This is a genomic window from Streptomyces sp. GQ60, from assembly GCF_059758875.1.
In genome coordinates this window covers 55,479-166,753 of record NZ_JCAXEG010000001.1, presented here as the reverse complement: position 1 = coordinate 166,753, position 111,275 = coordinate 55,479, and the positions used below count along the sequence as shown (strand labels likewise).

Annotated in this window: 109 protein-coding genes and 3 pseudogenes (2 of these 112 cut by a window edge); 42 read left to right on the top strand and 70 right to left on the bottom strand. The window is 71.6% G+C overall.

The window, feature by feature from the left end; all coding sequences use genetic code 11:
* On the top strand, positions 1-1,169 hold the 3' portion of the coding sequence (locus AC6CKD_RS00840) for a SulP family inorganic anion transporter (protein WP_498324548.1). The gene continues 268 nt to the left of window position 1, outside the view; the window shows 1,169 of its 1,437 coding nt (coding positions 269-1,437); the start codon falls outside the window, past its left edge; the stop codon is at positions 1,167-1,169.
* 30 nt (positions 1,170-1,199) lie between these two features.
* Entirely contained in the window at positions 1,200-2,423 is a 1,224-nt protein-coding gene (locus tag AC6CKD_RS00835) for an APC family permease (RefSeq protein WP_498325385.1), read from the top strand.
* Here AC6CKD_RS00835 and AC6CKD_RS00830 read toward each other — a convergent pair.
* The 14 genes from AC6CKD_RS00830 to AC6CKD_RS00765 all read right to left on the bottom strand — a co-directional run bounded on the left by AC6CKD_RS00830 (position 2,407) and on the right by AC6CKD_RS00765 (position 16,017).
* Positions 2,407-2,952: an SMI1/KNR4 family protein gene (locus AC6CKD_RS00830; RefSeq protein WP_498324547.1), complete on the bottom strand. Its 546-nt coding sequence runs from the start codon at positions 2,950-2,952 to the stop codon at positions 2,407-2,409. The genes AC6CKD_RS00835 and AC6CKD_RS00830 overlap by 17 nt on opposite strands.
* A gap of 76 nt (positions 2,953-3,028) precedes the next feature.
* Entirely contained in the window at positions 3,029-4,066 is a 1,038-nt protein-coding gene (locus AC6CKD_RS00825) for a glycosyltransferase family 2 protein (protein ID WP_498324546.1), read from the bottom strand.
* 101 nt (positions 4,067-4,167) lie between these two features.
* Positions 4,168-4,560: a YccF domain-containing protein gene (locus tag AC6CKD_RS00820; RefSeq protein ID WP_478687893.1), complete on the bottom strand. Its 393-nt coding sequence runs from the start codon at positions 4,558-4,560 to the stop codon at positions 4,168-4,170.
* Positions 4,557-5,420, bottom strand: coding sequence for a zinc metalloprotease HtpX (htpX, locus tag AC6CKD_RS00815; protein WP_498324545.1), 864 nt, complete (start codon positions 5,418-5,420; stop codon positions 4,557-4,559). Before htpX ends, AC6CKD_RS00820 begins: the two co-directional genes overlap by 4 nt.
* A gap of 255 nt (positions 5,421-5,675) precedes the next feature.
* The gene (locus AC6CKD_RS00810; RefSeq protein WP_498324544.1) at positions 5,676-7,259 is read right to left on the bottom strand and encodes an NADH-quinone oxidoreductase subunit N; all 1,584 of its coding nucleotides are present in this window, start codon (positions 7,257-7,259) and stop codon (positions 5,676-5,678) included.
* Positions 7,256-8,824 carry a complex I subunit 4 family protein gene (locus tag AC6CKD_RS00805; protein ID WP_498325384.1) on the bottom strand — a complete coding sequence of 523 codons (1,569 nt, stop codon included), beginning with the start codon at positions 8,822-8,824 and terminating at the stop codon, positions 7,256-7,258. Before AC6CKD_RS00805 ends, AC6CKD_RS00810 begins: the two co-directional genes overlap by 4 nt.
* Positions 8,825-8,862: 38 nt before the next feature.
* Positions 8,863-10,962 carry an NADH-quinone oxidoreductase subunit 5 family protein gene (locus tag AC6CKD_RS00800; RefSeq protein ID WP_498324543.1) on the bottom strand — a complete coding sequence of 700 codons (2,100 nt, stop codon included), beginning with the start codon at positions 10,960-10,962 and terminating at the stop codon, positions 8,863-8,865.
* Complete coding sequence (nuoK, locus tag AC6CKD_RS00795) at positions 10,959-11,339, bottom strand: NADH-quinone oxidoreductase subunit NuoK (RefSeq protein WP_498324542.1); 381 nt, start codon at positions 11,337-11,339, stop codon at positions 10,959-10,961. The genes AC6CKD_RS00800 and nuoK (AC6CKD_RS00795) overlap by 4 nt, the downstream gene beginning before the upstream one ends.
* On the bottom strand, positions 11,339-11,959 hold the full coding sequence (locus tag AC6CKD_RS00790; RefSeq protein WP_498324541.1) for an NADH-quinone oxidoreductase subunit J family protein: 621 nt from the start codon (positions 11,957-11,959) through the stop codon (positions 11,339-11,341). Before AC6CKD_RS00790 ends, nuoK (AC6CKD_RS00795) begins: the two co-directional genes overlap by 1 nt.
* Positions 11,956-12,543, bottom strand: a complete 588-nt coding sequence (locus tag AC6CKD_RS00785) for a NuoI/complex I 23 kDa subunit family protein (protein ID WP_498324540.1) — start codon at positions 12,541-12,543, stop codon at positions 11,956-11,958. Before AC6CKD_RS00785 ends, AC6CKD_RS00790 begins: the two co-directional genes overlap by 4 nt.
* The gene (locus tag AC6CKD_RS00780) at positions 12,544-13,512 is read right to left on the bottom strand and encodes a complex I subunit 1/NuoH family protein (protein WP_498324539.1); all 969 of its coding nucleotides are present in this window, start codon (positions 13,510-13,512) and stop codon (positions 12,544-12,546) included.
* Positions 13,509-15,005, bottom strand: a complete 1,497-nt coding sequence (locus tag AC6CKD_RS00775; protein WP_498324538.1) for an NADH-quinone oxidoreductase subunit C — start codon at positions 15,003-15,005, stop codon at positions 13,509-13,511. The genes AC6CKD_RS00780 and AC6CKD_RS00775 overlap by 4 nt, the downstream gene beginning before the upstream one ends.
* On the bottom strand, positions 15,002-15,619 hold the full coding sequence (locus AC6CKD_RS00770; protein WP_498324537.1) for an NADH-quinone oxidoreductase subunit B: 618 nt from the start codon (positions 15,617-15,619) through the stop codon (positions 15,002-15,004). Before AC6CKD_RS00770 ends, AC6CKD_RS00775 begins: the two co-directional genes overlap by 4 nt.
* Complete coding sequence (locus AC6CKD_RS00765; protein WP_250740903.1) at positions 15,610-16,017, bottom strand: NADH-quinone oxidoreductase subunit A; 408 nt, start codon at positions 16,015-16,017, stop codon at positions 15,610-15,612. Before AC6CKD_RS00765 ends, AC6CKD_RS00770 begins: the two co-directional genes overlap by 10 nt.
* 155 nt (positions 16,018-16,172) lie before the next feature.
* Between AC6CKD_RS00765 and AC6CKD_RS00760 the strand changes: the two genes are divergently transcribed.
* The 6 genes from AC6CKD_RS00760 to rarD all read left to right on the top strand — a co-directional run bounded on the left by AC6CKD_RS00760 (position 16,173) and on the right by rarD (position 24,845).
* Complete coding sequence (locus AC6CKD_RS00760) at positions 16,173-17,369, top strand: sensor histidine kinase (protein WP_498324536.1); 1,197 nt, start codon at positions 16,173-16,175, stop codon at positions 17,367-17,369.
* 821 nt (positions 17,370-18,190) lie between these two features.
* Entirely contained in the window at positions 18,191-19,495 is a 1,305-nt protein-coding gene (locus AC6CKD_RS00755; RefSeq protein ID WP_498324535.1) for a sensor histidine kinase, read from the top strand.
* A 315-nt stretch (positions 19,496-19,810) separates the two neighbouring features.
* Positions 19,811-20,470, top strand: coding sequence for a response regulator transcription factor (locus AC6CKD_RS00750; protein WP_308313410.1), 660 nt, complete (start codon positions 19,811-19,813; stop codon positions 20,468-20,470).
* A 142-nt stretch (positions 20,471-20,612) separates the two neighbouring features.
* The gene (locus AC6CKD_RS00745) at positions 20,613-22,607 is read left to right on the top strand and encodes a 2-oxoacid:acceptor oxidoreductase subunit alpha (protein ID WP_498324534.1); all 1,995 of its coding nucleotides are present in this window, start codon (positions 20,613-20,615) and stop codon (positions 22,605-22,607) included.
* The gene (locus AC6CKD_RS00740; protein WP_498324533.1) at positions 22,600-23,667 is read left to right on the top strand and encodes a 2-oxoacid:ferredoxin oxidoreductase subunit beta; all 1,068 of its coding nucleotides are present in this window, start codon (positions 22,600-22,602) and stop codon (positions 23,665-23,667) included. Before AC6CKD_RS00745 ends, AC6CKD_RS00740 begins: the two co-directional genes overlap by 8 nt.
* A 194-nt stretch (positions 23,668-23,861) precedes the next feature.
* Positions 23,862-24,845, top strand: coding sequence for an EamA family transporter RarD (gene rarD, locus AC6CKD_RS00735; RefSeq protein WP_498324532.1), 984 nt, complete (start codon positions 23,862-23,864; stop codon positions 24,843-24,845).
* A 110-nt stretch (positions 24,846-24,955) separates the two neighbouring features.
* Here rarD and AC6CKD_RS00730 read toward each other — a convergent pair whose 3' ends face one another.
* Positions 24,956-25,354, bottom strand: coding sequence for a DUF6193 family natural product biosynthesis protein (locus AC6CKD_RS00730; protein WP_498324531.1), 399 nt, complete (start codon positions 25,352-25,354; stop codon positions 24,956-24,958).
* A 192-nt stretch (positions 25,355-25,546) separates the two neighbouring features.
* On the opposite strand from AC6CKD_RS00730, the gene AC6CKD_RS00725 reads away from it, so the two are divergent.
* Together AC6CKD_RS00725 and AC6CKD_RS00720 are read left to right on the top strand one after the other, a co-directional pair.
* A complete protein-coding gene (locus tag AC6CKD_RS00725; RefSeq protein WP_498324530.1) occupies positions 25,547-26,863 on the top strand; it encodes a M28 family metallopeptidase in 1,317 nt (438 codons plus the stop codon).
* Positions 26,864-27,018: 155 nt separating this feature from the next.
* On the top strand, positions 27,019-27,171 hold the full coding sequence (locus tag AC6CKD_RS00720; protein ID WP_498324529.1) for a hypothetical protein: 153 nt from the start codon (positions 27,019-27,021) through the stop codon (positions 27,169-27,171).
* Here AC6CKD_RS00720 and AC6CKD_RS00715 read toward each other — a convergent pair.
* The 4 genes from AC6CKD_RS00715 to AC6CKD_RS00700 form a co-directional block, all read right to left on the bottom strand.
* Positions 27,145-27,561 (bottom strand): hypothetical protein, encoded by a 417-nt coding sequence (locus AC6CKD_RS00715; protein WP_498324528.1) that lies wholly within the window; start codon positions 27,559-27,561, stop codon positions 27,145-27,147. The genes AC6CKD_RS00720 and AC6CKD_RS00715 overlap by 27 nt on opposite strands.
* Positions 27,558-27,761: a ribbon-helix-helix domain-containing protein gene (locus AC6CKD_RS00710; protein ID WP_239516343.1), complete on the bottom strand. Its 204-nt coding sequence runs from the start codon at positions 27,759-27,761 to the stop codon at positions 27,558-27,560. Before AC6CKD_RS00710 ends, AC6CKD_RS00715 begins: the two co-directional genes overlap by 4 nt.
* Before the next feature lie 98 nt (positions 27,762-27,859).
* Positions 27,860-29,101: a LolA family protein gene (locus tag AC6CKD_RS00705; RefSeq protein ID WP_498324527.1), complete on the bottom strand. Its 1,242-nt coding sequence runs from the start codon at positions 29,099-29,101 to the stop codon at positions 27,860-27,862.
* Positions 29,102-29,345: 244 nt separating this feature from the next.
* A complete protein-coding gene (locus tag AC6CKD_RS00700; RefSeq protein WP_498324526.1) occupies positions 29,346-30,356 on the bottom strand; it encodes a polyprenyl synthetase family protein in 1,011 nt (336 codons plus the stop codon).
* A gap of 201 nt (positions 30,357-30,557) precedes the next feature.
* Between AC6CKD_RS00700 and AC6CKD_RS00695 the strand changes: the two genes are divergently transcribed.
* Positions 30,558-32,090, top strand: coding sequence for a peptide MFS transporter (locus tag AC6CKD_RS00695; protein WP_498324525.1), 1,533 nt, complete (start codon positions 30,558-30,560; stop codon positions 32,088-32,090).
* Positions 32,091-32,138: 48 nt separating this feature from the next.
* Positions 32,139-34,145 (top strand): CocE/NonD family hydrolase, encoded by a 2,007-nt coding sequence (locus tag AC6CKD_RS00690; RefSeq protein WP_498324524.1) that lies wholly within the window; start codon positions 32,139-32,141, stop codon positions 34,143-34,145.
* A gap of 46 nt (positions 34,146-34,191) precedes the next feature.
* Here the strand turns inward: AC6CKD_RS00690 and AC6CKD_RS00685 are convergent.
* A pseudogene (locus AC6CKD_RS00685) lies at positions 34,192-34,380 on the bottom strand (DUF397 domain-containing protein); the annotation flags it as partial.
* A 70-nt stretch (positions 34,381-34,450) separates the two neighbouring features.
* On the opposite strand from AC6CKD_RS00685, the gene AC6CKD_RS00680 reads away from it, so the two are divergent.
* Both AC6CKD_RS00680 and AC6CKD_RS00675 read left to right on the top strand, forming a co-directional pair.
* Entirely contained in the window at positions 34,451-34,747 is a 297-nt protein-coding gene (locus AC6CKD_RS00680; RefSeq protein WP_498324523.1) for a hypothetical protein, read from the top strand.
* Positions 34,748-34,878: 131 nt separating this feature from the next.
* Positions 34,879-35,511 carry an SMI1/KNR4 family protein gene (locus AC6CKD_RS00675; protein WP_498324522.1) on the top strand — a complete coding sequence of 211 codons (633 nt, stop codon included), beginning with the start codon at positions 34,879-34,881 and terminating at the stop codon, positions 35,509-35,511.
* 24 nt (positions 35,512-35,535) lie between these two features.
* On the opposite strand, the gene AC6CKD_RS00670 is transcribed toward AC6CKD_RS00675, so the two are convergent.
* Complete coding sequence (locus AC6CKD_RS00670) at positions 35,536-36,345, bottom strand: HAD family hydrolase (protein WP_498324521.1); 810 nt, start codon at positions 36,343-36,345, stop codon at positions 35,536-35,538.
* A gap of 141 nt (positions 36,346-36,486) precedes the next feature.
* Here AC6CKD_RS00670 and fahA point away from each other — a divergent pair, with 141 nt between their 5' ends.
* The 3 genes from fahA to AC6CKD_RS00655 all read left to right on the top strand — a co-directional run bounded on the left by fahA (position 36,487) and on the right by AC6CKD_RS00655 (position 39,435).
* Positions 36,487-37,710 carry a fumarylacetoacetase gene (gene fahA / locus AC6CKD_RS00665; RefSeq protein WP_498324520.1) on the top strand — a complete coding sequence of 408 codons (1,224 nt, stop codon included), beginning with the start codon at positions 36,487-36,489 and terminating at the stop codon, positions 37,708-37,710.
* Positions 37,711-38,155: 445 nt separating this feature from the next.
* Entirely contained in the window at positions 38,156-38,836 is a 681-nt protein-coding gene (locus AC6CKD_RS00660) for a hypothetical protein (protein ID WP_498324519.1), read from the top strand.
* Positions 38,806-39,435 (top strand): hypothetical protein, encoded by a 630-nt coding sequence (locus AC6CKD_RS00655; protein WP_498324518.1) that lies wholly within the window; start codon positions 38,806-38,808, stop codon positions 39,433-39,435. The genes AC6CKD_RS00660 and AC6CKD_RS00655 overlap by 31 nt, the downstream gene beginning before the upstream one ends.
* A gap of 180 nt (positions 39,436-39,615) precedes the next feature.
* Here the strand turns inward: AC6CKD_RS00655 and nuoN are convergent, their stop codons facing one another.
* The 14 genes from nuoN to AC6CKD_RS00585 are packed head-to-tail and all read right to left on the bottom strand — an operon-like array spanning position 39,616 to position 55,559.
* Entirely contained in the window at positions 39,616-41,235 is a 1,620-nt protein-coding gene (gene nuoN, locus AC6CKD_RS00650; protein WP_498325382.1) for an NADH-quinone oxidoreductase subunit NuoN, read from the bottom strand.
* Positions 41,236-41,270: 35 nt separating this feature from the next.
* A complete protein-coding gene (locus AC6CKD_RS00645) occupies positions 41,271-42,899 on the bottom strand; it encodes an NADH-quinone oxidoreductase subunit M (protein ID WP_498324517.1) in 1,629 nt (542 codons plus the stop codon).
* Between the two features lies 1 nt (position 42,900).
* Entirely contained in the window at positions 42,901-44,841 is a 1,941-nt protein-coding gene (gene nuoL / locus AC6CKD_RS00640) for an NADH-quinone oxidoreductase subunit L (RefSeq protein WP_498324516.1), read from the bottom strand.
* Between the two features lie 9 nt (positions 44,842-44,850).
* On the bottom strand, positions 44,851-45,150 hold the full coding sequence (nuoK, locus tag AC6CKD_RS00635) for an NADH-quinone oxidoreductase subunit NuoK (protein WP_007265827.1): 300 nt from the start codon (positions 45,148-45,150) through the stop codon (positions 44,851-44,853).
* The gene (locus tag AC6CKD_RS00630; RefSeq protein ID WP_498324515.1) at positions 45,147-45,956 is read right to left on the bottom strand and encodes an NADH-quinone oxidoreductase subunit J; all 810 of its coding nucleotides are present in this window, start codon (positions 45,954-45,956) and stop codon (positions 45,147-45,149) included. The genes nuoK (AC6CKD_RS00635) and AC6CKD_RS00630 overlap by 4 nt, the downstream gene beginning before the upstream one ends.
* A complete protein-coding gene (gene nuoI, locus AC6CKD_RS00625; protein WP_498324514.1) occupies positions 45,953-46,564 on the bottom strand; it encodes an NADH-quinone oxidoreductase subunit NuoI in 612 nt (203 codons plus the stop codon). Before nuoI ends, AC6CKD_RS00630 begins: the two co-directional genes overlap by 4 nt.
* Entirely contained in the window at positions 46,557-47,927 is a 1,371-nt protein-coding gene (gene nuoH / locus AC6CKD_RS00620; protein ID WP_356510336.1) for an NADH-quinone oxidoreductase subunit NuoH, read from the bottom strand. The genes nuoI and nuoH overlap by 8 nt, the downstream gene beginning before the upstream one ends.
* Positions 47,924-50,455, bottom strand: a complete 2,532-nt coding sequence (locus tag AC6CKD_RS00615; RefSeq protein WP_498324513.1) for an NADH-quinone oxidoreductase subunit G — start codon at positions 50,453-50,455, stop codon at positions 47,924-47,926. The genes nuoH and AC6CKD_RS00615 overlap by 4 nt, the downstream gene beginning before the upstream one ends.
* Positions 50,452-51,801, bottom strand: a complete 1,350-nt coding sequence (nuoF, locus tag AC6CKD_RS00610) for an NADH-quinone oxidoreductase subunit NuoF (protein WP_498324512.1) — start codon at positions 51,799-51,801, stop codon at positions 50,452-50,454. The genes AC6CKD_RS00615 and nuoF overlap by 4 nt, the downstream gene beginning before the upstream one ends.
* A complete protein-coding gene (gene nuoE, locus AC6CKD_RS00605) occupies positions 51,801-52,556 on the bottom strand; it encodes an NADH-quinone oxidoreductase subunit NuoE (RefSeq protein ID WP_498324511.1) in 756 nt (251 codons plus the stop codon). The genes nuoF and nuoE overlap by 1 nt, the downstream gene beginning before the upstream one ends.
* Positions 52,553-53,893: an NADH-quinone oxidoreductase subunit D gene (locus AC6CKD_RS00600; protein WP_498324510.1), complete on the bottom strand. Its 1,341-nt coding sequence runs from the start codon at positions 53,891-53,893 to the stop codon at positions 52,553-52,555. Before AC6CKD_RS00600 ends, nuoE begins: the two co-directional genes overlap by 4 nt.
* Positions 53,893-54,633, bottom strand: a complete 741-nt coding sequence (locus tag AC6CKD_RS00595) for an NADH-quinone oxidoreductase subunit C (protein WP_498324509.1) — start codon at positions 54,631-54,633, stop codon at positions 53,893-53,895. The genes AC6CKD_RS00600 and AC6CKD_RS00595 overlap by 1 nt, the downstream gene beginning before the upstream one ends.
* Entirely contained in the window at positions 54,630-55,184 is a 555-nt protein-coding gene (locus AC6CKD_RS00590) for a NuoB/complex I 20 kDa subunit family protein (protein ID WP_079429234.1), read from the bottom strand. Before AC6CKD_RS00590 ends, AC6CKD_RS00595 begins: the two co-directional genes overlap by 4 nt.
* Before the next feature lie 15 nt (positions 55,185-55,199).
* Complete coding sequence (locus tag AC6CKD_RS00585; RefSeq protein WP_030010013.1) at positions 55,200-55,559, bottom strand: NADH-quinone oxidoreductase subunit A; 360 nt, start codon at positions 55,557-55,559, stop codon at positions 55,200-55,202.
* A gap of 861 nt (positions 55,560-56,420) precedes the next feature.
* Here AC6CKD_RS00585 and AC6CKD_RS00580 point away from each other — a divergent pair.
* Positions 56,421-57,287, top strand: a complete 867-nt coding sequence (locus AC6CKD_RS00580) for a C40 family peptidase (protein WP_498324508.1) — start codon at positions 56,421-56,423, stop codon at positions 57,285-57,287.
* A 186-nt stretch (positions 57,288-57,473) separates the two neighbouring features.
* On the opposite strand, the gene AC6CKD_RS00575 is transcribed toward AC6CKD_RS00580, so the two are convergent.
* Positions 57,474-57,887, bottom strand: a complete 414-nt coding sequence (locus AC6CKD_RS00575; RefSeq protein WP_498324507.1) for a hypothetical protein — start codon at positions 57,885-57,887, stop codon at positions 57,474-57,476.
* A gap of 222 nt (positions 57,888-58,109) precedes the next feature.
* On the opposite strand from AC6CKD_RS00575, the gene AC6CKD_RS00570 reads away from it, so the two are divergent.
* On the top strand, positions 58,110-58,607 hold the full coding sequence (locus AC6CKD_RS00570) for a hypothetical protein (RefSeq protein WP_498324506.1): 498 nt from the start codon (positions 58,110-58,112) through the stop codon (positions 58,605-58,607).
* 16 nt (positions 58,608-58,623) lie between these two features.
* On the opposite strand, the gene AC6CKD_RS00565 is transcribed toward AC6CKD_RS00570, so the two are convergent.
* Both AC6CKD_RS00565 and AC6CKD_RS00560 read right to left on the bottom strand, forming a co-directional pair.
* On the bottom strand, positions 58,624-59,625 hold the full coding sequence (locus tag AC6CKD_RS00565) for a hypothetical protein (RefSeq protein WP_498324505.1): 1,002 nt from the start codon (positions 59,623-59,625) through the stop codon (positions 58,624-58,626).
* A 133-nt stretch (positions 59,626-59,758) separates the two neighbouring features.
* Positions 59,759-61,042 carry a geranylgeranyl reductase family protein gene (locus AC6CKD_RS00560; protein WP_498324504.1) on the bottom strand — a complete coding sequence of 428 codons (1,284 nt, stop codon included), beginning with the start codon at positions 61,040-61,042 and terminating at the stop codon, positions 59,759-59,761.
* Between the two features lie 97 nt (positions 61,043-61,139).
* Here AC6CKD_RS00560 and AC6CKD_RS00555 point away from each other — a divergent pair, with 97 nt between their 5' ends.
* A complete protein-coding gene (locus tag AC6CKD_RS00555) occupies positions 61,140-61,682 on the top strand; it encodes a GNAT family N-acetyltransferase (protein WP_498324503.1) in 543 nt (180 codons plus the stop codon).
* 467 nt (positions 61,683-62,149) lie between these two features.
* Here the strand turns inward: AC6CKD_RS00555 and AC6CKD_RS00550 are convergent, their stop codons facing one another.
* On the bottom strand, positions 62,150-63,061 hold the full coding sequence (locus AC6CKD_RS00550; protein ID WP_498324502.1) for a glutaminase: 912 nt from the start codon (positions 63,059-63,061) through the stop codon (positions 62,150-62,152).
* Positions 63,062-63,084: 23 nt separating this feature from the next.
* Positions 63,085-63,777, bottom strand: coding sequence for a demethylmenaquinone methyltransferase (locus tag AC6CKD_RS00545; RefSeq protein ID WP_498324501.1), 693 nt, complete (start codon positions 63,775-63,777; stop codon positions 63,085-63,087).
* A gap of 876 nt (positions 63,778-64,653) precedes the next feature.
* Here AC6CKD_RS00545 and AC6CKD_RS00540 point away from each other — a divergent pair.
* Positions 64,654-65,499 (top strand): DUF3152 domain-containing protein, encoded by an 846-nt coding sequence (locus AC6CKD_RS00540; protein ID WP_498324500.1) that lies wholly within the window; start codon positions 64,654-64,656, stop codon positions 65,497-65,499.
* Positions 65,500-65,517: 18 nt separating this feature from the next.
* Here the strand turns inward: AC6CKD_RS00540 and AC6CKD_RS00535 are convergent, their stop codons facing one another.
* From AC6CKD_RS00535 to AC6CKD_RS00520, 4 genes are all read right to left on the bottom strand, one after another.
* Positions 65,518-66,177 (bottom strand): imidazolonepropionase-like domain-containing protein, encoded by a 660-nt coding sequence (locus tag AC6CKD_RS00535; protein WP_498324499.1) that lies wholly within the window; start codon positions 66,175-66,177, stop codon positions 65,518-65,520.
* A gap of 7 nt (positions 66,178-66,184) precedes the next feature.
* Positions 66,185-67,384: a cyclic dehypoxanthinyl futalosine synthase gene (gene mqnC, locus AC6CKD_RS00530; RefSeq protein ID WP_498324498.1), complete on the bottom strand. Its 1,200-nt coding sequence runs from the start codon at positions 67,382-67,384 to the stop codon at positions 66,185-66,187.
* Positions 67,385-67,589: 205 nt separating this feature from the next.
* Positions 67,590-68,390, bottom strand: a complete 801-nt coding sequence (locus tag AC6CKD_RS00525; RefSeq protein ID WP_498324497.1) for a prepilin peptidase — start codon at positions 68,388-68,390, stop codon at positions 67,590-67,592.
* Positions 68,391-68,667: 277 nt separating this feature from the next.
* Positions 68,668-69,531: a menaquinone biosynthetic enzyme MqnA/MqnD family protein gene (locus AC6CKD_RS00520; RefSeq protein WP_498324496.1), complete on the bottom strand. Its 864-nt coding sequence runs from the start codon at positions 69,529-69,531 to the stop codon at positions 68,668-68,670.
* Positions 69,532-69,768: 237 nt separating this feature from the next.
* Between AC6CKD_RS00520 and AC6CKD_RS00515 the strand changes: the two genes are divergently transcribed.
* Positions 69,769-69,972, top strand: coding sequence for a cold-shock protein (locus AC6CKD_RS00515; protein ID WP_112451444.1), 204 nt, complete (start codon positions 69,769-69,771; stop codon positions 69,970-69,972).
* 105 nt (positions 69,973-70,077) lie between these two features.
* Here the strand turns inward: AC6CKD_RS00515 and AC6CKD_RS00510 are convergent, their stop codons facing one another.
* Together AC6CKD_RS00510 and AC6CKD_RS00505 are read right to left on the bottom strand one after the other, a co-directional pair.
* Positions 70,078-70,695: a dihydrofolate reductase family protein gene (locus tag AC6CKD_RS00510; protein ID WP_498324495.1), complete on the bottom strand. Its 618-nt coding sequence runs from the start codon at positions 70,693-70,695 to the stop codon at positions 70,078-70,080.
* The gene (locus AC6CKD_RS00505) at positions 70,692-71,495 is read right to left on the bottom strand and encodes an alpha/beta fold hydrolase (protein WP_498324494.1); all 804 of its coding nucleotides are present in this window, start codon (positions 71,493-71,495) and stop codon (positions 70,692-70,694) included. Before AC6CKD_RS00505 ends, AC6CKD_RS00510 begins: the two co-directional genes overlap by 4 nt.
* Positions 71,496-71,638: 143 nt before the next feature.
* On the opposite strand from AC6CKD_RS00505, the gene AC6CKD_RS00500 reads away from it, so the two are divergent.
* Positions 71,639-72,250: a TetR/AcrR family transcriptional regulator gene (locus AC6CKD_RS00500; protein ID WP_498324493.1), complete on the top strand. Its 612-nt coding sequence runs from the start codon at positions 71,639-71,641 to the stop codon at positions 72,248-72,250.
* Between the two features lie 116 nt (positions 72,251-72,366).
* Here the strand turns inward: AC6CKD_RS00500 and AC6CKD_RS00495 are convergent, their stop codons facing one another.
* Positions 72,367-74,118, bottom strand: a complete 1,752-nt coding sequence (locus AC6CKD_RS00495) for a lytic transglycosylase domain-containing protein (RefSeq protein ID WP_498324492.1) — start codon at positions 74,116-74,118, stop codon at positions 72,367-72,369.
* A gap of 291 nt (positions 74,119-74,409) precedes the next feature.
* Here AC6CKD_RS00495 and AC6CKD_RS00490 point away from each other — a divergent pair, with 291 nt between their 5' ends.
* The 3 genes from AC6CKD_RS00490 (at position 74,410) to AC6CKD_RS00480 (ending at position 78,264) form a co-directional block, all read left to right on the top strand.
* On the top strand, positions 74,410-75,210 hold the full coding sequence (locus tag AC6CKD_RS00490; protein ID WP_498324491.1) for a thioredoxin domain-containing protein: 801 nt from the start codon (positions 74,410-74,412) through the stop codon (positions 75,208-75,210).
* A gap of 127 nt (positions 75,211-75,337) precedes the next feature.
* Positions 75,338-75,811: a hypothetical protein gene (locus tag AC6CKD_RS00485; protein WP_498325380.1), complete on the top strand. Its 474-nt coding sequence runs from the start codon at positions 75,338-75,340 to the stop codon at positions 75,809-75,811.
* A gap of 50 nt (positions 75,812-75,861) precedes the next feature.
* Positions 75,862-78,264: a tetratricopeptide repeat protein gene (locus AC6CKD_RS00480; protein WP_498324490.1), complete on the top strand. Its 2,403-nt coding sequence runs from the start codon at positions 75,862-75,864 to the stop codon at positions 78,262-78,264.
* Between the two features lie 18 nt (positions 78,265-78,282).
* Here the strand turns inward: AC6CKD_RS00480 and AC6CKD_RS00475 are convergent, their stop codons facing one another.
* Positions 78,283-78,711: an ATP-binding protein gene (locus AC6CKD_RS00475; protein ID WP_498324489.1), complete on the bottom strand. Its 429-nt coding sequence runs from the start codon at positions 78,709-78,711 to the stop codon at positions 78,283-78,285.
* A gap of 118 nt (positions 78,712-78,829) precedes the next feature.
* On the opposite strand from AC6CKD_RS00475, the gene AC6CKD_RS00470 reads away from it, so the two are divergent.
* Both AC6CKD_RS00470 and AC6CKD_RS00465 read left to right on the top strand, forming a co-directional pair.
* Positions 78,830-79,699: a helix-turn-helix domain-containing protein gene (locus AC6CKD_RS00470; RefSeq protein ID WP_498324488.1), complete on the top strand. Its 870-nt coding sequence runs from the start codon at positions 78,830-78,832 to the stop codon at positions 79,697-79,699.
* Positions 79,699-79,944 (top strand): DUF397 domain-containing protein, encoded by a 246-nt coding sequence (locus tag AC6CKD_RS00465; protein WP_498324487.1) that lies wholly within the window; start codon positions 79,699-79,701, stop codon positions 79,942-79,944. Before AC6CKD_RS00470 ends, AC6CKD_RS00465 begins: the two co-directional genes overlap by 1 nt.
* Positions 79,945-79,993: 49 nt before the next feature.
* Here AC6CKD_RS00465 and AC6CKD_RS00460 read toward each other — a convergent pair whose 3' ends face one another.
* The gene (locus AC6CKD_RS00460; protein ID WP_498324486.1) at positions 79,994-80,326 is read right to left on the bottom strand and encodes a hypothetical protein; all 333 of its coding nucleotides are present in this window, start codon (positions 80,324-80,326) and stop codon (positions 79,994-79,996) included.
* Positions 80,326-80,847, bottom strand: coding sequence for a DUF6232 family protein (locus AC6CKD_RS00455; RefSeq protein WP_498324485.1), 522 nt, complete (start codon positions 80,845-80,847; stop codon positions 80,326-80,328). Before AC6CKD_RS00455 ends, AC6CKD_RS00460 begins: the two co-directional genes overlap by 1 nt.
* Positions 80,848-81,251: 404 nt before the next feature.
* Between AC6CKD_RS00455 and AC6CKD_RS00450 the strand changes: the two genes are divergently transcribed.
* Entirely contained in the window at positions 81,252-82,178 is a 927-nt protein-coding gene (locus tag AC6CKD_RS00450) for a hypothetical protein (protein WP_498324484.1), read from the top strand.
* 174 nt (positions 82,179-82,352) lie between these two features.
* The gene (locus AC6CKD_RS00445) at positions 82,353-83,093 is read left to right on the top strand and encodes a class I SAM-dependent DNA methyltransferase (RefSeq protein WP_498324483.1); all 741 of its coding nucleotides are present in this window, start codon (positions 82,353-82,355) and stop codon (positions 83,091-83,093) included.
* Positions 83,094-83,117: 24 nt separating this feature from the next.
* On the opposite strand, the gene AC6CKD_RS00440 is transcribed toward AC6CKD_RS00445, so the two are convergent.
* Positions 83,118-84,935, bottom strand: coding sequence for an AMP-dependent synthetase/ligase (locus tag AC6CKD_RS00440; protein WP_498324482.1), 1,818 nt, complete (start codon positions 84,933-84,935; stop codon positions 83,118-83,120).
* A gap of 119 nt (positions 84,936-85,054) precedes the next feature.
* Here AC6CKD_RS00440 and AC6CKD_RS00435 point away from each other — a divergent pair, with 119 nt between their 5' ends.
* Positions 85,055-86,209: an AraC family transcriptional regulator gene (locus tag AC6CKD_RS00435; protein WP_498324481.1), complete on the top strand. Its 1,155-nt coding sequence runs from the start codon at positions 85,055-85,057 to the stop codon at positions 86,207-86,209.
* Positions 86,210-86,359: 150 nt separating this feature from the next.
* Here the strand turns inward: AC6CKD_RS00435 and AC6CKD_RS00430 are convergent, their stop codons facing one another.
* On the bottom strand, positions 86,360-86,851 hold the full coding sequence (locus tag AC6CKD_RS00430) for a hypothetical protein (RefSeq protein WP_498324480.1): 492 nt from the start codon (positions 86,849-86,851) through the stop codon (positions 86,360-86,362).
* 251 nt (positions 86,852-87,102) lie between these two features.
* Here AC6CKD_RS00430 and AC6CKD_RS00425 point away from each other — a divergent pair, with 251 nt between their 5' ends.
* Positions 87,103-88,281 carry a lipase family protein gene (locus tag AC6CKD_RS00425; protein ID WP_498324479.1) on the top strand — a complete coding sequence of 393 codons (1,179 nt, stop codon included), beginning with the start codon at positions 87,103-87,105 and terminating at the stop codon, positions 88,279-88,281.
* Between the two features lie 54 nt (positions 88,282-88,335).
* Here the strand turns inward: AC6CKD_RS00425 and AC6CKD_RS00420 are convergent, their stop codons facing one another.
* The 3 genes from AC6CKD_RS00420 to AC6CKD_RS00410 form a co-directional block, all read right to left on the bottom strand.
* Entirely contained in the window at positions 88,336-89,961 is a 1,626-nt protein-coding gene (locus tag AC6CKD_RS00420; RefSeq protein ID WP_498324478.1) for an alpha/beta hydrolase, read from the bottom strand.
* 294 nt (positions 89,962-90,255) lie between these two features.
* Entirely contained in the window at positions 90,256-91,224 is a 969-nt protein-coding gene (locus AC6CKD_RS00415) for an AraC family transcriptional regulator (RefSeq protein ID WP_498324477.1), read from the bottom strand.
* 117 nt (positions 91,225-91,341) lie between these two features.
* Positions 91,342-93,240: an AMP-dependent synthetase/ligase gene (locus AC6CKD_RS00410; RefSeq protein WP_498324476.1), complete on the bottom strand. Its 1,899-nt coding sequence runs from the start codon at positions 93,238-93,240 to the stop codon at positions 91,342-91,344.
* Between the two features lie 201 nt (positions 93,241-93,441).
* On the opposite strand from AC6CKD_RS00410, the gene AC6CKD_RS00405 reads away from it, so the two are divergent.
* The gene (locus AC6CKD_RS00405; protein ID WP_498324475.1) at positions 93,442-94,044 is read left to right on the top strand and encodes a DinB family protein; all 603 of its coding nucleotides are present in this window, start codon (positions 93,442-93,444) and stop codon (positions 94,042-94,044) included.
* Between the two features lie 59 nt (positions 94,045-94,103).
* Complete coding sequence (locus AC6CKD_RS00400; RefSeq protein ID WP_498324474.1) at positions 94,104-94,463, top strand: hypothetical protein; 360 nt, start codon at positions 94,104-94,106, stop codon at positions 94,461-94,463.
* A 28-nt stretch (positions 94,464-94,491) separates the two neighbouring features.
* Here the strand turns inward: AC6CKD_RS00400 and AC6CKD_RS00395 are convergent, their stop codons facing one another.
* Together AC6CKD_RS00395 and AC6CKD_RS00390 are read right to left on the bottom strand one after the other, a co-directional pair.
* Complete coding sequence (locus AC6CKD_RS00395; protein WP_498324473.1) at positions 94,492-95,514, bottom strand: helix-turn-helix domain-containing protein; 1,023 nt, start codon at positions 95,512-95,514, stop codon at positions 94,492-94,494.
* Positions 95,515-95,723: 209 nt separating this feature from the next.
* Complete coding sequence (locus AC6CKD_RS00390) at positions 95,724-96,191, bottom strand: ATP-binding protein (protein WP_498324472.1); 468 nt, start codon at positions 96,189-96,191, stop codon at positions 95,724-95,726.
* 154 nt (positions 96,192-96,345) lie between these two features.
* On the opposite strand from AC6CKD_RS00390, the gene AC6CKD_RS00385 reads away from it, so the two are divergent.
* From AC6CKD_RS00385 to AC6CKD_RS00375, 3 genes are all read left to right on the top strand, one after another.
* The gene (locus AC6CKD_RS00385) at positions 96,346-97,203 is read left to right on the top strand and encodes a helix-turn-helix domain-containing protein (RefSeq protein ID WP_498324471.1); all 858 of its coding nucleotides are present in this window, start codon (positions 96,346-96,348) and stop codon (positions 97,201-97,203) included.
* Positions 97,200-97,391, top strand: coding sequence for a DUF397 domain-containing protein (locus AC6CKD_RS00380; RefSeq protein WP_498324470.1), 192 nt, complete (start codon positions 97,200-97,202; stop codon positions 97,389-97,391). The genes AC6CKD_RS00385 and AC6CKD_RS00380 overlap by 4 nt, the downstream gene beginning before the upstream one ends.
* Positions 97,392-97,453: 62 nt before the next feature.
* On the top strand, positions 97,454-98,032 hold the full coding sequence (locus AC6CKD_RS00375) for an O-methyltransferase (RefSeq protein WP_498324469.1): 579 nt from the start codon (positions 97,454-97,456) through the stop codon (positions 98,030-98,032).
* Between the two features lie 106 nt (positions 98,033-98,138).
* Here AC6CKD_RS00375 and AC6CKD_RS00370 read toward each other — a convergent pair whose 3' ends face one another.
* The 6 genes and pseudogenes from AC6CKD_RS00370 to AC6CKD_RS00345 form a co-directional block, all read right to left on the bottom strand.
* Positions 98,139-99,506, bottom strand: a complete 1,368-nt coding sequence (locus AC6CKD_RS00370) for a dicarboxylate/amino acid:cation symporter (RefSeq protein WP_498324468.1) — start codon at positions 99,504-99,506, stop codon at positions 98,139-98,141.
* Between the two features lie 121 nt (positions 99,507-99,627).
* Positions 99,628-99,735 carry a putative leader peptide gene (locus AC6CKD_RS00365; RefSeq protein ID WP_356510414.1) on the bottom strand — a complete coding sequence of 36 codons (108 nt, stop codon included), beginning with the start codon at positions 99,733-99,735 and terminating at the stop codon, positions 99,628-99,630.
* A 154-nt stretch (positions 99,736-99,889) separates the two neighbouring features.
* A complete protein-coding gene (locus AC6CKD_RS00360; RefSeq protein ID WP_489411633.1) occupies positions 99,890-100,162 on the bottom strand; it encodes a DUF4229 domain-containing protein in 273 nt (90 codons plus the stop codon).
* A 150-nt stretch (positions 100,163-100,312) separates the two neighbouring features.
* Positions 100,313-100,552: pseudogene (locus AC6CKD_RS00355) on the bottom strand (GNAT family N-acetyltransferase); the annotation flags it as partial.
* Positions 100,553-100,665: 113 nt separating this feature from the next.
* Positions 100,666-101,829 carry an aminofutalosine synthase MqnE gene (gene mqnE, locus AC6CKD_RS00350; RefSeq protein ID WP_498324467.1) on the bottom strand — a complete coding sequence of 388 codons (1,164 nt, stop codon included), beginning with the start codon at positions 101,827-101,829 and terminating at the stop codon, positions 100,666-100,668.
* A 121-nt stretch (positions 101,830-101,950) separates the two neighbouring features.
* Positions 101,951-102,406, bottom strand: coding sequence for an Lrp/AsnC family transcriptional regulator (locus AC6CKD_RS00345; RefSeq protein ID WP_478689510.1), 456 nt, complete (start codon positions 102,404-102,406; stop codon positions 101,951-101,953).
* Positions 102,407-102,536: 130 nt separating this feature from the next.
* Between AC6CKD_RS00345 and AC6CKD_RS00340 the strand changes: the two genes are divergently transcribed.
* Entirely contained in the window at positions 102,537-102,671 is a 135-nt protein-coding gene (locus tag AC6CKD_RS00340; RefSeq protein ID WP_356660038.1) for a hypothetical protein, read from the top strand.
* Here the strand turns inward: AC6CKD_RS00340 and AC6CKD_RS00335 are convergent.
* Positions 102,668-103,354, bottom strand: a complete 687-nt coding sequence (locus AC6CKD_RS00335; RefSeq protein WP_498324466.1) for a UbiX family flavin prenyltransferase — start codon at positions 103,352-103,354, stop codon at positions 102,668-102,670. The two genes, AC6CKD_RS00340 and AC6CKD_RS00335, sit on opposite strands and share 4 nt — an antisense overlap.
* An 85-nt stretch (positions 103,355-103,439) precedes the next feature.
* Here AC6CKD_RS00335 and AC6CKD_RS00330 point away from each other — a divergent pair, with 85 nt between their 5' ends.
* A complete protein-coding gene (locus AC6CKD_RS00330) occupies positions 103,440-104,069 on the top strand; it encodes a rhomboid family intramembrane serine protease (RefSeq protein WP_498324465.1) in 630 nt (209 codons plus the stop codon).
* Here the strand turns inward: AC6CKD_RS00330 and AC6CKD_RS00325 are convergent.
* The 4 genes from AC6CKD_RS00325 to AC6CKD_RS00310 form a co-directional block, all read right to left on the bottom strand.
* Entirely contained in the window at positions 104,066-104,650 is a 585-nt protein-coding gene (locus AC6CKD_RS00325; protein ID WP_498324464.1) for a Uma2 family endonuclease, read from the bottom strand. The two genes, AC6CKD_RS00330 and AC6CKD_RS00325, sit on opposite strands and share 4 nt — an antisense overlap.
* A 78-nt stretch (positions 104,651-104,728) precedes the next feature.
* Positions 104,729-105,652, bottom strand: a complete 924-nt coding sequence (gene mqnP / locus AC6CKD_RS00320) for a menaquinone biosynthesis prenyltransferase MqnP (protein ID WP_498324463.1) — start codon at positions 105,650-105,652, stop codon at positions 104,729-104,731.
* Positions 105,649-106,116, bottom strand: coding sequence for a hypothetical protein (locus AC6CKD_RS00315; protein WP_498324462.1), 468 nt, complete (start codon positions 106,114-106,116; stop codon positions 105,649-105,651). The genes mqnP and AC6CKD_RS00315 overlap by 4 nt, the downstream gene beginning before the upstream one ends.
* Positions 106,113-107,570 (bottom strand): menaquinone biosynthesis decarboxylase, encoded by a 1,458-nt coding sequence (locus AC6CKD_RS00310; RefSeq protein ID WP_498324461.1) that lies wholly within the window; start codon positions 107,568-107,570, stop codon positions 106,113-106,115. The genes AC6CKD_RS00315 and AC6CKD_RS00310 overlap by 4 nt, the downstream gene beginning before the upstream one ends.
* 117 nt (positions 107,571-107,687) lie before the next feature.
* Here AC6CKD_RS00310 and AC6CKD_RS00305 point away from each other — a divergent pair, with 117 nt between their 5' ends.
* Positions 107,688-107,993 carry a PLD nuclease N-terminal domain-containing protein gene (locus tag AC6CKD_RS00305; protein WP_498324460.1) on the top strand — a complete coding sequence of 102 codons (306 nt, stop codon included), beginning with the start codon at positions 107,688-107,690 and terminating at the stop codon, positions 107,991-107,993.
* A gap of 3 nt (positions 107,994-107,996) precedes the next feature.
* Here the strand turns inward: AC6CKD_RS00305 and AC6CKD_RS00300 are convergent, their stop codons facing one another.
* Positions 107,997-108,908, bottom strand: a complete 912-nt coding sequence (locus AC6CKD_RS00300; protein ID WP_498324459.1) for a LysR family transcriptional regulator — start codon at positions 108,906-108,908, stop codon at positions 107,997-107,999.
* Positions 108,909-109,041: 133 nt separating this feature from the next.
* On the opposite strand from AC6CKD_RS00300, the gene AC6CKD_RS00295 reads away from it, so the two are divergent.
* Positions 109,042-110,490: an MFS transporter gene (locus tag AC6CKD_RS00295; protein ID WP_498325379.1), complete on the top strand. Its 1,449-nt coding sequence runs from the start codon at positions 109,042-109,044 to the stop codon at positions 110,488-110,490.
* A gap of 9 nt (positions 110,491-110,499) precedes the next feature.
* Here the strand turns inward: AC6CKD_RS00295 and AC6CKD_RS00290 are convergent.
* Positions 110,500-110,679, bottom strand: a pseudogene (locus tag AC6CKD_RS00290) (cupin domain-containing protein); the annotation flags it as partial.
* A gap of 143 nt (positions 110,680-110,822) precedes the next feature.
* Between AC6CKD_RS00290 and AC6CKD_RS00285 the strand changes: the two are divergent.
* Positions 110,823-111,275, top strand: partial view of a MarR family winged helix-turn-helix transcriptional regulator gene (locus AC6CKD_RS00285; protein ID WP_498324458.1) — the 5' portion only. It continues 45 nt past the right edge of the window; only the first 453 of its 498 coding nucleotides appear in the window; it begins with the start codon at positions 110,823-110,825; its stop codon lies off the right edge, out of view.

Here is a 111,275-nt window from a genome sequence, read left to right as displayed (position 1 = left end):
CCGGCCTGGTGCAGCTGGGCATGGGCGCCCTGCGGCTCGGGCGGTGGTTCCGGGCGATCTCCGTGGCGGTCGTGCACGGGATGCTGGCCGGCATCGGGCTGGTGCTGATCGCCGGTCAGCTCTACGCCCTGGCCGATGTACGGGCCCCGGCGCGGACCCTGGAGAAGCTGGCCGGGACGCTGGAACTCGGCGGACGCGCCGACTGGACCGCCGTGGCACTCGGGGCCGGAACCGTCGCGGTCCTGGTGGCCTGGCGGCGGATGCCCGACCGGCTGCGGCTCGTGCCGGGGGCGCTCGTCGGGGTCGCGGCCGCGACCGCCGCGGCCGTGCTGCTGCGGCTGCCCGTGGAGCGGGTCCGGGTCACGGGCGTCCTGGCGGCCGTGACGCCGCCCGGATGGGATGACTTCGGAGTGCTGGCCTCCGTGGGGGCCGTCGGGACCGTGGTCGCGCTCGCGCTGATCGCATCCGCCGAGACGCTGTTCAGCGCGGCCGCCGTGGACCGCATGCACGACGGGGACCGGACCGACTACGACCGCGAACTGGTCGCCCAGGGCGTCGGCAACACCGTCTGCGGACTGCTCGGAGCACTGCCGATGACCGCCGTCATCGTCCGCAGCGCCGCCAACGTCGAGGCCGGCGCCCGCACTCGGGCCTCACGCATCCTCCACGGCGGCTGGCTCCTGCTGTTCGCGGTGGCCGTCCCCGGGCTGCTGGAGTCCGTCCCGCTCGCCGCCCTGGCCGGAGTGCTGCTGCACGCCGGCTGGAAGCTGCTGCCGGTGCGGGCGGTGGCCGCCCTGTGGCGGTCGCACCGGGGCGAGGCGGTCGTCCTGGTGGCGACGGCCTCGGCGATCGTGGCCACGAACCTCTTCGAGGGGGTGCTCGCCGGGCTGGGGCTCGCCGTCGCCAAGGCGGCCTGGGAGACCTCCCACGTCCACATCGAGCCGGTGTGGGAGGGCGGGGAACTGCGCGTGCGGATCCTGGGCAACGCCAGCTTCCTGCGGCTGCCCAAACTGCTCGACGAGCTGGACGCACTGCCCCGCGGCGGCCCCGTCCGCCTCGACCTGAGCGGGCTGCGCCACCTCGACCACGCCTGCCTGACCGCGCTGGACGGCTGGGAGCGCGGCCGCACGCCGGTCCCCGGCAGGGAGGGCGTCACCAAGCCCAGGTAGCCTCCGCCCGTGAACGCCTTGAACCATGAGATGAAGCGAACCCTGGGCGTCTTCGACGCGGTCGTCGTGGGGCTCGGCGCGATGATCGGCGCCGGGATCTTCGCCGCGCTGGCCCCGGCGGCTCGTGCGGCCGACGGAGCGCTCCTCGCGGCGCTCGCGCTCGCGGCCCTGGTGGCGTACTGCAACGCGCACTCCTCGGCACGGCTGGCCGCCCGCTATCCCTCCTCGGGCGGCACCTACGTGTACGGGCGCGAACGGCTCGGCCCCTTCTGGGGCTATCTGGCCGGCTGGGGCTTCGTCGTCGGCAAGACGGCCTCCTGCGCGGCGATGGCCCTCACGGTCGGGGCCTACGCGTGGCCCGGGCAGCAGCACGCGGTGGCCGTGGCGGCGGTGGTGGCGCTGACCTCCGCGAGCTACGGCGGGGTGCAGAAGTCCGCCCGGATCGCCCGGGTGATCGTGGCGGTGGTGCTGGCCGTCCTGGCCGGGGTCGTCGTGGCCTGCCTGTCCTCCGACGCGGCGGACGCCGGCCGTCTCGGCGGCTCGGACTGGGCCGCCGCCGGGCTGCTCCAGGGTGCCGGGCTGCTATTCTTCGCTTTCGCGGGCTACGCCCGGATCACCACCCTGGGCGAGGAGGTGCGTGACCCGGAGCGCACGATCCCGCGGGCGGTTCCCCTCGCCCTGGGGATCGCCCTGCTCGTCTACGCCGCGGTCTCGGTGGCGGCGCTGTCGGTGCTCGGAGCCGACGGACTGGGGCGGTCGGCGGCTCCGCTGGCCGATGCCGTGCGCGCGGCCGGCTGGCCCGGGCTGACTCCCGTCGTCCGGGTGGGCGCGGCCCTGGCGGCGCTGGGCTCGCTGCTGGCGCTCGTGCTCGGGGTGTCGCGGACCACCCTGGCGATGGCGCGGGACGGCCATCTCCCGCGCGCGCTGGCCGCCGTACATCCCCGGCATCAGGTGCCGCACCACGCCGAGCTCGCCGTGGGCGCGGTGGTGGCGGTGCTCGCGGCCACCACCGATCTGCGGGGCGCGATCGGCTTCTCCTCCTTCGGCGTGCTCGCCTATTACGCGATCGCGAACGCCTCCGCGTGGACTCTCGATTCAGGTGTCAAGGACCGGGCCGTGGCAGCGGTCGGGCTGTCCGGCTGCGTGGTGCTGGCCTGCGCGCTGCCCGCCGCGTCGGCGGTCACGGGGGCTTCCGTACTGGCCTTGGGCGCGCTGGCCTACGGCGTGCGCAGGCGGCTCACACCCGGGCTCTGAAGTCCGCCCAGGGAATCAGCTCCACGTCCCACTCCTCCCCCGCGCCCGATTCCTCGCTGAACCAGGCGCTGCCGTCGAGCCAGCCGCGCAGCCAGTCGGCGAGCGTGGGCGCTTCGAGGAACCAGGCGAGGTCGGGACCGCCCGAGTTCGGTTCGAACAGCAGGACTTGGGCGGTTGCCGAGCGGCAGTCCACACAGGCGCGCAGGCCGCATCCGAAGTCGGCTATGGGCAGGACGCCCTCGGGCCAGCGCCAGGCCGACGCGCGCATCGCGGCGTATTCGGCGACGGCGCGCTCCAGGGGCAGCAGGCCGTACTCGGGGCCGAAGCCGCCGTCCGCGACACGGGTGTGGAGGGCCGCCAGGAGGGGCGGCAGGGCGAAGCCCAGGGCGGCCTCGGTCCGGTGCAGGTCCGCGGCGGCCAGGGGCGCCGGAAGGGGCGCGGTCGAGGTGCCGGCGGCCCCGCACCGCCCCTGGTGGGCGCCGCGTGCGCGGCCGGCGACTTGCTTCAGCAACTGCTCGGTATCATCCATGCACACAGAGTGACAGCCGCCACTGACAATCGCTCTGACCTGGGATTTCAGCTCCCGGCGGGGCACCGAGGGGCCTTCAGTCCCCTTGCCGCTCCGTGTTCCGCGCCGTGTTCCGCGCCGAGGCGTGCGAGTCGTATCCCACGAAGAAGGTGGGGCGGCGCTGTACCGCCGTGTAGATGCGGCCGATGTACTCGCCCAGCAGGCCGACGCAGATCAGCTGCACCCCGCCGAGGAACAGCATCACGATGAACAGCGAGGTCCAGCCGGGAACGGTCTTGCCCTCCAGGTAGATCGCCAGGGTGGCGCCCACCATCAGCAGGCAGCCGAAGAAGCTGGCCACGCCCAGCCAGGTCGCCAGGCGCAGGGGAGCGGCGGAGAAGTTGATGACGCTGTCGACGCCGAGCCGGAGCATCTTGCTCAGCGGGTACTTGGTCTCGCCCGCGACCCGTTCCTCGCGCTGGTAGGCGACCTGGCCGCTGGGGAAGCCGAGCCACGGCACCAGCAGGCGGTACACCTGGTGCTGGTCGGGCATGGCCTTGACCGCGTCGACGGCCGCGCGGCTGAGCAGTCGGAAGTCGCCCGCCTGAGCGGGCACCTGCTTGCCGACCAGGCGGCGGACCAGCCAGTAGTACGCGCCGGCCGTGTGGCGCTTGAACCCGGTGTCGGTGCTGCGGTCGGCCCTGACCCCGTAGACGATGTCGAGGCCGTCCGCGCGGGCCAGGTCGAGCATCTCCGGGATCTTCTCCGGCGGGTCCTGCAGGTCCGCGTCGATGCTGGCGACGTACGCGCCCGAGGCGCTGTGCAACCCGGCGGTGAGGGCGGCCTGGTGGCCGGAGTTCCCGCGCAGCCGCACGATCCGCAGCTCGGGCCACTTGGCCTGGAACTCGGTGAGCAGCTCCGCGGTGCGGTCCTTGCTGCCGTCGTCGACGGCGACGACCTCGTAGCGGACGGCCATGGCGTCGAGTGCCGGGCGCAGCCTGCCGACCAGGGCCGGCAGCGCGTCCTCCTCGTTGTACATCGGCACGACCACCGAAAGGGTCGTGGGGAGCTCGGAGGGCTCGGAGAACTCGGGAGTCTCAGAGGGCTCGGAGGACTCAGAGGGCTCAGTCGACATCGGTTCTTCCCTGCCCGTCGTGCGTGCCGCTCGTCCGCGTCACTCGTCCGCAACCCGGAACTTTAATACGAGTGGATCAACCGGCCCGGGCTCGGCGCGGGTCAGCGCGAGGCGAACGGAGCGTCCGTGGGGACGATCTCGCGGCCCAGCGGGAGCAGGGAGAGCGGGACCATCTTGAAGTTGGCGATGCCGAACGGGATGCCGATGATCGTGATGCACAGCGCGATGCCCGTGACGATGTGGCCGAGGGCCAGCCACCAGCCGGCCAGGACCAGCCACAGCACGTTGCCGACGCAGGACGCGGCGCCCGCGTCACGCCGCTCCACGGCGGTGTAGCCGAAGGGCCACAAGGCGTACACCGCGATGCGGAACGAAGCTATGCCGAAGGGGATTCCGATGATGGTGATGCAGAGGATCACGCCCGCCAGGCAGTAGCCCAGGAAGAGCCATACTCCGCTGAGGACGAGCCAAATGAGATTCAGAATGGTCTTCACTGACTGCGGCCTGCCATCTGTTCGAGCCGGGCGATGCGCTCGGCCATCGGAGGGTGCGTAGAAAACATTTTGGACAATCCTTCGCCGGGACGGAAGGGATTGGCGATCATCATGTGGCTCGCCGTCTCCAGTCGCGGCTCGGCCGGCAGCGGGAGCTGCTTGGTGCCGGCGTCCAGCTTGCGCAGGGCGCTGGCGAGGGCGAGCGGGTCCCCCGTGAGCTGGGCCCCGGAGGCGTCCGCCTCGTACTCGCGCGAGCGGCTGATGGCGAGCTGGATCACCGAGGCCGCCAGCGGCCCGAGGATCATGATCAGCAGCATGCCGAAGAGCCCCGGGCCCTCGTCGTCGTTGGAACGGCCGATGGGGATCAGCCAGGCGAAGTTGACGAGGAACATGATCACGGAGGCGAGGGCGCCCGCGACCGACGAGATGAGGATGTCGCGGTTGTAGACGTGGCTGAGCTCGTGTCCGATGACCCCGCGCAGCTCGCGCTCGTCGAGTATGCGCAGGATGCCCTCGGTGCAGCAGACCGCGGCGTTGCGCGGGTTGCGGCCGGTGGCGAAGGCGTTGGGGGCCTCGGTCGGGGAGAGGTAGAGCCGTGGCATGGGCTGGCGCGCGGACGTGGAGAGTTCGCGCACCATGCGGTAGAGCTCGGGCGCCTCGAACTCGCTGACGGGGCGGGCCCGCATCGCGCGTAGAGCCAGCTTGTCGCTGTTCCAGTACGCGTACGCGTTGGTGCCGAGGGCGACGAGGACCGCGACGATCAGGCCGCCCCGGCCGAAGAAGCTTCCGATGAGGATGATCAGGGCCGACAGACCACCGAGGAGTACGGCGGTCTTCAACCCGTTGTGCCGGCGGTGCACGGTGCGCCCTCCAAGTGGTGCGGCAGGGGAACCCGTCCAGGATCTGCGGATCGGAGGGCCTACGGTCCAGTGGACCCTTCCTTCCTGGTCAACGCGAGGTGAGGGCGGCAGGTTCCCCGGGCGCGCCGGGCCCCGCCGCCCCGGCGGACCGGGGGGCGGGGCTGTCGCGGGCATGACGGAGGTTAGGCCGTACGGGTTACGGGCGCGGGCCCGGGCACGGCGCTGCCGGGGCTCCGGGCAGGCTCCGGCGCGGCTCTACAGCGCGAAGAGGCTGCCGGTGGCGAACCGCAGCACGAGCTGCGGGGCACCCGAGAGGACCAGCGCGGTGGCGGCGGTGAGCACGATGGCCGCCGTGACCGGCCAGGGGGTCCCGGTACGGGGCTGCGCGCCCTCCCGCGCGCCCTCCCGCGCCGCGTCCCCGTCGGGGGCGCGGAAGAGCAGGGCGGTCCAGCGCAGGTAGTAGTACAGCGCGATGACGACGTTGACGGCCATGACCACGGCGAGCCAGCCCAGCCCGGCGTCGACCGCCGAGCGGAAGACGGTGACCTTCGCGAAGAGCCCGATGATGCCCGGCGGCAGACCGGCCAGGCAGAGCAGGAAGAAGGCCATCGCGAGGGCCGCGAGCGGGCTCTCGGCGTACAGGCCCCGGTAGTCGGAGAGCCGGTGCAGGGGCTTCGTACGGGCCACCAGGGCGGCCACGGCGAAGGCGCCGAGGTTCACGGCGGCGTACATGAGGGCGTAGGCGACGGTGGAGCCGATCTGGTCGCGGCCCGCGTAGGCGGCGGCCGCGATCGGGACCAGCAGGTAGCCCGCCTGGCCCACCGAGGACCAGGCGAGCAGCCGTACGGCCCCTCCCGGCCGGTCGGCGGACTGGCGCAGGGCCGCCGCGTTGCCGAGGGTCATGGTGAGCGCGGCGAGGACGGCCAGGGCCGGGCCCCAGACGTCGGAGTACGCGGGGAAGGCGATCACGGTGACGAGGATGAGGCCGGTGAAGCCGACGGCCTTGCCGATGACCGACAGGTATCCGGCGACGGGCAGCGGGGCGCCGACGTAGGTGTCCGGGACCCAGAAGTGGAAGGGGACGGCGGCCGTCTTGAAGGCGAAGCCGACCAGGGTGAGCGCGACGCCTGCCATGGCGAGGGTGTCGAGCTGTCCGGGGACGTTCCCGAGCCGGTCGGCGACCTGGGTGAGGTGCAGGGAGCCGGTGGCGGCGTAGACGAAGCTGATGCCCATCAGGGACACGGCGGTGGCGGTGACCGAGGACAGGAAGAACTTGAGGGCGGCCTCGGAGGAGAGCCGGTCGCCGCGCCGCATGCCGACGAGGGCGAAGGCGGGCAGCGAGGCGACTTCGAGGGCCACGATCAGGGTGGCGAGGTCGCGTGAGGCGGGCAGCAGGGCCGCGCCGGCGGCGGAGGAGAGCAGCAGGAACCAGTACTCTCCGGCCGGCATGCGGGCCTCGCGGACGGCCGTGACCGACAGCAGGGCGGTGACCAGGGCGCCGCCGAGGACGAGGAACTGGACGACCAGCGCGAAGTGGTCGGCGGCGTAGCTGCACGCGCCGGGGTCGGCCGTACCGGGTCCGGTGAGGCAGAAGGTGGTGCGGTCGCCGGCGCGCAGCGGCAGCAGGGTCGCGGTCGCGGCGGCCAGTCCGGCCACGGAGATCCAGCCGAGCAGCGGCTTGCGGTGCTCCGGCAGGAAGAGGTCGGCGACCAGCACGAGGAGGCCGACGACGGCGGTGATGACGACCGGGGCGATGGCGAGCCAGTCGACGGACTGGACCAGGCTGGGGGCGTCGGCCGCGGCGATGGCGGTGCCGGCGATGGGGTGAAGGACCGTCATGAGTTCCCTCCCGCGAGGAGCTTCTGGACGGCCGGGTCGGTGAGGCCGAGGAGGACCGCGGGCCACAGGCCGGCGAGGAGGGTGAGGGCGACGAGCGGGGTCCAGGCGGCGTACTCGTAGCGCTGGATGTCCGCGAGGACCACGGGGGCGGCGGCACTTTCGCGCGCGGCCTCCGGGTCGCCCATGCACACCCGCCGTACGACGATCAGAAGATAGGCGGCGGTGAGCAGGGTGCCGAACGCGCCGATGGACATGTACGTGAGGAACGCGGGCCGCGACAGGCCCTCGGCGGGGTCGAACGCGCCGAAGAGGGCCAGCATCTCGCCCCAGAAGCCGGCCAGGCCGGGGAGGCCGAGCGAGGCGATGGCGGCGAAGGCGAGGAGGGCGCCGAAGCGGGGGGCGCGGCCGTAGAGGGCCGCTCCGGTGGCTCCGGCGAGGGTGTCGAGATCGGCCGTGTTGTAACGGTCTTTGAGCGCGCCGACAAGAAAGAAGAGAAGGCCGGTGATCAGACCGTGCGCGACGTTGGCGAACAGCGCGCCGTTGACGCCGGTGGGGGTCATGGACGCGATGCCGAGGAGGACGAAGCCCATGTGGCCGACGGAGGAGTACGCGATGAGGCGCTTGAGGTCGCCCTTGTTGCCCTTGCGGGCGAGGGCGAGGCAGGCCAGGGACCCGTAGACGATGCCGACGGCGGCGAAGGCGCCCAGGTACGGGGCGAAGGTGACCATGCCGTCGGGGGTGGCCGGCAGCAGGATCCGGACGAACCCGTAGGTGCCCATCTTCAGCAGGACGCCCGCGAGGAGGACGGAGCCGACGGTGGGGGCGGCGGTGTGGGCGTCCGGCAGCCAGCTGTGCAGCGGCCACATCGGGGTCTTCACGGCGAGGCCGATCCCGATGGCGAGGACGGCCAGGACCTGGGTGGTGTGGGACAGTTCGCGGCCGTTGTCGGAGGCGAGTGCCACCATGTCGAAGGTGCCGCTGTTCAGCCCGATCAGCAGCAGGCCGAGCAGCATGACCACGGAGCCGAGGAGGGTGTAGAGGATGAACTTCCAGGCGGCCGCCTGCCGCTGAGCACCGCCCCAGCGGGCGATGAGGAAGTACATCGGGATGAGGACCATCTCGAAGGCGAGGAAGAACAGCAGCAGGTCGAGGACGGCGAAGGTGGCGAGGGTGCCGGACTCCAGGACCAGGAGCAGGGCGACGAAGGCCTTCGCGGAGGGGCCCGCGGGGAGCTTGAAGTAGCTGTAGAGCGCGCAGAGGAAGAACAGCAGCGCGGTCATCAGGAGGAGGGGGAGCGAGATGCCGTCGATGCCGAGGTGGATCCGGACGTTCAGGGCCTGGATCCAACTGATGTCCGTCGTCGCCTGGAAGCGGGACGGGGCGTCGTGGTCGAAGCCCGCGGCGAGGACGATCGTCGCGGCGAGGATGGCACCGGTAACGGTCACGCCGTGGCGCAGCACGGCCTGTTCGGGGCTCTTGCCCTTCAGCCCGGGCGGGGCCGGCAGGAGGGCGGCAAGCGCGCCGAGGAGGGGTGCGGCCACGATGAACGCCAGAAGGAACTGCATCACGGACGGGCTGATATCAATCACGGCTGACTCACGGCTCACGATCCGGCGTTGACGTTGGCGAGGACGGCGGTGGCGATCGCCAGGACCACGGCGCCGGCGAGCAGGGCGCTCAGGTAGCTCTGCACGTTGCCGGTCTGGGCGCGGCGTACCAGGGTGCCGAGCAGCCGGGGGCCGAGGCCCGCGCCACGGACGTACGAGTCCACCACCTCGCGGTCGAGGAAGCGTACGAGGGCTGCGGCGGCTCGGACGGGGCGGACGAACAGGCGGTCGTAGACGGCGTCGAGGTGGAAGCCGACGGCGGCGTGCCGGTGCAGCGGGCCGAGCAGCGCGCGGCCGGGGTCGGCCGCGGGGGCCGCCGAGACGACGGGGTGGTCGTGGGTGACCTGGGCGACTTCGGGGCTCTCCGCGGCGGACTCGGCGGCGGCGACGGCCGCGGGTACGGCGTCGGAAGCGGTGGAGGGCGCCGCGGCGGTGGCGGGTGCTCCGGCGGTGGCGGGTGCTCCGGCGGTGGCGGTGCCGGCTCGGGCCGTCGCCGCCTGGGCCAGAGCGGCCTGGGCCTGGGCGGCCTGGGCCTGGGCGCGCTGCCAAAGGGCGTAGGTGAGGACCGCGCCGACGGCGGCGGCGCCCGTGCCGAGGACCGAGGTCGTCAGCGACGGGGTGAGTTCGCGGCCTTCGAAGAAGTCGGAGAGGGGCCCGGCCAGCAGCCCGAAGCCGACGGACGGGACGGCCAGCAGCCACAGCACGCCGGTCATGGCGACGGGCTCCTTGCCGTGGTCGGGGGCGGCCGGACCCCGGCCGCGGAAGGCCATCAGCCACAGCCGGGTGGCGTAGGCGGCGGTGAGCAGGGCGGTCAGCACGCCGGCGACGAGGACCACCCAGCCGGCCGCGCTCGGGGCGAGCTCCGAGTGGCCGCCTGCGGTGTGCTCGGCGGCGACGAGGACGGCTTCCTTGGAGAAGAAGCCGGCGAAGGGCGGGAAGGCGGCGAGCGCGAGCAGCGCGATCGTCATCGTCCAGAAGGCGTCGGGGATGCGCTTGGCCAGGCCGTCCATGCGGGACATGGCGGCGAGGGAGTTCGTCCCCGCGGCGTGGATGATCACGCCGGCGCCGAGGAACAGGAGCGCCTTGAAGGCGCCGTGGGACAGGAGGTGGAAGACGGCGGCCGCGCGGTCTCCGACGGCCAGGGCCCCGGACATGTAGCCGAGCTGGCCGATCGTGGAGTAGGCGAGTACCCGCTTGATGTCGTCCTGGGCCAGGCCGGCGAGGGCGGAGCCGACCATCGTGACGGCCGCCATGACGGCCAGGACCACCAGTGCGGCCCGGGAGGCCGCGAAGACGGGGAGGAGGCGGGCGACGAAGTAGACACCGGCGGCGACCATCGTCGCGGCGTGGATCAGCGCGGAGACCGGGGTGGGGCCCGCCATGGCGTCCGGAAGCCAGGTGTGCAGCGGGAACTGCGCGGACTTGCCCGCGACTCCGGCCAGCAGGAGCAGCGCGATGAGCGTCGGGTGGTCGAGCCCGCCCGCGGCGACGGTGCCCAGGATCTTGGTGATCCGGAAGGACCCGGCGTCGGTGGCGAGCGCGAACAGGCCGATGAGGAAGGGGACGTCACCGAGCTTGGTGACGAGGAAGGCCTTCAGGGAGGCGGAGCGGGCCGCCTCGGTCTCCCAGTAGTGGCCGACCAGGAAGTACGAGCAGATGCCCATGATCTCCCAGCCGACCAGCAGCACCATCAGGTCGCCGGAGTAGACGACGAGCAGCATGGCGGAGGTGAACAGTGAGACCAGAGCGGCGTAGGACGGGTAGCGCGGGTCCTCGCGCAGGTACGCCGTCGAGTAGATCTGCACGCAGGTGGCGACGAGGCCGACGAGGACGGCCACCATGACGGCGAAGCCGTCCAGGTGGAGCGAGAGCTCGATGGGCACCGAGCCGGTCGGAGTCAGCTCGGTCGCCGTGTCGATCGCCTTGCCGCCGGCCTGGCGGAAGGCGACCAGGACCGCGAGGACGGCGGCGGCCAGTGTCGGCAGGACGGCGAGCGGCTTGACGAAGCCGGGGGCGGTGCGGCCGAGCAGCAGTCCCGCCAGCGCGCCCAGGAAGGGCAGGAGGGGGACCAGTACGGCGAGGGTCGGGGTGCTCACGCGGCGGCTCCGGTCGCAGGGTTCGCGCTGTCCGGGTTCACGCCGGCCGGGTTCAGGCCGTCCGGCTCGTGGCCCTCGGCGGTGTCACGCAGTCGGTCGACGTCCGCGGTGCCCCGGTTGCGGTACACCATCAGCACGATCGCGAGGCCGATGCCGATCTCGGCGGCGGCGATGGCGATGGTGAAGAGGGTGAGGGCCTGGCCGGCGTGCAGGCTGTCGCGCAGCCAGACGTCGAAGGCCACCAGGTTGAGGTTGACGGCGTTGAGCATCAGCTCGACGGACATCAGGACCAGGATGGCGTTGCGGCGGGCGAGCACTCCGTACAGGCCCGTGCAGAAGAGGAGCGCCGCCAGCACGGCGGGGTAGGCGAGGTGCATCAGCGCTGCCCCTTCTTGTCGGCGGCGGGAGCGGCGGGGGGTGCGGAGGCGGGGGTCTCGGCCGCGGGGGTCTCGGCACCGGGGGTGTCCTTGCGGGACAGCACGATGGCGCCGATCAGGGCCGCGAGGAGGAGGACGGAGAGCGCCTCGAAGGGCAGCACCCAGTGCCGGAAGAGGATCTCTCCGGAGACCTTGGTCGAGCCCTGTACGGGACCGTCGAGGTCGATCCAGGTGGTGCGGAAGGCGTCGACGACCACCCAGACGAGCGCGGCGGCCGCGACGACGGCGACGCCGAGCGCGACCGGGCGGTTGCCCGAGTCGGCGTCCGGTGAGCGGCCGATGGGGGCCTTGGTGAGCATCAGCCCGAAGAGGAGGAGGACGACCACGGAACCGAGGTAGATCAGGACCTGGACCCAGGCGATGAACTCGGCGGTCAGCAGCAGGTACTCGACGGCGATCCCGCCGAGCGCGACGACCAGCCACAGGGCGGCGTGCACGAGCTGCTTGGTGGTGACCGTGACGGCGGCCGCGCCGAGGGTGGCGAGGCCGACGAGGACGAAGGCGATCTCGACGCCGGTCGGGGAGAGGAAGCCGTTGCCTTGGGCGGCTGCGGTGATCACGCGTCTCCTTCCGGGGCCGGGGTGTCGGGGGTCGCGGCGGCGGCCGCGGCCGCGGCGGCCGCCGCGGTCTCCGCCTTCTCCACGGCCTTGCGGGCCGCCGCGATCTCCTTGGGCTCCTCGGCGGCCGGGTCCAGGGCGGGCGGGGCCGGCACGGTCCACATCCACTCGCGCAGCTTGTCGCGTTCGTGGGTCAGTTCGTGGATGTCGGTCTCGGCGTACTCGAACTCCGGCGACCAGAACAGCGCGTCGAAGGGGCACACCTCGATGCAGATGCCGCAGTACATGCAGAGGGAGAAGTCGATGGCGAAGCGGTCGAGGACGTTGCGGCTGCGCTCACGGCCACCCGAGGCGGCGGCCGGGACCGTCTCCTTGTGGGAGTCGATGTAGATGCACCAGTCGGGGCACTCGCGCGCGCACAGCATGCAGACCGTGCAGTTCTCCTCGAACAGGCCGATGACCCCGCGCGAGCGCGGCGGGAGTTCGGGCTGCACCTCGGGGTACTGGGCGGTGTGCGAGCGCTTCGTCATCGTGCGCAGCGTGACGGCCAGACCCTTGGCGAGGCCGGAGCCGGGGATGGGGGGCATTTACTGGATCGCCACCTTCACGATGCCGGTGAGCGCGATCTGGGCGAGCGCGAGCGGGATGAGTACGGTCCAGGCGAGCTTCTGGAGCTGGTCCTCGCGGAGCCGGGGGTAGCTCACGCGGAGCCAGATCACCACGAAGGAGAGCGCGGCGATCTTGAGCAGGGTCCAGACCCAGCCGAAGTCGTCGCCGCCGAAGGGGCCGTGCCAGCCGCCGAGGAAGAGGACGGTGGTGAGGGCGCAGAGGACGACGATGCCGGCGTACTCGGCGAGGAGGAACAGCGCGAAGCGCAGGCCGGTGTACTCGGTGTACGCGCCGAAGATGATCTCGGAGTCGGCGACGGGCATGTCGAAGGGGGGACGCTGGAGTTCGGCGAGGCCTGCGGTGAAGAAGACGAGCCCGCCGACGATCTGCCAGGGCAGCCACCACCACTCGAAGGCGCCGACGATGCCGGGGAGCGACACGGTTCCGGCGGCCATGGCGACCGAGGCCGCGGTGAGCAGCATGGGCAGCTCGTAGGCGAGGAGCTGGGCGGCGGTGCGGAGTCCTCCGAGGAGGGAGAACTTGTTCGCGGAGGCCCAGCCGGCCATGAGCGAGCCGAGCACGCCCACGCCCATGACGGCGAGCGCGAAGAAGAGGCCGGCGTCGATGACCTGGCCGACGGCGCCCTCACCGGGACCGATGGGGATGACGAGGAGGACCAGGAGGTACGGGAGGAGCGCGACGGCGGGGGCGATCTGGAAGACGCGGCGGTCGGCGTTGGCCGGGACGATGTCTTCCTTCTGCGCGAACTTGACTCCGTCGGCGACGAGCTGGGCCCAGCCGTGGAAGCCGCCGGCGTACATGGGGCCGAGGCGGCCCTGCATGTGGGCCATCACCTTGTGCTCGGTCTGCCCGACGACGAGCGGGAGCACGAGGAAGACGGCGAAGACGACGATCAGCCGCAGGGCGACGTCGAGGACGTCGTTCACGCGGCGCCTCCGGTGGGGTCGTTGGGTGTGCGGGGGTCCGTCTCTTGGACGGACTCGGACTCGGACTCGGGCTTCGGCTCGGCCTCGGCGGAGCCCGCCGTGCCGTCTGCCGGTTCGGCCGGGCTCTCCGGGGTGGCTGGGGTGGCCGGAGCAGCCGGTTCGGCCGGAGCCACCGGATCGGACGGTTCCGACGGAGCTGCCGGTTCGGACGGAGCTGCCGGAGCCGCCCGTTCGGACGGAGCCGCCGGAGTCGGCGGTTCGGACGGAGGGGGGTCGAAGGCGGGCTTCGGGTTGTGCCAGGGGGCGTCCGCGCTGCCGGGCACCGGGCGCGCGGGGGCCTGCGGTTCCGTCGTGGGCGCGGCGTCGGCCTCGGCGTCGGCCGGAGCTGCTGTCTGGCTCGCGGAACCGTCCGCGACCGAGCGGGTACGGCGCACCGGACGTCCCTGGGCCGCCTCGGACGGGGCCGGGCTCGCCTCGGCCGCCTCGGGGGAGGCCGTCGGGGTGGCGTCCGCAGAGGCGGGGGCGGCTTCCGTCGGAGCCGGGGTCGATCCCGCGGCCAAGGCCTCCGACTGGCTCGCGGAGCCGTCCGCGACCGAGCGGGAGCGGCGCACCGGACGGGCCGGGGCTGCCTCGGACGAGGTCGCCAGGGGGGCCGCCGGGTCCTGGGTTGCCCCCGTCGCCGGGGCTTCCGTCTGGCTCGCGGAGCCGTCCGCGACCGAGCGGGAGCGGCGCACCGGACGGGCCGGGGCTGCTTCGGACGGGGTCGCCGGGGCTTCCGGAGCGGTGTCGCGCGGGGTGCGGGCGGGGCGGTCGGCCGCGGCGCCGGCCGCCGCGCGCAGGGTGCGGGCGGGGCGGTCGGCCGCGGCGCCGGCCGCCGCGCGCGGGGTGCGGGCCGGGCGGGTGGGGGCCGGGGGGAGCTGGCCCTTCATCGGGCCCCAGTCGTTGGGGTCCGGTACGCCCGGGGGGAGCATCTGGCGGCGCTTCGGAGCGTCCGGGTCGTGCGCCTCGCCCGGCTCCTTCGCGCCGGGCCAGGCCTTGGCGACGCGCGCCGCGAGGACGAAGTCCTTGCGCAGCGGGTGGCCCTCGAAGTTCTCGGGGAGGAGCAGCGGGACCAGGTTCGGGTGGTCGGTGAAGACGACCCCGAACATCTCGAAGGTCTCCCGCTCGTGCCATTCGGCGCCGGCGTAGACGGCGACGGCCGAGGGCAGGGAGGGCGCCGAGTGCGGGACGGTGGTCCGCAGCAGGAGGCGGCGTACGCGGTGGTTCTCCAGGGAGACGACGTGCGCGCAGATGCGGAAGCCCGTGCCCGGCTCGTCCACCGCGCTCAGCCAGTCGAAGTAGGTGCAGCCCAGCTTGTCGCGGGCGATCTCCAGCGCGGGGATCCAGCTCGCGGTGGGGACGTCGACCGTGAGGACGGAGTAGGCGAAGGAGCCGACGGCTTCCTCGCCGAAGACCGTGCCCGCCGCGTCGGGGAGGGAGTCGTAGAGGTTCACGCGTCCGTCCCGGGTGCGGGGGGAGGGGATACCAGGCCGCTCGTGAGCTGCGCGGGGGAGGGCGTCGGCGTGTTCGCGTAACGCTCCGCCAGCGATTCGCGGGCGATCTTCTCCTGGAGCTTGAGGATGCCCTGGAGCAGCGCCTCGGGGCGGGGCGGGCAGCCCGGGACGTAGACGTCGACCGGGATGATCTGGTCGACGCCCTTCGTCACCGAGTACGAGTCCCAGTACGGGCCGCCGCAGTTGGAGCAGGCGCCGAAGGAGATCACGTACTTGGGCTCGGGCATCTGCTCGTACAGCCGCTTGACGGCCGGGGCCATCTTGTCCGTCACCGTGCCCGAGACGATCATGAGGTCCGCCTGGCGCGGGCCGGGCGCGAAGGGGATGACGCCGAGCCGGATGAAGTCGTGGCGGGCCATCGACGCCGCGATGAACTCGATCGCGCAGCAGGCGAGGCCGAAGTTGAAGACCCACAGGCTGTAGCGGCGGCCCCAGTTGAGGACCACCTTCATGGGCTCGGGCGCGAGGCGGGACAGGACGCCCAGCCGCTTCGGCTCCGGGAGCAGCTGCGGCTCCGACGGCACGGCCGGGGTACCGGCCGGGGTCACAGCCATTCGAGGACGCCCTTCTTGTACGCGTAGAGCAGGCCGACGGCGAGGAAGCCGAGGAAGATGAACATCTCCACCAGCGTCGTGGCGCCGTAACCGGCGGCGGCGAACACCGTCGCCCAGGGGAAGAGGAAGATCGAGTCGACGGCGAAGATGACGTAGAGGAAGGCGTAGACGTAGTAGCGGACCTGGGTGTGCGCCCAGCCTTCGCCCACCGGGTCCACGCCGCACTCGTAGGTCAGCAGCTTCTCGCGGGTCGGGACGGACGGGCTCAGCAGGCGGTTGGCGCCGAAGGCCACCGCCACGAAGAGCACGCCGAGCGCGGCCAGGAGGCCGACGACCGAATACGTGCGGAAGTAGTCCGCGGCGAGCACGGATACGGTCGATACCGTTGGTTCGGGCACGTCCGTTCCTCGTTCCTCGGCCACTGTCGACGATCAGGTTGATCTGGTACGGACGGGAGTCTAGGGCCTGGGCTCCACGGGGTGGGGTTATCCCCCGTTTACCTCGGCCCGGCTACCCCATGGCATCGGGCCCGTCCGGTTGGCAGGGTGGGCGCATGACCGCGAGCAAGCACACCCCCGACGACGGCACTCCTCCCCGCGTGCGCGCACCCTTCGATGCCGTGACGTGGAAGGAAATCGCCTACCTGCTCAGCAATTTGCCCGCCGCCCTCATCGGGTTCGTCTTCACGGTGGTGATGGTGACGACCGCGGGCGGTCTGTCGGTGACCGCGATCGGTCTTCCGCTGTTCGCATGTGGTCTGTTCGCGTCTCGCCAATTGGGACGGCTGGAACGGGGGCGGGCGCGCCACCTCTTGGGCGTACGGGTCGACGAGCCGTCGCCGCTGCCGGGGCCGGGGCGGTCCGGCGGATTCTTCCCCTGGCTGTGGGCGAGCCTCAAGGACCCGGTGGCGTGGCGGACCGTGCTGTTCGAGCTGATCCGGCTGCCGTGGGCGGTGCTCACCTTCACCGTGGCGCTGACCGGGCTGTTCGTGCTGTGGCCGGTGCTGCCGTGGGTGGTCCGGGGGCTCGCGAACGTGGACCGCGCGATGGTACGGGGCCTGCTGTCCCCCTCCGACGAGCTGGAGCGGCGCATCGCCGAGCTGGAGTCGGACCGCGGTGTCGTGGTCGACACGGCGGCGGCGGACCTGCGGCGCATCGAGCGGGACCTGCACGACGGGGCGCAGGCCCGGCTGGTGGCGCTGGCGATGGGGCTGGGCCTGGCGAAGGAGAAGCTGCTGGAGGACCCCGAGGGGGCGGCGGCGATGGTGGACGAGGCGCACGGAGAGGTGAAGATCGCCCTCCAGGAGCTGCGCGACCTGGCGCGCGGGATCCACCCGGCGGTGCTGACCGACCGGGGGCTGGACGCGGCGCTGTCCTCGGTGGCCTCGCGGTGCCTGGTCCCCGTGAAGGTGGCGGTGGATCTGCCGGCGCGGCCTGCGGAGGCGATCGAGGGGATCGCGTACTTCGTGGTCTCGGAGCTGCTGCAGAACGTGAGCAAGCACGCGGGTCCGCAGGCGCGGGGCGCGGAGGTCGAGGTGTGGCGGACGGGCGGGGCGGGGCCCGGTGGGCGGCTGCTGATCCGGGTGTCGGACGACGGACGCGGGGGCGCGGATGCGCTGGCCGGGTCGGGGCTGGCGGGACTGGGTGAGCGGCTCGACGCGGTCGATGGCGTGCTGGTGGTGGAGTCCCCCGAGGGGGCGGGCACCGTGGTCACGGCGGAGCTGCCGTGGCGGGAGCGTTCCGCGCGATAGCGCTCCGCGCAGCGGGGGGGCTGCCGGGGCGGAGCCCCCCTTTCCGCCTCAAGCGCCGGCGGGGCTCGGTGTGGTGCCCGCCGCGTGCGGGTGCGACACCGTTCCCGGGGACCAGCCCCCGGACCCCCGCGCCTCAAACGCCGGCGGGGCTGGAATGTCGCTGCGGCCCCTCTGCGCGTGCGGGACGCACGGGCTGGGATGTGGCTGCGCCGCTCTGCGCGTGCGGACGTAGGGGCTGAGTTGCGGCTGCGTCGCGCTGGAGGTGCAGGTCGCACGGGCTGGGATGTGGCTGCGTCGCGCTGGAGGTGCAGGACGCACGGGCTGGGATGTGGCTGCGCCCCTCAGCACATGGGGGAGCACGGGGCTGCTGGGTATTTGGCTGCGCGGAGCTGCACGTGCGGGACGTACGGGACCTGGAATTCGGCTGCCGCCCCTCTGCGCACGCGGGCCGTCGGGGTTGGATCAGCATGCAGGACGATCCAGCCCCGTCGGCGTTTGAGGCGCGGGTCTGGGCGGAGCCCAGGGAACGGGCGAAGGGCGGGTAGGGGACTCGACTCGGCCTCCGCTCAGCGGCTCTGATGACACCCGGGGCGACACCCGGGGCGGGCCCCGGGCCCGGCCTCGGCCCCGAACCCGACCCTCGGCCTTCGGCCGCTGACCCCTGACCCCCGACCCTGCCCGTCCCCCGGCCCCGCCCCCCTCCCCCCCTGGAGCGGGGTGGGGTTATCCCCCCGGGGGAGACGCCGACCTGCCGGATGGTTGGGGGTGGGGGGGCGGCGGGAGGGTGGGGGGACACAGTGGATGAAGGGCGGGTCGGCGACATGGACAGCGGCGCACACGGCGGCAGTGGTATCGGCAGGATGGTGCGCGCTCCCTTCGAGGGGCGGACCTGGCGGGAGTTCGGGTACCTGATGCTCGGGCTGCCGCTCAGCACGCTGTACTTCTCGCTCGCCGTCACCGGCGTCAGCCTCGGCGCCGGACTGCTCGTCACCTTCCTCGGAGTCCCGGTGCTGGCGGGCGTACTGGCCATGTGCCGCGGGTTCGGGCGCGTGGAGCGGGCCCGGGTGCGCGGGATGCTCGGCCACGACATCGCCGAGCCCGCGCCGATCCGGGCGGAGAAGGACGGGGCGATCGCCCGGATGGGGGCGCTGCTCAAGAGCGGCAGCGCCTGGCGGCACGTGCTGTACTCCGTGATCCACTTCCCGTGGGCGGTGTTCGCCTTCTGCGTGGCCCTGACGTTCTGGGCCTACGGGTGGGCCATGCTGCTGTACCCGCTCTGGTTCTGGGTCTTCCCGGCGTTCACCGATCAGCCGGGACTGCAGCTCTTCCAGAACGACGACTACGCCTTCTACCTCGACTCCCCCCTGCGGATCGCGGTGACCTGCGCGACCGGGCTCGCCCTCACCCTCGCCACCCCCTGGGTGGTCCGCGCCCTGGCCACCGTGGACCGGGTGCTCGTCTCCGGGCTGCTCGGGCCGTCGCGGCTCGCGCACCGGGTCAGCGAGCTGGAGTCCGACCGGGGTGTCATGGTCGACACCGCCGCGGCCGATCTGCGGCGCATCGAGCGCGATCTGCACGACGGGGCGCAGGCCCGGCTGGTGGCGCTGGCGATGGATCTGGGGCTGGCGAAGGAGAAGCTCGCGGAGGACCCGCGGGCCGCCGCCCGCATGGTCGACGATGCCCACGGAGAGGTGAAGATCGCCCTCCAGGAGCTGCGCGACCTGGCCCGGGGGATCCACCCCGCGGTGCTGACCGACCGGGGGCTGGACGCGGCCCTGTCCTCGGTGGCCTCGCGGTGCGCGGTGCCGGTACGGGTGGCCGTGGATCTGCCCTCGCGGCCGGCGGCGGCGATCGAGGGGATCGCGTACTTCACCGTGTCGGAGCTGCTGCAGAACGTGAGCAAGCACGCGCAGGCCCGTACGGCCGGGGTCGACGTGTGGAAGTCCGGCGACCGGCTGCTGATCCAGGTCGCCGACGACGGGGTGGGCGGAGCCGGCACCCTGTCCGGTTCGGGGCTGGCGGGGCTGGCCGAGCGGCTGGACGCCGTGGACGGGGTGCTGGTCGTGCACTCCCCCGCCGGCGGCGGGACGACCGTCACCGCCGAGCTGCCCTGGCGGGCCGTCTGAGGACCCTGCCTCCCCCCGACGTCACGCCCTGAGTCGGTCCACCGCGCGGATGCCCCACGGGGGGTGTCCGCGCGCGGTCGCGTGTCGCTCGCGGCCGGCCCACGGGGTGTCGTTCGGCCCGCCGGGGGCGGGGGCCAAAGCCCCGACTTTTGCGGGGTGGGGTGCTCGGGGGGCTTCCGGGGCTGAAAACAGCCGGTCCGACGGTACGCGTTGATCGCGCTCCGGCCATATCCGGACTCAAGACTGGGATGCTTGGCCGAGTCAGGAACACGGGGCATGAGCGGACGCGGGAGCGGCAAAGTCGTGGAAGACAGGGTGCGGGTGGTCATCGCCGAGGATTCAGTGCTGCTGCGTGAGGGCCTGACCCGGTTGCTGACCGACCGGGGGCATGACGTCGTCGCAGGCGTCGGGGACGCGGAAGCCCTGATCAAGACGGTGGCGGAGCTGGCGGCCGAGAACGCGCTGCCGGACGTGGTGGTGGCCGATGTGCGGATGCCGCCGACACACACCGACGAGGGGGTGCGGGCAGCCGTACGGCTGCGGCGCGACCACCCCGGCATAGGCGTGCTCGTGCTGTCCCAGTACGTGGAGGAGCAGTACGCCACCGAGCTGCTGGCCGGCTCCAGTACCGGAGTGGGGTACCTGCTGAAGGACCGGGTGGCCGACGTGCGGGAGTTCCTCGACGCCGTCGTCCGCGTGGCCCGGGGCGGTACCGCCCTGGACCCGGAGGTGGTGGCGCAGCTCCTCGGCCGCAGCCGGAAGCAGGACGTACTGGCGGGGCTGACCCCGCGCGAGCGCGAGGTGCTCGGGCTGATGGCCGAGGGGCGGACCAATTCCGCGGTGGCCAAGCAGCTGGTGGTGAGCGACGGCGCGGTGGAGAAGCACGTCAGCAACATCTTCATGAAGCTGGGCCTGTCGCCCAGTGACGGGGATCACCGGCGCGTGCTGGCGGTTCTCACTTACCTAAGATCTTGATCAACTGACACGCTGTCAGGTAAGGCCGGATTCGGACAGACCGCCGAAGGGGCGGTCCAAAAAATGAGCACCCGGGAGGAATCCCTACGGACGTAGGGTGGAACTTGGGCCAGTGCTCACGCCTCGAAGGAGGTCCAGTTCAGTGACCAGCCAGGTCAGTAGCCCAGCCGAACAGTCCGACGGGGCCGACGGCGCGGTCGTCGGCGAGCAGCGGACGTCTCCGGGCCCGAACGGTGAACCCGCGGGCCGCCCGGGCCGCGGTGGAGACGCCGCGGACGCGGTGACCAAGGAAGTGCGCCAACTCGATCGGGTGATCATCCGCTTCGCGGGTGACTCCGGTGACGGCATGCAGCTCACCGGTGACCGGTTCACCTCGGAAACCGCCTCCTTCGGCAACGACCTCTCGACGCTGCCGAACTTCCCGGCCGAGATCAGGGCGCCCGCCGGCACCCTCCCCGGCGTGTCGTCCTTCCAGCTGCACTTCGCCGACCACGACATCCTGACGCCGGGCGACGCCCCGAACGTGCTGGTGGCGATGAACCCGGCGGCCCTGAAGGCGAACATCGCCGACGTGCCGCGCGGCGCGGAGATCATCGTCAACACCGACGAGTTCACCAAGCGCCCGATGGCGAAGGTCGGCTACGAGACCTCCCCGCTGGAAGACGGCTCGCTGGACGCCTACAACGTCCACCCGGTGCCGCTGACCACCCTCACGGTCGAGGCACTGAAGGATTTCGGGCTCTCCCGCAAGGAGGCCGAGCGCAGCAAGAACATGTTCGCGCTCGGGCTGCTGTCCTGGATGTACCACCGGCCCACCGAGGGCACCGAGACCTTCCTGCGGCAGAAGTTCGCGAGGAAGCCGCAGATCGCGGAGGCGAACGTCACCGCCTTCCGGGCGGGCTGGAACTTCGGCGAGACCACCGAGGACTTCGCCGTCTCCTACGAGGTGGCCCCGGCCACCCGCGCCTTCCCGACCGGCACCTACCGCAACATCTCCGGGAACCTCGCCCTGTCCTACGGGCTGATCGCGGCGGGCCAGCAGGCCGATCTGCCGCTCTACCTGGGCTCGTACCCGATCACCCCGGCCTCGGACATCCTGCACGAGCTGAGCCGGCACAAGAACTTCGGCGTACGCACCTTCCAGGCCGAGGACGAGATCGCCGGCATCGGCGCGGCGCTGGGCGCGGCCTTCGGCGGCGCGCTCGCCGTGACCACCACCTCCGGCCCGGGCGTGGCCCTGAAGTCCGAGACGATCGGCCTCGCGGTCTCCCTGGAGCTGCCGCTGCTGATCGTGGACATCCAGCGCGGCGGCCCCTCCACGGGTCTGCCGACCAAGACGGAGCAGGCCGACCTGCTCCAGGCCATGTACGGGCGCAACGGCGAGGCGCCGGTGCCGATCGTGGCCCCGCGCACCCCGGCGGACTGCTTCGACGCCGCGCTGGACGCGGCCCGGATCGCGCTGACCTACCGGACCCCGGTCTTCCTCCTCTCCGACGGGTACCTGGCCAACGGCTCCGAGCCCTGGCGGATCCCGGACGTGGCGGACCTGCCGGACCTGAAGGTCCAGTTCGCCTCCGGCCCCAACCACGAGCTCGCGGACGGCACCGAGGTCTTCTGGCCGTACAAGCGCGATCCCCAGACCCTGGCCCGCCCGTGGGCGGTTCCGGGCACCCCGGGGCTGGAGCACCGGATCGGCGGCATCGAGAAGCAGGACGGCACGGGCAACATCTCGTACGACCCGGCCAACCACGAGCTCATGGTGCGCACCCGCCAGGCCAAGATCGACGGCATCCGGGTTCCCGACCTGGAGGTCGACGACCCGGACGGCGCGCGGACCCTGGTGATCGGCTGGGGCTCGACGTACGGGCCGATCACGGCCGCCGTGCGCCGGCTGCGGGTCGCCGGGATCCCCATCGCGCAGGCCCACCTGCGCCACCTCAACCCCTTCCCGAGGAATCTGGGTGAGGTCCTGAAGCGTTACGACAAGGTAGTGGTGCCGGAGATGAACCTCGGGCAGCTCGCGACCCTCCTGAGGGCGAAGTACCTGGTCGACGCGGCGTCGTACAACCAGGTGAACGGCATGCCGTTCAAGGCCGAGCAGCTCGCCAACCGTCTCAAGGAGGCCGTCAATGACTGAGGTGACCGCCAGCCCGACCCTGCTCTCACTGGTGCCCAAGGCGGCCGCCAAGCAGTCGATGAAGGACTTCAAGTCGGACCAGGAGGTCCGCTGGTGCCCCGGCTGCGGCGACTACGCGGTGCTCGCTGCCGTCCAGGGCTTCATGCCGGAGCTGGGCCTGGCGAAGGAGAACATCGTCTTCGTCTCGGGCATCGGCTGCTCGTCGCGCTTCCCGTACTACATGGACACCTACGGGATGCACTCGATCCACGGCCGCGCCCCGGCCATCGCCACGGGGCTGGCCACCTCGCGCCGCGACCTGTCGGTCTGGGTCGTCACCGGTGACGGGGACGCGCTCTCCATCGGCGGAAACCACCTGATCCACGCCCTGCGGCGGAACGTCAACCTCAAGATCCTGCTGTTCAACAACCGGATCTACGGCCTGACCAAGGGGCAGTACTCCCCCACCTCCGAGGTCGGCAAGATCACCAAGTCGACCCCGATGGGCTCGCTGGACGCGCCCTTCAACCCGGTCTCGCTCGCGATCGGCGCGGAGGCCTCCTTCGTGGCCCGTACGGTCGACTCCGACCGCAAGCACCTCACCGAGGTGCTGCGCGCGGCGGCCGACCACGAGGGCACGGCGCTGGTGGAGATCTACCAGAACTGCAACATCTTCAACGACGGCGCCTTCGAGGTCCTCAAGGACCACGAGCAGGCCCAGGAGGCCGTGATCCGGCTGGAGCAGGGGCAGCCGATCCGCTTCGGCGCGGACAACGCCAAGGGCGTCGTGCGCAACGCGGCCACCGGCGACCTGGAGGTCGTGACCGTCACCCCGGAGAACGAGTCCCGGATCCTGGTCCACGACGCCTCCTCGGCCTCCCCGACCAACGCGTTCGCGCTGTCCCGGCTGGCCGACCCCGACACGCTGCACCAGACGCCCATCGGGGTGTTCCGCAACGTGCGGCGGCCCGTCTACGACACGCTCATGGCCGAGCAGCTGGAAACGGCCGTGGACCGCAGCGGCAAGGGCGACCTGGGCGCGCTGCTGAGCGGCAACGACACCTGGACCGTCGTCGGCTGAGCCGTCCGGCCCACGGCCCCACAGCTCCACAGCTCCACAGCTGCGCCGCTCCACCCCACGAAGCCCGGACCCCGCACAGCGGGTCCGGGCTTCGTCGCGTCCTCGTGTCATGAGCATCTCGTCGAACGCTAATGACTTTCGGGGCGCGCGGCGCTACCGTCGTCAGGTTGGCTTGAAGTAGCTCTGGAGGTCCCGTGAAGGCACAGAACGACCAGCGCACGGGGTTGCTCTACGGCTTCGCCTCGTACGGGATGTGGGGGATCGTGCCCCTCTTCTGGCCGCTCCTCCAGCCCGCCGGAGCAGTCGAGATCCTCGCCCACCGCATGGTGTGGTCGCTGGCCGTGGTCGGGCTGGCGCTGCTGGCCCTGCGGCGCTGGGGATGGATCGCGGAGCTGCTGCGCCAGCCGCGCAAGCTCGCCCTCACGGGGGTGGCCGCCGCCATAATCACCCTGAACTGGGGCGTGTACATCTGGTCCGTCAACAACGGCGCGGTCGTCGAGGCGAGCCTCGGCTACTTCATCAATCCGCTGGTCACCATCGCGCTCGGCGTGCTGGTCCTCGGCGAACGGCTGCGCCGCACCCAGTGGGCGGCGGTCGGCATCGCCGTCTCGGCCGTCCTGGTCCTGGCCGTCGGGTACGGGCGGCCGCCGTGGATCTCACTGACCCTGGCCTTCTCCTTCGCCCTGTACGGGCTGATCAAGAAGCAGCTCGGCATGGGCGGCCTGGAATCGCTGACCGCCGAGACCGTGATCATGTTCCTGCCGGCCCTCGGCTACCTGCTGTGGCTCGGCTCCCGGGGCGAGTCCACCTTCACCGCCCAGGGACCGGGGCACGCCGCCCTGCTGGCCTCGGCCGGACTGGTCACCGCCATCCCGCTGATCTGCTTCGGCGCGGCCGCGATCCGGGTCCCGCTGTCCACCCTCGGACTCCTCCAGTACATGGCCCCGGTCTTCCAGTTCGGCCTCGGCGTCCTGTACTTCCACGAGGCCATGCCGCCCGCCCGCTGGGCCGGCTTCTCGCTGGTCTGGGCGGCCCTGTCGATCCTCACCTGGGACGCCCTGCGCACCGCCCGCCGCTCCCGGGCCCTGCGCCTGGAGGCCTTGTCGACACCCCTGTCGACACCCCTCCCGAGCACCCTCGCCGGCCCCCTCCCGACCCCGGCGCGCGAGACCGCGTAACACCGCTCGGAGCATCGACGGGCGCGTCTTCGGACGCGCCCGTCCGCATGTCCGCCCCCGCCGCACACTCCCGGCCGCACACCCCCTGCGCCGCACCCCCTCCGTCCGGCCTACCCGTCCATCGGCAGCCCCGTCGTGGCGAGCCGGAGGCCGGGCGGTGCGTGCGCGGCCACCAGGGCCACGGCCTCCCCGGCCGTGGCGACCTCGCCGACCTCGCCGAAGGGATCGCGCCGCACGACGCGGAACCGCCCGTCGGGCAGCGGGATCACGAAGGGGACCGCCACCTCGTAGGGGAAGCGGGTCGTGCTGCTGAAATGCACGTGGCAATGGCTCGTGTACGGGTACAGCTGCCGCAGGAGCGGGTGCGCGTGGGCCGCCTCCAGCACCGCGATGGTGCCGAGGCGCCAGACCTGGGGCCCGAGGCGCTCCAGACCGTCCGCCCATGTCCGCCGCCTGTCGATCCACTGCGTCTCGACGACCGCCGCACGGGTCTCTTCGTTCACATTCATCCCCCCAGTGTGCTCTTGTACCGGCCCTGCGGGCGGCTCCGTCCGCTTTCCGAACGGGTCTGACCGGATTGAGGTCTTGACGGACTGTCATGCTCTCGCTGAACATCAGGCTCGCACTGACGCACGTCGCTCACCTGTTCTTCCCCGCACGTTTCCGCACACGTCCCCAGTACGGAATCCCGGAGCCCCCACATGAGCCTGTCCGTCTCCCGGCGCCTCGCCACCGTGACCGCCCTCGCGGTCGCCGGCCTGTTCGCCGCCACCGCCCCCGCCGCGCTCGCTTCGCCGACCTCGGTCGCCGCCGCGCCCACGCCGCCCGACATCCCGCTCGCCAACGTCAAAGCGCACCTGACGCAGTTGCAGTCGATAGCCACCGCCAACGGCGGCAACCGCGCCCACGGCAGGGCCGGTTACAAGGCCTCGATCGACTACGTGAAGGCCAAGCTGGACGCGGCCGGTTTCACGACCACCCTGCAGACCTTCACCACCAGCGGTGCCACCGGCTACAACCTGATCGCCGACTGGCCGGGCGGCGACCCCAACTCGGTCCTGATGTCCGGCGCCCACCTCGACTCGGTGTCCTCCGGCGCGGGCATCAACGACAACGGCTCCGGCAGTGCCGCCGTCCTGGAGACCGCGCTCGCCGTCTCCCGGGCCGGCCTCACGCCCACGAAGCACCTGCGCTTCGGCTGGTGGGGCGCGGAGGAGCTGGGCCTGGTCGGGTCGAAGTACTACGTCAACAACCTGCCGACCACCGAGCGGGCGAAGTTCTCCGGCTACCTGAACTTCGACATGATCGGCTCGCCGAACCCGGGCTACTTCGTCTACGACGACGACCCGACGATCGAGCAGACCTTCAAGAACTACTACGCGGGCCTCGGCGTCCCGACCGAGATCGAGACCGAGGGCGACGGCCGCTCCGACCACGCGTCCTTCAAGAACGTCGGCATCCCCGTCGGCGGCCTGTTCACCGGCGCCAGCAACACCAAGACGGCGGCGCAGGCGCAGAAGTGGGGCGGCACCTCCGGTCAGGCCTTCGACCGCTGCTACCACTCCTCGTGCGACAACACGTCGAACATCAACGACACCGCCCTGGACCGCAACTCCGACGCCATCGCCTACGCGATCTGGAACCTCGGGTTCGCCGTCCCGGTCCCGCCGGGCCCGTCCTTCGAGAACACGGCGGACGTCTCCATCCCGGACTCCCCGGCCGCCGCGGTGAACTCGCCGATCACGGTCTCGGGCGTCACGGGCAACGCGCCGGCCACCACCAAGGTCGACGTGAACATCGTCCACACCTACAGCGGTGACCTGGTGGTCGACCTGGTCGCCCCCGACGGCACCCTGTACAACCTGCACAACCGCACCGGCGGCAGCGCGGACAACATCGTCAAGTCCGTCACGGTCAACGCCTCCTCCGAGGTCGCCAACGGAGTCTGGAAGCTCCAGGTCAAGGACGTGGCCGCGCAGGACGTCGGCTACATCAACAGCTGGAAGATCACCTTCTAGGCTTCCAGGGACCTGGCCACAAGTGGCCAAGTGGTCTAGTCCTTTGGGGCTCCGGTGTGATCTGATCGGATCATGCCGGAGCTCCTCGCCGTACTGTTCAGCCTGATCGCCCAGGCCTTCGCGGCCGTCAACCCCGACCGGCCGCCGCCGGGGCAGTGCCGGCGGACTTCCCGCCCCTGGAGGCCGTCTCCGCCGACGAGCTCAGCGTCGCGTTCCGCTCCGCCGACGGGGCCACGGAGCTGCGGCTGCACCCGGACGAGGCCCCGATGGTGCTGCGCGTCCTACGTGTCCTGCGCGAGGCCCGGTAGCGAGGCCGACAGCGGCTCCTGGATCCGGGCCCGGAGTTCCTCCGCGACCGCCTCGACATCGGCGTGGCCCAGCTTCGCGGCCTCCACCAGATCGCCGAGTTCCTCCGGCGACGGCAACTGCTTGGCCCCGGCGACCCGGAGGTACGAGCGGGTCGCGGCGGCCGCGTAGAACTCGTTCATCGGGGATTCCAGCGCCGGGCACACGGCGAGGGTGTGCAGAAACGCGGCGGCCCGCCACGCGGTGTCCGGGGCGGGCTGTTCGGGGACCAGGACGAGGTCGTTCTGGTGCCGGGCCACGGCGGCGGCCACTCCGGAGGGATCCCACACGGCGGGATCGGACGGGAGATGGTGGGCCAGAGCGGTCCAGGCCCACTCCATGGTGATCTTCAATGCCCGAACCGCTCCTGGAAGTAGCCCCAGTGGTCGGCGAACTCCTCGATCCCGGACAGGAAGTTCTTCCGGTCCTCGTCGAGCTCGCGTTCCGTGACTTCGGTGATCAGCGCGGTGACCGTCGTGCCCAGGGCCGCCGCACGCGCCTTCAGGCGTTCGTGGAACTCTTCTTCCAGGCGGATGGTGACGTGTCTCGACATGCTTTTCACGGTACAGCGGGGCCGCTGTACACAGGGCCGGAACGGCACAAGGGTGGGCAGGGACACAGTCCCCGCCCACCCTCGGGTGCCGGACGCGCCTACTTGTTGGCGTCGGCCGCCTTCACCAGCTCGTCCTTGGTGACCGCGCCGACGTAGACCTTGCCGTCGTCCGTGATCAGCGCGTTGACCACGCGGGTCTTCAGGACGCGGCCCTCGCCGAACTTCCCGGAGACCTTCTCCCCGAGCGCGTCGAGGAACTGCGAGGCCCCCTTGGGCGCCTTCTCGTCCTTCGCCGCGTCGTCCAGGCCCTTGAGGGTGTTGGCCGCGCCGGTCTCGATCCGGGCGATCGAGGTCCAGCCCTGGCCGAGCACCTTCGGCTCTCCCTTGGCGCCCGCGTCGCCGCCGGTCAGACCGTCCAGGCCGGGGAAGGCCCCCAGCGCGTCCAGGCCCTTGTCCGCGCCGTCCTTGCCACCCTTGCCGTGCTCGCCGTCCGCGCCCTCGGTCACCTTCGCGTCCTTGGGCGGGGTGAAGACGAAGGTGTCGGCGGCGGGCTTGGAGAAGTCCACCTTGGTGAAGCCGGCGTCCACGATCGGCTTGCCGCCGTCGGTGGAGAGCAGCTGCACGCGCAGCGGCACGCCGTTCTTCGCGTCCACCGCGATCTTCACCGAGGCGACCGTCGAACCGGTCCCCTTCGGCTTCAGGAGCAGCTGGTAGGCGTCGCGCCCGGCCACCTGGGCCGTGTCGCCGACGCTGACGTCGGTGGTCGGTCCGGCGGCCTTCAGCACTTCCTGGGCGATCTCCTGCGGGGTGCCCGGGAGGCCCTCGCCGGTCTTGCGCTCGGAGCCCTTGCCGCCCTCGTCACCCTTGTCGCCCTTGTCGGTGGGTGCCTTCTCGTGGAAGACCTCCTTCGACTTGGAGTCGTATCCCCAGACGTCGTCGCCGTTGTGGACGAGGCTGTACTCGTCCTTGCCGTCGACGAAGGTGAGCTTCTGGCGGTCCGGGCCGTCGGCGGCCACGCGGAAGGTGTGGGTGCCGCTCACCAGCTGGGCGAGCTTCTCCTGCGGGTCCGCGGAGCCGCCGGTCACGCCGCCGCCGCCCAGCAGGCCGGCCGGCAGGCTCGGCAGTCCCAGGTCCGTGCTGATCTTGGCGCTGCCGGACAGCTGCTGCACGTCCGAGGCCGCGATCTTCTCGATGAGCTGCTGGGCCGTCACCTTCGGAAGGTCCGGTCCACCGGCGTTCGCGAAGGCCGGAACCATCGCGATCGTGCCGGCGACCACACCGAACACGGCGACCGGTACGGCGTACCGGGCGGCCTTGCGGGTCTTTGCGTTCGTTGCCATGTCTGTCTGCCCTACCTCTGTGTGTACGGCGGCGACCTACCCGTCCACGTCCACCCCGCGCCGCCACTCTCACCCGATCTGGTGGGGATGTGCCTCTATCTGACCAAAGAAGAGGGGGTCGGGGCGTCAGCCCCCGGAGCCAACTGTGCGTACGCCCCAGGGATGACATGACGGGGGCCCGGCCTCCCCCACCCGTAGGGGTTGCCGGGCCCGTGCCCGTGTCTTCGGCGTGTGCGGCCCCCGGTCAGCCGGCGCGGTGGACCACGGCGTCGCAGAGCTCCACCAGCGCGGACTTCGCGAAGCACTCCGGCAGCGGGGCCAGCGTGGCCCGCGCCTCCTCCGCGTACCGCACGGTGTCCCTGCGGGCCCGCTCCAGGGCCGGGTGGACCCGCAGCCGGGCGAGCACCTCGGCGTGCCGGGCGTCGTCCGTCAGGTCGCCGTCCAGGAGCCGTACGAGGGCCAGGTCGTCGGGGTCGCCGCCCTGCGCCGCCATCTCCCGCAGCCGCAGGACGGGGAGCGTCGGGATGCCCTCGCGCAGGTCGGTGCCGGGGGTCTTGCCGGACTCGTGCGAGTCGGAGGCGATGTCGAGGACGTCGTCGGCGAGCTGGAAGGCGGTGCCGAGCCGCTCGCCGTACTGGGTGAGGATGTCGACGACCGACTCGTCGGCGCCGGACATCATCGCGCCGAAGCGGCCGGAGACCGCGATCAGCGAGCCGGTCTTGCCGGCGATGACGTCGAGGTAGTGCTCGACCGGGTCGCGGCCGTCGCGCGGGCCGGCCGTTTCCAGGATCTGGCCCGTCACCAGCCGCTCGAACGCCTCGGCCTGGACCCGTACGGCCTCGGGGCCGAGGTCCGCCAGGATGTGCGAGGCGCGGGCGAACAGGAAGTCACCCGTCAGGACGGCCACGGAGTTGCCCCAGCGGGCGTTGGAGCTCTCCACGCCGCGGCGCACGTCCGCCTCGTCCATGACGTCGTCGTGGTAGAGCGTCGCCAGGTGCGTGAGCTCCACGACCACGGCGGAGGGGACGATCCCGGGCGCGTAGGGATCGCCGAACCGGGACGCGAGCATCACCAGCAGCGGCCGGAACCGCTTGCCGCCGGCGCGGACCAGGTGCTGTGCGGCCTCGGTGATGAAGGGGACTTCGCTCTTGGTGGCTTCCAGCAGACCCGCCTCGACGGCGGCCAGTCCGGTCTGGACATCGGTCTCAAGAGCCTGGTCCCGCACGCTCAGTCCGAACGGCCCGACGACGGTCACGAGGGGTACTCCTGTCTGCTGACGATCACCTTGACGATCACACGGATTGTCGATGTGTCGCTGCCATCACTCAAGCCAGCGTATCCGGTCTGTTTTCGATCACCCAGGGCGCCTGTCCGGGCACGGGTCGCGCACCGGTCGGGCGGTGCCCCATCCGCCCCGGTATGTTCTAGAGCAGCCGAAACAACCGGAGAATGCGTTTTGTCCAGAACTGCTACCGATATAGACGAGCCGCCGGAACCGGAGGCCGACCAGCCGCCACCCGGCGACGACCACGCCTTCCTCGGGCACCCCAGGGGCCTGGCCACGCTCTCCGGGCTGGAGGTCTGGGAGCGCTTCTCGTTCCTGGGCATGCAGGCCATCCTCGTCCTCTACTTCGCGGACACGGTGGCCAACGGCGGCCTGGGGATGAACCCGGGCACCGCGGCCTCCGTCTCCGCGGCCTACGGGACCATGGTCTACCTCGTCTCCGTCGCCGGCGGGTGGCTCGCCGACCGGATCCTCGGTTCGTACCGCGCCGTGCTCTGGGGCGGCATCCTGATCGCCTGCGGCCACTACGCGATGGCCGTGCCGACCGCCGCCATGACCTGGGTGGGCCTCGGCCTGATCAGCGCCGGGACCGGCCTGCTGAAGCCCAACGTGGCCAGCATGGTCGGCAAGCTGTACACGACGGACGACGACCGGCGCGACGCCGGCTTCGCCCTCTACTACATGGGCATCAACATCGGCGCCTTCGCCGGCCCCCTGATCACCGCCTGGCTCGGCGAGCACCAGGGCTGGCACTGGGGCTTCTCCGCCGCCGCGATCGGCATGACCGCGGGCCTGATCCAGTACGTGGCCGGCCGCCGCCACCTGGCGGGGCGCAAGCACTCGGCCACGCCTCTCAACGATCCGGCCGCGCTGGCACCGGACGCGATGCGCTCCGCGGTGACGAAGATCATCGGCGGGATCCTGCTCTTCGCCGCACTCGCCACCCTTCTGGCCCTACTGGGCTGGCTGACGATGGACCGGTTCGTCGACCTGCTCACCCTCACCTCGGTGATCGCACCGGTCGTGTACTTCGCGGTCATGTTCCGCAGCGACCGGGTGACGCCCGCCGAACGGGGCCGCCTGCGCCCGTACGTCGTGCTCTTCCTCGCCTCGGTGGCCTTCAACTTCATCCTCTTCCAGGCCTACTCGACGATGATGCTGCTCGCGTCGACGAACGCCCGCACCGAGATCCTCGGCTTCACCTTCCCGGCCGGCTGGTACGCCTCCGCGCTCGGCGCGTTCGAGGTGCTCCTGGCCCCGGTCGTCGCCGCGCTGTGGGTCCGGATGGGCCACAAGCAGCCGCACGCCTCCAACAAGATCGCCATCGGCGTGATCCTGGGCGGCCTGTCCTTCCTCCTGATGGTCATCCCGACCTCGGGGCACAGCGGCGACGCGTACAAGATGGCCGCCTGGTGGATCATCGGCTCCTACCTGCTGCTCGGCCTCGGCGACGTCCTCCTCGAAACCTCCGGCATGTCGGCCACCACGAAGCTCGCCCCGAAGGCCTTCGCCAGCCAGACCATGGCCCTGTGGTTCCTCTCCCTGGCCCTGGCCAACGGCATCCAGGCCCAAGTCGTCAAGCTCTACGGCCAGGTCTCCAACCCGGCCTACTTCGGCGTCAACGGCGCCCTCGCCGTGGCGGTGGGACTGGCCGTGATCGCCCTCGCACCGTGGCTCAAGCGCACGATGCACCCGGTCCACTGACGCCGGTTGTCCACCGACCCTCCCGAGGAGATGGGCGAGAGAGCTCCGATGATCATCCGTACCGATTTCCCCTACGGGACCACCCACGAGGACGTCCGGATCCCCCTCCGGGACGGCACCCGGCTGTACGCCCGCATCTGGCGCCCGGTCACCGACGAGCCCGTCCCGGCGCTGCTGGAGTACCTCCCGTACCGCCTCACCGACTGGACCGCCCCGCGCGACTGGCAGCGCCACCCCTGGTACGCGGGCCACGGCTACGCCTCCGTACGCGTCGACGTGCGCGGCCACGGCAACAGCGGCGGCGACCCGGGCGACGAGTACGACGCCCAGGAACTCGCCGACGGCGTAGCGGTCGTCGAGTGGCTGGCGGCCCAGCCCTGGTGCACGGGGTCGGTCGGCATGTTCGGCATCTCCTGGGGCGGCTTCAACAGCCTGCAGATCGCGGCACTCGCCCCCGAGCCCCTCAAGGCGATCGTGACCGTCTGCTCCACGGACGACCGCTTCGACAACGACGTGCACTACATGGGCGGCTCCCTCCTCGCCGTCGACATGCACGCGTGGGCGGCGACCATGCTCGCCTTCGCCTCCCGCCCGCCCGACCCGCTCTACGCGGGCGAGGCCTGGCGCGACCAGTGGCTGTCACGCCTCGGCGCGGTGGAACCCCTCCTCCACACCTGGCTCTCCCACCAGACCCGCGACGCGTACTGGCGCCACGGCTCCGTCTGCGAGGACTACGGCGCGATCGGCGCGGCCGTCCTGGCCGTCGGCGGATGGCACGACCCGTACCGCGACACGGTGCTCCGCCTGGTCTCGGCCCTGCCCGCCGACCGGGTCCGGGGCCTGATCGGCCCCTGGTCACACCAGTACCCCGACCGGGGGCTGCCCCCGGGCCCCGCCATCGGCTTCCTCCAGGAGACCCTGCGCTGGTGGGACCACTGGCTCAAGGGCAAGGACACCGGCGTCATGTCCGAACCCCTCCTCCGCTCCTGGATCTCCGAATCCCACCCGCCCGCGACCACCTACCCGACCCTGCCGGGCCGCTGGGTCGGCGACCCGTCCTGGCCCTCTCCGAACGTCGACCCGGTGACGTACGCCCTCCAGGGCGCGCCGGTCGTCGTCCGCTCCCCCCAGCACACGGGCCTGGACGCGGGCCGCTTCTTCCCCTTCGGCAACGACGCCGACCTGCCGCCCGACCAGCGCGAGGAGGACGCGAAGTCGGCCTGCTTCGAGTTCCCCGTCGGGGACGGCTCCGGCCCGGTGGAGATCCTGGGCCGCCCGGTCGTCAGGCTCCGCCTGCGCATGGACGTCCCGTACGGCCAGGTCGTGGCCCGCCTCTGCGACGTGGCCCCCGACGGCTCCTCCACCCTGGTCACCCGGGGCGCACTGAACCTCTCCTCCCGGCAGGGCCGGGACAAGGCGGCGCCGTGGCCGGTGGGTTCGTACGAGGACGTGGCCTTCGACCTCAACGGCATCGGCCACTCCTTCCCGCCCGGACACCGCATCCGCCTGGCCCTCTCCTCGGCCTACTGGCCATGGATCTGGCCCCGGGCCGGCTCGGAGGCGGGCTGGACCCTGGACCCGGCGGGCAGCGCGGTGGAACTCCCGGTCCGCGATGCCCCTGCCGAGGAGGACACGATCCTCTTCGAAGCTCCGGAGCAGTCGGCACCTCTGGGCGTCTCGTACCCGGCGACCCTGGACGCCCCCCGCCCGGAACGGCTGGTCGTACGGGACGTCGCGCGCGGAACATGGCGCCTGGAGGTCGACCCCCGCTACGGCGGCACCCGCGTCTACCCGGACGGCCTGGAGTTCAGCGAGGACGCGCTGGAGGTCTACGAGATCCAGGAGGCGGACCCGCTCTCCGCACGCACGCACTCCAGCTGGACCGTACGGCTGCACCGTCCGGAACTGGGCTGGGACGTCTCGGTGGTGACCCGCTCCGAAATCTCGTGCGACGAGGGCGGCTTCCTCACCTCGAACGAGGTGGTGTGCCGTGAGGGCGACGAGGTCCTGTTCCACCGCACGTGGGAGCGCCGCCTGCCGCGAGCGGCGGTCTAGCCGCCTCCGGGGCCCCGGGAGACCTCCCGGGGGCCGCGGCGGGCGGTCAGACGGCCTTGACGCCGTCGACGAAAGCCGCGAAGGCGGCGGCGGAGAGGTCCAGCACCGGGCTGTCGGCCCGCTTGGAGTCCCGGACGGGCACAACACCGCGCGAGGCGACGAGGTTGGTGGCGACCTCGACGCACGCGCCGCCGTTCCCACTGTAGGAGGACGTGAACCAGCGGGGGGTTTCGGTCGGTCGGGGCGGTCGTCTGGACGTGCTGCCTGGCGTTCGCCGCGGCCCGGGGCGGGATCACGTGACCGGGGTGTGCGGCGCATCCGGCTCGCTGTCCGCCGTACACCTGGACGCGCCGGCAGGACTGCCGGCACTCCGCCAGGTGCTCGGGGCCGGGCCGGAGCTGCGGTGCTCCCTGGAACGGCACGCCGGGCCGCACATGGACGTGCTCCACGAGGGCCCGGCCCCGGGAAGCGCGCTATGGGCCCGCTGGCCCGGTGACGCCGTCCTCACCCTCCCCGACTGCCCGGCGACCGCCGCCGGCGAGGGCTGCGGGCAGTACCTGTCCCACCCGGGCGGCCACACCTGGCAGTTCACGGACCCCTGAGCTTTCCTGTCCGTCATGGACCTCACGCAATCGATGCTCAACGACCTCCTGGACCGGACCGACGCCCCGGGCGGGTCTCTGCACCTGCCGCCGGACATCGATCCGCACCTGCTCGCTTCACGGATCCGACCGTGGACGAGTCCCGCGACGCGGCTCTTCGCGCGGTGCTCGAAGGCCGGGGCGAGACGATTCGGGCATGGGCGTACGGAGGCCAGTGGATCGGCGCCGGGACCGCTCGGGACGCGCAGGGCGTCGTCCGCCCGGTGCTGGCGGCCGTACCGCGGCGGGCGCCGGTGCCGGCCACGGGCAGGACCAGCCGGGACCATGACTGGGTCGAGCGGCTGACAGCCATCACCGTCTGGACCTCGCCCCCGCGCCGGCCGGACGTCGACTGGGCGCGGATCGAGGCAGAGGTGGGCACGCGCCTGCCCGGCGACTACAAGCGCATGGTGGAGACGTTCGGGAAAGGCGCCTTCGACGGATACCTCGATCTGAATCAGGAGCCGTGGACCCACCTCCGCGAGGAAGGCCTGCTCATCTGGGCGGGCACCGAGCACGAGAACCTGTACTGCTGGCAGACCGACGACAGCACCGACCCGGACCGCTGGTCCGTCGCCATCCGGACCTTCGACGACGACGTGGCCGTCTTCGACTGCTCGGCGGCGGAGTTCGTCTGCCGCATCCTCCTCGACCCGCACCGTCCGTTCACGATGGCCCGCTACTTCGACGCCCACTGGTACATGCACTACCGCGACGAGGAGTGACCGTGACCCGACGTACTGCCTCGGCTAAGCGGCGAACAACCGCTCCAGCACCACCGCGATGCCGTCCTCCTCGTTCGAGAGGGTGACCTCGTCCGCGACGGCCAGCAGCTCCCGGTGGGCGCCCGCCATCGCGACTCCGTACGCGGCCCACGCGAACATCGGGATGTCGTTCGGCATGTCGCCGAAGGCGATCGTCGAGGACCCCGCCACGTCCAGGAGCTGCGCCGCCACCGCCAGGCCGCTCGCCTTGTCGATGCCCGGGGGCTGGAGTTCGACCGTGTGCTCCCCCGCCATCGTGACGTTGACCAGGTCCCCGACCACGCCCCGGGCGATCTCCGTCAGCTCGTCGTCCGACAGCAGCGGATGCTGGAGGAGCACCTTGTTGATCGGCGCGGCCCACAGATCGGACCGCCGTGCAACCGGCACCGTCGGCAGGTGCGGGTGCCACATCCGGTAGCCCGGACCCATCAGCATCTCCGCGTCGACGCCCTCCTGGTTGACCGCCGCCCAGACCTCCCCGACCTCCGCCTCGATCTTCCCGAGGGCGACTTCGGCCAGCTCCCGGTCCAGGGGCACGGAGTGCAGCATCCGCCCGGCGGCGGCGTCGTAGACCTGTGCTCCCTGCCCGCACACCGCGAGCCCCGTGTAGCCGAGGCCGTCCAGGACGTGGCGGACCTGCGGGACGGGGCGGCCTGTCACGATGATGTGCCGGGCGCCGGCCGCGCGGGCAGCGGCGAGGGCCGCGTGGGAGCGGGCCGAGACGGTGTCTCCGGCGCGCAGCAGAGTCCCGTCCAGGTCGGTGGCCACGAGTGCATAGGGGAGGGCGGAAGTCACGCGTCCAAGGATACGGACCTCCTCGGACAAATCTTACAAATAGTGCCCGAATCCGGCCTCCCGCACGCCCCACCAGCCCCTTAACCTGTCAAGCAGCTCCCGGGACACCCCCGGGCCGCGTCGAAAGCGAGGCAGCACCCCATGCCCCAGCAGAGCCCCCTCGATGTGCCCGAGGGCGACCCGTTCGGGCCGCACAACCTCCCCTACGGCGTGTTCTCCACCGCCGGCGAGGAGCGGCGCCGGATCGGTGTCCGCATCGGCGGGTACGTGCTCGACGCCGGCGCGGCCGCGGCCGCGCTCGGGTCCCCGTACGCCGGACTGCTCGGGCAGCCCTCGCTCAATCCGCTGCTCGCCGCGGGCCGTACCGCCTGGAAGGACGTGCGCCGCGCGCTGACCGCCTGGGTCACCGACCCCGGCCACCGCCCCTCCGTGGAGCCGCACCTGCTGCCGCTGGAAGACGTGACGCTGCACCTCCCGTACGAGGTCGCCGACTACGTCGACTTCTACGCGAGCGAGCACCACGCGACGAACGTCGGCAAGATCTTCCGGCCGGACGGGGACGCGCTGACCCCCAACTGGAAGCACCTCCCCATCGGTTACCACGGCCGGGCCGGGACCATCGTGGTGTCGGGCACGGACGTCGTACGACCCTCCGGCCAGCGCAAGGCGCCCGCCGACCCGGCGCCCGTCTTCGGGCCCTCCGTGAAGCTCGACATCGAGGCCGAGGTCGGCTTCGTCGTCGGCACCCCCTCGGAGCAGGGCCGTCCGGTGGCCCTCGGCGACTTCGAGGAGCACGTCTTCGGACTGTTCCTTCTGAACGACTGGTCCGCGCGCGACATCCAGGCCTGGGAGTACGTGCCGCTCGGCCCCTTCCTCGGCAAGTCCTTCGCCACCTCCGTCTCCGCATGGGTCACCCCCCTGGAGGCCCTGGACGCGGCCCGCGTCGCCCCGCCGGCCCGCGACTTCCCGCTCCTGCCCTACCTCGACGACGCCGCCGCCGACCGCCCCGGCGGCTTCGACCTGCGCATCACCGTGTCGATCAACGGGCAGGAGGTGGCCGCGCCGCCGTTCGCGTCGATGTACTGGACCGCCGCCCAGCAGCTCGCGCACATGACCGTCAACGGCGCCTCGCTGCGCACCGGCGACGTGTACGGCTCGGGCACCGTCAGCGGCCCGGAGACCGGCCAGCGCGGCTCGCTGCTGGAGCTCACCTGGAACGGCCGCGACGCCATCGAGCTCACCGACGGCAAGCGCACCTTCCTGGAGGACGGCGACACCGTCACCCTCACCGCGTGGGCCCCGGGCGCCGACGGCACCCGGGTGGGCCTCGGCGAGGTCAGCGGCCGCATCGTGAGCACCCTCTAGTCCACATCTCGGGACGGCGGGGGTGGCGGAAGATCCGTCACCCCCGCCGTTCTCGCAGCTCATCGCCGTACGCCAACACCCGCGAGCGGCACAACACTGCGGCTGAACAGACCCACCACCGGCGGGGCTGGAGGCGGCCGGGCCGGGGACGGGGGCGGGGTGGGGTGTTGGCCGGGACGTAAAGCGTGATTTGTGGCGCAAAGGAAGCCCATCCCAGTCGAAGCGGATCACAGGGCGCCTAAATCATGCAGTCCAGGCCGACACCCCACCCCGCCCCCGGCACCGGCCCCCACCCGCAGCCAGGCCCACCGGGCCAACCCAGCCCCGCCGGCGTTCGAGGCGCAGGGGTCCGGGGACCGGTCCCCGGCAACGGCGCCGCAGGTGGGGACCACACGATCGGGCCACCCGTCTGGCACCGGCCCCGCCCGACCCGCACGCTGCGGGCATGACCCCCGCCCCCGGCATCCTCGCTCTGGCCGCCACCGCCACCGCGACCGCCACCGCCACAACCCTCGCGCCGCAGGCACTCGCACTCGCCCACGCCCCGGACCACCTCGCCCTAGCCACCGCGTACCGCGCGACCGCCCCGTACCTGCACCCCCACACCGCCGCGGCCGCCGGCTACGCCCCCGACGCGTACTGCGTCCCCGGCAAGGCCGGGGCAGGGGGGCTCGGTTACCCCCACTTCAACCACGCCCACGACGACTCCCTCGACCCCGCGAAGCCCACCGCCCTGATCTACGTGGACGACGCCCGCGGCACCCGCCGCCTCGCCGCCCTCGAATGGGTGTTCACGGGACGGGACCGCCCCCCGAACCTGTTCGGCGCGTCGTTCAACGGCCCGATGCCCGGAAAGTTCCCGGGCCAGCCGTTCCACTACAGGCTGCGGGTCTGGCTCTGGAAGGAGAACCCCAGCGGCCGCTTCGCCCTGTACAACCCGGACGTGAGCTGCCGCCCGGGAACCACCCGTCCGGCCCCAACCCAACTCTCCGCACCCCCCGTTCGGAGCCCCGCCACGTGCAGCCCCACCGCCTTGCCCGGATGGTGGACGAAAGCCCGCGAAGCCGTACCCGCCCCCGAACGGCAGGAGTCCCCATGTCCCTCCGCCCCCGCAAAGCCTTCCTGACCTGCGCGGCCGCCATATCCCTCGGCCTGGCCGCCACCGCCACCGGCACCACCGCCACCACCGCCCACGGCGTCGAGGGCCCCGCCCCCGACCCGACCAACAAGCAGGCGATGCGCGACATGGCCACGGCGATCCGGGTGACGGCCAAGTACGCGGACGAGCGCGAGGCCCTCAAGGACGGGTACGTCCCGCACGGCACGGAGTGCATGACCAACCCGTTCGGGGCGGGCTCCATGGGCTACCACTACGTCAAGGAAGCCAACTGGGGCTCGACGGACCCGAGCAAGCCGGCCGCCCTGCTCTACAGCACCTCGAAGGACAAGAACGGCCGTCGCAAGCTCCAGACCGTGGAGTGGATGTCCACCGACCGGGACCAGGACCTGAAGACCACCGACGACCGCCCGACCATGTTCGGCCTCCCCTTCGACGGGCCGATGCCGGGTCACTGGCCGGGCATGCCCAAGCACTACGACCTGCACATGTGGGCGTACGAGGACAACCCGGCGGGCCGCTTCCACAACTGGAACCCCGCCCTGACCTGCCCCGCCAAGCCCGGCACCCCGACGAAGCCCACCGACGCACACGACCACGGACGCTAGCCCGTCAAAGAACTGCGCGCGTTCGGTCATCGGGGAGACGGCATCTTCAGCTACGGCGGCTCCAACCGCTACGGCGTCTTCAACAGCTACGGCGGCTCCAGCCCGTAGGACCACCCGGCACGGCAAAGGGCCCGGCCCCCGGTGAGGGGGAGCCGGGCCCTGTCGCGTCCGGGAGGACGGTCAGCGCACGAACGTGCTCGCACTGCCCGCCAGGTCCAGGAAGTACTGCGGGGCCACGCCCAGCACCACCGTGACCGCCACGCCCACCGCGATCGTCGTCATCGTCAGCGGGGACGGGACGGCGACCGTGGGGCCGTCCGCCTTCGGCTCGCTGAAGAACATCAGGACGATCACCCGGATGTAGAAGAACGCGGCGATCGCGGACGAGATGACACCCACCACGACCAGCGCTCCCGCGCCGCCCTCCGCCGCCGCCTTGAACACGGCGAACTTGCCGGAGAAGCCGGAGGTCAGCGGGATGCCCGCGAAGGCGAGCAGGAAGACCGCGAAGACCGCCGCCGTCAGTGGTGAACGGCGTCCCAGACCGGCCCACTTGGACAGGTGCGTGGCTTCGCCGCCCGCGTCGCGGACCAGCGTGACCACCGCGAAGGCGCCGATCGTCACGAAGGAGTACGCGCCCAGGTAGAAGAGGACGGACTGGACGCCCTCCGCCGAGGTGGCGATCACACCGGCCAGGATGAAGCCGGCGTGCGCGATCGAGGAGTAGGCCAGGAGCCGCTTGACGTCGGTCTGGGTCACGGCGATGACCGCGCCCGCCAGCATCGTGACGATCGCGACGCCCCACATGACCGGCCGCCAGTCCCAGCGCAGGCCGGGCAGCACCACGTACAGCAGCCGCAGGAGGGCGCCGAAGGCGGCCACCTTCGTCGCCGCGGCCATGAAGCCGGTGACCGGGGTGGGGGCGCCCTGGTAGACGTCAGGGGTCCACATGTGGAAGGGGACCGCGCCGACCTTGAAGAGCAGGCCCATCAGGATCAGCGCGCCGCCGATCAGCAGCAGCGCGTCGTTGCCCATGGTGACGGCGAGCGCCGGGTCGATGTTCGCCACGGTGCCGTCGACGACGTCCGCGATCGCCGCGTAGGAGACCGAGCCCGCGTACCCGTAGACGAGCGCGATGCCGAAGAGGAGGAAGGCGGAGGAGAAGGCGCCGAGCAGGAAGTACTTGACGGCCGCCTCCTGCGACATCAGCCGCTGGCGGCGGGCGACGGCGCAGAGCAGGTACAGCGGGAGGGAGAAGACCTCCAGGGCCACGAACAGCGTCAGCAGGTCGTTGGCCGCCGGGAAGATCAGCATTCCGGCGATCGCGAACAGGGCGAGCGGGAAGACCTCGGTGGTGGTGAAGCCCGCCTTGACGGCTTCCTTCTCGCTTTCGCTGCCCGGTACGGACGCCGCCTGCGCGGCGAAGGAGTCCACCCGGTTGCCGTGGGCCGCCGGGTCCAGGCGCCGCTCGGCGAAGGTGAAGATCGCCACGACCGACGCCAGGATGATGGTGCCCTGCAGGAACAGCGCCGGGCCGTCGACGGCGACGGCGCCCATGGCCGCGATGTGCGCCTTGGAGCTGCCGTACCCGCCCGCGGCGAGCCCGACGACCGCCGCGAAGGCCGAGGCCAGCGCGGCGACGGCGAGGAACACCTGCGTGTAGTAACGGGCCTTGCGCGGCACGAAGGCCTCGACGAGGACTCCGATGATCGCCGCGCCCAGCACGATGAGCGTGGGCGAGAGCTGGGCGTACTCGATCTGCGGGGCCGGGATCTTGTCGATCGGTGCCGCGGCCGCCAGTGTCGGCAGCAGGTTCTGGGCAGCAGTCACGGTGCTCACTTCGACTCCTCCCCCTCGTTGGCGTGCTTCGCCTCGACGGCCACCTCGGGCTTCGGGTCCGTCTGCTTCACGTCCGACATGGTGTGCTTCACCGCCGGGTTGACGATGTCGGTCAGGACCTTCGGGTAGACGCCCAGTCCGATCAGCAGCGCGATCAGCGGGGCGACCACCAGGACCTCCCGCAGGCGCAGGTCCGGCATGGTGCGGACCTCCTCCTTGACCGGGCCGGTCATGGTGCGCTGGTAGAGGACCAGCGTGTAGAGCGCCGCCAGCACGATGCCGAAGGTGGCGATGATGCCGACGACCGGGTACCGGGCGAACGTGCCGACCAGGACCAGGAACTCGCTGACGAACGGGGCGAGGCCGGGCAGCGACAGGGTCGCGAGACCGCCGATCAGGAAGGTGCCGGCCAGCACCGGGGCCACCTTCTGCACGCCGCCGTAGTCGGCGATGAGCCGGGAGCCGCGCCGCGAGATCAGGAAGCCGGCGACCAGCATGAGCGCCGCCGTCGAGAGCCCGTGGTTGACCATGTACAGCGCCGCGCCCGACTGGCCCTGGGAGGTCATCGCGAAGATGCCCAGGATGATGAAGCCGAAGTGCGAGATGGAGGCGTACGCCACCAGCCGCTTGATGTCCCGCTGCCCGCAGGCGACCAGCGCGCCGTAGACGATGCTGATCAGGGCCAGGACCAGGATCACCGGCGTGGCCCACTTGCTGGCTTCGGGGAAGAGCCCGAGGCAGAAGCGGAGCATCGCGAAGGTGCCGACCTTGTCGACGACCGCGGTGATCAGGACCGCGACCGGGGCCGTGGCCTCGCCCATCGCGTTGGGCAGCCAGGTGTGCAGCGGCCAGAGCGGGGCCTTCACCGCGAAGGCGAAGAAGAAGCCGAGGAACAGCCACCGCTCGGTGTTGGTCGCCATGTCGAGCGTGCCCGCGGCGCGGGCGGCGGCGATCTCCTGGAGCGAGAAGTTGCCGGCGACCACGTACAGCCCGATGACGGCGGCCAGCATGATCAGGCCGCCGACCAGGTTGTAGAGGAGGAACTTGACCGCCGCGTACGAGCGCTGCGCGGCCGCGTTCTCGTCCGACCCGCCCGCCGCGGCAGCGGCTGATCGAGAGGAAGTGGCCCGGTCCCCGAAGCCGCCGATGAGGAAGTACATCGGGATGAGCATGGCTTCGAAGAAGATGTAGAAGAGGAAGACGTCGGTGGCCTCGAAGGAGATGATCACCATCGCCTCGACCAGCAGGATCAGGGCGAAGAACCCCTGCGTCGGCCGCCAGCGCTGGCTCTTGGTCTCCAGCGGGTCGGCGTCGTGCCAGCCGGCCAGGATGATGAAGGGCATCAGAACCGCGGTGAGTGCGATCAGCGCCACCCCGATGCCGTCGACGCCCAGTTCGTAGCGGACGCCGAAGTCGGCGATCCAGGAACGCGATTCGGTGAGCTGGTAGCGGTCGCCGCCGGGCTCGAAGCGGACCGCGACGAGCACGGCCAGGGCCAGGGTCGCCAGCGAGAAGAACAGGGCGAGCCATTTGGCGGCGGTCCGGCGGGCGGCCGGGACGGCCGCCGTCAGGATCGCACCGACCGCGGGGACCGCGGCCGTCACCGTCAGAAGCGGGAAATTCATCTCACACCGCCCTCATCAGCAGGGTCGCGGCGATCAGGATCGCCGTGCCCCCGAACATCGAGACCGCGTAGCTGCGGGCGTAGCCGTTCTGCAGCTTGCGCAGCCGGCCCGACAGCCCGCCGACTCCGGCGGCCGTCCCGTTGACCACGCCGTCGACCAGGCTGTGGTCGACGTAGACGAGGGAGCGGGTCAGGTGCTCCCCGCCGCGGACCAGGACCACGTGGTTGAAGTCGTCCTGGTAGAGGTCCCGTCGGGCCGCCCGGGTGAGGAGCGAGCCGCGCGGGGCGGTGACCGGGACGGGCTTCCTGCCGTACATCACCCAGGCGACGGCGACGCCGATGACGAGGACCACCATGGTGGCCAGCGTCACCGTCAGCGCGCTGACCGGCGGGTGTCCGTGCTCGTACCCGGTGACGGGCTCCAGCCAGCCCAGGAACCGGTCGCCGATCCCGAAGAAGCCGCCCGCGAAGACCGAGCCGAAGGCCAGGACGATCATCGGGATGGTCATGGACTTCGGGGACTCGTGCGGGTGGGGAAGCTCGCCGGGGTGCGCGTCGGCGCCCGGCTCGACGCCGGGGGTCGTGGCCGGGTCCGGCGCCGGCTGCCAGCGCTTCTCGCCGAAGAAGGTGAGGATCATGACCCGGGTCATGTAGAAGGCGGTGATCGCCGCTCCGAGGAGGGTCACCCCGCCGAGGATCCAGCCCTGGGTGCCGCCCTTCGCGAAGGCGGCCTCGATGATCATGTCCTTGGAGAAGAAGCCCGACAGCCCCGGGAACCCGATGATGGCGAGGTACCCCAGCCCGAAGGTCACGAAGGTCACCGGCATGTACTTCCGCAGGCCGCCGTACTTGCGCATGTCGACCTCGTCGTTCATCCCGTGCATCACGGAACCGGCGCCGAGGAAGAGGCCCGCCTTGAAGAACCCGTGCGTGACCAGGTGCATGATCGCGAACACGTACCCGATGGGGCCGAGGCCGGCCGCCAGGATCATGTAGCCGATCTGCGACATCGTCGACCCGGCGAGGGCCTTCTTGATGTCGTCCTTGGCGCAACCGACGATCGCACCGAAGAGGAGCGTGACCGCACCGACCACGACGACCGCGGTCTGCGCGTCCGGCGCCCCGTTGAAGATGGCTCCCGAGCGGACGATCAGGTAGACGCCGGCGGTGACCATGGTCGCCGCGTGGATGAGGGCCGAGACCGGGGTCGGGCCCTCCATCGCGTCGCCGAGCCAGGACTGCAGCGGCACCTGCGCCGACTTGCCGCACGCGGCGAGCAGCAGCATCAGGGCGATCGCCGTCAGCTTGCCCTCGCCGGCCTCGGACACCGAGCCGAGCACGGGGCCGAAGGCGAAGGTTCCGAAGGTGGTGAACATCAGCATGATGGCGATCGAAAGGCCCATGTCGCCGACCCGGTTGACCAGGAAGGCCTTCTTCGCGGCGGTGGCCGCGCTGGGCTTGTGCTGCCAGAAGCCGATGAGGAGGTACGAGGCGAGGCCCACGCCTTCCCAGCCGACGTACAGCAGGAGGTAGTTGTCGGCGATGACCAGGAGCAGCATCGCGGCGACGAAGAGGTTGAGGTAGCCGAAGAAGCGGCGGCGGCGCTCGTCGTGCTCCATGTACCCGATGGAGTACACGTGGATGAGCGTGCCCACGCCGGAGATCAGCAGGACGAAGGTCATCGACAGCTGGTCGAGCTGGAAGCCGATGTCGGCCTGGAAGCCCTCCACCGGAATCCAGCTGAACAGCCGCTGGTGGAAGGTCCGGTCCTCGGCGCCCTTGCCGAGCATGTCGGCGAAGAGGGCGAGGCCGATGCCGAAGGAGACGGCGGCGAACAGGGTGCCGATCCAGTGGCCGGTCTTGTCGAGACGGCGGCCGCCGCAGAGCAGCACCACCGCTCCGAGCAGGGGCGCTGCTACCAGCAGCGCGATCATGTTCTCCACAGCGACCCCTTACAGCTTCATCAGGCTGGCGTCGTCGACCGAGGCCGAGTGGCGGGTACGGAAAAGCGACACGATGATCGCGAGGCCCACCACGACCTCGGCGGCGGCGACGACCATCGTGAAGAACGCGATGATCTGGCCGTCGAGGTTGCCGTGCATCCGGGAGAAGGTGACGAAGGCGAGGTTGCAGGCGTTGAGCATGAGCTCGACGCACATGAACAGCACGATCGCGTTCTTCCGGATCAGGACTCCCGCCGCGCCGATGGTGAACAGCAGCGCGGCCAGGTAGAGGTAGTTGACCGGGTTCACTTCGAGGCCTCCTCACGGCCGAGCCGCTCGGACGACCGCTGCTCCAGGGCCTTCAGGTCGTCCAGGGCCTTGCCCGAGACGTCCCTGATCTGGCCGCGGGCGCGCAGCGTCTGGTTGACGGTGAGCTCCGAGGGGGTGCCGTCCGGCAGCAGGCCCGCGACGTCCACGGCGTTGTGCCGGGCGTAGACGCCGGGTGCGGGCAGCGGCGGGAGCTGTACGCCCTCGCGTACGCGGCGCTCGGCGAGCTCGCGCTGGGTGGCGGCCCGCTCGGTGCGCTCGCGGTGGGTGAGCACCATCGCGCCGACGGCCGCCGTGATCAGCAGGGCGCCGGTGAGCTCGAAGGCGAACACGTACTTGGTGAAGATCAGCGTGGCCAGGCCCTCGACGTGCCCGCCGGAGTTGATCCGGCCGAGTCCGTTGAAGTGGGTGAGCTTGGCGTTGCCGATGCCGGCGATCAGCAGGATGCCGAAGCCGAGTCCGCACAGGGCGGCCAGCCAGCGCTGCCCCTTGATGGTCTCGGTCAGCGAGTCCGCTGCGGTGACGCCGACGAGCATGACGACGAAGAGGAAGAGCATCATGATCGCGCCGGTGTAGACGACGACCTGGACGATGCCGAGGAAGTACGCCCCGTTGGCGAGGTAGAAGACCGCCAGGATGATCATCGTCCCGGCCAGGCTGAGTGCGCTGTGCACGGCCCTCTTCATCAGGATCGTCGCCAGCGCGCCGATGACGGCGACCGTGCCGAGGACCCAGAACTGGACCGCCTCACCGGAGGAGGTGAGGGAGGCTGCGGCGATGGCGCTCACGCCTCCACCCCCTCTGCGTCCCCGGCGGGCACCTCGCCCTTGGAGACCGCCACCTGGCGGACCGTGCCGGGAGCCGCCCCGGTCACCAGTCCGCGGTAGTAGTCCGTGTCCTCGGTGCCCGGGAAGATCGAGTGCGGGGCCTCGACCATGCCCTCCGTCAGCCCGGAGAGCAGCTGCTCCTTGGTGTAGATGAGCGCTTCGCGGCTGGAGTCGGCCAGTTCGAACTCGTTCGTCATGGTCAGCGCCCTGGTCGGGCACGCCTCGACGCACAGCCCGCACAGGATGCAGCGGGCGTAGTTGATCTGGTAGACCCGGCCGTACCGCTCACCCGGGGAGTAGCGCTCCTCCTCGGTGTTGTCCGCACCCTCGACGTAGATCGCGTCGGCGGGACAGGCCCAGGCGCACAGCTCGCACCCGATGCACTTCTCCAGACCGTCCGGGTGGCGGTTGAGCTGGTGCCTCCCGTGGAAGCGGGGTGCGGTGGTCTTTTCCTGCTCCGGGTACTGCTCGGTGAGGCGCTTCTTGAACATGGCCTTGAAGGTCACGCCGAAGCCGGCCACCGGGTTCTGCCACTTCTCGCCCTGCTCGGCGTCAGACTTGTCAGACATTCTCAGCACCCTCCTCTCGGTCACTGTCAGTATTCGCCGCGCCACTGACAATGAGCTCCCGCTCACTGCGGGGCCGCCTGCGCGGTACGGGTGCCAGGTGCTGGCCGGGCTTGGGCGGTACGGGGAAGCCGCCCGCCAGGGGGTCGAAGGGTTCGGCGGCCGCGGCCAGTTCGGCGTCCGCGAGGGCCGTCTTCTCCTTCTTGTCGCGGAACAGGTCCGCGACGAAGGACAGCAGCAAGAGCGCGATGACCCCGCCGCCGACGTAGAGGACGATCTCCTGGAAGTCGTAGTTCTCGTTGCGCAGCGCCCGGACGGTGGCGACCAGCATCAGCCACACCACGGAGACCGGGATCAGCACCTTCCAGCCGAGCTTCATCAGCTGGTCGTAGCGCACGCGTGGGAGCGTGCCGCGGAGCCAGATGAAGAAGAACAGCAGCAGCTGGACCTTGAGGACGAACCAGAGCATCGGCCACCAGCCGTGGTTCGCGCCCTCCCAGTACGTGGAGATCGGCGCCGGGGCCCGCCAGCCGCCCAGGAAGAGGGTGACGGAGACCGCGGAGACGGTGACCATGTTGACGTACTCGGCGAGCATGAACAGCGCGAACTTGATGGACGAGTACTCGGTGTTGAATCCGCCGACCAGGTCGCCCTCGGACTCCGGCATGTCGAAGGGGGCGCGGTTCGTCTCGCCGACCATCGTGATGACGTAGATGATGAAGGAGACCGGCAGCAGGATGATGTACCAGCGGTCCGCCTGGGCTTCGACGATCGCCGAGGTCGACATCGACCCGGAGTAGAGGAAGACCGAGGCGAAGGCCGCGCCCATCGCGATCTCGTACGAGATCATCTGCGCACAGGAGCGCAGGCCGCCGAGGAGCGGGTACGTGGAGCCGGAGGACCAGCCGGCGAGGACGATGCCGTAGATGCCGACCGAGGCCACCGCGAGGATGTAGAGCATCGCGATGGGCAGGTCGGTCAGCTGCATCGTGGTGCGCTGGCCGAAGATGGAGACCTCGTTGCCCGAGGGACCGAAGGGGATCACCGCGATGGCCATGAAGGCCGGGATCGCCGCGATGATCGGGGCCAGGACGTAGACGACCTTGTCGGCCCGCTTGACGATCAGGTCTTCCTTCAGCATCAGCTTCACGCCGTCGGCGAGCGACTGGAGCATGCCCCAGGGGCCGTGCCGGTTGGGGCCGATGCGCAGCTGCATCCAGGCGACGACCTTGCGCTCCCACACGATGGAGAAGAGCACGGTCACCATCAGGAAGGCGAAGCAGAACACCGCCTTGAGGACGACGAGCCACCAGACGTCCCTGCCGAACAGGGAGAGGTCTTCGGCGGCGATCTGAACGGTGTTCACGCGCCCACCTCCGCAGGGGAGTCGCTGGTGTCGGCGGGGGCGGCCGGGCCGATGCGGACCAGGGCCCCCGGGCGGGCTCCGGTGTCGGCGAGGACCCCGGAGCCGGTGGAGTTCATCGGGAGCCAGACCACCCGGTCGGGCATCTCGGTGACGCGCAGCGGCAGTTCCACGGAGCCGGCGGGGCCGGTCACCGCGAGGACGTCGCCGTTCTTGACGCCTGTCTCGGCGGCCGTGGCGGCCGACAGGCGGGCGCTGGCCTCGTGCCGGGTACCGGCCAGGGCCTCGTCGCCGTCCTGCAGCAGGCCCTGGTCGAGGAGGAGCCGGTGGCCGGCGAGGACGGCCTCGCCCGCGCCGGGACGGGGCAGCAGCTCCCTGTCTCCGGACTGTCCGGCGGCGCGCTCCCCGGCCCACGGGCCGAGCCGGTCGATCTCCCGCCGTACGGCGTGTACGTCGGCCAGCGCGATCGGCCGGTCGGCCGCGTCGGCCAGCATGTGCAGCACGCGGGAGTCGGCGGGGGCCAGCCGGCGGGTCATCTGCTCGGGCTTCAGCGCGGCCTCGAACGGCCGGACCCTGCCCTCCCAGTTGATGAACGCGCCCGGCTTCTCGGCGACGGCCGCGACGGGGAAGACCACGTCCGCGTGGTCGGTGACCTCGCTGGGCCGCAGTTCCAGGGAGACCACGAAGGCCTCCTGGAGCGCGGTCCTGGCGCGGGCCGGGTCCGGCAGGTCGGCGAGCTCGACGCCCGCGACCAGCAGGGCGGAGAGCTCCCGGGTGGCGGCGGCCTCGAGGATCTGGCCCGTGTCGCGGCCGTAGCGGTGCGGCAGCTCGTCGAGGCCCCAGGCGGCGGCGACTTCGTCGCGGGCCCGCGGGTCGGTGGCGGGACGGGCGCCCGGCAGCAGGGACGGCAGCGCGCCCGCCTCGACGGCGGCCCGCTCTCCGGCCCGGCGCGGGATCCACACCAGCGTGGCGCCGGTGGCGGCCGCGACCCGTACGGCCGCGGTCAGCGCGCCGGGCACGCCCGCGAGGCGCTCCCCCACGACGATGACCGCGCCGGGCAGGCGCAGCGCGTCGGAGGCGGCCTGGCCGCCGTCCTCCAGGCCGGTGTCGGAGGCCAGCGCGTTCAGCCACTCGGGCTCGGTGCCGGGGGCGGCGGCCAACAGGGTGCCGCCCGCCTTCTCCAGACCGCGCGTGGCGAACGGGGCGAGGGCGAAGGTCCGCTGCTTGTGCTTGCGGTGGGCCTTGCGCAGCCGCAGGAAGACCCCGGGGGCTTCCTCCTCGGCCTCGATGCCGACGAGGAGCACGGCCGGGGCCGCCTCCAGCGAGGTGTTGGTGACGCCGCGCCCGTCGAGGTCCTTGCCGGTGCCGGCGACGGAGGCGGCCAGGAAGTCGGCCTCCTCCGCGCTGTGCACGCGGGCCCGGAAGTCGATGTCGTTGGTGTCGAGCACGACGCGGGCGAACTTGGCGTACGCGTAGGCGTCCTCGACGGTGAGGCGGCCGCCGGTCAGCACTCCGGCGCGGCCGCGCGCGGCGGCGAGCCCGTTGGCCGCGGCCTCCAGGGCCTCGGGCCAGCTCGCCGGGGCGAGGACCCCGTCGGTGCCGCGCACCAGCGGCGTGGTGAGCCGGTCGGGGCGCTGCGCGTAGCGGAACCCGAAGCGGCCCTTGTCGCAGATCCACTCCTCGTTGACCTCGGGGTCCTCCGCGGCCAGCCGGCGCAGCACCTTGCCGCGGCGGTGGTCGGTGCGGGTCGCGCAGCCGCCCGCGCAGTGCTCGCACACGCTCGGGGAGGAGACGAGGTCGAAGGGGCGGGAGCGGAACCGGTAGGCGGCCGAGGTGAGGGCGCCGACCGGGCAGATCTGGATGGTGTTGCCGGAGAAGTACGACTCGAACGGGTCGTCCTCGCCGGTGCCGACCTGCTGGAGCGCGCCGCGTTCCAGGAGCTCGATCATCGGGTCGCCGGCGATCTCGTTGGAGAAGCGGGTGCAGCGCGCGCAGAGCACGCACCGCTCGCGGTCGAGCAGCACCTGCGTGGAGATCGGTACCGGCTTCTCGTAGGTGCGCTTCCTGCCCTCGAAGCGCGACTCGGCGTTGCCGTGGGACATCGCCTGGTTCTGCAGCGGGCACTCGCCGCCCTTGTCGCAGACCGGGCAGTCCAGCGGGTGGTTGATGAGCAGCAGCTCCATCACCCCGCGCTGGGCCTTGTCGGCGACCGGGGAGGTCAGCTGCGTCTTGACGACCATGCCGTCGGTGCAGGTGATGGTGCAGGAGGCCATCGGCTTGCGCTGGCCCTCGACCTCGACGATGCACTGGCGGCAGGCGCCGGCCGGGGAGAGGAGGGGGTGGTCGCAGAACCGGGGGATCTCGATGCCGAGCTGTTCGGCGGCCCGGATGACCAGCGTCCCCTTGGGCACCGACAGTTCGATGCCGTCGATGGTCAGGGAGATGTGGTCCACGGGCGGGACCGCGGCCTCTCCGCCGCCGGAGGTGCCGTAGCCCGCGGCGGAGCCGCTAGACGGTTGCAGTACGGTCATGCGGTCACCTCCGTGTCGGCCCAGAGGGTCGACTTCTTGGGGTCGAAGGGGCAGCCCTTGCCCGTGATGTGCTGCTCGTACTCCGCGCGGAAGTACTTGAGCGAGGAGAAGATGGGGCTGGCGGCGCCGTCACCGAGGGCGCAGAACGACTTGCCGTTGATGTTGTCGGCGATGTCGTTGAGCTTGTCGAGGTCGGACATGACCCCGTTGCCCGCTTCGATGTCGCGGAGCAACTGGACCAGCCAGTACGTGCCTTCGCGGCAGGGCGTGCACTTGCCGCAGGACTCGTGGGCGTAGAACTCGGTCCAGCGGGTCACCGCCCGCACCACGCAGGTCGTCTCGTCGAAGCACTGCAGGGCCTTGGTGCCGAGCATGGAGCCGGCCGCGCCGACGCCCTCGTAGTCCAGCGGGACGTCGAGGTGCTCCTCGGTGAACATCGGGGTGGAGGAGCCGCCCGGGGTCCAGAACTTCAGCCGGTGCCCGGGGCGCATGCCGCCGCTCATGTCGAGGAGCTGGCGCAGGGTGATCCCGAGCGGGGCCTCGTACTGGCCGGGGCCGACGACGTGCCCGGAGAGCGAGTACAGCGTGAAGCCGGGGGACTTCTCGGTCCCCATCGACTTGAACCAGTCCTTGCCCCTGTTCAGGATCGCGGGAACCGAGGCGATGGACTCCACGTTGTTCACCACGGTGGGGCAGGCGTAGAGCCCCTCGACCGCGGGGAAGGGCGGGCGCAGCCGGGGCTGGCCGCGGCGGCCTTCGAGGGAGTCCAGAAGGGCCGTTTCCTCGCCGCAGATGTACGCGCCCGCTCCCGCGTGCACGGTGATGTCCAGCTTCAGCCCGCTCCCGAGGACGTTCTCGCCGAGGTAGCCGGCCTCGTACGCCTCGCGCACCGCCTCGTGCAGGCGCCTCAGGACCGGCACGGTCTCGCCGCGCAGGTAGATGAAGGCGTGCTCCGAGCGGATCGCGTAGCAGGCGATGATCATTCCCTCGATGAGGGAGTGCGGGTTGGCGAAGAGGAGGGGGATGTCCTTGCAGGTTCCCGGCTCCGACTCGTCCGCGTTCACCACGAGGTAGTGCGGCTTTCCGTCGCCCTGCGGGATGAACTGCCACTTCATCCCGGTGGGGAAGCCCGCGCCGCCGCGGCCGCGCAGGCCCGAGTCCTTCACGTAGGCGATGAGGTCGTCGGGGGTCATGGCGAGCGCCTTGCGCAGGCCCTCGTACCCCTCGTGCCGCCGGTAGGTCTCCAGCGTCCACGACTGCGGCTCGTCCCAGAAGGCCGACAGGACGGGCGCGAGGAGCTTCTCCGGACTGGTGCCGTTCTTGCTCAGTTCGGTGGACACGGTCATCACTCCCCTCCCTCGATGGTGGCCTCGCCGCGCGGGTGCACGATCGGGGTGTGCGGGGATTCGCCGCGCGCGATGCGCAGGCCGATCAGGGACGCGTGCCCCGCGCCGCCACTGGCCTCGACCGCGCCTTCGCGCTCGTCCGGGAAGCCCGCCAGGATCCGGGCGGTCTCCTTGTACGTGCACAGCGGCGCGCCCCGGGTCGGCTCGACGGTGCGGCCGGCCAGCAGGTCGTCCACCATGGCCTTGGCGGACTCGGGGGTCTGGTTGTCGAAGAACTCCCAGTTGACCATCACCACGGGGGCGTAGTCGCAGGCCGCGTTGCACTCGATGTGTTCGAGGGTGACCTTGCCGTCGGGGGTGGTCTCGTTGTTGCCGACCCCGAGGTGCTCCTTGAGCTCCTCGAAGATGGCGTCTCCGCCCATGACCGCGCACAGGGTGTTCGTGCACACGCCGACCTGGTAGTCCCCGGAGGGCTTGCGCCGGTACATCGTGTAGAAGGTCGCCACGGCCGTGACCTCGGCGGTGGTCAGGCCCAGGACCTCGGCGCAGAACCGGATGCCGGTGCGCGAGACGTAGCCCTCCTCCGACTGGATGAGGTGGAGCAGCGGCAGCAGCGCGGAGCGGCTGTCGGGGTAGCGGGCGATGACCTCTTTCGCGTCCGCTTCGAGCCGGGCGCGCACGTCGGCCGGGAAGTCGGGTGCCGGCAGCCGGGGCATGCCCAGGCTCACCCCTGATACGGGCTGATTGGCCGTCATCGGTCGACGCCTCCCATCACGGGGTCGATGGAGGCGACGGCCACGATGACGTCGGCGACCTGGCCGCCCTCGCACATCGCCGCCATGGCCTGCAGGTTGGTGAAGGACGGGTCGCGGAAGTGGACCCGGTAGGGGCGGGTGCCGCCGTCGGAGACGACGTGCACGCCGAGCTCGCCCTTGGGCGACTCCACGGCCGCGTAGGCCTGGCCGGCCGGTACCCGGAAGCCCTCGGTCACCAGCTTGAAGTGGTGGATGAGGGACTCCATGGAGGTGCCCATGATCTGCTTGATGTGGTCGAGCGAGTTGCCGAGGCCGTCGGGGCCCATGGCGAGCTGCGCCGGCCAGGCGATCTTCTTGTCGGCGACCATGACCGGGCCCGGCTCCAGCCGGTCCAGGCACTGCTCGACGATCCGCAGGGACTGGCGCATCTCCTCCAGGCGGATCAGGAACCGCCCGTAGGAGTCGCAGGACTCGGTGGTCGGCACGTCGAACTCGTAGTTCTCGTAGCCGCAGTACGGGTCCGTCTTGCGCAGGTCGTGCGGGAGGCCGGCGGAGCGCAGGACCGGGCCGGTGGCGCCGAGCGCCATGCACCCGGTGAGGTCGAGGTAGCCGACGTCCTGCATGCGGGCCTTGAAGATGGGGTTGCCGGTGGCGAGCTTGTCGTACTCCGGCAGGTTCTTCTTCATGGTCTTCACGAACTCGCGGAGCTGGTCCACGGCGCCCGGGGGCAGGTCCTGGGCGAGACCGCCGGGGCGGATGAACGCGTGGTTCATGCGCAGGCCGGTGATCAGCTCGAACACGTCGAGGATCAGCTCGCGGTCGCGGAACCCGTAGATCATGATCGTGGTCGCGCCCAGCTCCATGCCGCCGGTGGCGATGCACACCAGGTGGGAGGAGAGCCGGTTGAGCTCCATCAGCAGGACGCGGACGGCGGTGGCGCGGTCCGGGATCTGGTCGGTGATGCCGAGCAGCTTCTCGACGCCCAGGCAGTACGCCGTCTCGTTGAAGAACGGCGTCAGGTAGTCCATGCGCGTGACGAAGGTGGTGCCCTGCGTCCAGTTCCGGTATTCGAGGTTCTTCTCGATGCCGGTGTGGAGGTAGCCGATGCCGCAGCGGGCCTCGGTGACCGTCTCGCCGTCGATCTCCAGGATCAGCCGGAGCACCCCGTGGGTGGAGGGGTGCTGGGGGCCCATGTTGACGACGATCCGCTCGTCGTCGGCGCGGGCCGCCGACTGGACGACTTCGTCCCAGTCGCCGCCGGTGACGGTGTAGACGGTGCCCTCGGTCGTCTCGCGGGCAGAGGCGTGGTCTGCCGCGTTGTTCGATGTGGGGGACATCAGCTGTACGACCTCCGCTGGTCGGGAGCCGGGATCTGGGCGCCCTTGTACTCGATGGCGATGCCGCCGAGCGGGTAGTCCTTGCGCTGCGGGAAGCCCTGCCAGTCGTCCGGCATCATGATCCGGGTGAGGGCCGGGTGCCCGTCGAAGATCAGGCCGAAGAAGTCGTACGTCTCGCGCTCGTGCCAGTCGTTCGTCGGGTAGACGGAGACGATCGAGGGAACGTGCGGGTCCGCGTCCGGAGCCGTCACCTCCAGCCGCACGATCCGGCCGTGGGTGAGCGAGCGCAGGTGGTAGACGGCGTGCAGCTCGCGGCCCTTGTCGTCGGGGAAGTGCACTCCGCTGACCCCGGTGCAGAGCTCGAAGCGCAGCGCCGGGTCGTCGCGCAGGGTCCTGGCGACGAGGGGGAGGTGCTCGCGCGCGATGTGGAGGGTCAGCTCCCCCCGGTCGACGACGACCTTCTCGATCGCGTTCTCGGGGAGCAGGTCCTGCTCCTCCAGCGCCCCTTCGAGCTCGTCGACGACCTCGTCGAAGTACGAGCCGTACGGACGGGCGCTCGCGCCGGGCATCGCCACGGTGCGCACGAGGCCGCCGTAGCCGCTGGTGTCGCCGCCGCCCGAGGCGCCGAACATGCCCTTGCGGACGCCGATCACCTCCGGGCCGGCCGCGCCGCGGGGCGCGGGCACGTTGTCGCCGTCGCCGGCATGGGGGCCGTTCTGCACGGCCGGGTCGTCGCTCACCGCAGGAGCCCCTTCATCTCAATGGTGGGGAGCGCCTTGAGGGCCGCCTCCTCCGCCTCGCGGGCCGCCTCTTCCCGGTTCACGCCGAGCTTCGATCCCTGGATCTTCTGGTGGAGCTTGAGGATCGCGTCGATCAGCATCTCGGGGCGGGGCGGGCAGCCGGGCAGGTAGATGTCCACGGGGACGATGTGGTCGACGCCCTGGACGATCGCGTAGTTGTTGAACATTCCGCCCGAAGACGCACAAACACCCATAGAGATGACCCACTTGGGAGCGGGCATCTGGTCGTACACCTGCCGCAGCACCGGCGCCATCTTCTGGCTGACCCGGCCCGCCACGATCATCAGGTCGGCCTGGCGCGGGGATCCGCGGAAGACCTCCATGCCGAAGCGGGCCAGGTCGTACCGGCCCGCTCCGGTGGTCATCATCTCGATGGCGCAGCAGGCCAGGCCGAAGGTGGCCGGGAAGACGGACGCCTTGCGCACCCATCCCGCGGCCTGTTCGACGGTGGTCAGCAGAAAGCCGCTCGGCAGCTTCTCTTCCAGTCCCATGGAAAATTCAGCCCCTCAGTCCCATTCCAGGCCGCCGCGGCGCCATACGTAGGCGTAGGCGACGAAGACGGTGAGCACGAAGAGGAGCATCTCGACGAGCCCGAAGATCCCCAGCGAGTCGAAGGTGACCGCCCAGGGGTAGAGGAAGACAACCTCGATGTCGAAGACGATGAAGAGCATCGCCGTCAGGTAGTACTTGATGGGGAAGCGACCGCCACCGGCCGGCATCGGAGTGGGCTCGATGCCGCACTCGTACGCTTCAAGTTTTGCCCGGTTGTACCGTTTTGGGCCGATCAGCGTGGCCATGACCACGGAGAAGATCGCAAACCCTGCGCCGAGGGCGCCGAGCACGAGGATGGGCGCGTACGCATTCACGCTCCTCGCTCCTTCCAGTCGTCAGTGACCGTTGGACCGCTGTGCCGGCGCCGCGCGCCCCGCCTCGCATGTCTCGCATGTGAGGCAGTTCACAAGCCGGACTGGTGCGCATCTTATGCCCGCCCATCTGTGATCTGCGACACGGGTTGCAACAACGAGTTTGTGATCTCCACCACCTGACGAACGATCATGAAGCCCAATGAGTGGTGATCTTCATACGTGAAGCATCCACATGATCACCAAAGGTGACATCCACACTCGTCGCCGCAGGTGGAAGGCCTGTCGCACTATCAAACCGTGGCCCCTGCATGCAAATTGGCGAGGTGGTGCGCGTGATGATAAAGGGATCGACATCCCCCGGGCGGGGGACCTCGCGCGTACGGGAGTGGACACGTGCATGCGTTCACGAAGTCGGGGCAGTGGCGCTCCGAGGGGTCACGGGGGGGCGACGCGCGACCCGGCCCCGGCCCGACCCCGAACCGGTCCCGAACCGGTCCCGAATCACCCTCGGCCCGCCCACAACCCGCCGCCGACCCGCCCCCGACCCGGCGGCGACTTCACGGTTCGATCACAGGAGGGCCACAGCGTCCGCATCGCGTGACGCTTCTGTGACCTGCGCCACTCGGAATTCTCGGTACCGAAAGGGGGCTTGGCCATCAGTGCGAGCGGATGGTAGGCCCAGGATCAATTCGGACTTATTGCGGAAAACCCATGATCACAGCCTTGTGACGGGCTGTCCGATTCGCCCGTTACGGCGTCAATAAGAGTTCCGACGCGCCCGGTTAGCCCGGTTCGCGCGCAACTGTGGCGCAGACCACGTTTCTTGAAGGGAACCGTGGAGCCCTGATAGCGGTTGTACCCATGTCCCTCACCGCTCACATACCCAGCCACCGGAAGCCCCGCCGCAGCGCCTCGAAGCTCGCGGTCCGCGCCGGAGTTGCCGGTGGCGTCCTCAGCACCCTGGCCATGGCCGGCACGGCGAGCGCCACCCCCTCCGCCGAGCCCGCGCACGAGACCACGCTCGAAATGCCGGTCCTCAACCTGGACCTGAGCGCCGAGGTGTCCTCCTCCGTGGCCAAGGCCGCGGAGAACACCCGCGCCGCGGCCGTCGACGGCGAGCTCAACGCCCTGGAGGAGACGGCCCGCACGGGTGCCGCCGCCGAGGCGAAGCAGCTCAAGGCCGACGCCCAGCAGAAGGCCGACGCCGAGACGAAGGCGAAGGAGGAGGCGGACCGCAAGGCCGAGGCCGAGCGCGCCAGCCGCAGCACGGCCCGCACCCCGATCCAGAGCACCTCCGGATCCTCCTCGTCCAACGGCACCCCTTCCACGGGGACCTCCTCGCAGGGCAAGGGCACCGTCACCGCCCCCGCCACCGGCTCCGCCGCCGCCATCGTCAACTTCGCCCGCGCGCAGGTCGGCAAGGCGTACGTCATGGGCGGCACCGGCCCGTCCTCGTTCGACTGCTCGGGCCTCGTCCAGGCCGCGTACCGCCAGGCCGGCATCACCCTGCCGCGCATGTCGCAGGCGCAGTCCAGCTTCGGCAAGTCGGTGTCCCTGAGCGCCCTCCAGGCGGGCGACATCCTGTACTGGGGCTCCAAGGGCAGCGCGTACCACGTCGCCGTCTACGTCGGCGGCGGCAAGTTCGTCGGCGCGCAGAACTCCAGCACCGGCATCGTCGAGCGCTCCCTGAGCTACGACAAGCCGACGGGCGCCGTCCGCGTCCTCTGACACCTCCCCGCAGTCCCGGGCCGCTCCCGGTGACGCACGAAAGGCCGGTACTCCCCCGCTCGGGGGTGGAGTACCGGCCTTTCGGCCGTCCTGGGGCTCCCGGAGGCTCCCGGGTGCTCACGGGGCCTCTGGGGCGCTCTGGGCGCCGTCCCGGCGCGAGGGGGTCGCGGAGACTGCCGCGCGCCGTCAGTCGAGGAACGTGGCCGAGGAGATCTTGTTCTTGAAGTTGATGCTGGCGTTGCCCACGTAGCCCGGGGGGAGCGCACCGACCAGACCGGCGAGGTTCGGATCGGTGCCCACCTTCCACGTGTAGATGTCGCGGTTCCGGTAGGACGCCGTGTCGTCGTTCGTCACCCGGTTCCGGCCGGCGCAGCCCTCCGGCCCGATGAAGAGGTCGTTGTAGAAGTTCCAGTCCGACGCCATCAGGTCGAAGACACAGCCCCCTTGGTAGGAGTTGTAGTAAAGGCCGAACTCGCTGGTTTCCAGATAGCCGTTCTTCGGCGTGTTGGCGGCCACCGGTCCGGCGGCCGCCACGAGAACCGCGCCGACGGATACCGCGCCGACGAAACCGGCGGCGATTCTGTTAAGGGCCTTGCTCATGGGCCTTTTCTCCATCTTCAGGGAATTGATTCCGGCCGGGATTAAACCCTCCGGACTTCTCCGGGGCAAGCTCCTTCTCGGCTGAGAAGGCTACAACCACCATGGCGCGTACCGGACTTGTCGGGCTTGCCACCAGCCGATTACGATCTCCCGCGGCCTTCCGCACCTCACCCCACACGGACGCGTCCTTCCCACTCCGCCGATCGCAAGGGAAACAACCTCGTGCGCGTACGCGAAATATCCTCGTCCTTCTTTTTGTGCCTCGCACTGACCGGATGCGGAGCCGGAACAGTTCCGGAGAAGAACTCCGGATCGGGAACGCCCGGGCCTACGGCCGGACTCACCGCCACGCCCTCGCTCGCGGCCGGGGACGTCCCGTTCTACACGTGCATGGAACAGCACGGAATGACCATCTCCTACGGGGAGAACGGGGCACCGCACTTCGTGGAGAAGGAGAGCCCCCGGTACCCCGAGGCGCAGAATGCCTGCCTGTCCCTGCTCCCCCCGGCCCCCTCCCCCGTCCAGGCGAGCGCGCGGGAACTCGCCGCCGCGCGCGAGGCCTCCGCGTGCATGCGGGCCCGGGGCGTCTCCTGGTATCCGGACCCGGACCCGGTCACCGGCGAGGCCGGCCAGAAGGAGGGCGGCACCTCCGACCAGTGGCAGTCGCTCAAGGGGGAGCACCGCGAGACGTACCGGACCTGCCTGCCCCGGCCCTCCTGAACGGCCCGCGCACGGCTCAAAGGAGCCCGGCCGCCAGTTTGTAGCGGGCCTCGCGCTGCTTCTCGTACAGCGCCAGGGTCTCGGCCTGCTCCTCCACCAGCCGTTCCTGGTACGCCTTCTCCACCGCCGCCCAGATGCCCACGAGGTTCACCTCGCGCTTGCAGGCGACGTCGGCCTTGGCCGCGGTGACGGCCTTGGCACCACCCGGATCGGCCTCCAGGCCGAGCTTCTGGACGACCTCGTAGGGGTCCTTCAGGCCGCCGTACCCCGACTTCTCCATGCACGCCGACCAGTTCTCCAGCACCTCGGCCACCCGCGAATCGCCCTTGGCGCGTTCGTGCGCCTCCGAGGCGAGCCCGAACGGGAACAGCAGGTCGACGCTGTCCTTCGTCGGCGCGTACAGCTTCCGGTACGCCTCCCGCACGCACCCGCCGGCCGGCACCTTCTGCCCGCCGACGTCGATGCCGCTGTCGACGTGCGCGGCCTCCTCCTCGGTCGGGGCGTCCGGGGGCCGCGCGGCCCCCTGTTCCCCGCCCGGCCGTTCGCCGTGCATGACCAGCGCGGCGCTCTCGCTCAGCGGGGCGGCCGGGGGCTTGACCGGCCGGCCCCCGCCCGCGGTCGTGTCGTAGCCGTGGGCCGCCGCGAACACCGGATCGGCCGCCCCGAAGAGCGTCCGGTGCCTGTCCTCGGGCCCCTGGGCGGCGGCGGGAGCGGCCGGCCGGATCTCCTCGTACGGGAACCCGTACCGGGCCATGCACCGGGAGAGCAGCCGCTGCTGCACCTGCCCCATGCGGACCGTTTCGGCGTCGGTGTCCGTGTACGCGTCCAGGGGCAGCGAGAGCGAGGCGGTGGCCGGGGCGACGGCGACCTCGCCGAGTTCCGGCTCCCCGTGCGCGCTGCCGCCGTCCGGATCCGAGCAGCCGGCCAGGACGAGCGCCAGCAGGACGGCGGCCGGGAGGGCGGGGTGGCGGGCGCGGTGGCGGAGCGGACGGGCGCGCATGGCGGAAGACCTGTTCACTCTCGGAAATTCAACAGCCCGGCCGCAACCCGGACAAGGGCTTCTCACCTGCTGGTCAGCCAAACTTCTTGCCCGGAAACCAACTTGCCGCCCGGCCGCTCGGCTCTGCGCCGAGCGGCCGGGCCTTGAACGATCAGGCCTTCGGCGCGACCTTCGACAGGCCGTTGATGACGCGGTCCATCGCGTCGCCGCCCGTCGGGTCGGTCAGGTTGGCCAGCATCTTCAGGGTGAACTTCATCAGCACCGGGTGGCTCAGGCCGCGCTGGGCGGCGACCTTCATGATCTTCGGGTTGCCGATGAGCTTCACGAAGGCGCGGCCCAGGGTGTAGTAGCCGCCGTAGGTCTCCTTGAGGACCTTCGGGTAGCTGTGCAGCGTGAGTTCGCGCAGGGCGGGGGTGGCGCGGGAGTGGGCCTGGACGATGACGTCGGCGGCGATCTGGCCCGACTCCATCGCATAGGCGATGCCCTCGCCGTTGAACGGGTTGACGAGCCCGCCCGCGTCACCGACGAGCAGCAGCCCCTTGGTGTAGTGCGGCTGGCGGTTGAAGGCCATCGGCAGGGCCGCGCCGCGGATGGGCTGCGTCATGTTCTCGGGGGTGTAGCCCCAGTCCTCCGGCATCGAGGCGCACCAGGCCTTGAGGACCTCGCGCCAGTCCAGCTCCTTGAAGGCGGAGGAGGAGTTGAGGATGCCGAGGCCGACGTTGGAGGTGCCGTCGCCCATGCCGAAGATCCAGCCGTAGCCGGGCAGAAGCCGGTCCTGGGCCCCGCGCCGGTCCCACAGCTCCAGCCAGGACTCCAGGTAGTCGTCGTCGTGGCGGGGCGAGGTGAAGTACGTACGCACGGCCACGCCCATCGGGCGGTCCTCGCGGCGGTGCAGGCCCATCGCCAGGGAGAGCCGCGAGGAGTTGCCGTCGGCGGCGACGACCAGCGGGGCCTTGAAGGTGACCTCGGTCTTCTCCTCGCCCAGCTTCGCCTTCACACCGGTGATGTGCCCGGTGCGGGGGTCGCGTACGGGCTCGCCGACGTTGCAGCGCTCGTACAGCCGGGCTCCGGCCTTCTGCGCCTGGCGGGCCAGGGTCTCGTCGAAGTCGTCGCGCTTGCGGACGAGGCCGTAGTCGGGGAAGGAGGCCAGCTCGGGCCAGTCCAACTGGAGCCGCTGGCCGCCGCCGATGATCCGCAGGCCCTTGTTGCGCAGCCAGCCGGCCTCTTCGGAGATGTCGATGCCCATCGACACGAGCTGCTTCGTGGCGCGCGGCGTCAGGCCGTCACCGCAGACCTTCTCGCGCGGGAACGCCGTCTTCTCCAAGAGGAGGACGTCAAGTCCGGCCTTGGCCAGGTAATAAGCAGTGGTCGAGCCGGCGGGCCCGGCCCCGACGACGATCACGTCCGCGGAGTGCTCGGAGAGGGGCTCGGTCACGGCGGGTCTCCCGAAGGCTCGATAAGGGGTGCCCAACGGCACAAGACATGTGCAGTCTATGCAGCGAGAGAGATCGCGATCCGAAGGGCTGCCCCCTGTGACCACCACGCCGACCCGGCCGCCGACCCGGCCCCTGCCCGTCGTCCAGCTCCGTGTGCCCACGGACGAGGACGCGCACGCCTGGCACCGGGTCTTCCGCGACCCCGATGTCATGGAATTCCTCGGCGGACCGGCCGAGCTCTCCTTCTACGAGGAGATCACCGCGCGGCAGCGGATGCACGACGCGCGGCTCGGCTTCTGCCTGTGGACGCTGCTGGACGGGGACGGGGAGGTCATCGGTTTCACCGGGGCGCAGCCGTGGCCGGCGGAGAAGGCGTGGGGGCCGGTCGGGGAGATCGAGATCGGCTGGCGGCTCGGTCGCTCCGCGTGGGGGCGGGGGTATGCGTATGCCGCTGCGCTGGCGACGTTGGAGCGGGTGCGGGGGGCTGGGGTTCCGGAGGTGGTGGCGATGATCGACGATGCCAACGTTCGCTCGATCGCGGTGGCGGAGCGGCTCGGGATGACCCTGGCGGAGCGCTTCCCGTTGCCCGGGGGCCGCCGCCACGCCCGCCGCTACGCGCTGAGCCTCACCCCCGAGTAACCCCCGCTGCGCGGAGCCGCCCCGCCGCCCGCCGCGGCCCGTCCCCGACCGCGGGGGCGTGCCGCTGCGCGGGGCGAAGTCCCCTCCCCGCCCTTCCCCCGTTCCCCGGGCTCCGCCCGGACCCCCTGGGGCTCCGCCCCAGACCCCGCGCCTCAAACGCCGGCGGGGCTGGATATGCCTGGCCTCCGACGTGCACGTGCAGGCTGACGCCGGCAAAATCCAGCCCCTCCGGCGTTTGAGGAGCGGGGGTCCGGGGGCCGGCCCCCGGGAACGGCGCCGCACCCGGCAACGGGTCCGGGGCGCAGCCCCGGGGAACGGGCGAAGGGCGGGTAGGGGACCCAGCCCCGCAGGGCCCACCCAGCCGCACCCACCCACCGGCCTCACGCCGGTACGGCAGTGGCGAGCACCCCGACCGGCCACCGCCGGACGGAGTCCGGGCCGCACCGCGCGAGGGGCGCGTCAAGGTGTCAGAAGACGCTCAGGCCCGTCAGGGTGGTGAAGCGGTCCAGCGCGGCCACCGCGGCGACGGAGTTGCCCTGGGGGTCGAGGCCGGGGCTCCAAGCGGCCAGCGTGCACGCGCCGGGCACCACCGCGACGATGCCCCCGCCCACACCGCTCTTGCCGGGCAGCCCCACCCGGTAGGCGAACTCCCCGGCCGCGTCGTACGTCCCACAGGTCAGCATCACCGCGTTGACCTGCTTCGCCTCGCTGCGCGTCAGCAGCCGGGAGCCGTCCGCGCGCAGCCCGTGCCGGGCCAGGAAGCGGCCCGCCCGGGCCAGGTCGGCGCAGCTCATCTCGATGGAGCACTGCCAGAAGTAGTGCTCCAGCAGCATCGGCACCGGGTTGTCGATGTTTCCGTAGGCGGCCATGAAGTGGGCCAGGGCCGCGTTGCGGTCCCCGTGTTCCTGCTCGGAGGCGGCGACCTCCGCGTCGAAGGCGACGTCCGGGTTCTGGCTCTCCTCCCGGAGGAAGTCCAGCAGTTCGCTGCTCGCGTCGCCCGTCAGCGTCTGGAGCCGGTCGGTGACGACGAGCGCGCCCGCGTTGATGAAGGGGTTGCGCGGGATGCCGTTCTCGTACTCCAGCTGCACGAGGGAGTTGAACGGGTTGCCGGAGGGTTCCCGGCCCACCCGCTCCCACAGGCTGTCGCCGCCCTCGGCGAGCGCGAGGGCCAGCGCGAAGACCTTGGTGATGGACTGCGTGGAGAACGGCGTCCGCCAGTCCCCCACCCCGAACACGTTGCCGTCGAGGTCGGCGATGGCCATCCCGAACTGCCGGGGGTCCACGGACGCCAGCGCCGGGATGTACTCGGCGGTGGTGCCGCTGCCGATCAGCGGGGCGATGTCGGTGGCGACCTGCTCCAGCAGTGCCTGGTAGTCCATCGGCGGGGTCCCGTCAGTACTTGTTAGCGCTTCGTGCCGCGGTGCAGGGCCACGATGCCGCCGCTGAGGTTGCGCCAGGCCACCTTGGACCAGCCGCCCTTCTGCAGCAGTGCGGCCAGCGCGGGCTGGTCGGGCCAGGCGCGGATGGAGTCGGCGAGGTAGACGTACGCGTCGGGGTTGGAGGAGACCGCGCGGGCCACCGGCGGCATCGCGCGCATCAGGTACTCGGTGTACACGGTCCGGAAGGGGGCCCACGTGGGCTGCGAGAACTCGCAGATCACGACGTGCCCGCCGGGCTTCGTGACCCGGTACAGCTCGCGCAGGGCGGCGTCGGTGTCCTGGACGTTGCGCAGGCCGAAGGAGATGGTGACGGTGTCGAAGGAGTCGTCCTTGAACGGCAGCTTCGTCGCGTCGCCGGCCGTCAGCGGGAGCCAGGGGTTGCGCTTCTTGCCCTCGCGGAGCATGCCGAGGGAGAAGTCGCAGGGCACGACGTACGCACCGGCCGCGGCGAAGGGCAGCGAGGACGTGGCCGTGCCGGCGGCCAGGTCGAGGACCAGTTGCCCGGGGCGCGCGTCGACCGCCTTGGCGACCTCCTTGCGCCACAGGCGGGCCTGCCCGAGGGAGAGGACGTCGTTGGTGAGGTCGTAGTTCGCCGCCACGCCGTCGAACATGGAGGCGACTTCGTGCGGCTGCTTGTCCAGGGAAGCGGTGGTCACTGGCGTGGGCCCCTCGGGTGCGGTGCGAATGGTTCGGCGAACGGTTCGGCAGGGTCCTGCGGACCGCCCCGCCATTCTCGCAGGCCCCCCGGGCACCGCACCCGGCCGCCCGTTGCCCGCGGCGCGCGGGGGTGGGGCGCGGGGCGTGGGGCGTGGGCGGCGCGGCCCCGGCGGTGAGCGGCGCAAGGCCTCCGCCGGCTCGATGCGGGAGGCGCGCCAGGCGGGGTGGAGGCCGGCCAGGAGCCCCGTCAGCAGACCGATCACCGGGGCGGCGAGCACCGTCACCGGGTGGATGACCGGGGTCCAGCCGCGGAACACCGCCACCAGCACCACCGTCCCGCAGCCCTGCGAGGAGCCGGCCCAGGTCCGAGGAGACGTTGGTGCGCAGTGAGCGCGGGTCCGGCGGGGCGACGGCCTTCAGGTGGGTCGGTGGCGGGGAGCAGGTCGGTCCCGCGAAGCCCATCCCCGTGGGCCAGGAGGAATCCGAGAGAGCGGGGCTGGGCTGGGCTTCCTCACGGTCGACGGAAAGAAGGTTCCGTCGGGCGGCTGCGCCGGTGAAGAACTCCGTACTCCGTGGACATCATGGTCCGGCAGAACTTCGGATTCGACGCCTACGGACGTTCCCGGCAGGACAGCCGGGTCGGATAGGCGATCAATGAATGGTCCGCGTGCAGGGCGGAAGGGCTATCAGACCGACAACCCGGTGAGCCCTGAGCTGGGATTCAACGACCCCGCCCTCGGTTCTCCGCACGGTCGAAGCCACGTACCAGAAGCGGCTGATCGAGCATAATGCCGAAGTGCCGGCCCTGGCCGAGACACAGTTGGAAGAGCGGATGCGACTCGGCGCCGCGCGACCCGACCCGACTCGGCTCTGACATGACGAAACACCGTTCCGCCCGCCGCCGGCCCGCACGGCTGGTGCTGCCGCTCGTGCTCTGCTCGGCGGCCGCCCTCGCGGCGGCCGTGGCGGGGATCCTGCCGCCCCAGAACCCCGCGCCCCGCCCGGACCGCTCCGCCCCGCGGCCGCCGCCGTCCGGGCAGACGGCCGCGCTCGACCCCGCGCTCATGTCCCCGCCCACATCCCCGTCCGCACCGGCGCCCACGCCCACGCCCGCACCGAGCCCCTCCGCCGCCCCCGGCGCGAACCCCCCGGCCGTCCCGGAGGCCGGGCCCGGCACCTTCCGGGCCTCCGCCGTCTCGGGCCCCCGCCACGGTTCCGGCCCGGTACGGCGCTACCGGGTCGAGGCCGAGGACGGCTCCGGCGTCGATCCGGACGAGGCCGCCCGCGCGGTCGACGCCGTGCTCGGCGACCCGCGCGGCTGGACCCGCGACCCGCGGTACGCGTTCCGGCTGACCGGGTCCGGCCCGGTGGAGTTCACGGTGCGCATCGCCACCCCGGCCACCACGGACCGGCTCTGCCAGGTGGCGACCCCCGAGCTGAAGGGGGAGGCGAACTGCCGCAGCGGACACCAGGTGATCGTCAACCTGCGGCGCTGGCAGCTCGGTTCACCCCAGTTCGACGGTCCCGCGGCCGAGTACCGGGCACTGATCATCAACCACGAGGTGGGCCACGAGCTGGGCCGCGGCCACGAGACCTGCCCCGGGCCGGGGCTGCCCGCGCCGGCGATGATGCAGCAGCTCAAGGGGCTGCTGGGCTGCCGGCCCAACGCCTGGCCGTTCGACGCGCGCGGGAATTACGTGAGAGGTCCTCTCGTCCCTTGATCGACCGCCCCCACCGGATCAGCGCCGACGGTGAAGCAGCCTGCCGCCGATGACCGTGGCCACACAGCTCGTCGGGCCCTCCGCCAGGAGCTCCGCCGGACCGGACACCGCGAAGACCGCGAACCGCGCCGGGGCGCCCGGCTCCAGGACTCCGTGGAAGGCCTCCTCGGCCGCGGTCCGGCCGGCGAGCGGGTCCAGGGAGGCCGGACCCTCGTAGGGCGCGGGCGGAAGGACGGTGAGCCCGGAGCGGACCACCGCCGTCCGGACGGCCGGGCTGGTGAGGCGGCCGGCCACCGCGACCACCCCGCGGGCGAGCAGCTTCTGCGTGCCGCGCCGCGCGCTGTTGCCCCAGCGCGGCTCGGTCATCTTCAGGTCTGCCAGCGCCGCGGCGCCGCTGATCGGTTCGGCCCCGAGCTCGGTGATCTCGTACGGGTCGTCCGGGTAGTACGTGCGCTCCAGCAGCTCGTCGCCGCCGCGCACCAGCAGCCCCGGGGTCAGCACCCCGGGCCAACTGCGGGCGCGGGCGTGCGGATAGGCCGCGGCGAGCTCCTCGTACGGGCCCAGCCGGGCGATGCGGTCCCCCTCGACCAGGACCGCGCCGCCGGGCAGCGGCGCGGCACCGGCACCGGTCCCGGTCGGACCGGTGACGAGGAGTTCGGCGGTGTGGATCGTCAGCACGGGCGCGTCAGTTCGAGGAGATGAGCTTCAGCTCGGGGTGGGCCGTACCGCCCTCGATGGCGGTGGAGGAGATGTGCGAGACCACGCGGTCGTCGACCGGGTCGTTCGCCGGGTCCTCGTGCACGAGGAGGTGCTCGTACGTCGTGGCGCGCTGCGCCGGGACGCGGCCCGCCTTGCGGATGAGGTCGATGATCTCGATGCGGTTGGAGCGGTGCTTGGCACCGGCCGAGGAGACCACGTTCTCCTCCAGCATGATCGAACCGAGGTCGTCGGCGCCGTAGTGCAGGGAGAGCTGGCCCGCCTCCTTGCCGACCGTCAGCCAGGAGCCCTGGATGTGGGCGATGTTGTCGAGGAAGAGCCGCGCGATGGCGATCATGCGCAGGTACTCGAAGACGGTCGCCTGGGTCCGGCCCTTGAGGTGGTTGTTCTCGGGCTGGTACGTGTACGGGATGAAGGCGCGGAAGCCGCCCGTGCGGTCCTGCGTGTCGCGGATCATCGCGATGTGCTCGATGCGCTCGGCGTTGGTCTCGCCGGTGCCCATCAGCATGGTGGAGGTGGACTCCACGCCCAGCTTGTGGGCGATCTCCATGATCTCCAGCCAGCGCTCGCCGGACTCCTTGAGCGGGGCGATCGCCTTGCGCGGCCGCGCCGGGAGCAGCTCGGCGCCGGCGCCCGCGAAGGAGTCGAGGCCGGCGGCGTGGATGCGCTGGATGGCCTCCTCCGCCGACACCTTGGAGATCCGGGCCATGTGCTCGACCTCGGACGCGCCGAGGGAGTGGATGACCAGCTGCGGGAAGTCCTTCTTGATGGCGGCGAAGTGGTGCTCGTAGTACTCGACGCCGTAGTCCGGGTGGTGGCCGCCCTGGAACATGATCTGCGTGCCGCCCAGCTCGACGGTCTCCGCGCAGCGGCGCAGGATGTCGTCGAGGTCGCGGGACCAGCCCTTCTTCGCGTCCTTGGGGGCCGCGTAGAAGGCGCAGAACTTGCACGCCGTCACGCACACGTTGGTGTAGTTGATGTTGCGCTCGATGATGTACGTCGCGATGTGCTCCGTACCGGCGTAGCGCAGCCGGCGGGCCGCGTCGGCGGCCTGGCCCAGCGCGTGCAGCGGCGCGTGGCGGTAGAGGTCGAGCGCCTCTTCCTGGGTGATCCGGCCCCCAGCGGCGGCTCGGTCGAGGACTGACTGGAGAGCGGCCTGGTCGGTCACCGGTGCGTCACCTTTCGGCTGGGTCGTTCGGCTGGGTCGTTCGCCCGGCGTTCGGCTGTGTCAAGGCTCCGGACCGATCCAGCCTACGCCAGCCCCTCCGGCTCCCGGTCTGGCCCCCTGCGGAATGTCCCGAAGAGCCCGAGTCCCGGGCCGGCCCCGGGAACCCGCCTCACGAACCGCCTCACGAACCGGCTCACGGGACCGGCTACGGGACCGGGCCGACGCCCAGGACGGTGCCGAAACCCGGGTCGAGCCCCAGCCCCAGGCCCGCGTAGAGCACGCCCGCGAGGGCGCCGCCGGCCATGAACGGGCCGAAGGCGATCGAGCTCCCGCGCTCCACCCGGCGCAGGGCGAGCCGGGCGTACCCGTGCACGGTGGCCGCGGCGAACGCGGCGAAGGTGCCCGCGATCAGCTCGAACCACCCGTACCAGCCGAGGACCTGCCCCACGGTCAGGGCCAGGGTGACGTCGCCGAACCCCATGCCGGGCGGGTAGATCAGATGGAGGACGAGGTACACGGACCAGAGGGCGAGTCCCCCCAGCAGGGCCCGCGTCCATGATCCGCCGGTACCCGTGAACAGGGCGGCCACGCCGAGTGCGGCCGCGGTGGTGGCGGCCAGCGGCAGGGTCAGTACGTCGGGCAGCCGGTGCACGGCCCGGTCGACGAAGCAGAGCAGGACGGTGATCGGCGCCAGCAGCAGCCAGGCGGCCAGTTCGGGCCGCGCCCCGACGCCGGCCCCGAGCGCGAGACAAACGAGGGTGGTGGCCAGCACCGCCCCGGCAGCGGGCGCGTAGCCACCGCGCCACCGGCCCGCGGGCACGCACCGGGGGCACACCGCGCGGCCCAGCCAGCCTCCGGCGGGGCCGGTCAGCGGGTGGCCGGCCGGGCAGGCCGAGCGCCGGGGCAGGCCCGCCTCGACGGAGAGGCGGTACGCGGCCCGGGGCAGGAGGAGTCCCGCCGCCGCGCCCCAGAGCGTGACCCCGGCCACGAACAGCGTGATGCCCACGTCAGCCCGCCACCGCTGCTCCGCGGCCCGGAGCGGCCGCCCGTTCCCGGATCCTCATCCCACGCCCCCGCCCCGCACCCCGTGACCTGGCGAAGCACGCTAGCAGCGGCCACGGGCACCCTCAAGGACCTGTGGATACGCCACCGGGCCCCTCGAAGGGGACAGCGAAAGGGACGGTGAAAGGGCAACGCATTCCCGGTGAACAGCGGGCATTCGCCTTTCCCGCCTTTTCCGATCCACGAAAAGCCGGGAAAGGTGAATTCCGGCACAAGCCGCACTAATGACCCGGCACGCCCACCGGCAGGAGCTCTACGTTCACATCGGGCGCATAGCCCGTCGTGAGTCCCGTCCGCCGCGCGAATTCACGTACGCCGGCCAGTTGGTCGGGGCCGAAGCGGAAGTCGAGCGTCGTGAAGTAGCGCTCCAGCAGTTCCGCGTCGAAGGCCTCCCAGCGGGCCGCCTGCTCGGCCACCTTGCCGACCTCCTCCAGGGACACGTCCCGGGAGGCGAGGAAGGCCTCGTGGACCTTCCGCACGACCTCCGGCTCGCGCTCCAGGTACTCCTTGCGGGCGGCCCAGACGGCGAAGACGAACGGCAGTCCGGTCCACTCCTTCCACATCGACCCGAGGTCGTGCACGGTCAGGCCGAGACGGGGTGCGTCGTGGAGCGAGGCACGCAGCGCGGCGTCGCCGATCAGCACCGCCGCGTCCGCCTCCTGCATCATCAGGCCCAGGTCAGGCGGGCAGGTGTAGTAGTCGGGCCGCACCCCGTACTTCTCCGCGAGCAGCAGCTGGGCCAGGCGTACGGACGTTCGCGAGGTGGATCCCAGGGCGACGCGGGCGCCGTCGAGCCGGTCCAGGGGGACCTGCGAGACGATCACGCAGGACATGACGGGGCCGTCGCAGCCGACCGCGAGGTCGGGGAAGGCGACGAGCTCGTCCGCGTTGCGGAGGAACTCCACGAGGGTGATGGGGCCGATGTCCAGGCCGCCCTGGACGAGGCTCGCGCTGAGCTTCTCCGGGGTGTCCTTGGTCAGCTCCAGGTCCAGCAGCGTGCCGGTTCTGGCCAGCCCCCAGTAGAGGGGGAGGCAGTTCAGGAACTGAATGTGGCCGACACGGGGCCGGCTGCGGTAGGCGTCCACATCGCGAGACTAGCCCCCATCTCTCCGTCAGCCGTCTGGCGGGTCTCAAACGTCCGAGTGACGTGATCTTTCCCTCTGGTCTCGGCCGCAGGGTGCGTGCTAGGCTCGACGCAAGTTGCAGTTTGGTTTCCCTTGCAGTACGAGGCCTGCGGAGAATGTGACCCGCAGGCTTTTGTAGTTTTCAGACTTCTTAGCAGGTTCTGGAGCAGGGCGACCCTTTGGCCCATAGGAGGGCTCATGGCTACCGGAACCGTCAAGTGGTTCAACGCTGAAAAGGGCTTCGGCTTCATCGCCCAGGACGGCGGCGGCCCGGATGTCTTCGTCCACTACTCCGCGATCAACGCCGCCGGCTTCCGCTCCCTCGAGGAGAACCAGCTGGTGAACTTCGACGTCACCCAGGGTCCGAAGGGCCCGCAGGCGGAGAACGTCACCCCGGCCTAGTCGCCTGGGCCAACCAATCGCGGTTGGATATGCAGTACCCAAGGAGCCCTGTCTTCTCTGCGCGAGCAGAGTCGACGGGGCTCCTGCCTTTTGCCCCGGCCCGGCCTAGGACGGGGTGATCCGGTACGTGAGGTGCGTGACCTGCGGGGAGCCGACCACCCGCGTGGGCACGAGGTCGAGACCGGGTGAGACCCCGTCGAAGAGCCGGACGCCCGAGCCGAGCACGATCGGCGCGAGGTGGATCTGGAGTTCGTCCAGCAGCCCGGCGCCGAGGTACTGGCGCACGACGTCCGCACCACCGGAGACCTGCACGTCCTTGCCCCCTGCGGCCTCGCGGGCCCGGGCCAGCGCGCTGTCGATGCCCTCGGTCACGAAGGTGAAGGTGGTGCCGCCCTGCCGCACCCATGGTTCGCGCGGGGTGCGGGTGAGGACGAAGACGGGGGCGCGGAAGGGCGGCGGGTCCGGCCAGCCGGCCTCGCCTTCGGCGAACATCCGCCGCCCCATGACGTAGGCGCCGGCCCGGGAGAAGTTCTCCTGGACGACGATGTCGTCCTGATTGACCTCCCCGCCCTCGATGTTCTGGCGCTCCCGCCAGCTCTCGACGCCGAAGACCCATGCGTGGATGCGCATTCCGCCGTCGCCGAGCGGGTTGCCGGGCGAGGAGCCGGGGCCTGCGATGAAGCCGTCCAGGGACATGCCCAGGCTGGCGAAGACCTTGCTCACGCCTGCTCCCCGGTGGTGAAGAAGCCGGTCAGGACGGGGGCGAGGAGCTGCGGGTCGATGGTGTGCTCCTGGCGGGGGAAGACGTGCAGGGCGAAGTTGTCGGCCAGTGCGGCGAGCCCCCGCGCGCCGTCCAGCATGTGCGGTGCGCCCGCGTCCCCGCTGCCGACGAGGACGGGCACGGTCACGGACCGCCAGCGGTCGGCGGGCAGCGGCCGGCCGGACATGGTGTCGCCCATGACCTGCCCGTCGTAGGGCAGGGTGCGGGCGGTGGCCTCCATGCCGGCCCAGAAGGGGGCCTGGCGCATTCCGGTGACGGCCTCGGCGGGCATGCCCGCGGCCGCGGTCATGAAGTAGGCGACCGCGTCGCCGTACGCCCCCTGCTCCACGAGTTCCGTCAGGTGGGCGACGTAGTCGGCGGGCAGCGGCGGGCGGCTGTCGTCGGTGATGAAGGGGGGCTCGTACAGGGCCAGCCGGGAGACGGCGCTGCCCCGGGCCACCGCCTCCAGCGCCAGCACGGCACCGGAGGACATCCCGAACAGCATGGCCTCGCCGCCCGCCCGCCCGATCAGCGCGTCCAGGTCCTCGACCTCGCGCTGGACCTCGTACGCCGCACCGTCCCCGCTGTCGCCCCGGCCCCGGCGGTCGTAGGTGATCACGGTGAAGTGCTCGGCCAGCAGCGCGGCGAGTGCGGCGGAATCACCGCGCGTCATGAAAGCACCGCCGACGAGCACCACGGCCGGTCCCGAGCCGTGCTGCTCGAAGGCGATGGCCGTGCCGTCTGCGGAGAACACCTTGTCCATGGGAAGCCACTCCAAATGTCTGCGCGGTACGCGGGGCCGCAAGCGCCCCGCGCTCTGGAACTAGACCGTACAGTACTCATCGGAGTACTGATCAGTCCAGTACTGTTCCTGGGGACACGACACGGATCGAGAGGACGTCGGTGATGGACAGCCGTTCAGCGCGCAAGCACGAGGCGATCCTGGAGGCCGCGACCAGCGCCTTCCTGGAAAAGGGGTACTCCGGGACGAGCATGGACGACATCGCGAAGCTCGCCGCGGTGTCCAAGCAGACCGTCTACAAGCACTTCGCGGACAAGGAGAAGCTGTTCGCCGAGATCGTCCTGGCCACCACCGACCGCATCGACGGCATGGTCGACCTGGTGGCCGACGTCCCCGCCGACGCCGAGGGCCTGGAAGAGAACCTGACCCGTCTCGCCCGGCAGCTCCTGGAGACCCTCACCCAGCCCCAGGTCATCCAGCTGCGCCGCCTGATCATCGCCAACGCCGACACGTTTCCCGAGGTGGGCGCCGCCTGGTACGAGCAGGGCTTCGAGCGGGTCCTGACCACCCTGGCCGCCACCTTCGGGCGGCTCGCCGACGAAGGGCTGCTCAAGGCCGACGACCCCGTGCTGGCCGCCCATCACTTCGCCGGCCTGCTGCTGTGGATCCCGGTGAACCGGGCCATGTTCCACGGCAGCGCCCAGCACACCGGCGCCGACCTCGACCGCTGCGCCGCCGGCGGCATCCGCGCGTTCCTCGGCGCCTACCGGGCCTGAGACCAGGACCCCCGGGATCGTTCCCGGGGGTCCTGGACCTGCGCGTCGCGTCGAGCGGTACCGGGTCGAGCGGTACTAGCCCTGCCGGGTCGGCCGCCCGGTCACCGGCGGCTCCGTCACGGGAGTTCGGTGACCGGGGGCTCCGTGACCGGCGGCTCCGTGACCGGGGGCTCGGCCGCGGTGACGGTGATCTCCAGGAAGAGGACCACCTGGTCCGAGATCCGCACGCGGAGCGTGTACGTGCCCGCGGCGACACCGGTGGTGGACAGCTCCGGCAGGGCGATCTTGCCGTCCGCGCCGGTCGCCGGGAGCGCCAGCTCCGTCAGCTTCTTGCCGTCCTTGTCCAGGAAGTACGGGGTCTCCCCCGCCTTGGCCGGGTCCGCCGGGACCCACGTCCCGTCCGCGTCCTTGGCGCCGAGCCCGGCCGTGGCCTTGGCCCCGGCGACCGGCTTGTCCTTCGCCGTCGCCAGGAACTCCACGCCCTTGATCCCGGTCCCGGCCACCGCGGTGAGCGGCTTGCCGGCGTTCGCGTCGCTGCGGACCAGCTCGTCCGCCACCGGGACGGGTACCGGCGTGGCCGGGGTGACCTTGCCGGCGATGCTCACGGAGACCTCGACCGAGGCGGCGTAGCCCGTGGCGCGCAGGGTGAACGCGCCCGCCTTCAGGCCCGCCTTCAGCTGCGGAACCCTGACCAGGCCCTTGGCGTCGGTGCGCAGGACCGCGAAGTCCTTGCCGTCGGCCGCGAAGACGGTGCGGCCGGTGGTGTCGTCGTCGACCGAGACCACGATCACCTGGTCGACGGCCGGCATGCCGTCGGTCAGCACCGCCTTGATGAGCGGAGTGCGCGGGAACACCGTCCCGGCCTCGGCCGTGAGCTCGGCCGTGCCGATCCGGACCAGCTTGCCCAGGGTCGGGGTGGGCGTCGGCGTCGGGGTGGGGGTCGGCGTCGGGGTGGGGGTCGGCGTGGGAGTCGGCGTCGGGGTCGGGGTCGGCGTCGGCGTCGGGGTGGGCGTCGGGGTGGGCGCCGGCGGCACGGGGGTCGGCGGCGTCGGCAGGTACGGCGGGTTCGGCGTCGGGTAGTTGCCCGACGGCGGGTTCGGCACCGGGGTCGCGCCCTGGCCGGCCTGGTACTGCCGCATGTAGCCGAGCACCGTGTTCACGTACTCGCGCGACCTGTTGTAGCTGAGGACCGCCTTGTCGAGGTCGCCCGCGTCGGAGAGGTTGCGCTGCCCCGCGCAGAGGTAGAGGCCCGCGCCCAGTGCCGCGTCGTAGATGTTGTTGGGGTCGCGCTTGCCGTCGGCGTTGCCGTCGGCGCCCCAGGTCGACCAGGTGGAGGGGATGAACTGCATCGGGCCGATCGCGCGGTCGTACTCGGCGTCCGCGTCCCACTCGCCCTTGTCGGTGTCCCTGATCTCGGCGAAGCCGTTGCCGTCCAGGCGCGGCCCGCGGATCGGCTTCTCGGTGTACCCGTCCGCCTTCAGGCCGTAGCCGGAGGCGTGCACGGATTCCACCCTGCCTATGCCCGCCAGCAGTTGCCAGGGCAGGCGGCAGCCGGGGAGTGCGGCGGCCACCGAGATCTCGGCACGCTTGTAGGCGTCGAGGGCGGTCGCGGGTATGCCGGCGGTGGCCCCGTTGGGGCTGGCGGCGCCGGGGGGTGCCGGCGGCGGGTCGGCGACCAGGTCCGGGAGGTCCAGCCGGGCGTCACCGCGATCGGCGGCCTGGGGGCTGTCGGGGGTCGGCTCGGCTTCTCCCGCGCCCGCGATCGGTGTGTTCGTCACGACCGCGGCAGTGGTCAGGCTGGCCGCGAGGGCGGCCGTGCACATGACTTTGCGCGAGGTGTTGACGAGGTGACGGTGAAGTGGCTTCACAGTGCGGCGATCCCCCCAGAGCGGTGGCCGATCCAGGCCCCCGTAAAACGTAAAAAGTCGTATAACGCTCCGCACGCCCCAAATGCCTCCGTGCGGACGGCCGATCGGGCCGTGGAGGTTAACTGTCTATCAGTTCTTCGCACGCGACTCGCCGCCGCCCCGGGAGATGTGCCCCACCATTCGCCCGACCTTCACGGGACCTTGCCCGAAAACGGACAAAGGACTTAGGTCCTTGCCTGATTCGCACCAATGGCACCTACTTGCCCGCTCTACGATCTTTAGTCTTGGGAAATGGCAACCAGCAAGAAGGACCAGCGGCGCGGGGCCCGCGACCGGATGCGCGAGGAGCGCGAGGCCCGGGCCCGGCGCGAGAAGCTGCGCGGGCGCGTGCTGACCGGCGGCGCGCTGGTCGCCGTACTGGCCCTCGCGACCGGCATCGGCCTGTACGCGGCGAACGCCTCGGACTCCGGCGACGAGGCAGCCGGCAAGCCCTTCGTCCAGCCGGCCCACACCGCCGGCAAGGACGGGATCGTGATCCCGTACGGCAAGGCCGAGGCGAAGAACGTCCTCTCCGTCTGGCTCGACCCGCGCTGCCCCTACTGCGCGGGCGTCGAGGTCGGCCTCGGGAAGACCATCAAGGAGCAGGCGGACGCGGGCACGTACCGCGTCGAGTACCACTTCGCCACGTTCCTGGACAAGGCGCTGGGCGGCGGCAAGGGCTCCAAGCGGGCGGTCAACGCGCTGGGCGCCGCGGTGAACGAGAGCCCGGAGAAGTTCACGGAGTACCTCCAGGTGCTCTACAAGAACCACCCGGAGAAGGAATCGGACGACAAGTTCGGCTCCACGGCCACTCTGCTGGACCTCGCGGAGCAGGTCCCGGGCCTGCGGACACCCGCCTTCAACAAGGCGGTCAAGGAACTCACCTACATGCCGTGGGCAGAAAAGGTCGGCCAGGCCTTCTACGACCAGGACATGAAGGGCACTCCGGACGTCTCGATCAACGGCACCAAGCTCACGGTGAACTCCGGCAAGGGGATCGACTCGATCACCCCGGACGAGTTCGAGAAGCTGATCGCCGACCACCTGAAGTAGCCGGACTTGGGCGAAAGCGCCGTGCGCGGCGCCGCGCGGAAGTACGTTCCTCAGGGGCTCGTCGGGGGCCGCATACGAGGGATCCGGGGAGCACGAGGGATCCGGGGAGAGCGCGGGGGTGGGCGAGGTGCTGGCGGAATCGTTGGCGGCGTTGGCCGCGGCCGGGGGCACCGCGGTGGTGCAGGCCGCGACGACGGACGCCTGGACGGAGCTCCGCGACCGGGTCGCGCAGTGGTTCGGGCGCGGCGACGGCGGGCGGGAGCGCGTGCAACTGGAGCGCTTGGACCGCACCGCGGCCGAACTCGTGGCCGGCGGCGGCTCGGAGCAGGAACGGGGCCTTCAGGCGAGGGTGTGGCAGACCCGCATCGAGGATCTGCTGGAAGGCCTGGACGAGGACGCGGAGCGGGAGCGGGCCGCCGCCGAGCTGCGCGCCCTGCTGGAGGACACCGCAGCGGCCGGCGGGGTCTCGGCCGGAGCCGGCGGAGTCGCCGCCGGGCGGGACGTCACCGTGACGGCCGAGGGCGGATCGATCGCGGCGGCCGTGCTGCACGGAGGCGCGCACATCGGCCCCCCTCCCGTGCCGGATCCGCCCCGGGGCTGAGCGGACCGGCGTTCTCAAGCCTTCCCGACAGCACACCGCCCGACGGCGGTGTGCGGGTCCAGGCCGGCCAGGGCAGCCTGGCGGCGTACCGCGTCGACCACGTCACCTACCAGGCCGCTCCCCGGTACGCCGTCTCCTGGCCGCACCAGGTCGGGGTGATCCCCCGCCGGGCCGGTTCGTTCCAGGACCGGGCCGAAGCGCACCGCCTGCGCTCCGCCGTGGAGGGCGGGGACACGGCCGTGGTCTGCCAGGTGCTGGCCGGGATGGGCGGGGTGGGCAAGACCCAGCTCGCGGCCGACCACGCCCGCCGTGCCTGGGCCGACGGACAGGTCGACCTGCTGGTGTGGGTCACCGCCGCCACCCGCCAGGCCGTCATCGACGCCTACGCCCAGGCCGCCGTCGACGTCCTGCACGCCGATCCCGCCGACCCGGAGCGTGCCGCGCGGGCCTTCCTGGCCTGGCTCGAACCGAAGCCCGTACCCCACGCCCCCCGCTGGCTGATCGTCCTGGACGACGTCGCCGACCCGGCCGACCTGCGCGACCTGTGGCCACCGGCCCCTCCGCACGGCCGAACCCTGGTCACCACCCGTCGCCGCGACGCCGCCCTCGCCACCCACGGCCGGCTGGTCCCGGTGGGCGTGTTCACCCCGGCCGAGGCCACGGCCCACCTCCAGCACGCCCTGGCCGCCCAGGGGCGCCGCGAATCCGAAGCGAACCTCGCCGCCCTGGCCCAGGACCTCGGCCACCTGCCGCTCGCCCTGTCCCAGGCCGCCGCCTACCTCACCGACACCCACATCACGGTCGCCCGCTACCGCGCCCGCCTCGCCGACCGCGCGCGCCACCTGGCGGACCTGCTCCCCGAGCCCGGCGCCCTGCCAGACGACCAGTCGACCCCCGCGACCGCCGCCTGGTCCCTGTCCGTGGACCGCGCGGACGAGCTCCGCCCGGCCGGTCTGGCCCGTCCCCTGCTCCAGCTCGCCGGGATGCTCGACCCGAACGGCATCCCGGACCGGGTGCTGGCCGGCGATCCGGCCCTGAGCTACCTCACGGCCCACCGGGCGTTCCTGCACCGCCACAGCCCCGCCCCGGAACCCCCCGCGGTCACCGAGGAGGAGGCGACCGGCGCGCTGCGGGCGCTCCACCGGCTGAGCCTGATCGACCACTCCCCCGAAGAAGCCCACCAGGCCGTACGCGTCCACCAGATCGTCCAACGGGCCGTCCGCGACCCGCTCTCCCCCGATCACCTGGACCTGCTCGCGCGCATCGCGGCCGCCGCCCTCAACGAGGCCTGGCCCGAGACCGAACGGGACGCCGGCCTGGCCAGTGCCCTGCGCGCCAACACCACCGCCCTGAACGCGTGCGCCGAAGGCGCCCTGCACCAGCCCGCCGTCCACGCGGTCCTGTACCGCCTCGGTGAAAGCCTCGGCCGGGCCGGGCAGGTGGCTGCCGCCGTCCACCACCTCCAGCACCTCGCGGACACCGCCGCCCGCTACTTGGGCCCGGACCACCCCAGCACCCTCACCAGCCGGAACAACCTCGCCCGCTGGCGCGGGCAGGCGGGGGACACCGCCGGGGCCGCGGAGGCGCTGACCCTTCTCCTGGAGGACCACCTGAGGGTGCTGGGCCCGGACGACCCCAGCACCCTCACCATCCGTACCAACCTCGCCGCCCTGCGGGGGAGGGCGGGGGATGCGGCCGGGGCGGCCGCCGCCCTCGGTGTCCTGGTGGAGGACTGCGCGCGGGTGCTGGGCCCGGACCATGCCGGCACCCTTACCGCCCGGAACAACCTCGCCCTCTGGCTCGGAGAGGCCGGGGACGCGCCCGGGGCCGCCGCCGCGCTCGCCGTCCTGGTGGAGGACTACCTGCGGGTCCTGGGGCCGGACCACCTCAACACGCTCGCCACCCGGAACAACTTGGCGGGCTGGCGCGGGCACGCGGGCGATCCGGCCGGGGCCGCCGCCGCGTTCGCCGCCCTGCTGGAGGACCAAGTGAGGGTGCTCGGCCCGGACGACCCCAGCACCCTCACCACCCGCTTCAACCTCACCCACCTGCGGGGCGAGGCGGGGGATCCGGCCGGAGCCGCGGACGATGCCGCCGCCCTGCTGGAAGACCGCCTGCGGGTGCTGGGCCCGGACCATCCCGACACGCTCACCACCCGGCACAAGCTCGCCTACTTGCGGGGCAGGGCGGGGAATCCGACGGGAGCCGCCACCGCACTCGCCGCACTCCTGGCGGACCGCCTGCGGGTGCTGGGCCCGGACCACCTCGACACCCTCACCACCCGCTTCAACCTCGCCGCCTGGCAGGGAAAGGCAGGGGATTCGAGCGGGGCCGCCAAGGCGACCGCCGCCCTGCTGGAGGACTTCCTGCGGGTGCTGGGCCCGGAGCACCCGCACACCCTCACCACCCGGGCCCATCTCGCCCACTGGCGCCGGGCGGCCGGGGAGCGATGACGGCAGCCGCTCCCCCGGTCACAAGCAGGCCCACACCGTCTTCCCCGGCCCGCCCCGCGCCCTCGGCGCGACGCCCCACTCCCGCGCCAGGGCCCGTACGAGCACCAGCCCGCGCCCGCCCTCCGCCGACCAGGGGTCCACGGCAGCCGCCGCCTCGGGCGGCAGCCGGTCCCCCCGGGCGTCGCTCACCTCGATCCGGACCCGCAGGCCGTCGTAGCCGAGCCGCACCTCGAAGTCCCGGCCGGGCACCCGCCCGTGCAGCACGGAGTTCGCCGCCAGCTCCCCCACCACCAGCTCCACGTCCTCCGCGAGGGCGCAGCCGTGCGGAATCCCCCAGGCGGCGAGCTGCACCCCGGCCAGCCGCCGGGCCAGCCGGGCGCCGCGCGGGGTGGCGGAGAGAAGCTGCCGGAACTCCGCCGGTGCCATGTCACTCAATTCGGTCGTCACCTCACCGAGCGTGGCCGGTCCGCCGTACGCTTTCCAGGAACGGCGGCGCTACGGGGAACCCCCGTAGGGCTGGCGGCGGTTGCGTGTACGGCCCGTACGGACGAGGGCGGATCAGCCTATGAACGACCTGTCGGAGCGCGAAGAAGAGCCCGAGCGACCGGTGGAGGTCGACGGCACCGCGTACCTCTTCAAGGCGCTCGGCAAAATCATCAAGGTGCTGCGGGAACGGGCGGGCTTGCAGCAGAAGGAGCTCGCGGCGCTCGTGCACGTGGGAGAGGACCTGGTGTCCTCCATCGAGCGCGGCGTACGGACACCCCAGCCGGACTTCCTGGAGAACGTCGACCGGGCGCTCGGCGCCGGGGGCGTCCTGATCGCGGCGATCCCGGACGTGAAGGAGGCGCTGAAGCGGGCGCGGACCCGGCACCCGGATTGGTTCCGGAAGTTCGCGGACGCGGAGTCGAGGGCGGTGGCGCTGCACTACTACGAGGTGCAGGCGATCCCGGGATTGCTCCAGACAGAGGCGTACGCCCGGGCCCTGTTCCGGCACCGACGCCCGGTACTGGACGAGGAGACCATCGAGAAACGCGTGGCGGACCGGCTCGCCCGCCAGGTAATCCTGGAGCGGTGGCCCGCACCCACACTCAGCTTCGTGCTGGAGCAGTCAGTCCTGCTGCGCCCGACGGGCGGCGAGGACGTGCACCGTGCGCAGTTGCGCCGCCTGCTGGACGTGGGCAGCCTGCGCACCGTCCAGCTCCAGGTGATGCCGCTAGACCGCGATGAACACCCCGCTCTGGACAGCGCCTTCACCCTCCTTCGACACAAGGGCCGCAACGAGGTTGCCTACACCGAGAGTTACGGCCACGCGAACCTCATCACCGACCCGGAACAGGTGAGGGTCTACAGCGAGCGCTATGGGATCATCCGGGCACAGGCACTCACGCCCCACGAGTCGCTTGCCCTGATCGAGAAGATGCTGGGAGATCGGTAATGGACACCACGGACCTGGCCTGGTTCAAGAGCAGTTACAGCTCCGGCGAGGGCGGCGAGTGCCTCGAAGTCGCCTTCGACTGGCGGAAGTCGAGCTACAGCAGCGGCGAGGGCGGCAACTGCGTAGAGGTCGCCGGCTGCGCCGACTCCATCCGCATCCGGGACTCCAAGGTTCCGGCCGGGCCCCAGCTGGCCGTCGCCCCCGGGGCCTGGGCAGCGTTCCTCGGCGGGATCGCGGAGGCGTAGGACGGGGGGGCCACTGCCCGTGGCCCCCCCCTCGCCTTCCGGTTGCGGGTCAGCCCAGCAGGGCCTTGACCGCCGTGATCACGGGAACTCCCGCCTCTCCGACGAGTGTGGCAATTCCGGAGAACGTCCCGAGGATTCTCCTGAATCTCCCCTCCGGCGGATTCTCCCGGAGTTCTTCCACCGCCGCGTCGATTTCCGCCCGGTCCACGTCGTCCAGGTGCTGCCGCATCGCCTGGACTTCTTCGAGGAGCTTTTCGATCGCCGAGGCTTCCGGCGGAGTTCCGCCGGCGTATTTGCCTCCGGCGACGATGTCTCCGGATCCGCTGTGCGTGGCGTTTCCGATGCTGCCGGCGCCGTGCTGCGTGTAGCTGTCGCCGGCCATCACCGGCCACCTCCCCGGATGTCCCCGGATCCGCTGTGCTCGGCCCGGCCGATGCTGCCGGCGCCGTACTGCTTGATCTGGTCCCCCATGACGGCTTCCTTGATGTTGATGGTCACCGGGGCGGCGTCGGGCCGGCCGATGGCCTTCGTGATCTCGAAGACCAGGTTCTCGATCTCGGTGTGGTCCAGGGACCACACCGCCTCGCGCTGGATGCCCGAGGTGTTGAGGACCAGGCCGTACACCGGGGGCCTGCTGATCACCTTCACGAGCTGCCAGATCAGCAGCCCGAAGACGGCGACCGCGATGACCCCGGCGACGTTTCCGAAGATGGCCGCCGCGATTCCGCCGATGATGAGGCAGAGGAAGGCCCGGCCGATGAACCTGCGCCAGGCCGCCCCCTTGTCCACCTCCAATACGCGCTGACCCACGTGGGAGATGTTGTGCAACGGATAAGCCTCACCGTCGACCCACAGCACACCTTCTTGCACGCGGACTTGGACCGTCGAATTGCTACCCGCCATTTCGCGCCCCCCTGGCTCTTTTTGGCGTTGACGGCACGAAGTGTAGGGCGGGCCCGACCAGCCAAGTAGGGATTGGACCATTTCGACGTAGTCATGATCCATTCCGGATTCCGCTTGACAGGCGGCACGGCGGAATACCGGGTTCCCCAGGCGGCGGCCCGACGGCGGGGCGTCGGCCCGGGGGTGAAGTAGTCCACCGGGCACACGGCCCGAAGGTGCAGGTCACCGCAGGTTCAGTGGCCCAACCCCCGTGACAGTCCGGTGACATGGAGCGGACGCTTCGTCTACACGCCGTCCGTAATTTTCTTCTTGCAGCAACGCCCCAGCCTCGACAGTTCCGACTGGCAGAGAAGGTGCCCTGCGACCTCCCTTCTTCCACCACCTGCCACGTCACGGAGTTCCCCATGTCGATCCGCACCCGCTCCCGCCGCCAGACCCTCCTCCGCTCCGCCGTCGCCACCGCCGCCCTCGCGGGAGTGCTCCTCGCGCCGGGCACCGCCTTCGCCGCCGATGCACCCAAGACCGACGCCTCGGTCCAGGGCCTGGGCGGAGAGCTCGTCAAGCACCTCGTCCTGGCCAACGGCACCAAGGCGGACCTGTGGAAGAAAGGCAAGGGCTCGTACTGGCTGGACGTCTACTCCGAGGGCAGCAGCCAGCTCGGCAGCATCAGCGTCGGCGGTCCGGGCGAGAAGGCGGAGGACGGCGAGCAGATCGCCGGCATGTGGGTCACCCTGAACAGCAAGGGCCAGGTCCAGTCGTGGAAGAACCCGGAGTCCCGGGGATTCGCGCAGGGCGGCAGCGAGACGCGGCAGGGCTGCACGGTCTCGACCCACATGGCCACTCCCTTCGACGGCGTCAGCCTGGTGCTCTCCAACGGCCCCTCGGGCCCGGTCGCGAAGCTCATCGACGCCAAGGGGTCCCGGACGCTGGCCACGCTCAACAAGGCCAACCCGGTCGGCCTCACCGGCGGCGCCCGCATCAAGGCCAGTGACGACCCGCTGACGCCGCAGCTCCAGATGCGCGTCGCCGACGGCGCGCTCCCGTGGCTGGGCATCAGCTTCCCCAAGCCCCTCAAGGACTGCGGCGTCAAGCCCTCCACCCAGCCCAAGCCGTCCACCCAGCCGAAGCCCTCCGCCACCCCGAAGCCCGCGGTCTCCGCCCACGGCGGCTCGCAGACCTCGGTGGTCCCCAAGGGCGGTGTGGCCGCCGGCGCCGAGGTGGCCGACTCCGGCAACGACACGTTCGCGTGGAGCGCGGCCGGCGCGGGCTCCGCGGTCCTCGGGGCCGCCGGCTTCGTCCTGCTCCGCCGCCGCTCGGCGCAGCAGGGCTGAGCCGACACATCCTGCCCTCGGAAGGCCCTCGGGCCTTCCGAGGGCCTTTGGGGTGCTCCCCGGGCTTCGGCCCGTCCGGATGCCGGCTGCGGGGGATGCCACGGGGGTGCGACCCTCGCAGCCGCCCAAAAATGCGTCGACAGCGCCCCTCGGTCCCCGGCAAAGTGGCCGCCCGTGACGAGCAGTGAGCTGTGGACCCGTGAGACCGCCGACCGCTACGACGCCGAGGAGGCCGAGTCGTCCTCGGCCGCCGCTCTCGGACCGACCCTCGCCTTCCTCGCCGAGCTCGCCGGAGACGGCCGGGCACTGGAGTTCGCCATCGGGACCGGACGCGTGGGCGTCCCGCTCCGGGAACGCGGCGTGCCGGTGGTGGGCATCGAACTGTCCGAGCACATGGCGGCGGTACTGCGGCGCAAGATCGACGAGGACACGCTCCCGGTGGTCATCGGGGACATGGCCACCACCGTCGTTCCCGGCCGGTTCACCCTGGTCTATCTCGTCTACAACACCATCACGAACCTGCTCACGCAGGACGAGCAGGTCGCGTGCTTCCGCAACGCCGCCCGCCATCTGGAGCCGGGCGGCCGGTTCGTCATCGAGCTGGGCGTGCCGCCGCTGCGGTTCCTGCCGCCCGGCCAGGTCGCGGTGCCGTTCGACGTCTCCGAGCAGCATCTCGGCTTCGACACCTTCGACCTCGTCGAGCAGGTGCTCGTCTCGCACCACTTGACCCGAGACGGCGACGGCGGTCATTACCGCCGCGAGAACTCCCGGCACCGCTACGCCTGGCCGGCGGAGCTCGACCTGATGGCACGGATCGCCGGGCTGGAGAGGGAACGTCGCGTCGCGGACTGGGACGGTGCGCCGTTCACCCAGGACTCCACGAAGCACGTCTCCGTGTGGCGCAAGCCGACCTGAGGTCAGCCGCCGAGCGCTGACCGGTCAGCCGTACAGCTCCTCGATCTCCGTCGCGTACCGCTCCGCCACCGCCCGGCGGCGGAGTTTCAGGGTCGGGGTGAGGGTGCCCGCCTCTACGGTGAACTCCCCCGGCAGCACGCGGAAGGCGCGGACGCGGGCCGGGCGGGAGACCGTGGCGTTGGCCGCCTCCACCGCCTCCGCCACCAGGGCCCGTACGGCGGGGTGGTCGCCGGGGGCGGCGGGGTCCAGGGTCACCGACTCGCGGGCCGCCCAGGCGGCGATCTCCTCCGGGTCCAGGGTGATCAGGGCCACCGGGTGGGGACGGCGGTCGCCGATCATGACCGCGCGGGAGACGTAGCGGGAGCGCTGGACGGCGAACTCCAGCTCGGTGGGCGTGATGTTCTTGCCCGCCGAGGTGATGATCAGCTCCTTCTTGCGGCCGGTGATGGAGAGGAAGCCGTCCGGGTCGACCTCGCCGAGGTCGCCGGTGTGCAGCCAGCCCTCCCCGTCCAGCGCCTCCGCCGTCGCGGTGGCGTTGGCGTGGTACCCCGGGAAGATCATCGGGCCCCGGGCCAGCACCTCCCCGTCCTCGGCGATGCGGACCTCGCAGCCGGCGATCGGGCGGCCCACCGATCCGTAGCGGACCCCGTCCGGGTGATTGAGGCTGATGACCCCGCCCGACTCCGTCATGCCGTAGCCCTCGAAGACCGCGATCCCGCAGGCCCGCAGGAAGTCGAGGGTGGCCGGGGCGATCGGGGCGCCGCCCGTCAGCGCCCATTTCAGGCGGCCCCCGAAAGCGCCCCTGACCAGGGAGTACAGGGATGCGTCGGCGGCCTCGTACGCGGCGCGGTCCGCGGCCGGCAGGCGTCCCTCGGAGGCCAGGACCCCGAGGCGGACCGCCTCGGCGAAGCGGTCCGAGCCGCCCTCCTGGGACTCCGCGAGGGAGAGGACCACGGAGTGGAGCTTCTCGAACAGGCGCGGCACGGAGGGCAGATGGGTCGGCCGGGCCTCGGCGAGCTCTCCGATGACGTCCTCGATGCGGCCGCCGAAGTAGCACAGCTCCCCGCCCTCCAGGAGGGTGGTGAACTGGATCAGCTGGGCCAGCAGGTGGGCGAGGGGGAGGTAGAGGTACGTGGAGTCCCCCGGGCCGCCCTTGACGAGCGGGAGGGTGGCGTCCTGGATCGCGCCGAGGTTGGCGTGCGTGAGGCGGCAGCCCTTGGGCAGGCCGGTGGTTCCCGAGGTGTAGACGATGGCCGCGTCGGCCGCGGGGTCCACCGCCGCGGCCCGGGCCAGGAGTTCGGCCTCCGGCGCCGGATCCGGGAGGGCGCGCAGCCCGTCCATGGCCACGACCGCGCGCAGCGCGGGGAGCTTCGGCCGCAGCGCCTCCACCCGGGCCGCCTGGGCGGCGTCGTCGCAGACGGCCACCACGGCCTCGGAGTCCGAGAGCACCCAGGCGAGCTCCTCCTCCCCGGCCGTCGGGTACACCGGCACGAGGACGGCTCCCGCGGCCAGGACCCCGAAGTGGGTGTACGTCCACTCCGGCCTGGTCTCCGCGAGCACCGCGACGCGCTCGCCGGGGGCGACCCCGAGGGCGAGCAGGGCGCGCCCCGACTCCCGGACGCGGGCGCGCAGTTGCCCGTAGGAGACGGTGGCCCAGCCCCCGGCCCCACCCTGGTCCGGTGCCGCGGCCGCGGCCCCGGCCTCGCCCGCGCCGCGGCCGTCCCCGCGCTTGTGGCGCAGCGCGGTCTCGGCCGCGTACCGCTCGCCCGTCCACTCCGTGAACAGCGCCAGCGTGCGCGGCCGCACGGATCCGTCCGTCTCGCTCCCAGCCATCGGGCTCATCGGGCTCGCCTCCCCCTCGGGTCGTACCGATGACGCTAGGCACCGGGGAGGCGTCCGCGGCATGACCGGAAGCGTCACCCCCGCTGACCTCAGCGCTCATTGCGGCTACCGTCGGACCCATGGGGAGGCGGACGGTCACCGTGCACCACGTGCGTGCCGTGCTCGCGGGGGCGCGCGGCAGCGGGCTGGACACCGTGCCGCTGCTCCAGGAGGCGCAGATTCCGCCGCTGCTGCTGGGTGACGACCGGGCGCGGGTCACGCCGGCGCAGTTCGCGCGGCTGTTCCGGGCGCTGTACCGGGCCACGCAGGACGAGTTCCTGGGCCTGTCCACCGTCCCCAGCCGGCCCGGGACCTTCGCGATGATGTGCAGGGCCTGCCTGGGCTGCCGCGATCTCGGTGCGGCGGTGGAGCGCTCCGCCACCTTCTACGGGCTGTTCCCGGGCGGACCGGAGCTGGCGCTCGACGTCGAGGGCGGGCAGGCGTGGTTCGCGGTGCGCAACGAGTTCGCGCGGGACGAGGAGCGCTTCCTCACCGAGTGCGTGCTCGCCATCTGGCACCGGCTGAGCAGCTGGCTGATCGGCCGGCGCATCCCCCTGGCCCACGCCTCCTTCGCGTATCCGGCGCCGCCGCACGCGGAGGAGTACGAGCTGCTCTTCGGCTGTCCGGTCCGCTTCGGCGAGCCGCGCACGGGTGCGGCCGTGGCCTTCGACGCGCACTGGCTGACGGCTCCGCTGGTACGGGACGAGGCCGCGCTCGACGCGATGCTCCGGCGGGCCCCCTTCGACCTGCTGTCCCGGCCGGCGTACGGGACCACGGTCGCGGAGCAGGTCCGCCGGACCCTGACCCAGGCGCTGCGCGGCTCGCCGCGGCTGCCGGAGCTGGGCGAGGTGGCGGCGCGCCTGGCGGTGTCCCCGGCGACGCTGCGGCGGCGGCTCCAGCAGGAGGGCACGTCCTTCCAGCAGCTGAAGGACCACGTGCGGCGCGATGCGGCGATCGCCGGCCTGGCGGAGAGCCGCGAACCCATCGCGGAACTGGCGGCCCGCCTGGGCTTCTCGGAGGACACCGCCTTCCACCGCGCGTTCCGCCGCTGGACGGGCACCACGCCGGGGGCGTACCGGATCGCGTCGGGCGGGACGTGCGGCGCCGGCCCGGCCGTCGCGGCGGACGGCGTCGGTGTCGGCGACGGGCAGCGCGGTCCGCGGGCCGGGGGCGCGGCCCCGGTGGACGACCCGACGCTGGGCGGTCCGTCGCACTGCCGCGTTGGCCTCGGCTAGGCCAACGGCTCCAGCAGCCGGCCCGGCGCCAGGTACCCCCGGTGAACTGCGGCGGTTGCGCCGGCCCTTGCGGCTCGCGCGGCTCGCGTGCGGCCCCTGTGGCGGCACGGTCACGTCTTCACCGCGCCCGTGTTGCCCACACCGCGTCCGTCAGGACCGCCTGCGGGCCGGGACCATCGGCGCCAGCGCGGCGAAGAGCACGACGACCGCACCGAGGGCGGCCACGCCCAGCGCCGCCAGGTGGACGATGGTGATCCACAGCTCCGGCTTGCCATAGGCGCGGTCGCCCAGCGCGCGGGCCTCGCCCTGGTACGCCAGCTTGCCCGAGCCGTCGCGGGCGATCTCGTCCGCGTACGAGTACAGCGTGCCGGTGCGGCCCTTCCCGTCGGCCGTCCACGCCGTGCCCTCGCACTTTCCGGTGCCGCGACTCGATCCGCCGCCGCTGCGCACGATCGTCTCCACCCCGCAGCTGCGCGGAAGTTGGACCGTGACCGGGTCGGCGAAGGCATAGGCCGCGCCCCAGCCCGCGGGCTGCTGGGAGGCCATTCCGACGAGGAAGAACGCGGCGAGGCCGATCCCCGCGAGGACCAGGCCCGAGGTCGCCCGGTTCTTGAACCTCTGTGCGCGCGTCGCGACCGCCACAACTCCCCCAAATGGTGTGTTCATGCCAAGTTCGGTGGTCCGCATGGCTGAATTCCGCCCTGCGTGTCGCGCGTTTCTACCGCACCCGCGGCCACACCGACAAGGTGGGCGGGCAGGCAGGGTGGACGGCACGGCGGGGATGCGGTCCCGGGCCAGGAAAGCTGAGCTGTGCGGTCAGCGACGTTCCTACCGGTCGGTCACTACCTTCTCCTCACCTACCACCCCCACCGGACCCTTGGGAGAGCCGCCCCATGCGCATCCGAAGCTCAGCACTCGCCGCAGTGGCCGCCCTGGCCCTCTCGGCCGCGATCCCCAGCACGGCCAACGCCGCACAGGAGAGCATCACCACCTCCGAGGCCGGGGCGGCCGCCGCCCGCCCCGGCGACATCGTCAGCAGCGCGCCCTCCGCGTTCCACCCGCTGCCCGGCCAGCCCACCCACACCAAGGCCTGGAAGATCCACTACAACTCCACGACCGCCGACGGAGCCCCGAACGTGGTCTCCGGCACCGTGATCGTCCCGCAGGACGGCCGCACCGGCCCGCGCCCCCTCGTCACCTACGCCGTCGGCACCGTCGGCATGGGCGACTCCTGCGCACCGAGCAACAACCTCCCGTACGGCACCGCCATGGAGGCCAACCTCATCCAGCAGCTCACCCTGCGCGGCTGGGCCGTCGTCGTCACCGACTACGAGGGCCTCGGCACCCCCGGCGTGCACACCTACACCGTCGGCCCCTCCGCCGGCCACGCCGTCCTCGACGCCGCCCGCGCGGCCACCCGCCTCCCCGAGGCCGGGCTGCCGGCCGACACGCCCGTCGGCATCATGGGGTACTCCCAGGGCGGCCAGGCCAGCAGCTGGGCGGCCGAGCTGCACGGCTCGTACGCACCGGAGTTGCAGGTCAAGGGCACCGCGACGGGCGGCGTCCCGGCCGATCTGCTGAAGGTGGCCGACTTCAACAACGGCTCCTACGGCTCCGGCCTCATCTTCATGGCCGCCGCCGGCCAGGACGCGGCCTTCCCGGAACTGAAGCTCGACTCCTACCTCAACCCGGCCGGGAAGCTCCTGGTCGGCGCCATGAAGGACCACTGCGTCGCCATCGACGCCATCGCCGGCTCCTTCAAGCGGATCTCCGACCTGACCACCCGCGACCCGCTCGCGCAGCCGGACTGGCAGGCCCGGCTGAACCAGAGCAGGCTCGGGCGCACCGCCCCGGCCGCGCCCGTGTTCCAGTACCACGCGCTCGCCGACGAGCTCATCCCGTACTCCGTCGGGAGCCGGCTGCGCTCCGACTGGTGCGCGCGGGGCGCGAACCTCGAATTCGACACCATCTGGCTCGGCGAGCACGTCAGCGGCGTCATCACCCAGTCCCCGGCGGCCGGCAACTGGCTGGCGGACCGCTTCGCGGGCCGCGCGCCGCGCCCCAACTGCTGATCCGGACGACCGGTGTCGCTCCTGCCCCGCCCGCGAGAGGCGTCTTCCGCGCCCTCACTCCCCGGCGGGGCAGGAGCGCGTCCCGGAGGGCAGCCGGCCGTCCACCAGGAAGTGGTCCACGTACCCCTGCACGCAGCGCGAGGCCACGTACCCGGTGTGCCCGTCGCCCTTGTAGTCCACGACCACGGTGTTGCCGAGCCGCTCCGCCGTCTCCTCCGTCCACTCGTACGGGGTGGCCGGGTCTCCGCGCGTGCCGACGAGCAGGATGCGCGGGATGCCGGCGGGGTGGTCGATCTTGCGGATGAAATCGGTGCCGGCGGGACGCCCGTAGCAGGCCAGCACCGTCATCAGCTGGCGCGGCCCGAAGATCGGAGAGGCGGCGAGGAAGACCGGCTGGAGCGCCTCCAGCTCCCGCGCGACGGCCGCCGGGGAGGCCATGGCGTCGCCGCGGTCCGGGTCATCGGCGCAGTTCACGGCGACGAGCGCGGCGGAGGCGTTGTCGGCGGGGACGGCGGGCAGGCCGGCGGCGTCGGTCTCCTCCTGGGCCGATGACGGTGACGGGGGCGATGGCGATGGCGGCGGCGATTCGTCCGGACCGCCGAGCTGCATCAGCTCCACGGGGTCGCCGCTGCGCTCGACCAGGGCGAGCGCGTCCGCGAGGTCGGGCCACATCTTCGGCGAGTACAGGGCCTTCCCGATGGCCTCGGCCACGTCCTGCCCGGTGAAGCGCAGTCCGCCCCCGCGGGTCAGCGGTTCCGCGTCCAGGCGGGTGACGAGGGCCTGCACCTTTTCCTTGGCGGTACGGGTGTTCGTCCCGTAGACACAGCTCTGCTGGTGGGCGCACCAGACGAGGAAGTTGTCCAGCGCCCGCTGCTGGCCGACCGCCGACAGCAGGGCCTGCTCGCCGAGCGGCTCGGTGAGGGTGTCGACTCCGTCGAGGACCATCCGGCCGGTGCGGCGCGGGAACAGCGCGGCGTAGACCGCGCCGAGGCGCGTGCCGTAGGAGAAGCCGAAGAAGTCGAGCTTCTCCTCTCCGAGGGCCTGGCGCAGCAGGTCCATGTCGCGGGCCACGCTGACGGTACCGACGTACGGGAGCACCGGGCCGGAGTCCCGCGCACAGCGCTTGGCGACGGCCCGCAGGGCGGCGAGCTCGGCGGCGGGCCCGTCGGGGGCCGCGTCGCCCGCCGGGGCTCCTCCGCCACAGGTGAGGGGAGCACTGTGGCCGACGCCGCGGGGGTCGAAGACGACGAGGTCGTAGCGCTTGTTGAGCTCCGCGAAGGCGTTGGGGTCGGCGGCGAGGGTGGAGACGCCGGGGGCGCCGGGGCCGCCGAAGTTCAGCACGAGGGAGCCGATCCGCTTGCGGGCGGGCCCGGTGGCGGGAAGCCGGGCGACGGCGATCCTGACCGTCCGCTGGCCCTGCCGCTTGGCCTGCCCCTTGGCCTCGTAGTCGAGCGGGACGGTGAGGGTGCCGCACCGCATGCCGGCGGGCACGGGCTTCTCGGGGCACGCGCCCCACTGGATCCCCCTAGCGGCGGGCGCCGGGGTCGTCGGCGCCGCTCCGGGCACGGCGGCGAGCAGGGCCCCGGCCAGAGCGGTGCCGACGACCCCGGCGCCTATCCGGGTACGGGCCGGGGAAAGCGAGCGGGGACGGGAACCGGCACGGGAACGGGAACGGTGCACTGCACCCTCCTCGGGCGACCCCCCGGACCGGTCGGCTCACGATAAGCAGACCCCTACCGCAGCCGCGCCGGCCGATGCGGCGCGATCGGTGCGGCGCGGGCGCGCTCCGGTGGCCGACGGCCTTGCGGGACGGGGCCGGCAGGACAGCGCGCACGGAACGCAAGCGGCGATCGCCCGGGGGGCCGCGCGGGTGACGGCAACGGCAGGCCCCGGTGGTCCTGGCCGGAGCAGACGCGTTGCCGGCCGGGGCCACGGCGGGCAGCTCCAGAACCGCGATCGCGTGGCCGCGCGCCGTCACGCCGGTTCGACGGGCAGCCACAGCTCACAGGTCGCGGTACTGAAGTCGTCCGCCCGGTCGAGGACCGCGACGATCGAGGGACCGGGCCGCAGCCGCCACGGGTTGGAGGGGAACCACTCGGTCGCGGTCGCGGCCCAGGCCGTCTGCAGGGCCTGCGGATGCGGCCCGGCGGTGCGGAAGACCGCCCACCTGCCGGCCGGCACCTCGATGGTGTCGAGGTCGTCGGGGGCCGGCGTGGACCGGGTGACGGCGACTCCGTGCAGGTAGGTCAGTTCGCTCCCCTCCGTGCCGTCGGGGTCGACGTCGTCGGAGACCTGCAGCAGGCCCACCGGCTCGGTGTCGCCGAGCGCCTTCAACCGGAGGTGCTCGGCGGGCGGCAGTGCGGTGATGTGCTGCTGGATGTGCGGGTTGACGCCCTGGTGGACGAGCGGAACGCGGGCCGCGTGTCCGACGAGCCGGAAGGCGGGGCGGTCGATGAGGCGGGTGTCCATGGGGATGCTCCCTTCGACGGTCAGGCGGATCCTGAGCCGGGGTTGTGTGCGCAGGGGGCCTCCGTCTCGGCGCACGTCGCTGAGGCCGGCGCCGTGGACCGCGCGGAACGCCCGGCCGAACGCCTCCGTCGAGCCGTATCCGTGCCGGACGGCGATGCTCAGCAGATCGTCCTCACCCCGGACCACGTCGGCGGCGGCCAGGGTCATGCGGCGCCGGCGCACGTACTCCGACAGCGGCATGCCGGTCAGCGAAGAGAACATGCGGCGCAGGTGGTACTCGGTCGTGCCGAGCTCCCCGGCCAGTCCGCGGACGTCGAGCCCCTCAAGGCGCCCCTCTAGGCGCCCCTGAAGGTGCTCCTGACGGTGCCCGTCTAGGCGCTCCTCAAGGTGCGCCTCGAAGTGCTCCTCGACGAAGTGCTCCTCGACGAGGTGCTCCTCGACGAGGTCGACCAGCCGGTTGAGTGCCGAGATCACGAGGCCTCCTTTCGGTGTCCACCCTGCCCGGGAGCATCCGGGCCGGACCCGACCGCCGCGATCCGATCCGATCATCCGCCTGAACGGACGCGGAGCCCCCGCACGCGCCGCGGACCCTCAGGAGGAGCGGTACAGGGCGTCGATCTCCCGCACGTAATCGCGCGCTATCGCGCCCCGCTTCAGCTTCAGCGAAGGCGTCAAGTGCCCCCGCTCCTCGGTGAAATCACCCGGCAGCACCACGAACCGCCGGATCGACTCCGCCCGCGACACCAGCCGGTTCGCCTCGTCCACCGCCCGCTGGAGGTCCGCCCGCAGTTCCTCGTCCTGCACCAGCTCCCGGATCGGCACGCCCACCTTCTTCCGCATCTGCCGCCAGTGCTGGAGTCCTTCCGGCTCCAGGGTGATCAGCGCGGTGACGTAGGGCCGGTTGTCGCCGACCACCATGCACTGGCCGACCAGCGGGTGGGCCCGTAGCCAGTCCTCCAGGGGCGCGGGGGCCACGTTCTTGCCGCCGGAGGTGATGATCAGGTCCTTCTTCCGCCCGGTGATCGTCAGGTACCCGTCCGCGTCGAGTTCCCCGATGTCCCCCGTGCACAGCCACTGCTCGCCGCCCACCGCCACGCCGCTGTTCCAGTACCCCGCGAAGACGTGCGGCCCGCGCAGCAGCACCTCCCCGTCGTCCGCGATCCGTACCGCCGTCCCCGGCAGCGGCCAGCCCACCGTGCCCAGCCGGGGCCGCAGCGGCGGGGTGACGGTCGCCGCCGCCGTCGTCTCCGTGAGCCCGTAGCCCTCGAAGACCTCGATGCCCGCGCCGGTGTAGAAGGCGGCGAGGCGCCGGCCGAGCGGGGAGCCGCCGCTCAGGATGTACCGCACGCGCCCGCCCAGCGCCGCCCGGATCCGCCGGTACACGAGCGGCTCGTACAGGGCCCGGGCCATCCGCAGGCCCAGCCCCGGCCGTTTGCCCTCCACGACGGCGATCTCGCCGAGGCTGCGCGCGATGCGCGCCGCCCGGTCGAAGGAGGAGGCCCGCCCCATCTTCTCGGCCGTCGCCCGTGCGGTGTTGTAGACCTTCTCCAGGACGTAAGGGATCGCCAGCAGGAACGTCGGCCGGAAACCGGCCAGATCCGCGAGCAGGTCCTCGCTGCTGATGCTCGGCGCGTGGCCCAGCTTCACCCGCGCCCGCATGCACCCGACGGCCACCATCCGCCCGAACACGTGCGACAGCGGCAGGAAGAGCAGGGTCGAGGCCGCCTCCGTGCTGACCGACTTGAAGACGGGGTGCAGCAGCTCCACCGAATTGTCCACCTCGGCGTAGAAGTTGGCGTGCGTCAGCACGCACCCCTTGGGCCGGCCGGTCGTCCCGGAGGTGTAGATCAGCGTCGCGACGGACTCCGGCGCGCACCCGGCCCGCCGGGCCGCCACGACCTCGTCGGGCACGTGCTCCCCGGCTTTGACCAGCCGGGCCACGGCCCCGGTGTCGAACTCCCACAGGTGGCGCAGCCAGGGCAGGTTGGCCCGCTCCGCGCTGATGATGCGCGCCTGCGCGGTGTCCTCCACCGCGCAGGCCACGGCGCCCGAGTCCTGGATGATCCAGCGCGCCTGGATCGCGGAGGAGGTCGGGTAGACCGGTACGGTGATCAGTCCGGCCGCCCAGCCCGCGAAGTCCAGCAGGGTCCACTCGTAGGTGGTCCTCGCCATGATGGCCAGCCGGTCGCCGGGCCGCAGCCCCTCTGCGATCAGCCCCTTGGCGACGGCGAGCACCTCGCCGGCGAACTCGGCGGCCGTGACGTCCCGCCAGGTCCCGTCCCGGTCCTTGCGGGCGAGTACGGGCTCCCTCGGCGCCTCCCGGGCGTTGTCGAAGGGGATGTCCCCGAGGGACCCGCTGACGGGCACCGGGGCCAGCGGGGGAACCCACACCTCACGGACCCGCCCCTCGATCACGGTCTTGACGGGCTCGACGGGCTTGAGTGGCTGGACTGGCTTGACGACCCTCACCAGGCTCGATTCGGCGGTCACGGCGTGCCTCCCTGGCCGGACGGAGTGTTACCGCCGGTAATTTACTTAGCGGTAACCACGCCTGAACACCCCTGTGCCCGCCTTTTCACCGATGCTCCACGCCACCCCGCCGCACCCCCACCCCGCGCCCACAGGTGCCGCGCAACCGCGCTGCCACCTCAACCCGGCGACCGAAGATCACCCGTCCGGAAGAATCTGCCCATGACCTCCCCCGACCCGAACCCCAAGGCCGAACTGCACTTCTACCTCCAGTCGGCCCGCGACGCGCTCCTCTGGAAGCTCGACGGCCTCTCGGAGTACGACGTCCGCCGCCCCCTCACGCCCACCGGGACCAACCTCCTCGGCCTGGTGAAGCACGCGGCGACCACGGAGCTGGGCTACTTCGGCGACACCTTCGCCCGCCCCTCCGGCGAACCCCTGCCCTGGGCCGCGGAGGACGCCGAACCCAACGCCGACATGTGGGCCACCCCCGCCCAGTCACGCGCGGACATCGTGGACCTCTACCACCGCGCCTGGGCGCACGCGGACGCGACGCTCGACGCACTCCCCCTGGACACGATCGGCACGGTCCCGTGGTGGCCGAGCGACCGCAACGAGGTCTCCCTGCACCACGCCGCGGTCCGCGTCATCTCCGACACCCACCGGCACGCCGGCCACGCCGACATCCTCCGCGAACTCCTGGACGGCACGACGGGCATGCAGCCGACCAACCCCGGCCTCCCCCAGTCCGACCCGGCCTGGTGGCAGGCCCACCACGCCCGCCTGGAGCAGGCGGCGCGGGAGGCCGACGGCGGCGAGGCCTGATCGGGCGTGGTCGGGTGATTGCCTGACAGGTGGGGGGCGGGTCCGGTAGATGTGTCCGCGTGAACGACTCCGCGCCCGAGGACGGCGAACCCACCTCCTTCGCCGAGAAGACGAAGCACCTGTACGAGAAGCACAAGGGGAAGGTTCATGCCGGCGTCGCCCTCGCCGGCACGGTCCTGGCCGTCGCCGTCGTGATCGCCGGCAAGGCGGTGGACCGGAACTCCACCGAGGATGCCGAGGACACCGACGACACCGGCTCGATCGCGGACCCTGCGGCCGTGGACGAGCGACGCAAAGGCCCCGTCAAGCACCAGGTGTCCGCGCACACGAAGACCCTTCGCGACGGGCGGGTCATTGACGTTGGGCCTTACGAGCGGGGCGGCTCCCCGGATGAGGGCCCCGGCGAAGCCGCAGCCTGAGCCCCTGGGGGTGGGGCACCTCGGACGGTCAGTCGGCGGGAGGACAGTCGCGGCACCTGGTTCCCGGCCGCGGCGCCCTGAAGCCCCGCTCGCAGCCGTCGCAGTTCTGCATCGGGTCCGGCCGCCTGTCGGGCCGTACGGGCGCTTCGGCGGGAAGGTGGGGCGGGAGCCAGGCCTTGAGCCGGTGCGCGACGAGGGCCGTCGGATGGCGGAGGTCGTCGGGCAGCCCCGAGGCCAGGACGAGCCGTACGGCCGCGGGATCCGCCCCGCGCTCCAGCCAGGCCGAGACCGCGGGCGCCAGCTTCCGCACGTCCCGGTCGGCGAGCAGCAGCCGCGGGTCGTCCTCCCGCAACCGCGCGAGCAACACGAAGGCCTCCCGACGCGGCCCCGCCGAAGCCTCCGACGGCCGTACGGAACCGGGCTCCGCGCCGGAGTCCGGCTCGGGGGCGGGGTCACGCTCGGGGTCGGGGTCATGCTCGGGCTCGGGCTCGGGCTCGTACTCGTCGTCCGGCTCCGGCTCGTACTCCCGGTCCGGCTCGGGCCCGTCGTCCGGCTCCGGCGGGGACACGTACTCGGGATCATGATCCGGATCCGGATCATGCTCGGGCCACAGGTCCGGGGGCTCCGCCCGCCCGGGATCCACCTCCCGCGCGGCCGACCCCGCATCCGACCCCGAAAGGACCTTCGCAGACGGGTGGTTGTAGGACACCGTCCGGGTGACCACCTGCCCGCTCGCCAGCCGGACCCGGCTGCGCTCCAGGTACCCGTACTCCTCCAGCTCCCGCAGGGCGCCGGAGATCCGGACCTCCCCCTCCGGGAAGCGCTCCCGCAGCCTCTTGATCCCGACCCGGGCCCCGCTGGGCAGCGACTGGATGTAGGCACCGAGGGCGATCGCGGTCAGCGACAGCTCGCGGTGCTGGATGAGGTGGTTGCCGATCACGGTGAAGTGGCGTTCGTGCCGGATGTTGACGTGGTCGACACCGGATCGGGGGGTCCCGGCGGGAACACGGGACGAGGCGCGCGAAGGCGCGCTAAGGTGCGGAGGAGCCATGGGGAAGGTGCTACTTCCTACGTTGGTCAGGCCCTCGTTCGGGATTGCAGTCCCGGCGGGGGCCGTCTCATGTCTGGTGTTGTGTGGGGCGAGCATATGCCCGGCAACCCTCCCGAAATCCAGCCGAGTTGGCACAGTTCACCCATGCGGGTGACGGCGTCGCCGCGGGGAGCCGGAGGGGTGGGTTGGGTTGGTTTCGGCCCGTCCTTTCAGGGGGTTACGTCCAAGCGGGCCGGGTCCTGGACACCCGGGACCCGGTCACCAGGCCCTCCCCCCGCCAAGTCCACTTCCGCCCAGACCGCCTTGCACGGCGGCAGCCCCCGGTCCACCCCCCACCGGTCGGCGAGCGCATCGACCAGGACCAGCCCCCGGCCGGCCTCCGAGCCCCGGCCCGCCTCCCGTACACCGGGGATCCGGTCCCCCCGCGTGTCCACCACTTCGATGCGCAGCACCCCGCCCCGGACGGCGAGCCCCAACCGGAAGCCCCGCCCGGGAACCCGGCCGTGGGTCACCGCGTTGGCGGCGAGCTCGGCCACGATGAGCGCGGGCCCCTCGCTGGGCAGCCCCCACCCGTCGAGCGTCTCGACGGCGAGCCGCCGGGCCTGGCGCGCACCGAGGGGCGTACCGGCGAGCCGGGCGGTGAACTGGAGCGCGGAGTCACGGATATGCGTATTCATGTCACCGAGCGTGGTGGGGCGTGCGTACCGTGAGAAGCGGAACCGCCCGAGCGTCCGGCTTCTGTCCGGTCGTTGTCCGGTGCTGTCGTGCCTGTCCCGTCCGGGCCTCGGGAACGGAGCGCTGAGGAATTGGTGCGTTGAAGGTGGGGCACGCATGAGTGTGGACAGTGACGGTACGGAAGACGCCGGCTGGGACGTCGATCCCGAGGACGAACAGGGAGTGGCGGTGCTGGCCGCGCTCGGCCGCCAGCTCAAGGCCTGGCGCGAGGAGGCGGGCATCCGCGCCGGTGACTTCGGCACGGGGATCGGCTACGGCGAGGACCTGGTCCGCAAGGTCGAGGCGGGCAAGCGGATCCCCCGCCCCGAGTACCTGGACAGGGCGGACGAGGCGCTGCGGGCGGGCGGGAAGATTGCCGCGATGAAGGCGGACATGGAGCAGGTCCGCTACCCGAAGAAGGTCCGCGATCTGGCGAAGCTGGAGGGGAGGGCGGTCGAGATCGGCGTCTACAGCACGCACGTCGTACACGGGCTGCTACAGACGGCGGACCACGCCCGCGCACTCTTCGAGATGCGGCAGCCCTCGTACTCACAGGACGAGGTCGAGCGGTACACGGCGGCACGCGTGGCCCGCCAGTCCGTCTTCAGTCGGACACCTGCTCCAGCGATCAGCTTCGTTCACGAGGCATCCGCCCTCCGCCGTCCCATCGGGGGCACACTGGTATGGCGCCAACAGCTCGAACGGCTCTTGGAAGTGGGCCGGTTGCGCCACGTGACTCTCCAGGTCATGCCGAACAGCCGGGAGGCCCATGCTGGGATGGGCGGCGGAATCGAGATCCTGAAGTTCGGGGACGGCACTGCCGTCGGGCGCTCCGAAGGAGCATTCAACGGCCGCCCGGTCTCCGACCCAAGGCAGCTCCGAGTCCTTGAACTGCGCTATGGCATCATCCGGGCTGAGGCTCTCACGCCGCGGGAGTCGCAGGACTTCATCAAGGAACTGCTGGGAGAGACATGATCGACAATCCCGAGCTCGACTGGTTCAAGAGCAGCCACAGCAGCGGCAGCGAAGGCGACTCCTGCGTCGAGGTGGCCACCACCCCCGCCACGATCCACGTCCGCGACTCCAAGGACCTCCACCAGCCCCACCTGGCCTTCGCGCCCCACGCCTGGGCCGGGTTCCTCGTGCACGCCTCCACCGGCTGACCGCTCGGCCCGGCGGCTAAACGCCCTTGCCCGGGAGCGCGCGGCCCTCACATGATCTCCGGATGGACGATACGCCGAACCAACTCCCCTCCACCCTGACCGCGTTGCGCGCCAAGGCGGCCGAAGCAGGCTTCACCCTGTCCAGCGAGGACCGCACGGGCAGTCTCCTGACAGCACTCGCCGCCGGCCGGCCCGGGGGCCGGATCCTGGAGCTCGGCACCGGGGTGGGCGAGGGCACCGCCTGGATCCTCAGCGGCATGGACCGGGCCTCCCGCCTGACCAGCGTCGAACTCGACACGACCGTCCAGGCCATCGCCCGAGAAGAGCTGGGCGGCGACCCGCGGGTGACCTTCGTGTCCGGGGACGGCGGTACGTGGCTGGAGGACTTCGACGGCGCCCCCTTCGACCTCGTCTTCGCGGACACCTGGCCGGGCAAGTTCACCCACCTCGACCGGGCCCTGGAACTGGTGGCTCCCGGCGGGACCTACCTGATCGACGACCTCCTCCCCCAGCCCGGCTGGCCGCAGGACCACAAGGCGTCCGTCGAGCGCCTCCTGGCCGAGCTGGACGAGCGGGGGGACTTCCGGTGCGTCCGCCTGGCATGGGCGAGCGGACTGCTGATGGCGGTACGCACAGCCTGACGAGGACGGCCCCCCGGCCCCTCGTCTCCCCCTCACACGGCGAACCGCAGCCCCCGCGGGACGGTCGCGGGGGCTGCGGTGAGCGGGTGGCGGGACCTCGGGAGCGTCAGGCGGAGACGAGGACCTTCGCCGGGTCGGCGTCCGTGGAGTCGGACTGGGCCTCGGCCGGGGCGGGCTCGTCCAGCAGGGACGAGGAGGCGGACGCGTAGGCCGCCTTGTCCAGGATGCCTTCGCGGGCCGCCACGATGACCGGGACCAGCGCCTGGCCGGCCACGTTGGTGGCGGTGCGCATCATGTCCAGGATCGGGTCGATCGCCATCAGCAGGCCCACGCCCTCCAGCGGGAGGCCCAGCGTGGAGAGGGTCAGGGTCAGCATGACCGTGGCACCCGTCAGACCCGCCGTGGCGGCGGAGCCGATGACCGAGACGAAGGCGATCAGCAGGTAGTCGGTGATGCCGAGCTGCACGTCGAAGATCTGCGCGATGAAGATCGCGGCGAGCGCCGGGTAGATCGCGGCGCAGCCGTCCATCTTCGTGGTGGCGCCGAACGGGACGGCGAAGGAGGCGTACTCCTTCGGGACGCCGAGGCGCTCGGTGACCCGCTGGGTGACCGGCATGGTGCCGACCGAGGAGCGGGAGACGAAGGCCAGCTGGATGGCGGGCCAGGCGCCCTTGAAGAACTGGAGCGGGTTGACCTTGGCGACGGTCCACAGGAGCAGCGGGTAGACGCCGAACATCACGAGCGCGGAGCCGACGTACACGTCCACCGTGAAGGTGGCGTACTTGCCGAGCAGGTCCCAGCCGTACGTGGCGATCGCGGTGCCGATCAGACCGACGGTGCCGATCGGGGCGAGGCGGATGACCCACCACAGGGCCTTCTGCAGCAGCTCCAGGACGGACTCGGCGAGGTTCAGCACCGGCTGCGCCTTGCTGCCGAGCTGGAGGGCGGCGATGCCGGCGACGGCGGCGAGGAAGACGATCTGCAGGACGTTCAGCTCGGTGAACGGCGTGATGATGTCGGTCGGCACGATGCCGGTCAGGAAGTCCAGCCAAGACCCTTCGCGCTTCGGCAGCTTGCCGTCCTGCGGGGTGAGGCCGGTGCCGGAGCCCGGGTTGGTGAGCAGGCCGATGGCGAGGCCGATGGCCACCGCGATCAGCGACGTGATCATGAACCAGAGCAGCGTGCGCGAGGCCAGCCGCGCGGCGTTGTTCACCTTCCGGAGGTTGGTGATCGACACCAGGATGGCGAAGAAGACGAGCGGGGCGACGGCCAGCTTCAGGAGCTGGACGAATATGTCGCCCACCTGCTCGAGGGTCGTACCGAGCCAGCTGATCTCCTGGCTGCGGGCGAGCCAGCCGAGCAGCACACCGAGCACGAGGCCGGTTACGATCTGGGCCCAGAAGGGGAACGAGAACGAGGACTTCCGCACCGGGGCGGGGGCCTCGGCGGCAGGGGTCTGCGGTGACGCGGACACGGACACTCTCCGGGTGGTTCTGCGGTTTCTGCGGTGGGGTGGTGGTGCGGTGCGGCAGCACCCGGAAAAGCCAAGAGCCGGGCGGGCGGGACCGCTGCTGTGCCGGGGCTGGTCGCGGGACTCAGCGACAACAGCAACAGGCCGCGGACGCGCGGCGGCAGAGGTCGACGTGCAGGCGCGCCACGAGCGGAACGCTCGTGATCGTCTGGTGCGCCGCCGTCGTCAACATGTTGAACACGCTAACACTTCACCTTTGGGAATCTCAAAGCCTCCCTTTGGGTCTGCGCGGGCCGGAAACCCCGGCGAACTCCCCGGAAAACGCCGAAAGCCCCGGCACGCCGGGCGTGTGACCCGGGGCCGAGGCAATTCGATGTGTGAGGAAGCTAACTGGCGCGCGCGGCCTCGTCGACCGCGTCGTCCTCCTGGCTGCGGTTCGCGGCGAGCTTGTCCTTCGCGCCCGCGACGCGTCCGGAGATGGCCACGGACATCTCGTCGCGCTGCTTGCGCAGCAGGACGAAGGAGAGCGGCGCGGAGAGCACGAGGGCGAGCAGCACGACCCAGGCGGGGTTGGCGTCACCGAGGCCGGAGGGCACCCAGCCCAGCCGGACCAGGCCGGCGACGAGGACGAGGCACCCGACGAAGATCCCCAGGCGCATCGCGGTGTAACGGATCGTCGCGCTCGGCTTGAGGGACACGGTGACCCCTTCTCTCTCGTCATGGTCGTACGGCGGCTCGTGCCCGTCCAGTGAAGCACGCCGGACCCCCGCTCCGGCCCGCCGGGGTCGCGCCCCGCGGGGCCCCGCAGGTCAGTGCGGCGGCAGCAGGAGGATGACGTCGTCGCGGTCGTCGCCCGGCGCCACGCGGATGGCGCCGGGGACGCGGCCGACCTCCTTGTAGCCGCAGGCGGCGTAGAAGCGCTCCAGGCCCAGCCCGCCCCGGCAGCTGAGGCGGATCGCCTCGATGCCGTCCATCGTGCGGGCGGCGTCCGCGACGGCCTCCATCAGCGCGCGGCCGGCGCCTCGGCCCTGGAGGGCGGGGTCGACGACCGGATCGAAGGTGAAGGTAAGGGTCATGGGGATAGATTAGCTATTACCCACTACGGGTGTGCAATGAGCCCCGGCCCCCACGAAGGAGGACCGGGGCTCAGGACGTCCGGACGTCAGACCCGCATCGCCTGCGGGGTCTCGCGGAGCTCCGCGTCCGGGCCGGGGTACTCGCGGATGATCTCGTAGCGCGTGTTGCGCTCGACCGGGCGGAAGCCCGCTTCGCGGATCAGTTCCAGCAGGTCCTCGCGGCCCAGCTTGTTCGGGGTGCCGTAGTTGTCCGCGTCGTGCGTGATCTTGTACTCGACGACCGAGCCGTCCATGTCGTCCGCACCGTGCTGGAGGGCGAGCTGCGCCGTCTGCACGCCGTGCATCACCCAGAACACCTTGACGTGCGGGACGTTGTCGAAGAGCAGACGGGAGACCGCGAAGGTCTTCAGCGCCTCGGCGCCCGTCGCCATCGTCGTACGCGCCTGGAGCTTGTTGCGTACCTTGCCGTCCTTCATGTCCACGAAGTCGTGCTGGTAGCGCAGCGGGATGAAGACCTGGAAACCGCCGGTCTCGTCCTGCAGTTCGCGCAGCCGGAGCACGTGGTCCACGCGGTGGCGCGGCTCCTCGATGTGCCCGTAGAGCATCGTCGCCGGGGTCTTGAGGCCCTTGGAGTGCGCGAGGCGGTGGATGCGCGACCAGTCTTCCCAGTGGGTGCGGTGGTCGACGATGTGCTGGCGGACCTCCCAGTCGAAGATCTCGGCGCCGCCGCCGGTGAGCGACTCCAGGCCCGCGTCGATCAGCTCGTCCAGGATGTCGGAGGCCGACATGCCGGAGATCGTCTCGAAGTGGTGGATCTCGGTCGCCGTGAACGCCTTCAGCGAGACGTTCGGCAGCGCCTCCTTCAGCGCGGAGAGCGAGCGCGGGTAGTACCGCCACGGCAGGCTGGGGTGCAGGCCGTTGACGATGTGCAGCTCGGTGAGGCTCTCGTTCTCCATGGACTTGGCCAGGCGGACGGCTTCCTCGATGCGCATCGTGTACGCGTCCTTCTCGCCCGGCTTGCGCTGGAACGAGCAGTACGCGCACGAGGCCGTGCACACGTTCGTCATGTTGAGGTGGCGGTTGACGTTGAAGTGGACGACGTCGCCGTTCTTGCGCGTGCGCACCTCGTGGGCGAGGCCGCCGAGCCAGGCCAGGTCGTCCGACTCGTAGAGGGCGATGCCGTCCTCACGGGTCAGCCGCTCGCCGGAGCGAACCTTGTCCTCCAGCTCACGCTTGAGCCCAGCGTCCATGCCCGTCCTCTCCTCTGTCCTCGTGTCTGCCCTGCGCGGTCGTGCGGAGGTGCGTACGTCGGCACGTGCGTCGGCACGCGTCCCCCCGCAGACCGCGTCCCCAACCGTACTCTCAGCGTCCTCAGGCCTCCTCCGGCAGGCCCCCGACCCGGTTCTCCCACTTGGTGGAGAGCACGATCGTCGTGCGCGTGCGCGAGACCCCCTTGGTGCTGGAGAGCTTGCGGATGATCCGCTCCAGCCCGTCCACGTCGCCGGCCCGGACCTTCAGCATGTACGAGTCGTCGCCGGCGATGAACCAGCAGTCCTCGATCTCCGTGAGGTCGCGCAGCCGGCGGGCCACGTCCTCGTGGTCCGCCGCGTCGGACAGCGAGATGCCGATCAGCGCCGTGACGCCGAGGCCGAGCGAGGCCGCGTCCACGGTCGCGCGGTATCCGGTGATGACTCCGGCCGTCTCCAGCCGGTTGATCCGGTCGGTGACGCTGGGGCCGGAGAGGCCCACGAGCCGGCCCAGCTCGGCGTACGAGGCGCGTCCGTTCTCACGAAGTGCCTGGATGAGCTGCTTGTCCACCGCGTCCATGTACCTGGAACCTTCCATTATTCGGCATTCCCTCAAGTTTACGTATAGAATCAAAGGCACACAGGGTCGACACCCTGTGAATCTTTCAACAGATCAAAGATGATCTGACGATTTTCAGGAGTGGTTCACCGTGTACACGATCGAGATGGCCTACGCGCACATGCGACAGCTCCAGGAGCTGGCCAACCGATCCCGCACCGACCAGCCCGCCGCCGCACACCGCGTCGACAAGACCCGTAAGCCGGGGCGCGCCAAGAAGGGCTAGGCGCCACCGCTCGCCTCCTGGGGGCGGGAGCTACCGAGCTCCCCTTCCCACCGGCGGTACAGCCCGTGCGGCACCCCTGCCGCGTCGAGCACCCGCCCCGCGACGAAGTCCACCAGATCCTGGATGTGCGTCGCACCCGCGTAGAACGCCGGAGAGGCGGGCAGCACCACTGCGCCCGCCTCGTCCAGGCTCACCAGATGCTTCAGCGTCTGCCCGCTCAGCGGGGTCTCCCGTACCGTCATCACCAGCCGGCGCCGCTCCTTGAGCGTCACGCTCGCGACCCGCTGGAGCAGGTCCTTCGACAGCCCGAGCGCCACCCCGGCCACGCAGGCCGTGGACGCGGGCACGATCAGCATCCCCTTGACGGGGTACGAGCCGCTGCTCGGTCCGGCCGCCAGGTCCCCGGCGGGCCAGTAGCGCACGCCGTCCAGCTCCGGGCGCGCGAAGGTCGCCGGCTTGCCGTCGGCCCCCCGCTCCAGCCACTCCCCCAGGTCGTCCCGCCAGTGCGCGTCGCGGAAGGCGATCCCCGTCTCGTCCAGCAGCGTCAGGCGCGAGGCCCGGCTCACCACCAGGTCCACGCTCTCGCCCGCCGCCAGCAGCCCGCGGATCACCGCGGCCGCGTACGGCGTCCCGGACGCCCCCGAAACCCCGACCACCCACGGGGTGCGCTTGCCCTCAGTCATACCTCCGAGACTATCCGGCCACCGCCGAGGGGCACTGGCTAAGGTGTCCGCACGTTCAAGGGGTGGACACGGCGGAGGGGTCGTCATGAGCGGAAGCAGTACACACCCGGGCGGTACGGGCTCCTTCGCCCGGAGCCGGCCCGGCCGGACCGGCCGGGCCCTGACCGCCGCGAAGCTGATGCTGGGCTGGGTGGCGCTGCTGTGGCTGATCGAGGCCGTCGACCACGCCACGGGCCACGCGCTCGACTCCTACGGGATCACCGCGCGGGAGGCCGACGGCCTGAGCGGGATACCCCTGGCGCCCTTCCTGCACTTCGGCTTCGACCACGTGGCCTCCAACAGCGTCCCGCTGCTGGTCCTCGGCTTCGTCACCGCGCTCAGCGGCATCGGCCGCTTCCTGGGCGTCTGCGCGGCCATCGTCCTGGCCGACGGCTTCGCCGTCTGGCTGATCTCCCCGCCCCACAGCGTCACGGCGGGCGCATCCGGCCTCGTCTTCGGCCTCTTCGGCTACCTGCTGGTCCGCGGCTTCGTCGAGCGCAGCCCCTTGGGTGTCGCGGTCGCGGTCGTCATCGCGGCCGTCTGGGGCACGACCTTCCTGGCCGGAGCCCTCCCGACGGGCTCGATGGTCAGCTGGCAGGCCCACCTCTTCGGCCTGCTGGCCGGCGCGGCGGTGGCCGCGGTGGCGCGGCCACGGCCGGAGGTGGCGGCGGTCTAGGCGGCGGAGCCGGGGTCCACGGGGAGCTCGGCCGTATCCACCGACACCTTGCCGATGCCGGTCTCCACGGTGACCGTCTCCCCGTACGGGATCACGTCGCGGCCGCGGTAGCCGTCGGGCCCGGGGTTCCACAGGGTCGTGCACTGGGCCTTGTAAGGGTCGAAGATCAGGTAATGAGGGATGCCGCGCCGGGCGTAGGCCCGGTCCTTCACCTCGTAGTCGTTGCGCACGCTGCTCGGCGAGACGACCTCGATGACGAGCTCGACGAGATCAGGCGGGTACGCGCTGAGGTTCCTGTCCGCCTCCGCCCCGGGAATGACGGCAAGGTCGGGGCAGAACTCGTTGTCACCGTCGAAGGGGACGGCGACGTCGCTGATGAAACCCCACTCCGGCGGCACCTGGGCTTCCAGCGTGTTCCACAGCAGCCGGATGGTCCTGGCGTGGTGCGGCTTGAGCGGACTCATCACGATGGCGCCCTCGACAATCTCCATCCGGTAACCGGGGAACATGTCCTCGAACCGGCTGAGCTGTGAGTGCAGGCGCTCGGTCTCCGAGACGGTCACGTCGGCCTCCCTGTCCATGCACTCGATGGTATGCCGCACGCTAGCCACCGGGGCAGAGCGCGAACCGCCGGTTCCGGCCGGGCACACACGATCGAGTTACAGCGACAGCCCCCGCACCACCAGGTCCAGCAGGGCGCACACGAACAGCGCCATGCCGATGAAACCGTTCACCGTGAAGAAGGCGCGGTTCAGGCGGGACAGGTCGTGGGGCGTGACGATGGTGTGCTCGTAGACGAAGGCGGCCACGACGATGAGCAGGCCGAGCCAGAACAGCCAGCCGGCGCCGGTCGCCACCGCGTACCAGGCCAGCAGGCCGGTGGTCACGACGTGCGCGCCGCGCGCGCCCCACAGGGCGGCCGGGATGCCGAAGCGGGCCGGGACGGACTTGACGCCCTCCGCGCGGTCCGCGGCCACGTCCTGGCAGGCGAAGATCAGGTCGAAGCCGCCGATCCACACGCCCACCGCGAGGCCGAGGATCACCGCGTCCCAGGACCACTCGCCGGTGATCGCGATCCAGGCCCCGACCGGGCCCATCGCCTGGGCGAGGCCGAGGATGGCGTGCGGGAAGTTCGTGAACCGCTTCCCGTACGGGTACACCACCATCGGCACGACGGCGATCGGCGCCAGCATCAGGCAGAGCGGGTTCAGCAGCGCCGCCGCGCCCAGGAACACCACGAGGGCGATCCCGGCGCCGGTCCAGGCGGAGCGGACCGAGACGGCGCCGGTCACCAGCTCGCGCCCGGCGGTCCGCGGGTTCCGCGCGTCGATCTCCCGGTCGATGATCCGGTTGGCGGCCATCGCGAAGGTCCGCAGCCCCACCATGCAGACGGTGACGAGCAGCAGCTCGGTCCAGTGCATCCGCTCGTCGAGCGTGTACATGGCGGTGAGCGCGGCGATGTAGGCGAAGGGCAGCGCGAAGACCGAGTGCTCGATCATCACGAGCCGCAGGAACGCCTTGACCTTGCCGGTGGCCTGCGGCGCGGGCCCGGATCCGAGGACCCCTTCGGCTGCGGATGTCATACGAGGGTTCTCCGGAATCCTTCGAGGTCGGCCAGCAGCTCCGCCGTGGGGAGCGCGCCGAGTTCCAGGGTCCACGGGCCGGCGTCGTGTCCCTCCGGCGGGGTGACGTGGGCGGTGACCGCCCAGGCGTCGCCGGACGGGCGGGCCTCCAGGCGCAGGAAGTTCCCGGCATCGGCGGTGAACGGCTCGCCCGCCGCCAGGGCCTTCTGGAGCTGCTCCGCGAAGTCGTCCGCCTCGACGTCCCGCGCGCCGGGCAGCTCGAAGCCGTCGCCCTCGCCGTCCTCGTCGAGCATCAGCGCCCAGACGTTGCCGGGCCCCGCGAACTCCTCGGGGCTGACGCCCGCCTCCGCGGCGGCCTCGCGGACGCCGGGGTCGGAGGGGTCGAGGCTCGGACGCACCAGGGCCACGTAGACGCTGTCGCTGCCGATGAAGAGCTCCGGGCCCTCCACTCCGATGGGGCTCACAGGCCGTATTCCTTCCAGCGGCTGTCCACGAGGGCCGCGGTCGCGGGGTCGGACTCGACCATGTCAGGCCAGCCGCCGTCCCGGGTGTATCCCTCCGTCGGCAGCTTCTTCGTGGCGTCGATGCCCGCCTTGCCTCCCCAGAACTGCTGGTAGGAGGCGTGGTCCAGGTGGTCCACCGGGCCCTCGACGACGGTGAGGTCGCGGGCGTAGTCCGTATTGCCGAGCGCCCGCCAGGAGACCTCGTGGAGGTCGTGGACGTCGCAGTCCTTGTCCACCACGATGATCAGCTTGGTCAGCGACATCATGTGCGCGCCCCAGATGGCGTGCATGACCTTCTGCGCGTGCTTCGGGTACTTCTTGTCGATCGAGACGATCGCGCAGTTGTGGAAGCCGCCCGATTCGGGGAGGTGGTAGTCCACGATGTCCGGAACGATGATCTTGAGGAGCGGAAGGAAGAAGCGTTCCGTCGCCCGGCCCAGCGGGCCGTCCTCCGTCGGCGGCCGGCCGACGACGATCGACTGGATCAGCGGACGCTTCCGCATCGTCACGCAGTCGATCTTCAGCGCGGGGAACGGCTCCTGCGGGGTGTAGAAGCCGGTGTGGTCGCCGAAGGGGCCCTCGGGGAGCGTCTCCCCGGGCTCCAGCCAGCCCTCGATGACCACCTCGGCGTGGGCCGGGACCTGGAGCGGGACCGTCTTGCAGTCCACCATCTCGATCCGCTTGCCCGCCACGAACCCGGCGAAGAGGTACTCGTCGATGTCGCCCGGCAGCGGCGCGGTCGACGCGTACGTGACGGCCGGCGGGCAGCCGAAGGCGATCGCGACCGGCAGCCGCTCACCGCGCGCCGCGGCCACCGCGTAGTGGTTGCGGCTGTCCTTGTGGATCTGCCAGTGCATGCCGATGGTGCGCTTGTCGTGGCGCTGGAGGCGGTACAGGCCGAGGTTGCGCACGCCCGTCTCCGGGTGCTTGGTGTGCGTCAGGCCGAGGTTGAAGAAGGAGCCGCCGTCCTTGGGCCAGGTGAAGAGGGCCGGGAGCTGGTCCAGGTCCACGTCGTCGCCGGTGAGGACGACCTCTTGGACGGGCGCGGAGTCGCCCTTCACCTTCTTCGGCGGCACGTGCACCATCGAGCCGAGCTTGCCGAAGGCCTCGCGGACGCCGATGAAGCCCTGCGGCAGCTCCGGCTTGAGCAGGCCGCCGATCTTCTCGCTGATCTCGGCGTACGACTTCAGCCCGAGGGCCTTCAGCAGTCGCCGGTCGGTCCCGAAGACGTTCATGGCCAGCGGCATCGCCGAGCCCTTGACGTTCTCGAAGAGCAGCGCGGGTCCACCCGCCTTGTTCACTCTGTCGACGATCTCCCCGACCTCTAGGTACGGGTCCACTTCGGCCTTGATGCGCTTGAGGTCGCCCTCCCGCTCGAGGGCCCGGAGCAGCGAGCGGAGATCGTCGTAAGCCATGCGGGCAATTGTGGCATCCCCGCCCAGGGCCCGAACCGCGGCGGGCCCTCTACCCTGGAAGAGTCCACGGCGGACCTGCCCGGTCCGCACCGTTCTTCTGGGGGTCGGTCCCACACCGTGCTGCGCTATCTGCCGTTCCTGCTGATCATCGCGCTGACCATCTACGCCTTCATCGACTGCCTGAACACCCCGGAGGAGGAGGTCAAGGGCCTCCCCAAGGTCGTCTGGGTCCTGATCATCCTGCTCTTCTCGATCGTCGGTCCGCTGGTGTGGCTCTTCGCGGGCAAGAAGCGGGTGCCGGGTGGTGGCGGCCGTTCGCGTCCGGGCCGCCGCACGTGGGTGGCCCCGGACGACAACCCGGAGTTCCTGAAGTCCCTGCGCGAGGAGCGGGACGAGAAGGAACAGGACAAGGACAAGGACTGAGCCCTACGGGGCGCCGGTCCCGGCGCGCGCCGCTGCCCGCTGCGCCGCCTGCGCGAAGGCCCGTACGGCGCCGGTGTCCTCGCCCGCGCGCCAGACCAGTCCGTACCCGACCGGCTCGGCGTCCGCCACCGGTACGTGGGTGACCCCGGGGCGGGCGTGGTAGGCCGCCGCGTGGGCCGAGGTCAGCAGGGCGCCGCGGCCCGCCGCGACCAGCATCAGCGCCTCTTGCAGGTTCGTCACCTCCGGGCCGCGCCGGATCGGCCGGCCGGCCGGGGTGCGCGCCGGGGCCTGGTGTTCGCGCAGGTACGCGGGCAGGTCTCCGGCGACGGCCAGCAGCGCGACCCCCGCCAGCTCCTCCAGCGTCACGGAGTCCCGCGCGGCCAGCGGATGCCCGGCGGCCACGGCCAGCGCCCGCGCCTCGGTGAACAGCGTCGGCCCCTCCCCCAGATCGGGTTCGCGGACCGGGAACTCCGCGAAGGCCACGTCGAAGGCCCCGCCGCGCAGTTGCCCGTACGGGTCGGAGAGCGGCACCTCGCACACCTCGACGCTGATGCCGGGGTGCGTGGTGCGCAGGGCCTGCGCCGCGTGCAGGACGAGTTCGCCCGCGGGCGGGGTGGTGAAGCCGACGTGCAGCACCCCGTCCGCCGCGCGGGCGGTGGCCGCGGCCCGCTCCAGAGCGGCGGCGATGCCCCGGTGGTGGGGCTCCAGGTCGGCGCGGAGCTGGGCGCCCAGCGCGGTGAGGGCGACGCTGCGGCTGGTGCGCAGGAAGAGCCGGGCACCCACGCGCCGTTCGAGGCGCTGCACGAGCTGGCTGACGCGGGCCCGGGAGAGCAGCATGCGCTCGGCGGTGCGGCCGAAGTGCAGTTCCTCGGCCAGGATCAGGAAGCAGTCCAGCTCATCGCGATCGGTAAGCATGGCTGAACGAACGTTGAGGCCTTCGCCGTTGTTCCCGTACGGGCGGCGGGCGAGGGTGGTTGAGCCGGCAACTTCCCGCTCTTCCTCCCTCTCCTTCCCTCTGCGAGGTCTTTCCGTGGACTCCCTCCACCCCATCCGGGGGCGCCGGCTCGGCGTCCTGCTCGTCCTGTGCGGCGCGATCTTCCTCGAAGGCATCGACGTCGCGATGCTGAACGTGGCCCTGCCGTCCATCCGCGCCGACCTCGGCCTCGAAACCGGCACCCTCCAGTGGGTGATGAGCGCGTACGTGCTCGGCTACGGCGGCTTCATGCTGCTCGGCGGCCGCGCCGCCGACCTCTTCGGACGCCGCGCCATGTTCATCGGCTGGCTGTCGGTCTTCCTGCTCTTCTCCGGGCTCGGCGGGCTGGCCACCGAGGGCTGGCAGTTGATCGCCGCCCGTTTCGTGACCGGGGTCGCCGCCGCCTTCATGACCCCGGCGGGCCTCTCCATCATCACCACCGGCTTCGACGAGGGGCCCCAGCGGGAGAAGGCGCTGCTCGTGTACTCGGGCACGGCCGCCGCCGGGTTCTCCGTCGGGCTGGTCGCGGGCGGGCTGCTCGCCTCGGTGGGCTGGCGCTGGGTGTTCTTCGCCCCCGTGGCGCTGGCCGCGCTGATCCTGGCGGGCGCGCTGGCCTTCGTACCGAAGGCGCCCCGTCCCGCGCGCCGGGACCGGGGCCGGATCGACGTGTGGGGCGGGCTGCTCGTGACCGCGGGGGTCGTGCTGCTCGTCCTCGGCGTGGAGGAGCGCGCGGCGCTGCCGGCGGTGGCGGGGCTGGCGCTGCTCGGGGCCTTCGCCCTCGTGGAGCGGCGCACGGCCGAGCCCCTGGTCCGGCTCGGCATCCTGCGCTCGCCCGGGCTGCTGCGGGCCAACGCGGCGGCCCTGCTGTTCTCGGCCGCGTTCTTCGGCTTCCAGTTCCTGGTGGTGCTCTACCTCCAGGAGGTGCGCGGCTGGTCCACCCTGCAGACCAGCCTCGCGATGCTGGTGATCGGGATCGACGCGGTCCTGTCGCCGACCGTGGTGCCGAGGCTCGTGGCCCGGTACGGCAACGGCCGGCTGATCTTCGGCGGCCTGCTGCTGGCAGCGCTGGCGTACGGGCTGTTCCTGCCGCTGGGCGCCGACTGGTCCTACCTGCTGATGCTGCCGAGCCTGATCCTGCTCGGGCTGGCCTTCGCCCTGGTCTACGGGCCGCTGACCATCGTCGCCACCGAGGGGGTCGCGGAGGAGGAGCAGGGCCTGGCGGGCGGGCTGCTGTACACGGCGTTCCAGTTCGGCGCGGCGCTCGGGCTGGCCGGCGTGACGGGGGTGGCGGCCGGCGCCGCCGAGCCCCTGGACGGGTACCGGGCGGCGCTGCTCGTCCCCTTCGCGGCGGCCCTGCTGGCCGCGGCCGTCAGCCTGCCGGGGGTCCGGCGGGGCTCACACCGCCCAGGGCAGGGGGCGGGTGCCCTCGGTACCGGGAACGCGGACGAGGCCGTCGGCGCGCATGGCGACGTAGACCTCGCTGTCCGCCAGGGCGTGGACGTGGCGCAGGACGTCCGGGGGTAGCACCACGGAGTCGCCTGCGGCGACCTTCTCGGTACGGCCGTCGCAGGTGACGTCCAGGGCCCCGGCGGTGACCGTCCAGACCTGCTCGCGGCTGACGGAGTGCTCGGGGCCGGTGATTCCGGCGGGGATGGCTGCGTGCCAGGTGCTCAGTTCGGCGCTGCCCCGGCTGGGGGAGGCGAAGCCGGTCATGGTCGCGTTCGGGGTCGTGATGACGTGGTCGGGGGACGGGGTGATGACGCGCAAGGCGGTTCCTTCGCTTCCGGGGCAGGTGAGTCAAGCTGCTTTACTCATGCGAGTAAAGCAGCTTGACTCACCTGTGTCACCATGTTTCCGTGACCCTCCACCAGAGCGACGACGGCAGCGGCAGCGGCGAGCACGACGGCACCGAGCTGACCTTCCTCCTCGGCCTCGGCTTCCAGCTCCTGCTCGGCGAGTTCACCCGCCGCCTCGAAGAGGCCGGGCACGCCGACGGCCTGCGCCCGCTGCACGGCATGGCCTTCCAGGCCCTGGGGGCCTCGGGCGCCACCGCGACCGAGCTCGCCGAGCGGCTCGGGGTGACCAAGCAGGCCGCCGGGCAGCTCGTGGACGACCTGGAGCGGCGCGGCTACCTGCGCCGCACCCCGCACCCCGGGGGCGGCCGCCGCAAGCTGGTGGTCCTGACGGAGGCCGCGACGGCCCACCTGGGGGCGGCCGGACGGGTGCTGCACGAGCTGGAGGCCGAGCTCGGCCGCGGCAGCGTCGACCTCGGCGCCCTGCGCACCGAACTGGGCCGCCTGGTCGGCACC

Coding starts and splice junctions, on each gene's coding strand:
- AC6CKD_RS00835 (WP_498325385.1), top strand. CDS start 1,200: ATGAAGCGAACCCTGGGCGTCTTCGACGCGGTCGTCGTGGGGCTCGGC.
- AC6CKD_RS00830 (WP_498324547.1), bottom strand. CDS start 2,952: ATGGATGATACCGAGCAGTTGCTGAAGCAAGTCGCCGGCCGCGCACGC.
- AC6CKD_RS00825 (WP_498324546.1), bottom strand. CDS start 4,066: ATGTCGACTGAGCCCTCTGAGTCCTCCGAGCCCTCTGAGACTCCCGAG.
- AC6CKD_RS00810 (WP_498324544.1), bottom strand. CDS start 7,259: ATGACGGTCCTTCACCCCATCGCCGGCACCGCCATCGCCGCGGCCGAC.
- AC6CKD_RS00805 (WP_498325384.1), bottom strand. CDS start 8,824: ATGCAGTTCCTTCTGGCGTTCATCGTGGCCGCACCCCTCCTCGGCGCG.
- nuoK (WP_498324542.1), bottom strand. CDS start 11,339: ATGCACCTCGCCTACCCCGCCGTGCTGGCGGCGCTCCTCTTCTGCACG.
- AC6CKD_RS00785 (WP_498324540.1), bottom strand. CDS start 12,543: ATGCCCCCCATCCCCGGCTCCGGCCTCGCCAAGGGTCTGGCCGTCACG.
- AC6CKD_RS00770 (WP_498324537.1), bottom strand. CDS start 15,619: ATGGCTGTGACCCCGGCCGGTACCCCGGCCGTGCCGTCGGAGCCGCAG.
- AC6CKD_RS00760 (WP_498324536.1), top strand. CDS start 16,173: ATGACCGCGAGCAAGCACACCCCCGACGACGGCACTCCTCCCCGCGTG.
- AC6CKD_RS00755 (WP_498324535.1), top strand. CDS start 18,191: ATGGACAGCGGCGCACACGGCGGCAGTGGTATCGGCAGGATGGTGCGC.
- AC6CKD_RS00740 (WP_498324533.1), top strand. CDS start 22,600: ATGACTGAGGTGACCGCCAGCCCGACCCTGCTCTCACTGGTGCCCAAG.
- AC6CKD_RS00730 (WP_498324531.1), bottom strand. CDS start 25,354: ATGAATGTGAACGAAGAGACCCGTGCGGCGGTCGTCGAGACGCAGTGG.
- AC6CKD_RS00725 (WP_498324530.1), top strand. CDS start 25,547: ATGAGCCTGTCCGTCTCCCGGCGCCTCGCCACCGTGACCGCCCTCGCG.
- AC6CKD_RS00710 (WP_239516343.1), bottom strand. CDS start 27,761: ATGTCGAGACACGTCACCATCCGCCTGGAAGAAGAGTTCCACGAACGC.
- AC6CKD_RS00705 (WP_498324527.1), bottom strand. CDS start 29,101: ATGGCAACGAACGCAAAGACCCGCAAGGCCGCCCGGTACGCCGTACCG.
- AC6CKD_RS00690 (WP_498324524.1), top strand. CDS start 32,139: ATGATCATCCGTACCGATTTCCCCTACGGGACCACCCACGAGGACGTC.
- fahA (WP_498324520.1), top strand. CDS start 36,487: ATGCCCCAGCAGAGCCCCCTCGATGTGCCCGAGGGCGACCCGTTCGGG.
- AC6CKD_RS00660 (WP_498324519.1), top strand. CDS start 38,156: ATGACCCCCGCCCCCGGCATCCTCGCTCTGGCCGCCACCGCCACCGCG.
- AC6CKD_RS00655 (WP_498324518.1), top strand. CDS start 38,806: ATGTCCCTCCGCCCCCGCAAAGCCTTCCTGACCTGCGCGGCCGCCATA.
- AC6CKD_RS00645 (WP_498324517.1), bottom strand. CDS start 42,899: ATGAATTTCCCGCTTCTGACGGTGACGGCCGCGGTCCCCGCGGTCGGT.
- nuoI (WP_498324514.1), bottom strand. CDS start 46,564: ATGTCTGACAAGTCTGACGCCGAGCAGGGCGAGAAGTGGCAGAACCCG.
- AC6CKD_RS00615 (WP_498324513.1), bottom strand. CDS start 50,455: ATGACCGTACTGCAACCGTCTAGCGGCTCCGCCGCGGGCTACGGCACC.
- nuoF (WP_498324512.1), bottom strand. CDS start 51,801: ATGACCGTGTCCACCGAACTGAGCAAGAACGGCACCAGTCCGGAGAAG.
- nuoE (WP_498324511.1), bottom strand. CDS start 52,556: ATGACGGCCAATCAGCCCGTATCAGGGGTGAGCCTGGGCATGCCCCGG.
- AC6CKD_RS00600 (WP_498324510.1), bottom strand. CDS start 53,893: ATGTCCCCCACATCGAACAACGCGGCAGACCACGCCTCTGCCCGCGAG.
- AC6CKD_RS00590 (WP_079429234.1), bottom strand. CDS start 55,184: ATGGGACTGGAAGAGAAGCTGCCGAGCGGCTTTCTGCTGACCACCGTC.
- AC6CKD_RS00580 (WP_498324508.1), top strand. CDS start 56,421: ATGTCCCTCACCGCTCACATACCCAGCCACCGGAAGCCCCGCCGCAGC.
- AC6CKD_RS00575 (WP_498324507.1), bottom strand. CDS start 57,887: ATGAGCAAGGCCCTTAACAGAATCGCCGCCGGTTTCGTCGGCGCGGTA.
- AC6CKD_RS00550 (WP_498324502.1), bottom strand. CDS start 63,061: ATGGACTACCAGGCACTGCTGGAGCAGGTCGCCACCGACATCGCCCCG.
- AC6CKD_RS00540 (WP_498324500.1), top strand. CDS start 64,654: ATGACGAAACACCGTTCCGCCCGCCGCCGGCCCGCACGGCTGGTGCTG.
- AC6CKD_RS00515 (WP_112451444.1), top strand. CDS start 69,769: ATGGCTACCGGAACCGTCAAGTGGTTCAACGCTGAAAAGGGCTTCGGC.
- AC6CKD_RS00505 (WP_498324494.1), bottom strand. CDS start 71,495: ATGGACAAGGTGTTCTCCGCAGACGGCACGGCCATCGCCTTCGAGCAG.
- AC6CKD_RS00500 (WP_498324493.1), top strand. CDS start 71,639: ATGGACAGCCGTTCAGCGCGCAAGCACGAGGCGATCCTGGAGGCCGCG.
- AC6CKD_RS00490 (WP_498324491.1), top strand. CDS start 74,410: ATGGCAACCAGCAAGAAGGACCAGCGGCGCGGGGCCCGCGACCGGATG.
- AC6CKD_RS00470 (WP_498324488.1), top strand. CDS start 78,830: ATGAACGACCTGTCGGAGCGCGAAGAAGAGCCCGAGCGACCGGTGGAG.
- AC6CKD_RS00465 (WP_498324487.1), top strand. CDS start 79,699: ATGGACACCACGGACCTGGCCTGGTTCAAGAGCAGTTACAGCTCCGGC.
- AC6CKD_RS00460 (WP_498324486.1), bottom strand. CDS start 80,326: ATGGCCGGCGACAGCTACACGCAGCACGGCGCCGGCAGCATCGGAAAC.
- AC6CKD_RS00455 (WP_498324485.1), bottom strand. CDS start 80,847: ATGGCGGGTAGCAATTCGACGGTCCAAGTCCGCGTGCAAGAAGGTGTG.
- AC6CKD_RS00450 (WP_498324484.1), top strand. CDS start 81,252: ATGTCGATCCGCACCCGCTCCCGCCGCCAGACCCTCCTCCGCTCCGCC.
- AC6CKD_RS00440 (WP_498324482.1), bottom strand. CDS start 84,935: ATGAGCCCGATGGCTGGGAGCGAGACGGACGGATCCGTGCGGCCGCGC.
- AC6CKD_RS00435 (WP_498324481.1), top strand. CDS start 85,055: ATGGGGAGGCGGACGGTCACCGTGCACCACGTGCGTGCCGTGCTCGCG.
- AC6CKD_RS00425 (WP_498324479.1), top strand. CDS start 87,103: ATGCGCATCCGAAGCTCAGCACTCGCCGCAGTGGCCGCCCTGGCCCTC.
- AC6CKD_RS00405 (WP_498324475.1), top strand. CDS start 93,442: ATGACCTCCCCCGACCCGAACCCCAAGGCCGAACTGCACTTCTACCTC.
- AC6CKD_RS00395 (WP_498324473.1), bottom strand. CDS start 95,514: ATGGCTCCTCCGCACCTTAGCGCGCCTTCGCGCGCCTCGTCCCGTGTT.
- AC6CKD_RS00390 (WP_498324472.1), bottom strand. CDS start 96,191: ATGAATACGCATATCCGTGACTCCGCGCTCCAGTTCACCGCCCGGCTC.
- AC6CKD_RS00385 (WP_498324471.1), top strand. CDS start 96,346: ATGAGTGTGGACAGTGACGGTACGGAAGACGCCGGCTGGGACGTCGAT.
- AC6CKD_RS00380 (WP_498324470.1), top strand. CDS start 97,200: ATGATCGACAATCCCGAGCTCGACTGGTTCAAGAGCAGCCACAGCAGC.
- AC6CKD_RS00375 (WP_498324469.1), top strand. CDS start 97,454: ATGGACGATACGCCGAACCAACTCCCCTCCACCCTGACCGCGTTGCGC.
- AC6CKD_RS00365 (WP_356510414.1), bottom strand. CDS start 99,735: ATGTTGACGACGGCGGCGCACCAGACGATCACGAGCGTTCCGCTCGTG.
- AC6CKD_RS00360 (WP_489411633.1), bottom strand. CDS start 100,162: ATGCGCCTGGGGATCTTCGTCGGGTGCCTCGTCCTCGTCGCCGGCCTG.
- mqnE (WP_498324467.1), bottom strand. CDS start 101,829: ATGGACGCTGGGCTCAAGCGTGAGCTGGAGGACAAGGTTCGCTCCGGC.
- AC6CKD_RS00345 (WP_478689510.1), bottom strand. CDS start 102,406: ATGGACGCGGTGGACAAGCAGCTCATCCAGGCACTTCGTGAGAACGGA.
- AC6CKD_RS00335 (WP_498324466.1), bottom strand. CDS start 103,354: ATGACTGAGGGCAAGCGCACCCCGTGGGTGGTCGGGGTTTCGGGGGCG.
- AC6CKD_RS00330 (WP_498324465.1), top strand. CDS start 103,440: ATGAGCGGAAGCAGTACACACCCGGGCGGTACGGGCTCCTTCGCCCGG.
- AC6CKD_RS00325 (WP_498324464.1), bottom strand. CDS start 104,650: ATGGACAGGGAGGCCGACGTGACCGTCTCGGAGACCGAGCGCCTGCAC.
- mqnP (WP_498324463.1), bottom strand. CDS start 105,652: ATGACATCCGCAGCCGAAGGGGTCCTCGGATCCGGGCCCGCGCCGCAG.
- AC6CKD_RS00310 (WP_498324461.1), bottom strand. CDS start 107,570: ATGGCTTACGACGATCTCCGCTCGCTGCTCCGGGCCCTCGAGCGGGAG.
- AC6CKD_RS00300 (WP_498324459.1), bottom strand. CDS start 108,908: ATGCTTACCGATCGCGATGAGCTGGACTGCTTCCTGATCCTGGCCGAG.